The following is a 115,343-nucleotide window of genomic DNA, read 5'->3' on the forward strand; positions in this document are numbered from 1 at the left end:
CCTTCGTACATCCCCGAAGAAAAGGGCTATGTGCGCGTAACCGAGGTCAAGGGCTTCTGGAAAATGGTGCCCAAAGGGCCGAACCAGACTGAAGTGACCTATCAGGTTCACACCGAGCCGGGTGGCAGTGTGCCTTCTATGCTGGCCAACAAGTTCGTTGTCGATGCGCCGTTCAACACCTTGAAAGCCCTCAGGGAGCGTGCTGCGCAAACCCCATGATGTGCATCGGATAGCGCGCACAAAAAAGGGCTGCCAATGGCAGCCCTTTTTTTGCGTGTGGCGCTTACTTGCGGTCTTGCAGGGCGACGATGTCGCGTTGCACGTTGCCGGTGTACAGCTGGCGAGGGCGACCGATCTTGTAGGGGCTGGAGAGCATTTCCTTCCAGTGCGAGATCCAGCCGACAGTCCGCGCCAGGGCGAAGATCACGGTGAACATGCTGGTCGGAATGCCGATGGCCTTGAGGATAATGCCCGAGTAGAAGTCGACGTTCGGGTACAGCGAGCGCTCGATGAAGTACGGGTCGGTCAGGGCGATCTCTTCGAGGCGCATGGCCAGTTCGAGTTGAGGATCGTTGGTGATGCCCAGTTCTTTCAATACTTCGTCGCAGGTCTGCTTCATTACGGTGGCGCGCGGGTCACGGTTCTTGTACACGCGGTGACCGAAGCCCATGAGCTTGAACGGATCGTTCTTGTCCTTGGCCTTGGCAATGAACGTGTCGATGTTCGACACGTCGCCGATTTCATCGAGCATGGTCAGTACCGCTTCGTTGGCGCCGCCGTGGGCAGGGCCCCAGAGCGCTGCGATACCGGCTGCGATACAGGCGAACGGGTTGGCACCCGAAGAGCCCGCCATGCGTACGGTGGAGGTCGACGCGTTCTGCTCGTGATCGGCGTGGAGGATGAAGATCTTGTCCATCGCCTTGGCCAGCACCGGGCTGATCGGTTTGATCTCGCACGGGGTGTTGAACATCATGTGCAGGAAGTTTTCCGCGTAGCTGAGGTCGTTGCGCGGGTACATCATGGGTTGACCCATGGAGTACTTGTAGACCATCGCTGCCAAGGTCGGCATCTTGGCGACCAGACGGACTGCGGAAATCTCGCGGTGCTGCGGGTTATTGATATCCAGCGAGTCGTGGTAGAACGCCGACAGGGCGCCGACTACGCCACACATGACGGCCATCGGGTGGGCGTCACGGCGGAAACCGTTGAAGAAGGTCTTGAGTTGTTCGTGAACCATCGTGTGGTTCTTGACCACGGCCACGAACTGGGCTTTCTGCTCGGCGGTGGGCAGTTCACCGTTGAGCAGCAGGTAGCAGGTCTCGAGGTAGTCGGACTGCTCGGCCAGTTGTTCGATCGGGTAGCCGCGGTGTAGCAGAATGCCATTATCACCATCGATGTAGGTGATCTTCGAATCGCAAGAGGCCGTGGACATGAAACCAGGGTCAAATGTGAAGCGGCCGGTGGCGGTCAGGCCGCGTACGTCGATCACGTCCGGACCCACTGTACCGGTCAGAATTGGCAGCTCGACGGGGGCAGCGCCCTCGATGATCAACTGCGCTTTTTTGTCAGCCATGTGGCCTCCTATTTATGCTTCAAATCATCAGACAGGCCCCCCACGCAGGGCCCGCATCACTATAGTGAGATAAATTCTAAAGTCAATTTGCCTAAAGTCGTGTTCCGCAAGGGCTCGACCGTGGATTTTTCAGACGGTTTACTGCCATTTACGCCTTTTGTCGCGGCAACGCAATCCGCTATTGGCGGTACGTCTGCGCGTTGTCATTAGTAACCTAACTGTCTATACTCGGCGTCCGACCGCCAGAGGCTTTTGGCCTGTTTCAAGGGGGTCGTCACTTCCTGGGTGGTGGGTACCTGACCAGTGCACTTCCCAACAACTTGCCCTGATTGTTAGGGGCTCTTCAGTGTGAAAAAAAGCCGTGAATAGCCAACGACCTGTAAATCTAGACCTAAGGACCATCAAGCTCCCAGTCACCGCTTACACGTCCATCCTTCACCGCATCTCCGGTGTCATCCTCTTTGTCGGTATTGCAATCATGCTGTATGCAATGGACAAGTCGCTGGCCTCCGAAGAGGGATTTGGTGAAGTCAAGGCGTATATGACCAGTCCGCTGGCCAAGCTGATCATCTGGGGACTTCTGTCTGCCCTGCTGTACCACCTGGTGGCCGGTATTCGTCACCTCATCATGGACTCGGGGGTAGGCGAGACGCTTGAAGGCGGAAAGCTGGGCTCCAAAATCGTTATCGCGGTTTCCGTGATTCTGATTCTTCTGGCGGGAGTATGGATATGGTAACCAACGTCACCAACCTGTCGCGTTCGGGTCTCTATGACTGGATGGCTCAGCGTGTCTCCGCAGTCGTGCTCGCGGCTTATTTCATTTTCCTGATCGGTTACATGGTCTTTCACCCGGGTCTGAGCTACGCCCAATGGCATGGTCTGTTCGCTCACAACGGAATGCGTATCTTCAGTCTCCTGGCCCTCGTTGCCCTTGGCGCCCACGCCTGGGTCGGCATGTGGACCATCGCGACCGACTACCTGACGCCGATGGCGCTGGGCAAGTCCGCAACTGCAGTACGTTTCCTGTTCCAGGCGGTATGCGGCGTTCTGATGTTCGCCTACTTCGTCTGGGGCGTGCAGATTCTTTGGGGTATCTGATCCATGGCTAACATTAATGCGCTTTCTTTCGACGCCATCATCATTGGTGGTGGCGGTGCCGGCATGCGCGCTGCGCTGCAGCTCGCCCAGGGCGGTCACAAGACTGCCGTGGTCACCAAGGTCTTCCCGACCCGCTCGCACACCGTATCCGCGCAGGGTGGCATCACCTGTGCAATCGCCTCCGCCGATCCGAACGATGACTGGCGCTGGCACATGTACGATACCGTCAAGGGCTCCGACTACATCGGTGACCAGGACGCTATCGAATACATGTGTTCCGTAGGTCCGGAAGCGGTCTTCGAGCTCGAGCACATGGGCCTGCCGTTCTCCCGTACCGAGCAGGGCCGTATCTACCAGCGTCCGTTCGGTGGCCAGTCCAAGGACTTCGGCAAGGGCGGGCAGGCTGCCCGTACCTGCGCTGCCGCCGACCGTACCGGTCACGCACTGCTGCACACCCTGTATCAGGCCAACCTGAAGGCAGGCACTGTATTCCTCAACGAATACTATGCAGTGGATCTGGTAAAGAACAACGACGGCGCCTTTGTCGGCATCATCGCAATCTGCATCGAGACAGGCGAAACCTCGTACATCCGCGCCAATGCAACCGTGCTGGCGACTGGCGGTGCAGGCCGTATCTACTCGTCGACCACCAATGCCCTGATCAATACCGGTGACGGTATCGGCATGGCGCTGCGTGCCGGTGTACCTGTTCAGGACATCGAAATGTGGCAGTTCCACCCGACCGGTATTGCCGGTGCAGGTGTACTGGTCACCGAAGGTTGCCGCGGTGAAGGCGGTTACCTGATCAACAAGCACGGCGAGCGTTTCATGGAGCGTTATGCTCCGAACGCCAAGGACCTTGCCGGTCGTGACGTTGTGGCACGTTCCATGGTCAAGGAAATCATTGCCGGTAACGGCTGTGGTCCCGATGGCGATCACGTGATGCTCAAGCTCGATCACCTTGGCGAAGAAGTGCTGCACAGCCGTCTGCCAGGGATCATGGAGCTGTCCAAGACCTTTGCTCACGTCGATCCTGCGACCGCTCCGATCCCTGTCGTACCAACCTGCCACTACATGATGGGCGGCGTTGCCACCAACATTCATGGTCAGGCGATCACTCAGGATGCGGCGGGCGTCGATCAGATCATTCCAGGTCTGTTCGCGGTAGGTGAAGTGGCTTGCGTATCGGTTCACGGCGCAAACCGTCTGGGCGGCAACTCGCTGCTCGATCTGGTGGTGTTCGGCCGCGCTGCGGGTATCCACCTCGAGCAGGCGCTGCGTGAAGGCGTCGATTATGCGCGCGCTTCCGAGTCCGACATCGATGCTGCCCTCGCGCGCCTTGCCGGCCTGAACGAACGCACCACCGGTGAAGACGTCGCGTCCCTGCGTAAAGAACTGCAGAGCTGCATGCAGAACTACTTCGGTGTATTCCGTACTGGCGAATACATGCAGAAGGGTATTGCCCAGCTGGCTGATCTGCGCGTGCGTATCGCCAACGTCAAGATCAACGACAAGAGCCAGGCGTTCAACACCGCCCGTATCGAAGCGCTTGAACTGCAAAACCTGCTGGAAGTTGCCGAAGCCACGGCGATTGCTGCAGAGCATCGTAAAGAGTCCCGCGGCGCTCACGCTCGCGAAGACTTCGAAGATCGCGACGACGAGAACTGGTTGTGCCACACCCTGTATTTCCCGGGTGACAAGCGCGTGACCAAGCGTGCCGTGAACTTCTCGCCGAAGACTGTTCCGACTTTTGAACCCAAGATTCGGACTTATTAAGGGGTGGCCGATATGTTGCAAGTCAGTGTTTATCGTTACAACCCTGAGCAGGACGCCGCGCCGTTCATGCAGGAGTTTCAGGTCGATACCGGTGGCAAGGACCTGATGGTGCTGGACGTGCTCGCCCTGGTCAAAGAACAGGATCAGGGGTTCTCTTATCGTCGCTCATGCCGTGAAGGCGTGTGCGGTTCCGACGGCATGAATATCAACGGCAAGAACGGCCTGGCCTGCATCACGCCGCTGTCGGCTGTCGTTGCCAAGAACAAGCTGATCGTACGTCCGCTGCCTGGTTTGCCGGTTATTCGTGACCTGGTCGTCGATATGAGCATCTTCTACAAGCAGTACGAGAAGGTGAAGCCGTTCCTGCAGAACGACACGCCGGCTCCGGCCATCGAACGTCTGCAAACACCGGAAGAGCGCGAAAAGCTCGATGGTCTGTACGAGTGCATCCTGTGCGCTTGCTGCTCGACTTCCTGCCCGTCCTTCTGGTGGAACCCCGACAAGTTCCTGGGTCCTGCTGCACTGCTGCAAGCCTACCGTTTCCTGGCTGACAGCCGTGATACCCGCACCAGTGAGCGTCTGGCTTCGCTTGATGATCCGTTCAGCGTATTCCGCTGCCGCGGCATCATGAACTGCGTCAACGTCTGTCCGAAGGGCCTTAACCCAACCAAGGCTATCGGTCACGTACGCAACATGCTGTTGCAGAACGGCGTCTGATTCATCGCTTTATCTGTTACACCGTTGTACTGAAGTGGCTACGGCGCAGGCTTCAACCGGCGCCGTAGTTTTAACCTGAGCAGTAGCTCGCAAAGCTGCGGCTCTTATTTTGAAGAAATGAGACCAGCAGGGGCATCCGGGCTGGTACCCGGACTATCTGCGTGATCCCTGGTGACTTGATACAGTCGCTGCACACGACTATTTCAGGATTGCTCTGGTGTCTTCGCCGGTGGTGTCCCCTTACCGAGGGTGACCAAGCATGCAAGAAAGCGTGATGCAGCGCATGTGGAACAGTGCCCACCTATCCGGTGGTAACGCTGCCTATGTGGAAGAGCTCTATGAGCTTTACCTGCACGACCCTAACGCTGTGCCAGAAGAATGGCGCACCTACTTTCAGAAGTTGCCAGCAGACGGCAGCTCTGCCACTGATGTATCGCACTCGACCATTCGCGATCATTTCGTGTTGCTGGCCAAAAACCAGCGCCGCGCTCAACCGGTGTCCGCCGGCAGTGTGAGCAGCGAACACGAGAAGAAGCAGGTTGAAGTGCTGCGACTGATCCAGGCATATCGGATGCGTGGCCACCAGGCTGCCCAACTCGATCCGCTGGGCCTGTGGCAGCGCCCTGCGCCTGCGGATCTGTCCATCAATCATTACGGCTTGACCAATGCCGATCTTGATACGACCTTCCGTGCCGGCGACCTGTTCATCGGCAAAGAGGAAGCGAGCCTACGCGAAATTCATGAAGCGTTGCAGCAGACATATTGTCGCACCATCGGCTCCGAGTTCACTCACATCGTGGATTCCGAGCAGCGCAACTGGTTCATGCAGCGTCTCGAGAGTGTTCGTGGCCGTCCGGTGTTCTCGGCTGACATTCAGAGCCACCTGCTCGAGCGTGTTACCGCAGCTGAAGGCCTCGAGAAATACCTGGGTACCAAATACCCGGGCACCAAGCGTTTCGGTCTGGAAGGCGGCGAAAGCCTGATTCCAATGCTGGACGAGCTGATTCAGCGTTCCGGGTCCTATGGCACCAAGGAAGTCGTGATCGGCATGGCCCACCGTGGCCGCCTCAACGTACTGGTGAACACCTTCGGCAAGAATCCTCGCGACCTGTTCGACGAGTTCGAAGGCAAGAAGAAAGTGGAACTGGGTTCCGGTGACGTCAAATACCACCAGGGCTTCTCTTCCAACGTCATGACCGCAGGCGGTGAGGTTCACCTCGCCATGGCCTTCAACCCGTCTCACCTGGAGATCGTGTCTCCGGTGGTCGAGGGGTCGGTGCGTGCGCGTCAGGATCGTCGCAACGATCCGAACGGCGACAAGGTTCTGCCGATTTCCCTCCACGGCGACGCGGCCTTTGCCGGCCAGGGCGTGGTCATGGAAACCTTCCAGATGTCGCAGACTCGCGGCTTCAAGACGGGCGGTACGATCCACATCGTCATCAACAACCAGGTGGGCTTCACCATCAGCAACCCGCTGGACTCGCGTTCTACCGAGTACGCCACCGACGTCGCCAAGATGATCCAGGCGCCGATCCTCCATGTGAATGGTGATGATCCGGAAGCCGTGATGTTCGTGACCCAGCTGGCCATCGATTACCGCATGCAGTTCAAGCGCGACATCGTGATCGATCTGGTTTGCTACCGTCGCCGTGGCCACAACGAAGCTGACGAGCCGAGCGGCACCCAGCCTTTGATGTATCAGCAGATCACCAAGCAGCGCACCACGCGCGAGCTGTATGCCGAGCATCTGATCAAGACCGGCGTTCTCGACGATGCCCGCGTTCAGGCCAAGGTCGACGACTACCGCAGCGCGCTGGACAACGGTCTGCACGTGGTGAAAAGTCTGGTCAAGGAGCCGAACAAGGAATTGTTCGTCGACTGGCGTCCATACCTGGGCCATGCCTGGACTGCGCGTCACGACACCCGCTTCGATCTCAAGACCCTGCAGGAACTGTCCGCCAAGCTCATGGAGCTGCCGGAAGGCTTCGTCGTGCAGCGTCAGGTTCAGAAAATCTACGAAGACCGCCAGAAGATGCAGGCCGGTGGCTTGCCGATCAACTGGGGTTACGCCGAAACCATGGCGTACGCCACACTGGCATTCGAAGGTCACCCGATCCGCATGACGGGGCAGGACATCGGTCGCGGTACGTTCTCGCACCGTCACGCCGTGCTGCACAACCAGAAAGACGCCGGGACCTATATCCCGCTGCAGAATCTGTACTCCGGTCAGCCACGTTTCGACCTGTACGACTCCTTCCTTTCGGAAGAGGCCGTACTGGCATTCGAATACGGTTATTCGACTACCCAGCCTGATGCGCTGGTTATCTGGGAAGCCCAGTTCGGCGACTTCGCCAACGGCGCTCAGGTGGTTGTCGACCAGTTCATCACCAGCGGCGAGCACAAGTGGGGCCGTCTGTGCGGTCTGACCATGCTGTTGCCTCATGGCTATGAAGGGCAGGGGCCAGAGCACTCGTCGGCCCGTCTGGAGCGTTACCTGCAATTGTGCGCCGAGCACAACATTCAGGTGTGCGTACCGACGACTCCGGCGCAGATCTATCACTTGTTGCGTCGTCAGGTCATCCGTCCGCTGCGCAAGCCGCTGATCGTGCTGACACCGAAGTCGCTGTTGCGTCACAAGCTGGCTGTTTCGACTCTGGAAGACTTGGCCGAAGGCTCGTTCCAGACCGTCATTCCGGAAATCGATACCCTCGATCCGGCCAAGGTCACGCGTCTGGTGCTGTGCAGCGGCAAGGTTTACTACGATCTCCTGGAAAAACGCCGTGCCGAAGGGCGTGAAGACATCGCCATCGTTCGCCTCGAGCAGCTGTATCCGTTCCCTGAAGATGATTTGATGGAAACCATCGCGCCTTATACCAACCTGCAGCATGTGGTCTGGTGTCAGGAAGAGCCGATGAACCAGGGTGCCTGGTACAGCAGCCAACACCATCTGCGTCGCAGCATGGGCAACCACAAACGTGAACTCGTTCTCGAGTACGCCGGTCGTGATGCTTCTGCCGCTCCAGCATGTGGTTACGCTTCGATGCACGCCGAGCAGCAGGAAAAACTGCTGCAAGATGCCTTCACTGTTTAACGCCTTCGAGCATTAGAAACCGAATTAAGGAATTACAGATAATGGCTATCGAGATCAAAGCCCCCTCTTTCCCGGAATCCGTTGCCGACGGCACCATTTCCACCTGGCACAAGCAGCCGGGCGATGCGGTAAAACGTGACGAGCTGCTGGTCGACATCGAGACCGATAAGGTCGTTCTCGAAGTACTGGCCGAAGCCGACGGCGTGCTGGTATCGATCGTGAAAGGCGAGGGCAGCACTGTCCTGTCCAACGAAGTGATTGCAACGCTGGACGCTGGTGCTACTGCTTCTGCTGCGCCAGCGGCCGCGCCTGCCTCGGCTCCTGCTGCGGCTCCCGCTGCACCTGCTGGCGCTGGCGAAGAAGACCCGATTGCTGCGCCTGCTGCGCGTCAATTGGCTGAAGAAAACGGCATCAACCTGGCCAGCGTCAAGGGCACCGGTAAAGACGGCCGTATCACCAAGGAAGACGTGGTTGCTGCAGTTGAAGCGAAGAAATCCGCTCCGGCCGCCGCGCCTGCCGCCAAGCCTGCTGCCGCCGCGGCTCCTGTGGTCGCTGCTGGCGATCGCACCGAGAAGCGTGTGCCGATGACCCGCGTGCGTGCAACCGTTGCCAAGCGTCTGGTCGAAGCCCAGTCGAACATGGCGATGCTGACCACTTTCAACGAAGTCGACATGACCGAAGTCATGGCACTGCGTTCGAAGTACAAGGACCTGTTCGAGAAGTCGCACAATGGCGTACGCCTGGGCTTCATGTCGTTCTTCGTCAAGGCTGCCACTGAAGCGCTGAAGCGCTTCCCGGCCGTCAACGCGTCGATCGACGGTTCCGATATCGTTTACCACGGCTATGCTGACGTCGGTGTCGCGGTTTCCAGCGATCGCGGTCTGGTCGTACCGGTTCTGCGTAACGCAGAGCACATGAGCCTGGCTGAAATCGAAGGCGGCATCGCCACCTTCGGCAAGAAAGCCCGTGACGGTAAACTGTCCATCGACGAGATGACCGGCGGTACGTTCACTATCACCAATGGTGGTACTTTCGGTTCGATGATGTCGACGCCGATCGTCAACCCGCCACAGGCTGCAATTCTGGGCATGCACAACATTCTGCAGCGTCCGATGGCGGTCAATGGTCAGGTTGTGATTCGCCCGATGATGTATCTGGCGTTGTCGTATGATCACCGTTTGATCGACGGCAAGGAAGCGGTAACCTTCCTCGTGACCATCAAGAACCTGCTGGAAGATCCGGCTCGTCTGCTGCTGGATATTTGATGACGCAGCCCCGGGCTGCACACGACAGGCTGCGCAAGAGCGCAGTCTGTCGCACAGCCCGGGTCTTGCAGATTACATCTAATGAACAGGTTGCAACGCTCGTCTGTAAAGCATCACAGACCTGCCTGCAGCTTGCAGGTTAAAGCTCGCAGCTATAGAGGAATTCTTTTTTATGTCCCAGAAATTCGACGTGGTAGTGATTGGCGCAGGCCCTGGCGGTTATGTTGCCGCCATCAAGGCTGCGCAACTTGGTCTCAAGACTGCCTGCATCGAGAAGTATCAGGACAAGGAGGGCAAACTGGCCCTCGGCGGTACCTGCCTGAACGTGGGTTGCATTCCTTCCAAGGCACTGCTCGACAGCTCCTGGAAATTCTATGAAGCCAAGAACGGCTTCAGCGTGCATGGCATCTCGACCTCTGAACTGAACATCGACGTCCCAGCGATGATCGGCCGCAAGTCGACCATCGTCAAAGGCCTGACCGGCGGCGTTGCCAGCCTGTTCAAAGCCAACGGCGTGACCACGTTGCAGGGCCACGGCAAACTGCTGGCCGGCAAGAAAGTTGAACTGACCGCAGCCGATGGCACTGTCGAAATCATTGAAGCGGATCATGTGATCCTGGCTTCGGGTTCGCGTCCTATCGACATTCCGCCAGCGCCTGTTGACCAGAAAGTCATCGTCGATTCGACTGGTGCTCTTGAATTCCAACAGGTTCCACAGCGTCTGGGCGTGATCGGCGCTGGCGTGATCGGTCTGGAACTGGGTTCTGTCTGGGCTCGCCTGGGTGCCCAGGTTACCGTTCTGGAAGCGCTGGAGAAGTTCATCCCGGCAGCCGACGAAGCGGTTTCCAAGGAAGCGCTGAAAACTTTCAACAAGCAGGGCCTGGACATCAAGCTGGGCGCTCGCGTGACCGGTTCCAAGGTCGAAGGCGAGCAGGTTGTGGTCAGCTACACCGACGCTGCCGGCGAACAGTCGATCACATTCGACCGTCTGATCGTTGCCGTGGGCCGTCGTCCGGTTACCACTGACCTGCTGGCTTCGGACAGCGGCGTCGATCTGGACGAGCGCGGTTTCATCTACGTTGATGACTACTGCACCACCAGCGTTCCGGGCGTATACGCCATTGGTGACGTGGTTCGCGGTCTGATGCTGGCGCACAAGGCCTCGGAAGAGGGCATCATGGTTGTCGAGCGCATCAAGGGCCACAAGGCCCAGATGAACTACAACCTGATCCCGTCGGTTATCTATACCCACCCGGAAATCGCCTGGGTCGGCAAGACCGAGCAGACGCTCAAGGCCGAAGGCGTTGAAGTCAACGTCGGTACGTTCCCGTTCGCAGCCAGCGGCCGTGCCATGGCAGCCAATGACACCGGCGGTTTCGTCAAGATCATTGCCGACGCCAAGACCGATCGCGTACTGGGTGTTCACGTTATTGGCCCGAGCGCTGCAGAACTGGTACAGCAGGGCGCAATCGCGATGGAATTCGGCAGCAGCGCAGAGGACATCGGCATGATGGTCTTCTCGCACCCGACCCTGTCCGAAGCGCTGCATGAAGCTGCACTGGCTGTGAATGGCGGCGCCATCCATATCCAGAATCGCAAGAAACGCTAAGACAACAAGAGAAACCACGGCGCAGTGCCCGTCGTTGGCCTTGCAAGCAGGGCTTACCGCGGAATCTGCGCCGGACTCGACCTCTCAGGCGGCTTCATGAGTGTCCCACGGCACTTGCGGAGTCCACCCGGAGTAGCGGTCACAGGTGGTGCGGCACGCCGACGTGCAGCACCGAATGCGCAGTACCTAAACGAAGACGGTAATAAGCATGAATCTTCACGAGTATCAGGGTAAGCAGCTGTTCGCTGAGTACGGCCTGCCAGTATCCAAGGGTTACGCGGTAGACACCCCGGAAGCAGCAGCAGAAGCCTGCGACAAGATCGGCGGGACCGAGTGGGTCGTCAAAGCCCAGGTTCACGCAGGTGGTCGCGGTAAAGCGGGCGGCGTAAAGCTGGTTCGCAGCAAGGAAGACGCTGCAGCGTTCGCTCAACAGTGGTTGGGCAAGCGCCTGGTGACTTACCAGACTGACGCCAACGGTCAGCCAGTGACCAAGATCCTGGTCGAGTCCTGCACCGACATCGCCAAAGAGCTGTATCTGGGCGCTGTGGTCGATCGTTCCAGCCGTCGTATCGTGTTCATGGCTTCCACCGAAGGTGGCGTGGACATCGAGAAGATCGCGCACGACACTCCTGAAAAGATTCTCAAGGCCACCATCGATCCACTGGTTGGCGCTCAGCCGTTCCAGGGTCGCGATCTGGCCTTCCAGCTGGGTCTGGAAGGCAAGCAGGTCACTCAGTTCGCCAAGATCTTCACCGGTCTGGCCAAGCTGTTCCAGGACCATGACCTGGCACTGCTGGAAGTGAACCCGCTGGTGATCAAGGCTGACGGCGATCTGCACTGCCTGGACGCCAAGATCAACATCGACGCCAACGCCATGTACCGTCAGCCAAAGCTGAAGGGCTTCCACGATCCTTCGCAGGACGATCCTCGCGAAGCTCACGCCGCCAAGTTCGAACTGAACTACGTTGCGCTGGAAGGCAACATCGGCTGCATGGTCAACGGTGCCGGTCTGGCCATGGGTACCATGGACATCGTCAATCTGCATGGCGGCAAGCCTGCAAACTTCCTTGACGTTGGCGGCGGTGCCACCAAGGAACGCGTTACCGAAGCGTTCAAGATCATTCTGTCCGACGCCAACGTCGCTGCAGTTCTGGTCAACATCTTCGGCGGTATCGTTCGTTGCGACATGATTGCCGAAGGCATCATCGGCGCAGTGAAAGAAGTCGGCGTTAAAATCCCGGTTGTTGTTCGCCTTGAAGGCAACAACGCTGAGCTGGGCGCTAAAGTACTGGCAGAAAGCGGTTTGAACATCATCGCGGCTACCAGCCTGACCGACGCTGCTCAACAAGTTGTCAAAGCCGCGGAGGGCAAGTAATGAGCGTCCTGATCAATAAAGACACCAAGGTTATCTGCCAGGGTTTCACTGGTTCGCAAGGTACCTTCCACTCCGAGCAAGCCATTGCCTACGGCACCAAGATGGTTGGCGGCGTGACACCAGGCAAGGGCGGCACCACGCACCTGAACCTGCCAGTGTTCAACACTGTGAAAGAAGCGGTAGACACCACTGGCGCAACCGCCAGCGTCATCTACGTTCCGGCTCCTTTCTGCAAGGATTCCATCCTTGAAGCAGCGTTCGGCGGCATCAAGCTGATCGTGTGCATCACCGAAGGCATCCCGACCATCGACATGCTGGAAGCCAAGGTCAAGTGCGACGAGCTGGGTGTGGTCCTGATCGGCCCTAACTGCCCAGGCGTCATCACTCCGGGCGAGTGCAAGATCGGTATCATGCCAGGTCATATTCACTTGCCAGGCAAGGTAGGCATCGTGTCGCGTTCCGGCACCCTGACTTACGAAGCTGTGAAGCAGACCACTGACGCCGGTTTCGGCCAGTCCACCTGCGTCGGTATCGGCGGTGACCCGATCCCGGGCTCGAACTTCATCGACATCCTGAAGCTGTTCCAGGAAGACCCGAAGACCGAAGCGATCGTCATGATCGGCGAGATCGGCGGTTCGGCTGAAGAAGAAGCCGCTGCCTACATCAAGGCGCACGTGACCAAGCCGGTTGTTTCCTACATCGCTGGTGTGACTGCTCCTCCGGGCAAGCGCATGGGCCATGCCGGTGCAATCATCTCGGGTGGTAAAGGTACTGCAGACGAGAAGTTCGCTGCATTGCAGGACGCTGGCGTGAAAACCGTGCGCTCCCTGGCAGACATCGGCAAGGCCCTGGCCGAGCTGACCGGTTGGCCGACCAAGTAAGCCTCGCTTGCTTTTCGGGTAATCGACAAAAGCCACCTTCGGGTGGCTTTTGTTTGGGCCGCTGAAAAACGCAGCGGTGCGTCCTTGTGCTGCTTGCGTCTATCGATTGTTATTCATCTGCCATTCCTGACAGGTCAATTCCCATATCTGTTCCTGAGTGGTCCCGCAAACAAACTGTGCTTCCTGAACGGTCACAAGGCGCATGCCTTCGCGCCGCGACAGGCGGCACGACGCTTCATTAAGGGGCGCAGGACCAGGCGTGGCGAATACAGGGTCGGCGTGGGTATCGCACTCGGATGGGTGATGTCAGGCATGGAAATAAGCTGCCGGGTATAGAGAGGAGGCCCAATCTATCTGTCAGGAAACGGTTGGTCTGTCAGGCATTTCTCGTTTTACAGCGGCTTTTGCAGCTGCCAGTTCAGGGTGCGTTGTCGGGTGACTCGCCCTGAGACAGTGCATTTTCGAGCGAAGTTGGCTACCCTGTCCGCCGTTTTTGCGTTGCCCTCACGAGGGGCGTTTCGCAAGGTACTGCCACGTCTTACGCCGACGGGCTGCGTCTGCCCCATTCATGGGTGACGTCCCATCCCTTTTTCGATTCCGTGTGGTCCCTCGTAATGAAAGTGTTGAAAGGCCAGGACATCCTGGCACTCGGTTTTATGACATTTGCCCTGTTCGTCGGGGCTGGCAACATCATCTTTCCCCCTATAGTTGGCCTGCAAGCCGGGCCGCATGTGTGGATGGCAGCGCTGGGCTTTCTGGTCACTGCGGTTGGCTTGCCGGTCATTACCGTGATTGCTCTGGCCAGGGTCGGCGGCGCGATGGATGCCCTGAGCAGTCCGATTGGCAAGATCGCTGGCGGGGCGCTCGCTGCCGTCTGCTATCTGGCGGTCGGTCCGCTGTTCGCCACGCCACGTACCGCCACGGTATCGTTCGAAGTCGGCCTGGCGCCTCTGACCGGCGACACCCCGATGGCATTGTTTCTCTACAGCCTGGTGTATTTTCTGGTGGTGTTCTGGGTTTCGCTGTACCCGGGGCGCTTGCTCGATACCGTCGGACGCTTTCTGGCGCCGCTGAAGATCATTGCGCTGGCGGTTCTGGGCATTGCGGCATTCGCCTTGCCGGCGGGCGGAATAGGGGAGGCGGAGCCCGCGTACGCCGCAGCACCGTTTTCCCAGGGGTTCATCAATGGTTACCTGACCATGGATACGCTGGGGGCGCTGGTCTTCGGTATCGTTATCGTCAATGCGATCCGCTCTCGCGGTGTCGAATCGCCCCGTCTGATCACTCGCTACGCGATCATTGCCGGGCTGATCGCCGGGGTGGGGTTGGCGCTGGTGTATGTCAGTCTGTTTCGCCTTGGTTCCGGCAGCCACGCCGTGGCGGCCGGTGCGAGCAATGGCGCAGCGGTTCTGCATGCCTACGTGCAACACACCTTCGGTTCGCTGGGCAGCGGGTTCCTTGCCGTGCTGATTTCCCTGGCGTGTCTGGTCACTGCAGTAGGCCTGACCTGTGCCTGCGCCGAATACTTTGCCAAGGTGCTGCCGCTGTCCTACAGAACGCTGGTGATTATCCTCGCCGTGTTCTCGCTGCTGGTGTCCAATCTCGGGTTGACCAAACTGATCCAGTTTTCGATTCCGGTGCTCACGGCGATTTATCCGCCGTGCATCGTTCTGGTCGCGCTGAGCTTCTGCAAGGAACTCTGGCAGAGCCAGGGACGCGTAGTGGCACCTGTGATGCTGGTTTCGCTGGTGTTTGGCCTGATCGATGCGCTGAAGGGCGCCGGTTTCGCCGACGCGCTGCCCGATGTTCTGAGCCATCTGCCGCTGGGTGATCAGGGGCTCGCGTGGCTGGTGCCTGCTGTTGTCACGCTGGTGGTCGCGGTGGTGGTCGACAGGGCCATGGGCAAGCGTAGCGAGGCGCTGGCTTGAAGGCCGTGCGTTAGACGATTGCGCAGGAAAAACCGTGTTGCATGAAAAGGCCCGCTATAAGCGGGCCTTTTTAGTTCTGCGAGCGTATCAGCCTTACTTGGTGGCTGGTGCTGCTTCTGGCGCCTTGTCGGCGTTTTCATTGGCGCGCTGCTGAGCGGCTTCAGCGTTCTTCTGAGCGGCTTCCTGGCTTTCCTTGGCCGCGTCATTCACTTTTTCCTGAGCCTTTTCCATCGACTCCTGGGACTGCTGAGCTGCCTTGTTGGCATCTTGCTGAGTGTTTTCGGACTTTTTGTCACAGGCGGCAAGGCCCAGGGTGGCAGAAAGCATCAAGGCATAGGCTAAAGATTTACGCATGGGGTGTTTCTCCTTATTAAGTATTCACGAGCCTAAGAGCCTGCCCCCGCGAGTTAAGTTCCACCCGTGACGACAATAATGGGGAGCGCTGTTGCACGGCCGTTACACACTGATGAAACCGGGCCGATCATGAGCCTTTCCGGTGAGCGCCGAGCAAGCCGGTTCGCCTTGTGACCGGTACACGAAACAAGCTCCACGCATCATTGGCTCTTGAAATCCCCGACCCAGCCCCCACCTTGATGACTACCCGCTGTCACACAGGCTGCTGCCTGACCGTGACGGCTTATACCATCCAGATCGGAGTTTGATGATTATGAGTGTGGAAACTCAAAAGGAAACCCTGGGCTTCCAGACCGAGGTAAAGCAACTGCTGCACCTCATGATCCATTCGCTGTATTCCAACAAGGAAATTTTCCTTCGCGAATTGATCTCGAACGCGTCTGACGCGGTCGACAAATTGCGTTTTGAAGCGTTGTCCACGCCCGAGTTGCTGGAAGGCGGCGCGGAGCTGAAAATTCGTGTGAGCTTCGACAAGGACGCGAAGACCGTTACGCTTGAAGACAACGGCATCGGTATGAGCCGTGAAGACGTGATCACCCACCTGGGCACGATCGCCAAGTCCGGCACCGCTGATTTCATGAAAAACCTGTCGGGCGACCAGAAGAAGGACTCGCACCTGATCGGTCAGTTCGGCGTGGGCTTCTACTCGGCGTTCATCGTAGCCGATCAGGTCGAAGTGTTCAGCCGCCGTGCCGGCACGCCAGCGAGCGAAGGCGTGCACTGGTCCTCCAAGGGCGAAGGCGAGTTCGAAGTTGCCACCGTCGACAAGGCTGATCGTGGCACCCGCATTGTTCTGCACCTGAAAAACGGTGAAGAGGAATTCGCTGACGGCTACCGCCTGCGTAACATCATCAAGAAATACTCCGACCATATCGCCTTGCCGATCGAACTGCCCAAAGAGCAGGCTCCGGCAGCCGAAGGCGAGGAGGCGCCGGCGCTGGAGTGGGAAACCGTCAACCGCGCCAGCGCACTCTGGACCCGTCCGCGCACCGAGGTGAAGGACGAGGAGTATCAGGAGTTCTACAAGCATGTCGCGCACGACTACGAGAACCCGCTGAGCTGGAGCCATAACAAAGTCGAAGGCAAGCTGGAATACACCTCGCTGCTGTACGTGCCTGCGCGTGCGCCGTTCGATCTGTATCAGCGTGAAGCCCCGCGTGGCCTCAAGCTTTACGTCCAGCGCGTGTTCGTGATGGATCAGGCAGAGTCGTTCCTGCCGCTGTACATGCGCTTCGTCAAGGGCGTGGTCGACTCCAATGACCTGTCGCTGAACGTTTCCCGCGAAATCCTGCAGAAAGACCCTATCATCGACTCGATGAAGTCGGCGTTGACCAAGCGCGTGCTGGACATGCTGGAGAAGCTGGCGAAAAACGAGCCCGAGAAGTACAAGGGTTTCTGGAAAAACTTTGGTCAGGTCCTCAAGGAAGGTCCTGCAGAAGACTTCGCCAACAAGGAAAAAATTGCCGGTCTGCTGCGTTTCGCATCAACGTCCGACGACAGCGGCGAACAGAGCGTTTCTCTGGCCGAGTACCTGGCGCGTGCCAAGGAAGGTCAGGACAAGATTTACTACCTCACTGGCGAATCCTACGCACAGGTCAAGAACAGCCCGCACCTTGAGGTCTTCCGCAAGAAGGGCATCGAAGTGCTGCTGCTCACCGATCGTATCGACGAGTGGCTGATGAGCTACCTGAGCGACTTCGATGGCAAGGGCTTTGTGGATGTGGCGCGTGGTGACCTGGATCTGGGCAATCTTGACTCCGAAGAGGACAAGAAGGCTCAGGAAGAGATCGCCAAGGACAAGGAAGGTCTGATCGAGCGCCTGAAAGCCGCGCTGGGTGAGTCGGTGAGCGAAGTGCGGGTTTCCCATCGTCTGACCGATTCGCCTGCGATTCTGGCCATTGGCGAGCAGGATATGGGGCTGCAAATGCGTCAGATTCTGGAGGCCAGCGGGCAGAAGGTGCCAGACTCCAAGCCTATCTTCGAATTCAACCCGGCTCACCCGTTGATCGGCAAGCTTGATGCCGAACAGAGCGAAGACCGCTTCGGCGATCTGTCGCACATCCTGTTCGATCAGGCCGCGCTGGCCGCCGGTGACAGCCTCAAGGATCCGGCCGCTTACGTGCGCCGTCTGAACAAGTTGCTGGTAGAACTGTCGGTTTGATAGCCGGTTGACAAGAAACCCGCCTCGGCGGGTTTTTTGTTTCAGTTCCCGCGACACGTCTTTCATCTCTCCAACGATCAGGAGTCAGTAATGAGCAGCAATATCGAAATTCGTTCTGTGGTCTATCAGATTGATGGTCAGCCCTATGAAAGCCGTCTGGTGTACGACACCCATGCTACTGCTGCACAGCCAGGTCTGTTGATGGCGCCCAACTGGATGGGCGTCAGCAAGGGCGCCGAAGACATCGCCAAAGCGGTAGCAGCCGAGGGCTATGTCGTGTTGCTGGCTGACCTGTATGGTCAGCAGATTCGCCCCGGTAACAATGACGAGGCGGGCGCTGCCATGACGCCGCTCAAGAACGATCGCAGCCTGCTGCGCAAGCGTATGCAGGCAGGACTCGACCAGTTGTTGAGCCAGGGGGATGTGGCTCTGGACTCAAGCAGAATCGCAACCTTCGGCTTCTGCTTCGGCGGCTGCTGCTCTCTGGAGCTTGCGCGTACCGGTGCTGAACTGAAAGCCGCGATTTCCTTCCACGGCACGCTGGATACGCCTAACCCGGCTGACGCCAAAAACATCAAGGGCTCGGTGCTGGTCCTGCACGGTGCTTCTGACCCGTTGGTGCCGAAAGAGCAACTGCCGGCTTTCGAAGACGAGATGAATGCCGCTGGCGTGGACTGGCAACTGTACAGCTACGGTGGTGCATTCCACTCCTTCACAGATCCGCACGCCAACGTGCCGGGCATGATGATGTACGACGCCAAAGTGTCGAACCGCGCGTTCAAGTCGATGCATGATTTGCTGAAAGAAGTGTTCGGCTGAATGAATACCTATCGCGCTTAGGGCGTGCCGGAGAACACTATCGTGCCCATGCTCCGCGTGGGCATACCGGAGAACACCAGCCACTTTTCCCCATTCACAAAAAAGGCGCCTCGAAAGGCGCCTTCTTTGTTTGTCGCAAAAGCGGTATTACTTGCCCGCCCAGCGCTTCAAGACCAGCGTGGCGTTGGTGCCGCCGAAGCCGAAGCTGTTGCTCATGACCAGATCGATCTTCGCATCTTCCTTAGTCTTGAGCAGGATAGGCATGTCGGCAACCACCGGGTCCAGTTCGTCGATGTTGGCCGAACCTGCGATGAAGTTGTTTTCCATCATCAACAGGCAGTAGATCGCTTCGTGGACACCTGCGGCGCCCAGCGAGTGGCCCGACAGGCTCTTGGTGGAGCTGATCGCCGGAGCGTTGGCGCCGAATACTTCGCGCACGCCTTCCATCTCCTTGGCGTCGCCGACCGGAGTCGAGGTGCCGTGGGTGTTGATGTAGTCAATGGCACCCGAATCGATGTCGCCCAGCGCCATCTTCATGCAACGAATGGCGCCTTCACCGCTTGGTGCGACCATGTCGTAGCCATCGGAGGTCGCGCCGTAGCCGACGATCTCTGCGTAGATCTTCGCGCCACGCGCCAGAGCGTGTTCGAGTTCTTCGACAACGACCATGCCGCCACCACCGGCAATGACGAAACCGTCACGCTTGGCGTCGTAGGCACGCGAGGCTTTTTCCGGCGTTTCGTTGTACTGGGTGGACAGTGCACCCATCGCGTCGAACAGGAACGACTGGCTCCAGTGCTCTTCTTCACCGCCACCGGCAAAGACGATGTCCTGCTTGCCCAGCTGGATCTGCTCGACAGCGTTGCCGATGCAGTGTGCGCTGGTGGCGCAGGCGGACGAGATGGAGTAGTTCACACCCTTGATCTTGAACGGCGTGGCCAGGCAGGCCGAAACGGTGCTGCCCATGGTCCGCGTGACGCGGTACGGGCCGACGCGCTTGACGCCTTTCTCGCGCAGGGTGTCCAGCGCTTCCATCTGGTTCAGGGTCGAGGCGCCGCCGCTGCCGGCGATCAGGCCGGTACGCACGTTGGAAACCTGCTCGTCGGTCAGGCCCGAATCGGTGATGGCGTCTTTCATCGCCAGGTAGGCATAGGCTGCCGCATGGCCGACGAAACGGAAGATCTTGCGATCGATCAGCTCTTCCAGGTTCAGGTCGATGGAGCCGGAAACCTGGCTGCGCAGACCCATTTCGGCATATTCCGGGTTGAAGCGGATGCCAGGGCGGTTAGCACGCAGGTTAGCGGTGACGGTGTCTTTGTCATTGCCCAAGCAGGAAACAATACCCAGACCAGTGATAACGACGCGGCGCATGCGAGTACCCTTAGAAATTTTCAGTGGAAGTGAACACGCCGACCCGGAGGCCTTCGGCGGTATAGATTTCGCGACCGTCGACACTGACCGAACCGTCGGCGATGGCCAGGTTCAGTTTGCCCTTCAGGACGCGCTTGATGTGGATGTTGTAAGTGACCTTCTTGGCGGTAGGCAGCACCTGACCGAAAAACTTCACTTCGCCTGAACCCAGGGCACGACCACGGCCGGGGTTGCCCTGCCAGCCAAGATAGAAACCGACCAACTGCCACATGGCGTCGAGGCCCAGGCATCCAGGCATGACCGGATCACCTTCGAAGTGGCAGGCAAAGAACCACAGGTCCGGATTGATATCCAGTTCGGCGACCAACTCACCCTTGCCGAACTTGCCGCCCTCATCACTGATGTGCGTGATGCGATCAACCATCAGCATGTTGGGGGCGGGCAGTTGCGCATTACCTGGGCCGAACAGCTCGCCACGACTGCAGCGCAGCAGGTCTTCCCGGGTAAAGGCGTGTTGTTTGGTCATGCGAGCTCCTCAATAATCTTGTGCGGCAGGTTGTGGCGCCACTGGCCCGAACGCCAGTTCTGGCGTGTTATTTTCGCCAGGACCCTGTCCGGCAGCCTACTCATAGACTGTTGCGTTGTAATGAAAGTCACAGCGCAGGTGAAATCAAGGTACACCTGTACACTGAATTTTGTCATTCAGCCGATTTTGCTGGCCGATCTGGATGCCAAGACTGCCGCAATTTAACATTTATCGCCAGTCACAGGTGCTTCAAAGGACAGCCAGCGCTGTAAAACCTGCTGTAAATCAGCATGTTTGAAGGGTTTGGGCAGGTAATCATCCATTCCTGCCTGCAAGCAGGCGTCCCGATCACCCTGTAACGCGTTGGCCGTCAGGGCAATGATTGGGATTCGCTCCAGCCCGGAAAGTTGCCTGATTCGACGGGTGGCCTCATAGCCATCCATGACCGGCAGTCGGCAATCCATGAGAATCAGCGCGTGGTTGCCTGCGCTTGCCTTCGCCACCGCTTCGGCACCGTCGACAGCGATGTCGACCTCGCACCCCAGATTACGCAACATGGCCTGCACCACCGTGCGGTTCACAGGGTTGTCTTCGACCAGCAGAATGCTGCGCTCCCGGCCATGAGCATCGAGTATCGACAGTGGCTTGGCAATATCCACCGAAGCGTCGCGCGAGACGGGCAGGGGGATCTGCAGTGTGAACAGCGAGCCCGAACCTTCCGCGCTTTCGGCGTGCAAGGTGCCGCCCATGCGTTCGGCCAGGGTCCGCGCAATCGGCAGCCCCAGCCCCGTGCCGCCGTAACGTCTGGAAATCGAGCTGTCGGCCTGCTTGAACGCATCGAACATCGATTCCAGTCGCTCGGCGTCGATACCGATGCCGCTGTCCTGAACCGCGCAGGTAAAGTGCAGCCGCTCATCGTCGAGCATTGCCCACCTGGCGTCGACGCAGACCTTGCCTTGCTCGGTGAATTTAAGCGCGTTGCCGATCAGGTTCACCAGAATCTGGCGAATGCGTGTCGGGTCGCCTATGACGTTTATCGCCTCAAGACCTGGCTGAATGTGCAGTTCCAACAGCAGCTTGCGTTGCGCGGCGCTGTGGTTGAAGGCGTGGGTCGAGGCGCTGACCAGTTCAGCCAGGTTGAACGGTATGCCTTCCATTTGCAGGGCATCGCGCTCGATGCGGGAAAAATCGAGGATGTCGTTGATGACCCGCAGCAGATGCTCGGTGGATTCGGTCGCCAGCGTTGCGTACTCGCTCTGCTCGTGGGTCATCTGCGTGGTTTCGAGCAACTGCAGCATGCCCAGTACACCGTTCATGGGCGTACGCAGTTCGTGACTCATCATGGCCAGAAAATCCGATTTGGCGCGGTTGGCCTGTTCGGCTTCTTCCCGGGTCTGGATCAGTTGTGCCACCGAGCGTTGCTGCTCGAGGCTGGCACGGTGCAGGTTCTCCGCCAGGTTGTTGATGTGCCGCGCCAGCGCACCCAGCTCGGCATCATCGCTGACCGGCATGGGCGTGTGGTAATCGCCCTGTTGAATCGCCTTGAGGGCTTCGCCCATAGCGCTGATGGGTCTGGACAGGCTCAAGGCCAGGCTGCGCGCCAGCAGAAAGGCGAACAGCAAGGCCACCATCGCCAGGACGCCAGCCTTGAGCAGGATCTCTTGCTGACGTCGGCTGAATGCTTCGCTGGACATACCTACCAGCACCCGGCCCAGATAACTCTGTGAAGCGCCCTGCGCGGGTTGGCTTTTCCCTGCGGCGGGGGTGCCTGGATTGCCATGAATGGTGGTGCGCTGCGGCTGAACGGGGGCCAGAAACACTTCCATCTGCCGGGTCTGCTGCTCGTTTTCGCGCGGCTGGTCTATGTAGATTACGGCGGTGTTGGAGCTGTCCTGAATTTCCACGTAGCGAACGCTGGGCATGGACAAGGTGGCGCGCATCAACGCCTTGAGCCCTTCGATATCGCCCGAGGTCACGCCTGGCTCGACCGCAGTCGCCAGCTGATTGGCGATCAGTTGCCCGGTGTGATTGAGCTCCTGACGCAGGTCCTGAATACGCACGAACGTAAAAAAGCTGATCAACAGAGCTGTCAGCAACAGGGCAGGGCCAAGGCTGATGATCTGTGTGCGGGTATTGATGTCCCAATGCCGAAACTTCATCGACTGTGGGCCTCGCGCGCAACGCACTGCGGAGGTGGTTCGATTGATGCGTCCATGCCTGTTCGCCCGGTGGTCGCGAATCGCTCCGGCTGCACAAGGCAGGGCCGATTCGTGATGATTCATGCTGTGCGCGCATGTTAACCGAGATGGCGCGTGTTTCCAGCGAACTTGTTGATGGATGCCATCCTGCGTGCATAACAGATCAGCTTTGTCGCTGGCTGATAACGTGTTGCTCCGTATAATGACGGCATCGCCACTTGAATGGCTCTGGATGGATAGTTTTATGACCACACAGCAACCCGTCGCGGTGCTTGGCGGTGGCAGCTTCGGTACGGCCATTGCCAATCTGCTGGCCGAGAACGGCCATCAGGTTCGTCAGTGGATGCGCGATCCGGAGCAGGCTGAGGCCATTCGCGTCAATCGTGAAAACCCCCGTTACCTCAAGGGTATCAAGATTCGTCCTGAAGTCGAGCCGGTCACCGACCTGACGGCGGTGCTCGACGCCAGCGAACTGATCTTCGTCGCCTTGCCATCGAGTGCCTTGCGCTCGGTGCTGTCGCCTCACGTCGAGCGCCTCAATGGCAAGATGCTGGTGAGCCTGACCAAGGGAATTGAAGCGCAGAGCTTCAAGCTGATGAGTCAGATCCTCGAAGAGATCGTCCCGCAGGCGCGTATCGGCGTGTTGTCCGGGCCCAACCTGGCGCGGGAAATCGCGGAGCATGCGTTGACTGCAACAGTGGTTGCCAGTGAAGACGAAGCGCTGTGTCAGGCGGTTCAGGCTGCATTGCACGGGCGCACCTTTCGCGTCTATGCCAGCAATGACCGCTTTGGTGTCGAGCTGGGCGGGGCACTGAAGAACGTCTACGCGATTATTGCCGGGATGGCGGTGGCGCTGGACATGGGCGAAAACACCAAGAGCATGCTGATCACCCGGGCGCTGGCGGAAATGACCCGTTTTGCGGTCAGCCAGGGCGCCAACCCGATGACCTTTCTCGGCCTGGCCGGGGTGGGCGATCTCATCGTCACCTGCTCCTCGCCGAAAAGCCGCAACTATCAGGTCGGCTTTGCGCTGGGCCAGGGGTTGACGCTGGATGAAGCGGTCACCCGCCTGGGCGAGGTGGCCGAGGGCGTGAACACCCTCAAGGTGCTCAAGGTCAAGGCGCAGGAAGTGCAGGTCTACATGCCGTTGGTCGCCGGGCTGCATGCGATTCTTTTTGAAGGCCGTACGCTCAGCCAGGTCATCGAGGCACTGATGCGGGCCGAGCCCAAGACGGACGTCGATTTCATTTCGATTACCGGCTTTAATTGAATTCAGTCTGATCAGGAGAAGGTCTTGAACGAATCGAAAATCCAGCACAACGAATCGATCCTGCTGCGCATTCTGTGGATGCTGCTGTTTCTGGGTGTATGGCACGTCGCGCAAATCATTTTGGCGGGCGTGGTGCTGGTGCAATTGGTTTATCGCCTGATTTACGGCGCGCCGAATGGCGGCCTGATGAACTTCGGCGACAGCATTAGCCAGTACCTGGCGCAGATCGGTCGCTTCGGGACCTTTCACAGCGACCACAAACCCTGGCCTTTCGGCGATTGGCCAGCGCCGCGCGCGCCCGAAGGCGAGGCGGCCCATCATGTCCCGTCAGCGGCCCAGCCGGTGCGCGATGAGGAGCCAAGGCCATGAAGGTCTGGGTATTGCGTCATGGCGAAGCGCAGTCGCGGGCGCGCAGTGATGCCGAACGCGAGTTGACTGCACACGGACGTGAGGAAGTGCTGAAAAGTGCGCTGCACCTGACAGACAAGCCCGTGCAACGGATCATCGCAAGTCCCTACGTGCGAGCACAACAGACTGCCGAGCTGGTGCGTCAGTCGTTGGCATTCGATGACTCGATCGCCACCGCGCCCTGGCTTACACCCGACAGCAGCCCGCGTGAGGTGCTGGCGCAACTGGACAAGCTGGGTGTCGACGAAGTGCTGCTGGTCAGCCATCAGCCTTTGGTGGGCGAACTGATCGGGGTACTGGCGCACGGCAGCCCGCAGCAGGCCGAGCCGATGAGCACGGCCAGTCTTGCCGAGCTGGAAGGCGAGTTCTTAGTGGCAGGCGGGATGCGCCTCAACAGCGTCAGGCACGTCTGAACGGTCTGTGCGAGCAATGAATGACCGCCGCGAATGCGGCTCTCCCGGAAAAAGGATTTAGCATGAGCATATGGCGTCAGGCTCCCGATATCGAAGCCCTCATGGCGGCTCAAAAGAACACCATTGGCGAGGTGCTGGACATTCGCTTCGAGTCTTTCACCGATGATTCCCTTACGGCCAGCATGGTGGTCGATCAACGTACCCACCAGCCTTTCGGACTGCTGCACGGCGGCGCATCCGTGGTCCTGGCCGAGTCGCTGGGATCGATGGCCAGTTATCTGATAGTCGACCCGAGCAAGTACTTTTGCGTCGGGCTGGAGGTCAACGCCAACCATTTGCGCGGTGTGCGTGCCGGCCGTGTCACCGGTGTGGTCAGGCCCGTGCATATAGGCCGGACCACGCATGTGTGGGACATCCGTATCAGCAACGACGAAGGCAAGCCAAGCTGCATTTCGCGCTTGACGGTGGCCGTTGTACCGCATGGCAAAGAGCCTCCAGTCAATTGAGTGTTTTCAGCTATTACGGACGCATTCTCAGGTCCGGTTTGGCCGTTGTGAGAGGGTATCTTTTCTCTTAGTGTTTGAGTGTTCCCTGGAGGGAGCACTCATTCTCAGGAGGATTGATAATGACCGAAGAAAAGCCAGCCTCACCCGGAGAGAGCCCTGCGCCTGAACAGACAGTTGCGTCTGAAACGCCTGCTTTGCCGGGCAGTTCACCGCCCTTCGGCGGAATACTCACCGGTCAACCGATATCTGCTGCAACTCCGCCTGCTGCCAAGGCTCCACCGCAACACGGTGAATTGAATCTGGAAAAGCGCTTGAAGGCGGTCTATGCGGATAACCTGATGGCCTCAGCCGAGTTCATGGCCTTGCGTGATGATGCCGACATGCTGTTCGACAGCTGAAGGTCCAGTTTCCCGACAATGGTGCCCTCGCGCTGTTCCAGCCGTTGTCGGATGTCGCAGTACAAGCCATGCAGTTAGCCATCCTGGATTTCAGAAAGGCCAAGCCCTCTGCTGAGGCCAAGGCCCTTGCCAAACAGTCTTTTGGTTTTCAGGTCGCCTATATAAAGGCTTGCCTGGACCGTTTTACCCAAGCTTTATAGGCCTTCACGCCGCTCCGACCGCCGTATCGGGTAATCCTGATGGCCGGAGTGACACCTGCGATGGCGGTTCCAGTCATTGCCGATCTGCGAAGCAACTTGGCACAATCGTGACTCGCCCGCTCATGGAAGTATTGGCATGTCGCAACCCGTGTTCTTTGCTCACGCCAATGGCTTCCCTTCAGCGACGTACAACAAGCTGTTTTGCGCGCTGGCACCGGAGTATTCGGTGGCTCATCTTGAGCAACACGCCCATGATCCGCGTTTTCCGGTAGATGACAACTGGCTGAATCTGGTCGATGAGTTGCTCCACCATCTGCGTGAGCAGCCGGGCCCGGTGTGGGGGGTAGGGCACTCGCTCGGCGGCGTGTTGCACCTGCATGCCGCATTGCGCTGCCCGGAACTCTATCGGGGCGTGGTGATGCTCGACTCACCGGTCCTGGGGCTGGCTGATCAGTTAGTCATACGCGCTGCCAAGCGGCTGGGTTTTATCGACCGCATCACGCCAGCGGGTCGCACCCTGGGCCGGCGTGAGGCGTTTGACGATCTGCAGTCGGCACGCGCCTACTTCGCGGGCAAGACCCTGTTCAGCCGCTTCGATCCCGACTGCCTGACCGCCTACCTGCAACATGGTCTGCGCGAAGACGGCGGGCAGTGGCGTCTGCGTTTCGACCCGGCGACCGAGATCAGCATCTACCGCAGTATCCCGCACACCAGCCCAATGCCGTCACGGCAACTCAAGGTGCCGCTGGCCATGGTGCGCGGCAAACATAGCCGGGTGATCATGCCTCATCATGGTTATCTGGCCCGACGCATGCGCGAAGGCGAATACCTGTCCATGCCCGGAGGGCACATGTTTCCCCTTGAACGACCGGATGAAACCGCATTGCTGCTCAAGACGCTGCTGGCTCGCTGGGACGCGCGCAACGCCTCAAGGGTGACGGCGTGACGTTTACCGTGGAGGAGGTGCGTTTCAATCTGGGCCATATCGAACTGGCGGCGCATCTTTACGGCCCCGAGGACGGCCAGCCGGTGATTGCCCTGCATGGCTGGCTCGACAACGCCAACAGCTTTGCCCGTCTGGCACCGCAACTGGAGGGCCTGCGCATTGTGGCGCTTGATCTGGCCGGGCATGGTCATTCAGAGCATCGGCCTGCCGGGGCGTCCTATGCGCTGGCCGACTATGTGTTTGATGTGCTGCAGGTCGCCGAGCAATTGGGCTGGCCGCGCTTCGCCCTGATGGGGCATTCGCTGGGCGCGATCATTTCGGTATTGCTGGCCGGGTCGTTGCCGGAGCGCATCACGCGGCTGGCACTGATCGATGGTTTGATTCCCTTGACCAGTGACCCCGAATCCGCTGCCGAGCGCATGGGCTCGGCCATGCAGGCACAGCTCAGGCTGTCGGGCAAGAAAAAGCCGGTTTACGAAGATCTACAACGCGCTGTCCAGGCGCGAATGAAAGGCACCGTTCCGGTCAGTCGCGAGGCTGCAGAATTACTCGCGCAGCGCGGCCTGATGCCGGTACCCGGCGGCTATACCTGGCGCAGCGACAGTCGCCTGACCTTGCCGTCTGCGATACGTCTCACGCATCAGCAGGCAATGTCTTTCGTCAATGCTATCCGTTGCCCGACGCAACTGCTGGTCGCTGCGGGCGGTATGCTGGCGAAAAACCAGCTTGTGCTGTCCGGACTGCCTTTCGACGTCGTGCAGCTTGAAGGTGGCCATCATCTGCACCTGGATGACCAGCAGGGTGCGAGCGCTGTTGCACACTGTATCAATCGCTTCTTCGCTGCTTCTTGACTTGAGACCGGCAACTGCCGACGCTGGACGGGTTGAAACAGGAGTCAACCGTGATGGATCAATCCGCAGCCTCTGGTGACCGCCTCGCTGGCGATCTTTTATATTTTCACTCCCTGCTTGCCTGCCAATGAGAGCACTCATGCGTTTATCAAGTGTTCCCGTTGTTGCCTTGTGCATGTCTATGTTCAGCGCTGTGCTGTGCGCCGCCGATGTACCAGGCAGCAGCGATCTGCAGATCCTGCCGCGTCTGGCCGACACGGAAATCGTCGATTATCGTCCGGCTGCCGAGCTCGAACGGGTCTATCCCATGGGCTCGATCCGCAAGATCAGCGGCCAGTTGCGTTTCGACGGCCAGGTCAGTGCGCGTGGCAATCTGACGTCGGTCACCTATCAGTTACCTGCAGAGCGGACTTCCGACGACGCCTTCACCGCGGCTCGTGAAACCTTGCAGCAGCAGGGCGCCGAGCTGTTGTTCTGGTGCCAGGCGCGCGACTGCGGAGAAAGCAGCCTGTGGGCCAACGAAGTGTTCGGCAACGCCAAACTGTATGGCGCGGATGACCGCCAGGCTTACCTGTTGCTGCGTCTGGCAGAGCCGCGCAGCGACACGCTGGTAGCGCTTTACAGCATCACCCGTGGCAACCGCCGGGCCTACCTGCATGTCGAGCAGTTTGAATCCTCTGCGCCACTGGGCGAACTGCTGCCGACCTCGGCCACCTTGCTGCGCCAGCTGCGAAGCACCGGCAAGCTGGAACTGCCCCGTCTGAGCGGCGAACCACAGGATGCCTGGATTACCCTCGTTTCCCGCGCCCTCAATCAGGACAGCAGCCTGCGCGCCACGGTGTCCGGACCCAGTGCCGGCGCCTGGCTTGACGCCCTGGTCGCCAAAGGTGTTCGCGCTGCCCGGCTCGAGGCGGGCGTCACTGAAGGCAAAGGGCTCAAGATCGAGGTTATCCGTTAGAACAGCGATGGCGGACGCGCAGGTTCGCCATTATGCTCGCTCCCTCCGATCCTTTTTAGTGGATAGCGCATGTTCAACAATGACCGTCTGTTGGTGCAGATTCTGCTGCTGGCGCTGTTTGGTGCCTGTCTCTGGGTGATGGCGCCGTTCTGGTCGGCGCTGGTCTGGGGCGCGGTACTGGCCTTCGCCAGCTGGCCGCTGATGCGTTTGCTGACCCGCTGGTTCAAGGGCCGTGAGTCGTTGGCCGCGCTGGTGATGTGCCTGTGCTGGATGCTGCTGGTCGCGGCGCCGCTGGTATGGCTGGGCTTCAATCTCGCCGACCATGTGCGTGACGCTACAGGCCTGATCAAGGATATTCAGGTCGACGGCTTGCCCGATCCACCGCAATGGCTGGCGGGTATTCCGCTGGTGGGCGAACGACTGGTAGCGCTGTGGACCACCATCGATCAGCAAGGCGCGGCGTTCATGGCGACGCTCAAACCGCATCTGGGTCAGGTCGGTAACTGGGTGCTGGCACGCAGTGCGCAGATTGGCAGCGGGATTCTGGAACTGACCCTGAGCATCGTCTTCGCCTTCTTTTTTTACAGGGACGGTCCGCGCCTGGCCGCATTCGTGCTCAGCCTGCTGGAGCGCCTGATCGGGGAGCGCGCCCAGTATTATCTGGATCTGGTCGCTGGCACGGTGCAACGCGTGGTCAACGGGGTCATCGGTACGGCAGCGGCCCAGGCGGTACTGGCGCTGATCGGCTTCCTGATCGCGGGCATTCCCGGCGCGTTGGTGCTGGGTATTCTGACTTTTCTGTTCAGTCTGATCCCGATGGGCCCACCCCTGGTCTGGCTGCCTGCCACTGCCTGGCTGGTCTGGCAGGGCGAGTACGGCATGGCGATATTTCTGGGCATCTGGGGGATGTTCATCATCAGTGGCGTGGACAACGTGCTCAAGCCATACCTGATCAGCAGGGGCGGCAATCTGCCGCTGGTGATTGTCTTGTTGGGTGTGTTCGGCGGATTGCTGGCGTTCGGCTTCATCGGCCTGTTCATCGGCCCGACGCTGCTGGCAGTCGCTTACAGCCTGCTGACCGACTGGGTCGGCAGCGAGCGTGCCCGCAGCCGCTGACGGCGAAAGTTTCCGCCGCGCCACGACGGGCGGCGGAGCCTCGCTTTACGCAGCGGTATCCAGGTACTTGCCGACCGGCTTGCTGCTCTGGGTGTCATATTTTTCGCTGAGTGCGGCGATCATCTTGTTCAAGGCCTGAGTCGCAATCTGGTTGGTGTTGCCCTGATCAATGGTGCTGTCACTCTGTTTCAACGCGGCAGACAACTCGGAGACGCTGATACTGTCGTTGCTATCGCTGTCCAGCGCACTGAACAGGCTGGCGCTGTCAGTACTGCCGGAGGTGCTCATCTGCGCAGGCGGCATACCGGCAGGAGGCTGTTGCGGTTGCATACCGGCGACCAGCTCCTCAAGGCTGACTGTGCCGTCCTCGTCAGTGTCCAGTGCATCGAACACCTGGCTGCTGTTCGCCGTACTGCCCGCATTGCTCAGGCCGGTGGTCAGCTCGTCGCTGCTAATGGCGCCATCGCCATCGCTGTCCAGCGCGCCGAGCAGATCTTCTGCCTGTTCATCGACCGACTGCATGGGCGGCGGCGGAGGTGGTGTCATCGCGGCCAGCTCGTCGGCATCGAGGCTGTCATCGTCGTTGCTGTCCAGATCGCTGAATGCCTTGCTCAGGCTCACAGTGATGCCATCCTTGCTGTTCGACGACAGGGCCGAGCTCAGCTCGTTCTTGCCAATGCTGCCGTCGCCATCGGTGTCCAGCTTGGCCAGCAGCTCTTCCTGAAACTTCTTGTTGCTGGTGCTGGAGGTTGCACTGGTCGAACTGGTGTAGCTGGAGAAACTGCTGCTTATCCCACTGATCATTGGTCTCACTCCCCTGAGATGAATGTACCCGGTAACGGTGTACCGGCTTTTGCAGACTCGGGGCGTCAGTTGTCGAGGGGATGTAGGCTTTGTACGCGGAGCGTTACAGAGTGCGTCACAGTCGTGGCAGGTCCAGTATCGCCGTCAGGCCGCCGCCTGGCGTTTGCGCGAGCGACAGCTCGCCGCCGATACGCCGCGCCGCTTCCCGCGCAATGCTCATGCCCATGCCTATACCGCCGGAGTTGCGGTTGCGAGAACCTTCCAGTCGGTAGAACGGCTCGAACACGGCTTCGTGAAACTCAGGTGCAATGCCAGGCCCGTGATCGACCACGGAGATGCGCACCCGCTCGCTGCTGTCCTCGATCACGATGTGTACGCTGCCGGCATAACGCAGAGCGTTGTCGACCAGATTCTGCAGGCACGAGCGCAGTGCCATCGGCTGCGTCTTCAGCGGTTTGCACTGGCCTTCGTACTGTACGTCGTCGCCATTGTCCTGGGCATTCTCGGCCTGCGACTCGATCAGTGCCTGCAGGTCGAACTGCTGCAGGCCTTCGCTGCGTCGGTGTTCATTGAGGTAGGCGAGCGTGGCGTCGAGCATGCTGATCATGTCATTGAGGTCCTGAGTCATCTGGCCATGCAGCCTGGGCTCTTCGATCTGTTCGACACGCAGCTTGAGCCGCGAAAGGGGGGTGCGCAGGTCATGGGATACCGCAGCCAGCATGCGCCCGCGCTGCTGCATCTGTTCGCGGATCTTGCGTTGCATCAGATTGAAGGTCTGCGCAGCCTGTCGGGCTTCCTGCGGACCGCTGATTTCCAGTGGCGGGCTGTCGAGGTCTTCACTCAGGCGCTCGGCTGCTTCGCTCAGGCTCTGCACGGGACGGCTGAGGGCCTTGGCGCCGTACCACGCAGCAATGATCAGGGTGATGAACTGGAAAAACAGCAAGATGACCGGGCCACCGAGCATCGGCGGTCTGTGCATGGGCCGCTGATCGAATTGCCCATGTTCGGCGTTGAACTCGTTGGACGGCGGCGGCGGGGGGCGCATGCCGTACTGGGTGAACCAGATGAAGGCCAGCAGGTGCGCCAGCAGAATGGCCAGCAGGGCGCCACCAAACAGACGCGCAAACAGTGTATCGAATCTGCGGATCAACCCAGCTCCCTGGCATCGAACAGATAGCCTTCACCGCGCACGGTTTTGATCAGTTGCGGATTCTTCGGATCATCGCCGAGCTTCTGGCGCAGGCGCGAGACCAGTAAATCGATGCTGCGGTCAAACGCCTCGATCGAGCGGCCTCGGGCAGCATCGAGCAACTGCTCGCGGCTCAGCACCCGATGCGGCCGTTCGAGAAACACACGTAACAGGCGAAACTCGGCGTTGGACAGCGGCACCACGAGGCCGTCGGCGGCGGTCAACTGACGCAGGACGCTATTCAGGCGCCAGGCGTCAAAGCGAATGGTGGTGCGCTGATCGCTGCGTTCGTCGCGGACCCGGCGCAGAATGGTCTGGATGCGCGCGACCAGTTCACGCGGCTCGAACGGTTTGGCCATGTAATCGTCGGCACCCAGTTCCAGGCCGATGATCCGGTCAGTCGGTTCACAGCGTGCGGTCAGCATCAGAATGGGGATATCCGATGTACTGCGCAGCCAGCGGCACAGTGACAGCCCGTCTTCACCGGGCAGCATCAGGTCCAGCACCACGACATCGAAGGTTTCATCGGTCAATGCCTGACGCATCTGCGTGCCATCGGTGACGCCACGAGCGTTGATATTGAAGCGCGTCAGGTAATCGCAGAGCAGCTCGCGAATGGCCACATCGTCATCGACGATCAGCGCACGAACGCTCCAGCGCTGCTCGGTCGATGTGGCATCCAGGGGGGTATCGGGAAGTGCTTGCATAATGCGTCTGTCGCCTGCTTGTGCCGCCATGGACTGGCTGCTGTTGAAGATCAACGCTGCCCCTCATGCTACTTCGCCGGGAGGCTCGGCGGTAGGGTGGCGCGACCGAATGTCGTGCGCATGTCATAAATGTATCGAGATTGATACGAGCGCCTGTCGAGCCTGCCCTGCGAAGCTCACCCTGATAGTTATGACAGTATCCAGTGTCGCGCAACTGCCGTTTAATCGAACGGGCTACCGGCCTGGATGGCTGGTTCTGGGCAGACAAGTTTTTGTCGAGAAAGCCAGGGTCTGTTGCCGTTTCATCGCGGCTCGGGATGAAAGGACGACAGTCCTTGGGGGCATGATCAATCCGCCCGTACGTTTTCTGCATAAACAGGGGCGGCAATCGGATAGCAAAGGAGTGCTGATGATGGTCGATTCAAAAACAACAACGGCTTTAGATGACAATCAAAAAGAGCGTATCGCCCATGGGCTGGCGGGCAGTGGACCCGATTCGGAGCTCGACGCAGACCTTGCTCTGGCAGAGGTGACGGGCGTTGTGGACCCTGTCGATGGAACGCTGAACAAAGATGTCCTGCTCGGTGAGTTTCTTGAGGTCACCTTGCTTCAGTGGGCAGGACTGGTCACTGATCCGGGCGACTTCGATACTTTTTTCATCGATTGGGCCATCGGCGCAGAGGCGGAGACGGACGCGTTTAAAGAGGTGTTTAGCGATATCATTACCGCACCGGTGGCTCCTGGCACCTTTCCCAAGAAGATCCAGATTCCGTTGAGCAGTTTGATGCAAGGCCTGGAAAAGCCTGCAGACGGTACTTACAGTTTGCGCTACCGGATCAGACAACCGAATGATCAACAGACCACCAGCCCGTCGATCAACCTGATCGTCGATACCACGCCGCCGGGCGGGCATTCTGAGCCAGAGCAGATGATTCTGGATACAGATCAGTTGACCCAGGCGTATCTGGATGAACATCCGGACGGTCTGGTCGGCACGCTGCCTGACTATTACGACTGGGCGCCTGACCACAGGGTAGCTTTCTATTACGTCGGCAATCCGTTGCCCGAAAAACCCGAAGATCTGCCGCCTCCGGTCGATGTCGTTAACCTGCCCGGCCCGACTAACAATACGCTGAAATTCCCGGTTTCGGTCATTGGAGCGTCCAGGGACGATGCCTACTACATCGCCTACTTTCTGATCGACAAGGCCACCAACCGCACTCCGCTCTCCAACTACAAGCGCATAGACGTAGCGCTGGGACTGTTGCCCGACAACCTGCAAGACCCCGTCGTGCCATTGGCAGAAAAGGATACCTTGATCGACCTGCCTGACGCAGGAATCGGGGTCCAGGTATCGATCAAGTCGTTCGATAACTGGAAGCCGACCGACCGTATCGAAGTCACCTGGGGCGCAGAAATGCTGAGATCCGAGGAAGTCGGCAGCTATCCAGAGTTTCCGCTTTTGATCAGGGTCCCTGATGAGGTTCTGCGTGCTCAATACAATTTAGCGACTGGCGGTGACCAGGCCACTAATGTGAGTTATCGAATCCTGCGTGGCATTCTCCCTTCCGCAGTGAAAAGCATCAGCGTCAATGTCAATTTCTCCACTATCGGACCTGATCCCATAACCGATCCTGTATGGCCGGATCCGGTCAACGATGCGTTGCCGCTGGTCGAGGTCCGTGGCAAGACTTCCGATTCAGCGAACGTCCTGACAGCAGCGGATAAAGGCGAGGCTGCCAGGGTCCTTTTCAAGCTGTATAACAAGCTTCAATCGGGTGAAATGATCGATTTCTACTGGGGCACAAGGCTCACTTCATCGGCCACCTACACCGTACTGCCTTCAGACGCAGCGGGTTCCGATCGTGAGGTTGAAATACCCTGGGATGATATCTTTGCGGAAGGCAATCGCGTTGATTTGCCGGTTCATTACCGCATTCATGCGCCCGGTTCAGCAAACACCCAGCACTCGAAGGAGACTCTGGTCAACGTAAGCGCCATTGTCATCACCCCGGACGCACCGCTTTTCGAGGGCACCAGTACAAGTGGCTGGCTGAACTGCGATTCACTCTTCGCCAACGGCATCGGAAATCCGGCCACGGATGAGCCGGGGATACGGGTCCGCGTTCCGGATCTTTCGAAATATCTGTCGGACGGTGAGACTGTTACTTTGCACTGGTACGCCTCTACAGGAACTACAGGCGACGCTCTTATTCCGGGCACAGAAAAAGAGGAGGCTATCGTGCTGGGAGCCGACCATCCGGCTACCGGTTTCACCTGGCTGGTCACGCCCTACGCGACACACATTCTGCCTGTCTATAATCCTGCAAGCGGCAGCCCGAACGGGAGCGCGAGGATCAAGTACTCCTTCATCATGAGCGGCGCAACCGAAACCATTACCTCGTTGGAAACCACCGCCCGGGTAGGGATGTACGACGCAGTTGGGGCGTGTCCTATCGTGTTCAAGTCACCTAAACCGAAGAAAAAGTAAGGAAGGTCGCCGGTTCAGGGTGCCTGCGGCAGGCGGCAGGCACCCTGTGGGGTATAAGCAGGCTCAGGTTGCTCCCAAACGGTTTAGGAAGGCCGGCGCGTACCGGGTCATGTCACCTACGCTTATTGGTATTTTCCCCGACGATCTTCTGCTGTCAGAACCTCCCTACGTTTACCTAGGAAACGTCCTACAGAGCATTCGGTTGGATCCCCGTAGTCTTTCGGCCTCTCTCCCGAGACCGCTTTCGGGCAGTCTTCACGGGGTTCAACCAGGTTTACCTCAAGGTAATGCATCGTCATGAATGCTCCATTCGTGCTGCGTCCGCTTTCATGGACATTGAAAACCGTTATTTTTCTCTCTCCCTTGCTGCCTGGCAGTCATGCCTTTGCGCAAATCCTTGTCAACACGCCGCAGACCATTGATGCAACAGGTCCGCTGGACAGCTATCGGGTTGTCAGCACCGGAAATCTGACGGCCAACGGCGCGACAACCCTGCAAATATCCACGATCACCGGGGCGCAGCTGACGCTGACTGGCAGTCAGGTCAGTGCAGGCACCAGCTCTTCAGCCGTCTCGTTGACCGGGGCAGATGCGTTGATTGTCGGCAGCGCCCTGACAGGTGGTGCGGATGGCCTGGGGATGGGCAATGAAAGTGCACGACTGGTCGGTTCCACTGCCACCGTCATCGGCAGCACGATCACTGCCACGAATCGCGGGATAAATGCCGGCTCGCTCAGCAACCTGACCCTGGAAAGTACTTCGGTGACGGCCACCGGCACCAATGGCAGAGGCATGGAGATGTTTGACTCCACGGTGAAGGCGTCCGGCAGTACCCTCACCGGGCAGCAATATGGCGTGCGCTTGCGCGCTGACCCGGCCGTACCCTCAAGCAATTTGTTGGTCCTTGAGGGAACCCGGGTCGAAGGTATCACCGGGTCGGCGCTGATCGTCGGAACGCCCACCGGTGCGCCCGCGACTGCCGATATCCAGGTCAACAATGGTTCTACGCTGACCGGCGGCAATGGCAAGATACTGGAGTTGATCAACGGCTCAACGGCGCACATGACCGTGGACAACAGCCATCTGCAGGGCGACGTATCGGCGGTTGAGGGCAGTACCGCCAGCCTGTCACTGCAAAATAACGCGACCCTGACCGGACGCCTGGAGAACGTATCCAGCCTGTCGCTCAGTAGCCAGGGCCAGTGGGTGATGGTCGAGAATGGTCAGGTGAATGAATTGTCCATGGACGGCGGATCGGTCAGGTTTGGCGACGCGGCCTCGTTTTACACCTTGTCGCTCGCCAGCCTGTCAGGGAATGGTACGTTCATGATGGACGTGGATTTCGGTGGCAAGACCACTGACTTTCTTGACATCACGGGCAGTGCGACCGGCAGTCATACCTTGCTTATCGGTAGCACGGGGGTTGATCCGCTCAGCGATACCAGCTTGCACGTCGTGCATGCGGCAGCCGGCGATGCCAGCTTTTCGCTCTCAGGCGGCGCAGTGGACCTGGGCGCCTGGTCCTATGACCTGATCAAACAGGGCGATAACGACTGGTATCTGGATACCGCCACCCGGACCATCAGCCCGGGTGCACAGACTGTCATGGCGTTGTTCAACACGGCGCCGACTGTCTGGTATGGGGAGTTGAGCACGTTGCGTTCGCGCATGGGCGAGTTGCGCATGGACGAGGCCCGTTCCGGCGGCTGGATACGGACCTACGGCAACAAATTCAACGTGGCCGACGCCTCGGGCTTCGGATATCGGCAGGTTCAGAACGGTGTTGCTCTCGGCGCAGATGGCAAGCTGCCTGTGGGGTCGGGACAATGGCTGGCGGGTGTGATGATCGGGCAGAGCTCGTCCGACCTCAGCCTGGATCACGGTGCCAGTGGCAAGGTCGACAGCTACTCGCTGGGCGCTTACAGCACCTGGCTGGACAGCGAGAGCGGCTACTACGTCGATGGCGTGATCAAACTCAATCAGTTCAAAAACAAGGCCAGAGTCAATCTCAGCGATGGTTCCCGCACGCGCGGCAACTACGACAATCTGGGGGTTGGCGCGTCGCTGGAACTGGGTCGGCTCATCAAACTGAACAACGGTTATTTTCTCGAACCCTACACCCAATTGGCGGGCCTGGTCGTTCAGGGCAAGGACTACGCACTGGACAACGGTATGCGCGCTGAGGGTGACCGCAGCCGGTCGCTGCTCGGCAAGGTCGGTACGACGGCGGGGCGCAGTTTCGATCTGGGCCAGGGACGTACGCTGCAACCTTACGTGCGGGTTGCCGTGGCTCACGAATTCGTCAACCGGAACGAGGTCAAGGTCAACGACAACGTGTTCAATAACGACCTCTCCGGTTCCCGTGGCGAGTTGGGGGCGGGCGTTTCGGTGTCACTGTCTGACAACCTGCAGTTGCATGCTGATTTCGATTACAGCAATGGCGATGCCATCGAGCAGCCGTGGGGCGCCAGTGCAGGCTTGCGTTACAGTTGGTAGCGACAGCGAAGCGGGGGGCTGATGCTTGATCGATGGCGCTGATGCGCCAACGGTCCTATCACTTGTGCCAGTATCCGCAAAAAAAAACAGGGTGTTAACTGACGGGCATGGCGGTCGGCAAACGGGTCGGCCACCGCTTTCTCCTACTGGAGGCCTGGCTCATGTCTGTCATTTCAAAGTGGATCGAACGGATCAGAGTCCTCTTCTGGCCGGCTTCAAGACGCAAGAGCATGCTGCTTGCGCCGCCTGTGATCGCCGAACTCCTGCCTGACGTACCCGGCGGTGAACCCAATCTGCTTCCCAGCAGTGCCTGGCTCGTGCCGTTGCGGGTCGATTTTCCCATGTGGCAAAACTCCGAGCCCACTCCGGGCGACCCTGAGTATCTGCGCGTGTACTGGAATGACCTGCTGCTGGAGGAGAAGGTCTGGACCAAACCTGTACAGCCTGTCGATCTGTTCATCATGATCGCGCAGCAATACCTGGGCGAAGGCCAGCATCGACTCCGTTATAGCGTCGAGACCGCCAATCAGGTGCAGACCGAATCCGAAACACTGGCCTTTGTCATTGATAAAACGGCACCGGTATTCGCAGACGAAGGGGCGCTGATTTTTCCGGAAGAAATCATCAGGGATGGTCTTACCTCGGCCTGGCTGGACTCTCATGGCAACACCGTGCTGGCCGAAGTGCCCGCGTATTTTTCGCCGAGCGCCGGGGATCTCATTATCTGGTACTGGAGCAGTACGCTGACGGGCTCGGAGCACACCGGAACCCTGACGCTTGAAGCGTCCGACATCGGTAGCACGATCAATATTGCCTTCGACAAGCAAATGGTTCTCGAGAGTGGCGATGGCATTCGTTATGTGTCCTACAGGTTGAAGGATCGCTCGGGGAATGCCGGGCCCCGTGCGCTGGCTGTTTCGCTGCTGGTGCGTGCTCAGCCAGTACCGCGTGTGCTGCCACCCCCGCGGGTTCAGAAGGCGTCAGGCTCGGCAAGCGCCAGTACGCTCGATCCGTTGGATGCCTATCAGGGCGCCGTGGTATCGATACCTGAGAGTGCCGTGATTGCTCCCGGTGACACCGTCCGCGTCCAATGGGCCGAGCCCGGCAGTGTGGGGGCCTTTCTTACGGAGGTAGCAGACTCGAGACTGTTCAACATTCCTTCCACACAGATTGCCCAGCATTTCGGCAAGTCGATCCCCGTTTATTATGAGGTATTCGAAAAAAGCGCCGCCCCGCCTTATCTTTCGGACCTGCATACGCTGAGTATCATGGTCATGACAGGCTTTCCGGTGGTGCAGTGTGACAAAGTCTCCGGGGGGCGTCTGAGCCTGCAGGACATTGCCGAGGGAGGCTACGCACGGTTCACGCTCGACAGTTGGTCATTCATGGGCACTGACCAGTTCCTCACCATCGAGGTGCATGGTGTCAGCAGTGCTGATAATCAATTGTTGATCGTTAACGTTCTGGATGAATACCCGGTGCCGCGGGTGGACGATAAAATCGACGCCGGTGTTATCAGCAAAACGGATTTGAAGGCATTTAATATAGGCACTCAGCTCGATGTCCGGGTGCGTGTGAGTTTCGACCAGACGCTCTCCTGGCAGTCTTTTCCTTCGCTCAGACCAACGTTGTACCCCTGAGGAGGAGGTCATGGACCGCCAGTTGGCAGTCCATGATGCATTGCTACTTGTAGGTCATCGTGAAGCTGAGGGCTCCTTTGGCCTTGCCCGGCCGGATCGCGCCGCTGGCCTGTGTCTGATAGAAGCGGGCGTAGAAGTTCAGCACAACGTTACCGGGTGTGATCGCCATGATTGGCACTTCGGTCTGCAACTCCATGGGCGTGACTCCATCACCTTTGAGAACCTGAATCCCCATGCCCTTGGCGTCCGAATCGCTGGTCAGGGTGAAAACCCCGCTGCCGACAGGGCCCTCGGGGACCGAGCCTTCGACACCATCGAGCTGGATATGCGCCGTTGCCACGAAGCCGTCACCCGTATAGGTCTCGCAGTTGCTCAACGCAATACTGAATGGCACCGCAGGTGTGGTGAAACCGGGACCGGTGAAGTCAGCGCTGTCCCACTCACCCAACTGCACCGTGTCGGCACTGACCGGATCTGCACCGACGCTGCACTGTGCCTGAAGTATTGTGCCGGTTAGCCCGAACTTCATGATCCTGCCAAGCGTTGTCACGCTTCCGGAGAACAGTTCACTGCCATTGAGCACATTGGGGCCGGAGGGAATCGGTCCGGTCTTGACCAGCGTGACATAGTTGTTCAGATGAAGAAAACGCAGGCTCGTGAGCATTTTCTCGTGGTCGTTGAGGCCGATGAACGGAACGGAGGCGCTGCCACCTACAGGCGTGAAGCAATTGGGGCAGTTCCTGTCATACGGAAACTCCAGTCTTACCCGCACCCCGACGCCCGGAATATTGGTTTGCAGTATCTTGCCTGTGAGGTCTTCCCCGTTTATAGGGTCCACCGTGCCCGGAAAGATCGGAGCCGTTGCCGTAGCGTTGAATTCCAGAAGCGCCGTGCCGTCATTTTTGCAGGCCGCCTCCAGACCTGCCTGGTCTGGTGTGGCGTTAAGCATATCGATGCTGCCGATAAAGGTACCCACTGCGGCGTCTTTGGGGACGTAGAGCGTGCCGATGTCGCGCCGGTAATCCTTTATTCCCGGTGAGGAAACCCAATAACAATCGTTGCTCGGTGTGTCATCCGGTTCTTCGGAGTAAGCCGCAGCACTATAGCTGGTCCCCAACAGGATCAGACTGGGGAGCAGGGCATTCAATGCAGTGTTCATGGGGTGATTCCTGAAATAACAATGTCGCGGACGGCTCAGATCTGATGTCACTGGGTACACGTCATGTCTTGCATTCGGTAACCCTTGGCCAGAGGCATGCCCGCGGGGTCTATGTGCAGACGACACTGAGGGTCGCTTTTCTCACCCCAGCGGACATCGAGGATTTGGGCCTGCATGCCGGTAGACAGCAAAATCTGCCCGCCTTGCCCTGCGATGCCCAGGATGTTGCCCTGCGCATCGCTGACCTGGGCGCCGAATGGCAGCGGCTTGCCAATGTCAGTGGTTGCATTGATGACCAGGCGCGTCACCTTGCGCGCAGCGAAGGTGGTCTTGATCACGGCCCCCCTGGCAGGTACCACTTGAGTACTGGCGTTATCGATTTCCACCTCGGGCCCCAGTCGGTCGGTTTGCAAGGTGATCGGGTTATAGCGGTAGGGGCGCAGATAGGGCATCAATGCGTAGCCGCGACTATTGGTCCTGACACCGGTAGCGTTCTGTATGCCAACGCCGGGTGTATCGGGTACTTCGATCAGGGCGATGGTATCGCCCAGATTCGGGCCGAACTCGATGCCGTCCGCATGCAGCAACAAGGCGCCACTGACGTTGACTGATGCACTTCGATAATCATTGCCCTGGGTCACGCCGGCGCCGAGGCTGGCGAAGGGCGCCTGATAGCCTGCCGCAAGGCCTGCACTTTGCTGTTTGCCGTCATCGTTGCTAAGACTGGCGTGATAATTGACGCGGTTTTCATAGAAGCTGCCGCTCAGGCTGCCCCGTTGACTGTGGCGATTGGCGCTGCTCTGCAGGTCGAGTGTGGCATTACTCGAATGGCCGGTGTCGAGGGGCATCGAGATACTCAGGCCGAACTGCCGGTCGTTGCCGCGGCTACTGTCTACGCTCAGTGACTGTGAGGCGTAGAAGTTGTAGGTGATCCCGGCACGATGGGTGTTGACGTTGAGTTGAAATTGCCGCTGCTCGATATCGCGGCCCCAGTAATCCTGTTGCGACAGCGTCAGACCTACGCTGCTGCGTGCGCCGATTCTTTGATGAATCGAAGTTTCCAGACGGCTTCGGCGGCTGCCTGTGAACGTAGCGTCGTTGCTGCGCTGACTGACGGCTTCGTCGAAATCCCGATAGCCTTCGGTGGAGTAGCGATAACCTGCGAAGCGCAGATTGGTATGGGTAGTGAACGCCTTGCCATACTTGATGGCGTAACTCATGCCCTGCACGCTGGACCGACCGGTTTGATCGATATTGGCGCGTGACCGGGTCACATCGAACGCCATTGCCCCCAGCAGGCCCATGTCCCGCGACACGCCCAGTGCAGCGGCGTGGTAGAAGTCGCTGGTCATCAGTCCGCCATAAAGGGTCGAGTTCCAGCCTGTTCCAACGGCCAGAGTGCCTTGCCACAGCCAGGGATGCTCGGTGGCGTAGGCGCCGTTGAAGCGGCCCAGGGCTGTGCTGTATTTCCAGACGCCTTCGCGCAACAGGTTGCTGATAGTCGAGTAAGGTTGGGTAAAGCGCCGGACCTGACCATCGGCCTCGGTCAGCACGATCTCCAGTTCGCCGCTGCCCGCCGTGTTCAGGTCATCTATTTCATAGGGGCCCGCACTGACATACGTGGAGTAGATCGGGTATCCGTTCTGCAGCACTTCGAGTTTGGCCCTGCTTTGCGCCACGCCACGAATCACCGGTGCGTAACCCTGCAGGGAATCGGGGAGCATCTCCTGATCGGTTTTGATCAACCCGCCCTTGATCGGCACGCTCCGGAAGACATCGCCGCCGGTGTAGGTTTCACCCAGGGTCAGGTTAGCGTGCGTGCCGGGCAGGTCGCGCTGTGCATAAGCGTAGGCTCTGGTCCATTCGCGATGTCCCTGTGCATCCTGGCGCACGCTTTGATTGCTGCGCAATCGCCATGATCCCAGGTTGATACCGGTGTTTAGGTACAGGTCTGCGCTGCTGCTGGTGCCTGTCTCCCTGTGGGTCGTCTGTTGCGCCGAGGTCTGGTAATTGATGAAGGCGGCGTTGATGCCGTAATCCCAAAGCGCCGGGTCCACTCGACCGTTGGCATCGCGGCGCATGGCGATCTGCGGTATCGAGATCGACAGTTGCAGTTTGCCGCCGTCGAGTACGACCCTGGAGTCCGGAATCAATTGCCCCAACGCGACACAGGCGACTTGCAACGAGGCCGGGTCGGCCAGACTGTCGAGGCGTACGCCGATCTGCTCAAGCAATTCCGACGACAGGCAGGGCAGCAGGCCGTTGCCTTGCGGGTCGGCATCGAAACGGATCTGCCGTTGGCCGAAATAGCGCATATTGACGTGGATTTCTACCCAATGGTCGCCTGGCCCGAGGCTCTCGACAACTGACAACTGGTTCAGCACGCTGGCCGCGGCCGCACTGTCATAGTCCTGGCCCTGACGCAGGAAGCCGGACTGGAAATTGACAGGGGTTGCCGCCTTGGTCAGTTCCAGCGGAACGGTCACGCTGCCGCACACAATCAGCACCTGCATAAAACGCAGGCGCACCGGTATGAACCCGGAATCGGGTAATAGGGTCATGTTCAATGTCCTGGGGATGAAGCGTGCCAGCGCTGTTTCAGTCAGTCAGCGTGGCCGTAGCTGTCTGCGGCTGGCTGTAGCCGCCGTAATCGTTGATCGCGGCAAACACCACCTGCAGGCCCGGTACCGCTTTCGTTTCGTTGAGCGTGTAATGGCGAGAGCTGAACGGGCCAAGCATGGCGACTTCACTGACCTTTTCAGTCCTGCCACCGCCGGAGACGTCGAGGCGAATGAACGACACATGAAAGGGCGTCGGATTCATGGCGGTCAGCTCTGCCTTGCCGGCAATCTGCCGGACCGACCATTGCAGGTCCTTGAGGCGGGCAATGGGGTTTTCAGTCAGCAGAACCGGGCGATAAAACAGTTTGATACGGGTACGCAGGGCAATATTCAGTACATTGCCTTGCGAAGAGTCGGCTTGAGGTATTTCCTGCACGTTAAAGTAGAACAATGACTCACGATCAGAGGGCAGGTCGTGGGGCAGGCCATTGATCTGTACCTGTTGTTCCTTGCCCGGATTAAGGCGGAAAAGTGGCGGCGAAGGTGCGAATGGAACGACGGTGACAGTGTCGTCTGCCTCCGTATTTACCCAGGTCTGCACCGCGAACGGGCGATCACTAGGATTGGATATGACCACCGACGTACTGCGCTTGTCGCCGTCGAACACTATACGCGTTGCGTTGACGGTCAGTGCTGCCTGGCTGGCGGGTATATAAGCTGCGCACATGAATAACATCATGCACCCCGCGAGGGCAGGTCTTTTAAAAGCCTGTTGGCAAATCATGGAAAGTTACCTTGTACGTTCAGATCCGAACGGACCTGAACGTAGTGAAGATGCTTCACGTGAAAAGACTATTGATCCTTACACAGTGAGCGAGTGGGTCGATGTATCAGTTGATCGCGACAACAAACTGGACATCCGCCGAAGCAGCACCGGGTTGAACGGTAGCCAGTGTCGAACGGTAGTAGGCGTTGAACACCATGTCGGTGACACCCCCCTCGACCAGTGGATAAGGCGCCGAGGCGTCGCCTGGTTTGATGGAGGTACCGGTCTGGTCCTTGATCACGATCGCAACGCCCTTTGCCCCGTCGACAGTAGGGGTGACGCCGAAGTAGTCGCCGCTGCTGTCAGGGGCGCCGATGAAGGTGACTTTGGCAGTGTTCGCGGCGCCGCCAGACGTAAGACCGCAACTACCGTCGTCATTGACGCGCAGGGCAAAGCTCTTGCCAGACAGTTCGTCACCGATGCCGGTGAAACGGTTGGCTTCGATAGAGCCCATGTTCACCACGTTGCCGATAGAGCCATCGCCCGGATTGACCACTTCGATAGGGCAGGTGGTGGCGGTGATCTTGCCTTCGAAACGGATGGTGCCGGGGCCGGGGTTGGCGGATGCGACAGTGCCGGTCAGTGTAGTCGCCAGAGCAAGGCCCAATACGGATAGCATTTTGTTCACGATTAAAACCTTATAAGTATTAAAGTTGCAGGACTAAAAATGTAACTATTAATGGTGTCTTGGTAGACGGTTTGTGTTGTGTGTCATGACGGGGCGGGAGTTTACAGCAGGAGCGTTAGTTGCAAAGTCTCTGAAGCGCTTTGTTTAATGGCGGGAGGTGTAGGATATTTCCTGAACTAGTGTCATACATTTAAAATCTTGAGTTTTATGTTGTTCCGGGTTTTTCATGGGGCTGTGATTTTTTGTTCGGGCAGAGAACCCGAAGGGCAAATGTAACGGTATAGAATTAGAGGCGATGACTGAAATGCCGCCGACAGTCACGAGTTTTTTGTCAGCGGCGGGAAGTTCAGCTTTGGTACATGCGAATATCGCGTATAACCTGGAATACGTCTGGCCCTAAGCCGGGAATCCGTTTAAGAAAAGCCGTTCGCTGTAGAAGCCATGAAGGGCCACTGGATGCTGCTGTATTAGTTGCCGATTGCTGGTTGACCCTGGCGTTAGGCCCTTTCGTCGGCCGCGGGTTCGGTTGAGGTGGCACACCCCTCAAGATGGACGCTCTTGGAATATCCCCATCCCTAACCAATCCGGGTACGGCCAAATTCGCTGGGGCAGACCCACGTCGCGCAGCTATTCCAGGCGCGGCCTGCAAATCGTCAAGTGATCTCCTCAATATCTTACTTCCTTGGTCTAAAGCCTTGGTCGTAGCCTTGAGCGCGCTTTTAACCGCACTTTTCAATAGCATCCCACCGACGTCCAAAGGTATCGCGGCGTAGCCGACGTATTCCCCTATCCGAAGGGCTGTGTCGTCTCCTTTCGCCGCACCATAAGCAGTGGCAGCCGTTGATGCAGCACCCAGAACGGTCCCTGCCGCCAGCACCCCGGTTGCGACGTAGGCCGCCGCCTGTGAGGTCATCGTGATACCCAGGACCGTTACAGGAACCGAGGCGGGCGCGGCCAATCCAAACGATGCATATGTCGCGTAGGCACCTGCTGCCGTGAACGCTACGCCAACCGCAAGCATGACCCAGGTCATCATTCCAATACCCCCCGACATCTCTGCAGGTATCTCATCCTCATCGGGTCGTCGCAGCCTGCCACTCTGGGAGCTGGCGTCATGCCCGGTGGGGTCGCGCCAGGCAATGGGATTGCCCAGGCAATAGGTATAGGGGTTGACCCCGCCTGCACCAAAGGGGCTCAAGGAGTCAGGGCTGTGAAAACGCATCATGCCCGGGTTGTAGGCTCTGTAGCCGTTGCCCAGCAGGTACCAGCCCGTATCTGTCTCGCACACCTCGCCGTTGAACCCGGCAACGCTGAGCAGCACGTCATCGCTGTGGCGTTCTCCGTAGGCGCTGTAGACAGCCATTCGCAACGTGTCCTGCTGGAACTCACCGAGAACGCTCTGGTTCGCATCCGTCAGCAACAGCAGGGTTTTGGCAGGTTCTCCGATGATCTGCTGGCCTATGGGTTGCTCGTCAATGTGCAGAAACTGAGTACGTCGGTCGTCCTGCACCGTGCTGCTCAACTGCTGGCCCTGATAAAAACGCAGTATTTCGCTGTCACTGCCATTGCGGGTGGTGGCCAGATGATTATGGCCGTCGTACGTGTAGGTGTTGATGGGCTCACCCGCCGGTTTTGCCACCCGAAGAAGGCGGCTCTGGCTGTCGTAGTGCAACTGGTTGCCATGCTCGTCAGTGCACTGATTGCCGTTGGCGTCATAGCTGAACGTCGGGTCCGGCGTGTCCCGTGGAGGCCTGTAGGTGATGCCCAGTAACTGGCATTGGTCCTCGGAGTCGGGGTCACCCTCTTTGCCATAGCGGAAAGTGGCTGTTTCAGTGTTGCCGTCGGCAAATTTGGTATAGCTCAGGGTCATGTTGTCCAGCTCGTCGAAGGTGAACGTCTGGCTGAGCATCGCCTTGTCGGAAGCGTGCACTGGCAACTTACTGCCTGAATAGGTGATGCCGGTCAGCCGGGCTCGGGTGTCATACCTGAACTCTTCCAGCAGCAGCGTGTTGCCCGCTTCCCGCAAGTGGCGGCTTCGCATGAGCCCGTCGGGTTGCCATTGCTGTTCCAGCGTACGTACAGGGTGATTGCCGGCAATCTGCGTCCTGAGCACTTCCTGCCCTTGGTCGTCATATTCCATACGGTTTATCAGGCGGGTCCCGGCGACGATATCATGGGTTGTCATCTCGCAGGGCTGACCCAGTGTGTCATACCGGGTGGTCACCTCCACGTTGCCCTGAGCGGCACTTTCGAGTCGGCCGAACGTGTCATACCGGTAAGTCGTTTCCACGCCTTTGACACTGTTTTTGACGCCGCCTCTAACCCGGCCCTTGACTACGTCTTTAACCGGATTTTTGACCTCTTTTTGTTCGACATCGGTGCGATACATCGTACGGCCCTGCAAGGATGTCCGATGCAGGGTTTGCCAGGTCCGGCCTTGCAGATCTTCCCAGGTCTCTTTGGTCAGCTGGTTATGCGCGTCATAAGCGTAAGCGCGCTTGCCCTGCTGATTAGTGGCAGAGACCAGGCGGGCACTGACGTTGTCATAGTCGAAACGCGCAGCGTCATCCGGTGCAGTACTGGAGACGATCTGGTCGGTGAGCTCCCGCTTGTAGGTGTAGCTGATGGCATCACCCATGGCCGTCGTGCGGGTTTTGACCTGCATTTGACCATCCTCGTACTTGTAGTGCTCCACACGTTGCCCTGCCTGCGTCCGTGTCAGACGGCCCAGCCCGTCGAACTTCTGTTCGCCTGTCAGGGTTTTGGTAATACCGTCCCGATGAATCACGCTCAGGCTGGTCGGCAGCTCGGTGGTGCTGAACGGTTCATATTCACGATGTGCCTCGCTGCTATCCGGCAAGCGTGTTCTGACCATGCGCGACCAGGCGTCATAGCTGAACAGGGTTGTGTCGTCTGACTCGTCAGTCTGCTGCGTGCAGCGCCCCATTCCGTCGTAGAGAAAGGTTTGTGAGCCCAGATCTTCTCCTGCTGCGTTCTGGCTCTTGATCTTGTCCGGTTTGCCGAACATGTTCAGCCAGGTCTCGCTACGACCACTGATCAGAGGTTCTGCGTCACTGCTTTGCACCCACGTCTTCTGGACCGGACCGTTATGTTCTTCACTGCCGATGGGGTCGTAGTACTGGTGGGTCTGCACGCCGTGATCCGAGGTAATGACAGACTGGCGGTTCCAGTCGTCGTAGGTGTAGGTACTTTGCGTGGTGAACCGTTGCTGGTTGTCGAACCAGTCGTAATCCATTTCGTATTGCACATTGTTCCAGGCGTTGTATTGCGCTGTATGGATCATGCGCATCGCTTTCAGATCATTGCTGTCGATGTGGTCCCGTTCCTCGAGTATTGCCCGGCCCAGGCCATCCATGACAGAGCGGGTCCTGACCTTGCGGGCGTCGGTCAGCACTTGTTCTGCATGCTGTCCCGGAGCGGAACACAGGGTGTACTCGTACTCGCGACTGGCTTCATAGCCAGCACTTGAATTCGGTGCGATCGTTTCCTTGGTAAGCCGGTTGAGCGCGTCATAGGCATAGCGGATCTCCACGCCTTCTTCCAGGGTCATCAGCACCTGGCCGGTCAACAACGACTGCTGTTGCTGCTTGCTTATGCGGGCATTGTCGAAGCCGATAGTGGTGATCTCTATCAGCTGTACCGGGACCTGCAAGTGTTCGCTGTTGTCCTTGTTGTTGCCCTTACCCTTGTTCTTGCGGTTGCTGCTGTTGCTGTGACTGATGCTGGCGTGGCTGTACTCGTAGACGGTAACGGTGTCCTTTCCATTCAGGGACTCGATATTTTTCCCGGTTCGACCATGCTGGAAAGGCGCGTCCGGCTGGTTGATGTGCTCCAGCAGGATCTTTTGCAACTCCACAGAGGTTCCATCGCTTTCAAGCTGCAGCAGTGTTTCGGTTTCCGGCACGATCCAGTCGGGTAACTCGCTGCCGGTCAGTGCAGGCAGCGCGCTGTAGCGATAACGTTTGGACAGGGTAGGGGCCCCTGGCTGCGACGACAGGGCGGGTTTGACCACTTTTTCTTTCAGTCGTGAGACAAACCCTTCCGCATCGGCCGGGCAACCGTCGCCACCGGCGGCCGGGTACCAACTGCTGACTTCTTGGATCCCGTCGGCGCGTGTATGCACCAGCGGATTGCCGTAACGGTCATAGGTATTGGTGACGGTTTCTGTGCGCGTGCGCTCAGGCTCGTCCAGCCGTTGCCAACGGGTGGTGACTTCGCTGGGTAGCTGACAATCGTCGGGCTGTCTGGAGTAATGCACGTCCTCCAGGATGTTGTAGGCGGTGGTGACCGTTTGCTGGTTTTTGTTCTGGGTGGTGACTTCGCGGGTCTGCAAGTGAAAGCGGTTGAAGGTGCGCTCTATGCTGCGCACGGCCTTGTTGTCGACCCACAGGCTTTCGGTACAGACATAGTTGTACTCCTGCAGATATTTATAGAGGTTGTCCAGGCCGTCGTCTTTCCAGGCGATGGGCAACCCGGCACCGAGAAAATTTCGTGAGCGTTGCTGGCCGTCCTTGTAGGTATATCGCACATCGACCTTTGCCTGACTGAGGCCGGGATCGGTGATGTGTCTTGTCACTCTGGGTATGGGCTGGCGAGCGGCGCTGGATGGAAACGCATGGCCTTCATCCTGATAGTAAATTTCTTCGCTGCTTCCAGAGGGCGTCTCTACATGGTTGATGCATAACTGATTGCCGTTCTTCAGGGCATATTCGAAGCGCCACGACGCATTGTTCTCGGTGGGCAGGGTGATGCACGTTACGTGTTTTGTGCCGGTGAGGGTCATCAAAAAGCGCGCCAGTGGAGTACCGCCAGTGCCCGCGTACGGATGCAGTTTCAGCTCGACGGATGTACTGCTGCGTGCAATTGCCAACAGCGTCTGACCCAGGTCGTCAGTGATCGAAGCAAGTCTGTAGGTGCTGCTGTTGAACACCGTGTGCTCGAGCGCGATGCTGTGTCCCGACGGGGCGATGATCTTTACCGCCCAGGCCATTTTTTTATTACCGCTGCTGTGCAGCTTGAGGATTTCCATCAGACCTGATTTGTGCACCACCCGGTAAGACGTATCGTCCTGTTTGTAGAAGTGGAAGGTGTCAATTTTCTTCTCGGTCATCGTCAGTAGACCGTTGCTGCCGGTGCCGTCGACCCGGAAGGTCTCGCCTGTGCTCAGGGACAGGATCTGGGTGGCAGGGTCGTACTGCGACAACTGCAGGTTCCAGCCCAGGCCGTAGCCGCTGTCCAGCGTATTGAGCTGATTGTAGGACAGGTCGAGTCGGAACCCTGGCCCGCGCAGGTCATTGCTCTGCAGATCGGGCATGCTGATCGATATGTTGTAAAGCCCGGTGCGTGGGTCGACGCCGCTTTTCAGACAACTCATGAAATTGAGCGCGTTGGAGTGCACGGAAGTGGAAGCAGCCATGGAGCGGACCTCGCTGATTGATGCGTGCCAAGCGCAGCGGTGTCTGACGATTGTGCAGTCCTTGCGCTCTGGTCATTGACGACCCCCAAGCCTGAACGCCCTGAGGCGTCCGTGTGGCTGGAAGTCTTGCCTAACCCTAACAGTCCTTACCCGGGCAACAACCTAGCAGTAGTGCTAGTGGGCAACCGATGGGCATCGGCGTAAAAAAAGTCCTATCCGCACTTGCAGGGTCAACCCTTGCGACCTACCCATTTCAGCGGAAACGAGAAAGGAGTCTCACTCATGGCGCTGAATTTCCCCGCCCCCAAGGTGCCTGACTTGCAGCAGCCCGGGAACTACCTCGATCTGGATCAGTTGGGCAGTGCCGACCTGACCACCTGGATCGACTACCCAGGGATCAAGAACGGCGATCGGTTCATGCCCAACTGGCGAGGTTGCGGCGCCCTGGGCGAAGTGGACGACTACGTCAACGATTTGATCGAGGTCGCGGGGCTGCAGCCTGAAGGTATGCTGCTGATGATCACTAACCCGTTGCTGATGAGGCTTGATCAGGGCTGGGTGTTTTACTCGTATGTAGTCGAGGGCAGCATCGAGGAATCCCAGCGCCTGTTCTTCTATGTCGGCAAACGTCCGTCAGCCGCCGCCGGGCTGGGGGTGCCGCAATGCAAGGAGTCTCACGATCTGAAGCTTGACCCCGGCCTGCTGTGGGATCTTTCTGAGCTGTCGATCGTGACGCCGTCGTATCTGGCCATGCGCGAGGGCGACAGAGTGACCCTCACACTGGATCTTTATTACAGTGACGGCAGTTTCGCGCTCCCTGTTATCCTGTCCCGGGTATTGGCGGTGGAAGAGGTGGGCCAGCCTTTGCAGTGGTCGATACCGACTAACGAACTGGTGCCAATTGAAACGGGTGGCTTCGCGCTGATGAGCTACCTCATCGAGTACGGCGATCCCGCATTGACAACGGTTTCGGTCACCCAGTCGCTGGCCATGGTCATACCCTCCTTGGCGTTATTGCCGGCCTTGAAGATCAAGGATTTCAGCGGCGGCTCACTGGACCCGGAAGCCTTCCCTGGCGGCATCACCCTGCTGATCGATCCTTTCGGCATGCAGATCAATGACGATGTCGTGGTTTACATCTCCAGCGGCAATCAGCTGGTGCAGACCCTGAGGGCCGACATATCCAATATCGACAGTGGCGTGCTGCAGTTCTCGCTGGCGAAGGCCTGGCTTTCTGCCAATAACGGCAAGAACATCGAGCTGATGTATCAGTATGCGCGACCGGGCCATGCCGCCAGCTCGTTGCCGCTCAAGGTAACGCTGAGCCGTCCGCTCGATCTTCCTGTGCCCGTTATCGACGACGCCCAGATCGAGAGCGCTGAAGAATGGGGAGTAGTGGGCTATATCCATGCCTCGTTGCTGCTGAGCGGGGTGAGAATTCGCATACCGAAAGATGTGTTCATCGGCGACGACTACACGATACAGATGCACTGGGAGGGCAATACAGGCACGGGCAGCTTTATCGCCGATCCTTCGCCAGACAACCCGCACCTGTTCATCATCCCGTCCACAGCGGTCCCGGCCAATATGGACAAGTGGGTGAGCGTCTATTACAGCGTCGTTTCACCGTTGCAATCAGGCACTTCGCCAGTCTTCAAGCTGGAAGTCAGAGGCCTGGGCCCCGTTTGGCCATATATCCAGATCATGCGACCACGCGTTACCGATACCCTGCTTTACCTTGGCTGTGTGCCACCGGAAGGTGCGCTTCTCGAGCTGGCATCCTGGGCCTACATGGCACCCGGGCAACGGGTACGAATCAAGGTTACTGGCTTGTCCCAGTCGGGTTCGCCACAAGCGCTCGGGCTACGTACCGGCGCCGCCGAACCGCTCACTGAGGCGGAATACGATGCCAGGCAGGTGCCGGTGATCATCCCGAGGGATTTCCTGGACAGTCTGCAAAGAAAGAGTCTGACCAACATCGTCACGGTCGAAGTCAGCTTTGATGACGGGGCGAATTACACACAGTTTCCGTCTATTAATTTCATCGTACTGGATGGTCTTTTTTTATAGGCCGGCAGGCTGGCGCAGGACGCAACAGCCACTGGCATGACCCCACACATACACGGACGTAACCCCATGGCCAATAACACGCTGAACCACCTGACCGAGTGGATGAAAGACCTCGACAATAATGTGATGTGGGGTTGGGACTCCATCGCTGCAATGGCCCGAGGCAAGGTGAATAACCTGTTGCTTCAGGAGTATGTCGCGCGTTTTTCGTCGGATACCTATCTAAAGCCTGTGAGCGGAGAGGTGAGACTGAGCGAAGGGTTTAAAGAATGCATTCACAATTTTATTCTGGATGCGCCCAGGCTGGCCTTCTCGAACGATAACCTCGGTCAGTCTCATGCGACATTGACCTGTTCGATCCTGGGCGGAACCCAATTGACGATGAAGAATAACGTCGATAATTGGGAAGCCTACAGGGTCATCCATATCGATGCGCTGCAAGGTCCGAAGCTGACACTGGATCTCGCGCTGGAAAGGGTCCCGGGCAATATCGAGAGCGATGGCCGGCTGCGGCTCGACCTCAAGGACAGTGACAATTTCATTCTTACCTTCGCGGCTGACAGGACTGACCGCGCACTCGGCGGAGCTTTTTTCAAAGCCTTGTTCAATGCGTTGCCGGACGAGGAGCGCATATGGACGCTTGGCGTGATCAAGCGTGGCACGAATAATCTGATGCACCCACAGTCTTTCAAACTGCGCACCCAGACCAATCCCGCTTCACCTCTCGACCCGCATGCCGCCAACTACGGCGACGGGGCCGTGTTGGTGTTCATTCGTCTGGAAGGCAGTCAGGAAGGCGGCGACATCCCGGTAGAGTACCAATACCTGATACCGGATGATGTCGGGAAAGATTACTCGGCCACCGTGTTGTTCAGTGCGGAGCGTACGTTCAAGGCGGCACTGTTCATAGGTGAAGTGACCAAGACCATTGCTTCGGTTATTGAAGGCGTGGTGTTCAAACCTGTTCATGATGGCTCCGGCCGACTGGTCAAGGCGACTGCCACGTCGGGGAGACTGAAGACGTCCGAGTCGAGCAGCCAGGATGTCCAGGTTCAAATCGATGGCGTGTCAGTCCTGGCAAATGTTTACAAAACCGAGACCTGGCTTGATGCGTTGGGGAGCACGCCTTTGTCTGTGGAGCTCATTGCCGATGGCACGGTGGCATTGACCTGGAAGTCCAAAGCAACCCCCGGCGTTGTGCTTACGTTGCCAGGCCATGGGGCGCTGCTGGTCATGAGCAAGGTCGTCACGGTCGATGTACGGTGCATTTATACCTTCGCCGAAGAAAACAACGACTTGGTTTTGATCCCCAGCCTCACGATAAACACCATCATCGATGGCCTGACTTTCGTGGAGATCCCTCCACCAGCAAACAGCTTTTCATTACTGTTTTTAATAGAGGCGGTAAAAAGCAATTTTGAGAAGTTGAACAAGGACCCGTTCGAGTCCGACATCAAAGCCGCACTGGCACGCAAACTCGCTACTCGTGTGCCGATCAGTTCGTTCATCCGGGACAGTATCGATCTCAATTTCAACGAAGCCATTGTGCCTGATGTACTGCGTGGGCCCAGAGACATAGCCGCCTTCGGCCGCATCAACAGCTCCGGGGCAGACTTTGTCGTCAGCCCGGCGGAGCATCTGATGGTGGTCGACAGTTCCACCACCTTCTCTATTCAACCGCCGGGTGCGAATGTGACCTGGAGTGTCGAACGTCTGCAGGGCGATGCGCAGAACTTCGGTGCCATCAATGGCACCGGCCGATATTACGCGCCAGAAGCCTCTTTGACCGAGCTTGCGTTCACGCGTGTTCGGGTGACGGCCACTGACATGAACTCCAACTATCAGAGTTCGGCGCTGGTCACGATCGTGACCAACCCGATCACCGTCAATCCGTTGATTCAGGTGTGTGACGCCGGGCAGATTGTGGAGCTTGAGGCAGGTTCGCTCGGCACAGAAGAAATGCACTGGTCGCTCAAGGATCCGGTTCCCGGCGAAAGCGGTGTTCTGGAGGGCAGTGCACTGGCTGATGGTGATCACCGTTACGTCGCGGCGCACAAGGTGCACGGCAAAACCTATGTTCTGGATCAGATAGTCGTGACCGGCGGGCAGGCGAGTGTTTCGTCGTGGGTATTGGTAAAGCATCAGACCCCATTGATAACGGTGAAAGTCGTAAAAACCGTGGAGGTTTCTGAAGTTCTGGAGGTTGCGAAGGTCGACAAGCCCGTGGACGTTGTGACCATTCGTGCCGATCAGGTTCAACTGCAAGCGTTTGCCAATGCCGTTGCGCTGCCTGGCGTCAAATGGAGAGTAGGCGCCGGGAGCGGGAGCATCAGTGACGGCTTGTACACCCCCGACATATCGTCGACTGACCGGTTTGTGCTTATTTTTGCCGAGGCCGATCATCCAGTCTTTGACGTCATGGAGGGGCATATCATATTGCCGCTACCGGTGGGCGGGTTTGCCCCGGAGCTGGAATTGATGAAGGGCAAAGAAGTACCGGCGTCCTGACCGAATGCGCATCGGTCTTTGTATATCAACATCACAGGAGGTGATGTCATGGCTGGTTATTCAGCGGAAAGTCTGCTGGCATGGATGAAAAATACCACGCGTCTCAGAGGCTGGGACGCGATCATTGCTCTGGATGGCGACAAGGTCAACGAGCTCCTCGACCAGGTTTACCAACAGAGTCTGGCCCAGGGAATGTCGCGTCCGGTGCCGGACGGAAGTATCACGATTCCCGATACACATGATTGCCATATTTTCTCGGGCTGCGTTCTCGGGCCACCAGGCTTGTCGTTCAAGCACAGCGTTCTGGAGCATTCGCTGCTGGCCTGGCGCATTCCGGTTATCGCCGGTTTGCATACCGTGGTAGAGAACGCTCAAGGGCAGCACAATGTTCACAGAATCGCAGCCTACGACCCACTGAACGCGCCAGGCCTGGATTTCGATCTGGAACTGAGCAGTCAAAGCGCGGATCTGGTGGTGGACCTTGGTCTGGCTAAAAATCTTTCACTGGATTTTCCGGGCGGTTCTACCGAACGAGAGAAGATCGGCGACTTTTTTCAGGGTTGGTTCAGCAACCCGGAAAATCATGAGCAGCAGTTCAGGCTGGGTATTTTCAACGAGCAGAGCAACGAATTGCTCAATGTACGTAGAATCGATGTGCGATCACAGCTTGAAAGCCCCGATGCTGTATCGGTCCATAAAAAAGGCGCGTTACTGCTGTTCGCGACCATGGAATACGGCGTGACGGGCGGGATTCCGGGTGGCGACTCCGACTTCCGTTACCTGATTCCCAACGATGCTCAGCAGTCGTACTCGGCGACCGCTGTGTTTTCCTCTCACGCTCTGCACCGTGCTGCCTTTGGCCATGCGGTGATACAAATGCTGCAAGCGCCTGACTTCAGCTTCAGCGTTCCGGACGATAAACCGCTGCAGCGGATGGTCGCTCAGGCCGGCACGTTTGCAGTTCCGGCTGGAGAATATCGCAGCGCGGAATTCGTCTTTGAATCGGAACCGTTCAGCGTTCAGGCCTTCAACGCCCAGCATCCCCTGACCATTGACTTCGAGTACGCCCAGACCACGCAGACCTGGGAATTTCCCTGCACGCTGGGCTTTCGCTACAGAGCGCTGGACAGCGATGAATGGCAATCGCACAACGCTACCTTCAACATCAGCCTCAGGCATGAGTTTCATCTGACCGAAGGTGGGTCGGATGGTCAGGCAGTGGAAGGGCATCTTTATACACCTTACCTGTTCGACCATGAAGTCAGCGCCGTTCCAGGAACACTGGACAACCTGAGCTCCGGGGAGCTGGAGCAGGTCAACGGTTTCGTGGCCTACACCGTCAAGCACGCGTTGCTGCAAGGGTTGAGCAAAACCCTGGATGCAACGGGCGCCGAGCGTTTTCTGGGCGGCTGGTTATTGCCCGACGAGCAAGTGTTGCAACCTGTACTCAAGCGCCTGCCTTATGACCAGGTCGTGTTCGGTCGCATCGATCCCGGTGCGTCGACGTTCAGTATCGCCGGGCACCAGGCATTGATCGCTACGGGAGAAGCGCTGCAATTGACCACCCAGCCTGCGCGGTCGGGCATCGTCTGGACCCTGGAAGATCCATCGGATGACGGTACTGAAGGTTTGGGAGAAATCGATAAGCAGGGTCGGTATACGGCGCCCGCAGCGCTGCCCGCAAAGCAGGGCTTTCAGCGTGTACTGATCAAGGCGATGGACCCGGTGTCGGGGCATTACAGTACCGCTGTGGTGACGGTGCTCACCAGCAGCGTCAGCGTCAGCCCGTTGATTCAGGTGTGTAATCACGGTCAGCGGGTAGCGCTTACAGCACGCAGTTCGCGTGCAACCAGCCTGAAATGGACGGTGGTCGATCCGGTAGCCGGAGAAAGCGGGACGCTTGAGGACGGCGTTGATGCATCGCATGAGAAGTTTTACGTCGCCGGTGCAGGGGGGGCAGGGAATACCTATGTCCTTGACACAATAACGGTCAGCGACGATCAGCACACCCAATCGATTCAGGTACTGGTCGTTCGCCACCCTCCGATGCTGTTCATAACGCTTGCCAGCGTCAATGATCAGCGTGCCGAGCTGAAAGTCGTCGTCAATGGCCGTGACCTTCCCGTCACCTGGAGTATTGATGGGCCGGGCTCTATAGACGCCACGGGTGTGTACAGCAGTGATGCCAAAGCACCCGAACGCTACGTTGTCGTGTTTGCAGAATTTGAAGACGAGGTTTTTGGCACAATGGCCGGGCACTTGATTCTGCCGCTGCCATTGAGTGGTTCCTCCGGTGTGTTGCAGGCACTGACCGGGACAGCGGGGGGCACGGCGGCTAACGCAATGCCCCGTTCATTGAGCGGTATTGTGCAGCGAGCGGGTGCAGGTACCTTGACCCAAGGCTGGGGAGCCGTCGCGGCGGTCAGTCGCAGCGAGCTCAACCGGCATATAGAGCAACAATACATCGAGCGCTATCAGGATCTGGCCTTCTTGCCGTTGTTCACCGGCGACATCGTGGTGGATGAGCGACAAGGCGACACTGTTCGTCTGAAACAGGTCGAACTGGGCGTGCCGGTCCTGTCGTTTCTGCCTGACTCGCCGGGCTCCAGCAGTGTCCTCGTCACGATGAACATCGTGTCTGGCCGTTACAGCGGCTTGCATCAGCCGGAGGGGAGTGTAACTACCGTGTCCGGCAGCTTCATCATCAGCGAGCCCATGGGCTTCAGGCTGGCGATGACTGTCGAGCTCTTCGTGGATGAGGAGGGGCATGTGCTGCTCGATCTGGCCGGCGGGGCTGGCGTTGCCTGTAGTCTGGGGGGCGTCAATGAGGCGATCAACCAGCGACTGGCGGATTTCTTTGCTGAGGCGTTCAAGGACATTGCGCTTCATCGTCGGGTTTTCTCAGTGCTGCAGGCACAGCTCAATCGCTACCATGTTCAGACTCCAGGCAGCTTGCGGCTTGTTGCCCGCGCCGCGCCGCGTTCAAGCGATGCGCGCATGGACACGACCGGTGATGGCGCGCTTGTGCTGTTCATGCACGCGCAGGATAGCGACGCCGAAGGCGTGTTTCCGCCGACAGATGATTTCGTTTATCCGATACCTGATGATCGTGGGGCAGACGGTCAGTCAACCTACGGCACGGTGCTGATGCTCTCGCAGGAGACTCAGTCGATGATCGAGCGTGAAGGCCTGCAGGTGGCGGACAGCCTGAAGTTCACCGGTGGATGCGTATTCGAACCACTTGAGCAGCACCGCCCGGATGACCTGCTGTTGTTTGGCGGCCTTCGGTCGAAACAGGCCAGTATCACACCCCTGTTCTCGACCCTGACGGCCGGGCAGACCCAGCGTTTTGTCCTGTGCAACCCGCAAGGCGAAGAAATACCGGCCACCAGCTGGAGTGCATTAAGCATTCAAAGCCACCTGGCTGCCGGAAGCGGCAGCATCTCTTCCAGCGGCGTCTACACGGCGGCGGGTATTGAGGCGATCGGCCATGACGCGCTGCGCGTGGTAATCACAGCCACGTATGAAGAGTCAGGCGCTGTCGTCAAGGTCTCGGCGCTGGTGGGTGTGGTATCACGCAGCATGGAGTTGGCGCCACGTGTAACGGTAGTGCCAGGGGGGGCTGCGCTGCAAACGGTCTCGCTGGCGGCTTCGACGCTTGACGGCAGCCCGGTGAGCTGGGCGTTGCTGGGCTCCGAGCTTGGCAGGTTGAGTGAGGCCGGCAAGGGCGCGCTTTTCAGTCCGGATGCCAGGTCCGGGAAAAGAGCGCTGGCCGTGCAACAGATAGAAGCGTCGGGCAATGACCTTGGCATCGCAACGGTGCTTGTTGCCAACGGGCAGCAAATGCTGCGTGTCGAGCCGGCTTTCGTACCCAGAGCACGGCCAAAGGTAGCGGTGCAGCTACAGGATGACCGCGCACTGCTGCCCGGGCTTGAGCGACGCTGGAAGGTGGTGGGCGGGCCAGGCACTGTTGATCGGCAGGGGCTTTTCACGCCTCCCGATCAGACGCTTGTCGCCAGTAGCGTGGTGAGCTGTGAAGTGGTGAACAACGGGGTGGTTCTGGCGTGCGGCTATAGCGTCATCGAATTATCCGAGGTCATCGATGAAGGCAGTTGGACCGAAATGTCGATGTTTACCATCACGGTCCCTGGCTCGTCATCGCCTGACAATACCAAAGGTAATCTGTACCCCAACGGTTATCAGCAAATCAGGCTGCAGGTCAAGACCCAGGTGATGCCGGACAACGAAATCGAGTACGAGCTGAGTCCCACTGAAAGGGCCTCCATGCGTCTGGTAGACGATGAAACCGGCCAAAATATCGAGTCAGTACTCCCCCCTCTCGACGGCATGTCCGAGGGCGATAAGCAGGCGTGGCGCGTGCGCAGTCAACATAACCGTTTCGAGCTGTCCGGGACCGGCATCTCCGCTGCTGAATCGGGCCTGGATGCGCAACGGCCAGTCGTGCAGGACTTCTACCTGCACAGTCGGGCGGAAACGGGTTTTGTCGGCGTCTTCCACGCGACCTTCCGGGCCGACGCTACCGGCTTTTGGTGGACCTCTGTGCGGTATGAAGATGTGAACAGCACGGTTGAAATAACGCCGCGACGCTTGCCAACGTTCGATTCCCGCAATTACACCTTCCTTCCGCGGCGTGCTCATGGGGATGGCGGAGATCCTCCGGTTGAGCCGCCGGTGGAGGGGCCTCCGGACTTCGGTGAGGATGTGCATTTCGATTACCAGTTCGAAACTACTGATTACTGGACGCTGGCTGCCATTAACCCCGATACCCAGCAATGGGTGAGTTTCCAGACGCTGAAGTTTCTGCCCTCCGAGCCTGACAGTGATGTGATCAATACGTCGATCATTCTTTGGGAGAGCCAGCAGGAAAACGAAGTCATGTTCAGCTGGACGGGATTTATCTTCGACGACCCGGCGGTTCCCGGTGATGTAAGCAAAGTGCACTTCGACGACGCGCTTCAGGACGTGATGGGCGATATTAAGTCGTTGGACATTGACGTCAAGATGTCCGTATTCGAGGCCGGCAAACTGGTCATCAGCCTGCACCGCCTCCGGGGCCTTCAATACATCCCGGAAGGTGACCCCGCACGCGACAAATTGACGGGTGAACTGGTAGTTCTGTTGGTCGATAAGCAAGGCAATGCCCATAAACGGCGAATCGGTTTTCTGGCCGACGGCGCCGGTAGGCGCAACCGTCTCATGCATACCTTCTATTCGGAAACGCTGCCCGAATGAGGCATTGATGCAACACACTGACAGGGAGTCATTATCATGAATGCGTTAAGTAAAACCTTGGCCTGCATGGCGCTTACGGGTTTGACAGGCTGTACGCTCGTCCCGTCCCACAGCCCCGTGCCAAAGCCCCAGGCACAGGCGGTTCGACTGATCATGCTCGCAGCAAACGCTGATGGCGGAGGCAAGAACTGCACCTTTACCGCCCAGGACGACACGGTTTATCTCAACGAGCGCGATCATTCGTGCACGAACGATGAGATGAGTTTTATCAAGCTGGATAATGTGCGCTCAGCCATGAAGATTTACCTGGAATCCAGAGACTGTAATGATTCGGGAGGCTGGGTATTTGGGCTCGAGACGTATATCGACCCCTTGACAACAAAATGGATATCCATCGACCAGCTCAGAAGCAAACCGGTCGGCACCATCGTCAGTCGCGGCGTTGTTGTGATCAAGGCGTATGACGGTGATGAAAATATAAAAGGCAAGTTGTCCTGCGTCCGTGTCGATGTATCGAGTTAGTCGTTAGTACAACTGAACTTGTCAGGCCTGCTTAATCGTCGCCCCCGTGGGCGGCGGTTATCTTAATACATAACGTTCGAGGTTCATGGAACATGACAGCATCGACTTCCGTACACTCCAACGCGTTCAACTTTCTCAGTTATGTACAGAGCGGCGTTGACCCCCGCACCGGGCAATACACGGTGGCGATCACCCTGCCCGATGTCAAGACCAACGGATTGCGTGGCCCGGGCATGCCGCTGGCACTCAGTTATAACCCTCTCAACCGCCTGGACAGCGGCTTTGGTCTTGGCTGGAACCTGCCATTGTCGCAGTACGATCCTGGTAACCAGATCGTATCGCTGAGCAGCGGCGAGACATTCAAGGTCGATAGTACCGGCAACGGCCAGATGCTGATGTCGGAAAAGAAAATCGACAGCTTCCACTTGTACAAGGAGGACGATAACCACTACCGGGTGATGCACAAGTCCGGTCTGGTTGAGCAGCTTGAAATGCGCGGCAGCGGCACCAACAGAGTCGCGCTGCCGGTGCGCGTATTTGCCCCTGAAGGCCACAGTGTCACGCTGGGTTATGCCTCTTTCGGCGTGCATCAAATGCTCAGCGAAATCAAGGATGACTCGGGTCAGGTCCTGCTCGGCATCAGCCGCGACGCAACGTCGGTGAAGCTGCGCATAACCACTGGCGAGGGCCCGGATGCGACCTTCGTGATGGTGCTGGCCGGATCGAATCACCATGTCAACCGTATCGAATTGCCGACCGACAATGCTGCTTCCTGGCGTTTTGCATACAGCACGATCCGTGAGCATTTATGCATCACGTCGGTGGAAACACCCGTTGGCGGTCGGGAAGAGGTCTTTTATACCGACAGCGGCCATCAGTTTCCTGCGAGGGCGGCACGTCCCGCTCTGCCCAGAGTCACGCGCCATCGCACGACGCCCGGCCTGGGTCAGGCGCAAATGGACGTTTATTACACTTACCAGGACAGCGCCGGGCGCGAGCGCAACTTTCTGGGCGCAGGGCTGGATATCGCCTGGGAAGACAATGGTCTGGACAATCTGTATCGATACCTCGGGGCGGAGCCGTACGAGTATTCGTCGACCGAAACATGGCGTGTCCAGGTCGCGGGCAAGGCTGATGCCGAGCGCAGCATCGAACGGACCTTCAACCAGTTTCACCTGCTCACTCGAGAAACCACGCGCAAGAACCTCACCGTCAAGCAGGTGGACACTCGTTACTACATCGTGCCGGGAGAATCCTTTTTGACTCAGCCTGCCTATTGTCAGTTACCCAAAGAGGTACAGACCACCTGGCGGCTGTCGTCAGACGGCAGTGTGCCGCGCAGCGAGACTGTCAGCAGCACGTATGACAAGCACGGTAATCTGCTCACTCAGACTCAGGCCAACGGTGTGGTCGAGGTCAGTGAGTGGTATCCGGCCGCCGGTGAGGACGGATGCCCGCCAGACCCGGAAGGCTTCGTCCGCTGGATGAAAAGCAGCAAGGTCATCCCGGCCTTGTCCAGCTACGGCAAGGCACCGGTCCTTGTCACCCGCTATCGCTACCTGGCGTTGCCTGCGGTGGATGGCGGCCAGCGACAGGAATGGCTTGCACCGCAAAGCGAGACCTTATTGACGCAGGCCCCTGAGCAGGAACAGCAACGCACGACCTATGAATACTTCGATGAGCCGAGCAACGCAGCCCTGCACGGTCGGCTCAAACTGCAGCAAGTGATCATGGGCGGGAAGGTGACCAGCACAGCGTATGCCTACAGCATCTTCAAGCGCTCCTTCGAGACCCCGGCCCAAGGCTCGCCTGATGGCTTCGCTGAGCGCTTCGTTAAGGGTTCCCCTGAGAGCAACCGTTACGCCGCGATGGTGCTGCAAACCGTACAGACCGTGACCGGCTTCGATGGCGCGAAGAAGGTCATCACGCTGGAGGATTCTCTGCTCAACGGCGAACCCTTGCTCAATCGCGATGACAACAATGTGGAAATTCGCTACGTCTACGACAGCCTGCGGCGTGTACTGAGTGAAACCGTGGCACCAAATGATGAAACCTACAGGGCGACCAGAAGTTACGAGTATCAGCTATGTGCCAAGGCGACTGATCGGGCCATGCAGACGCTCATCGACGTCAAGGGGGTAAAAACCTGCAGTCATTTCGATGGCCTCAACCGAGTCGTCTATGAGGAGCGGGATGACGCAGATAACCCTGCGCGCGCCGGCAAGCCTCGCCAGACCTACGCGGCTGTTTACGATGCGTGGGGGCTCATGGTCAGTGAAACCGAGTTCGACTGGCTGGGCCAGCAGGATCTGGCGCTCAAGAGCGTCTTCGAATACGACGATTGGGGCGAACAGCGCTGCGTCACCGGCCCGGATAACGTCAAGACGTTCGAAGAGACCGACCCCATTGGTACGGCGCAATCGCAGGGCCCGATTCAGCGTAGCTGGATCGAAGGCAACGGTGGCGGGAAGAGCGAGTTCGCCGAGACCTGGATGAACCTGTTCGAACAGCCGACCCGCAGCGAGCGAAAGGATCAGGCTGAAAACTCGGTCAGCCTGAGCCAGTACCATTACGACGGCCTTGGCCGCCGTGTCGAGGAAATTGTCGGGGAGGCAAACGGCGGGCGGCGCACCACCTCTGTTTACGACGTCTTCGATCGGGTGATCGAGTCCACATTACCAAGCCGGGCCATCGTGCGTCGCAGCTATGCAAGCTACAGCAGCGAAGACTTGCCCGTCAGTATCGGCATCGAGCACAACGGCAAAAGCATTGTGCTGGGAGAGCAGGAGTTCGATGGGCTGGATCGTCTGGTCAGTTCTGTCACCGGTGGGCGTAAACGTACGCTTGTTTACGACCCCGGTCTGCTGCAACCCAAAACGGTAACCCTGCCCAGCAAGCGGAAAATCGACTATGAATACAAGCCCCAGGTCGGCGATGAGCCGTGGCGCAGGGTGCAGTCCGAAGCTGTGCCTGAACCTGAAACCACTCGCGAAGTCGATCCGCTGAAAGAGTCGGGGCCGGCCCGGATTGCGGAGCCGGGTGTGGCTGCCGATTACACTTACGATGAGCAGAATGCTCGTCTGATTCATTCCTCGGAGCAGGGCGAGACACTGGATCGCACGTATTACAGTACCGGATCGCTGAAAAGCGAGAAGCGTACCTCGGCAGGCAAAACCTACGACATGTTCTACAGCTACAGCCGACAGGGTCTGCTGCTGTCTTACACCGACGTACTGGGACAGGAGCAGGTCAATCGCTATGACAACTGCGGTCGTCTTTACGAAACCTCGCTGGGTGAGGTCTATTCAACGTTCGACTACGACACTGTCTTTGGTCGCCTCGCAAAAATCACCACCACCGACAAAGCCGACAGCAGCCGCGAAAGAACCGTCGCGATCAGCCTTGAATATGATGACCTGGGTCGGGAAGTAAAGCGTACGTTTGACCTCGACGGTGTCGAGCAACAGATGGTTCAGGTCTATGACGATGTGGATGACATGGTCCAGCGTACCCTGAGCCAGGGCACGGAAATACTCCGTGACGAAACCTACCGCTACGATACGTCCGGTCGCCTGATTCAATACCAATGCACGGGAACTCAACGGCCGGTGGACCCCTATGGCAGGACCCTGCTCGCGCAGAATTTCATTTTCGATGGCGCGAACAACCTGACGGTTGTCACGACCCGCTTCGATGGCGGTACCAACAATGCCCGGTATTTTTACGAAGGTGACGATCCCGTGCAGTTGAGCCGGGTAACGAACAGCAATGATCAATATTACCCGGCTGAAATCAAACTTCGCTATGACCTGGACGGCAATCTGGACATAGACGAAGCCGGGCGCACGCTCAAATACGATCCCCTCGGCCGCCTGATCGAAGTAGGCACGCCGTCAGCCGGCATTCACTACCAGTATGACCCCCAGGACCAACTGACAGGGGAGACCCGCGGAGCGGACAGGGATCTGCGCTTCTATCGTGACGGAGAGCTGGCCAATCAACTCGGTAGCCATGCCCAGAGCACCTTCATGCGTGGCGACGACTACCTGCTGGCCGAACAGCAGAGTGATCGGACGGTGCTGCTTGCTACCAACGACAGTGACAGCGTGCTCGGTGAAGTCGATGCCAACGGGATCAATCGGAGGTGGTATACGGCCTACGGCCACGCTAGCGGCGAAAGTCCACCGCACGGCAGACTGGGGTTCAACGGCGAACTGGCCGAGGCGCATACCGGCTGGCAAATGCTGGGTAATGGCTATCGGGCCTACAGCCCGGTGTTGATGCGCTTCAACAGTCCTGATAGCTGGAGTCCGTTTGGGGAGGGTGGGGTGAATGGGTATGCGTATGTCGAGGGCGATCCGGTGAACAGGGTGGATCCGTCGGGGCATGGTATTTTTTCTGGATTGTTCAAAGCTGTTGTCAGAAAATTTAGTAAGGTTGCAACTACAAAATCTGAGCTCGCACAGCAGATTCCAAGAGATCTCAAGTTTTTAAGGGGTAAGTCTAAGAGGGCTTTTTATCCTATTGATAATAATGATGTCAGTAATCTTAATAAAATTGCGAGCGATAAAGCAGGCAGAGTTACGACTCTTCAAGAGGCTCTCCAAACAAAAATAACTCCTGCTGCGAGTGGATTAAAAGGCTCTGGTGTCGAAGAGGCAATACAGCGTCAGTCTTGGTTCACGTCCGGGATTGATGAGCTTTATCAGGCAGGAGCTGAGTCTCAACAAGCAAATCTGGCAAGAAACTATGCACAAAACAATGTTGGCCGTTTGGGTATAACGCGACCTTCCAGAAAAACGGCCAAGAGGCTGAGTGCTAAAATTGAAAAGAACAATAAAATTAACAGCGGAGCGTTTGCTGAAGCAATGAGAGAAATTCGGTTTATCAATAATTATCGAAGTCGAGCAGCTACAGGACTTGGGAATGGACGTAAAAGACGAGAGCTCGTTGGAACACCTCATCCTGGTGACAGGTTCAATCAATAGTTTCAACTAGCTGTGTCAGACAAGCGTGGCTGTTAAAGCCACGCTTGTTATCTTTATGTTTTTTTATGTGTCTGCATCACTCCACCAAAATAACCCCCTGCCTGATCGCCATCACCAGCGCCGCCTTCAATGACGTCACGCCGAACTTGCGGCGGATATTGCTGGTATGAAAGTGCACGGTCGCTTCCGAGCAGCCTTGTATCCGGGATATCTCCCAGGCGGATTTGCCGAGCGCCACCCATTCCAGGACTTGTCGTTCCTTGACAGTCAACTGGACAGTGGCGGGTGTGGCTTGGGAAGGCGGCGTGATGCCGGGTGGTTTTCCATTGTCGCGAAGCATGGTGAAGTCCTTTCCCTGAAGATCGCCGCACCACGATACCCCTGCATCCCCTAACGCGAACCTGACATAAATGACAGCGCCGCAGGGCCGTGAACGCCTTGCGCCGTCAAGGCTGTAGCGCTTTTTTACAGCTTCTTTACGCCCCGGCCAGCCTGTCGATCTCGCGCCTTTACACCCTGCCTGCGGACAATCACCTCACGCGGCCTGCGCCGTACCGGTGTTGCCTGATGGGGGAAATTTCAATGAGCGTTATGGATGGTATCTCTCTGCTGATGGGAGTCGGGCTGTTCATCTATCTGCTGGTGGCGCTGTTGCGCGCCGACCAGAGTCAGGAGTGATCATGCACAGTTACGATTATCTGTTGATCCTGGCCTTTCTGGTCCTGCTGCTGGCCCCCGCGCCGTGGCTGGGACGTTTCTATTACCGGGTCATGGAAGGCGAGCGCACCTGGCTGAGCCCGGTGCTGGGGCCGGTCGAGCGCGCCTGCTACCGGATTTCCGGCGTCGACCCGAAAACCGAACAGTCCTGGAAGCAATACGCCTGGGCGTTGATGGCGTTCAACCTGGCGGGCTTTGTCGTGCTGTTCGCCATCCTCATGCTGCAAGGCATGCTGCCGCTCAACCCGCAGCAATTGCCGGGCATGGAGTGGTCGCTGGCCTTCAACACGGCGATGAGCTTTATCACCAACACCAACTGGCAGGCCTACAGCGGCGAAGCGTCGCTCAGCTACCTGAGCCAGATGGTCGGCCTGACCGTGCAGAACTTCGTCAGCGCCGCGACCGGCCTGGCAGTGCTGGTCGCGCTGTGTCGCGGTATCAGCCGTCGCTCGTCGCAGAGCCTGGGTAACTTCTGGGCCGACATGACCCGCGCCACGCTCTACGGCCTGTTGCCGATCAGTATCGTGCTGGCGGTGTTTCTGGTCTGGCAGGGCGTGCCACAGAACTTTGGCCACTACATCGACGCACTGACCCTGCAAGGCGCTGACCAGAGCCTGCCGATGGGCCCTGCGGCCAGTCAGATATCGATCAAGCAACTGGGCACCAATGGCGGCGGCTTCTTCGGCGTCAACTCGGCGCATCCGTTCGAGAACCCGACGGCGTGGAGCAACCTGTTCGAACTGGTGTCGATCCTGCTGATCCCGGCTGCGCTGGTGTTCACCTTTGGTCACTACGTCAAGGACATGCGCCAGAGCCGCGCGATTCTCGGCTGCATGCTGGCGCTGCTGTTGATCGGCGGCGCGGTCTCGCTGTGGGCCGAGTACCAGCCCAACCCGGCACTGAACATCGCCGGTGTCGAACAGACCGCACCGCTGGAAGGCAAGGAAACCCGATTCGGCACCACCGGCACGGTGCTGTGGTCAGTCGCTACCACTGCGGCCTCCAACGGCTCGGTCAATGGCATGCATGACAGTCTTAACCCGCTGACCGGCATGGTCGCGCTGGTCAACATGATGGTTGGCGAAGTGATCTTCGGCGGCGTCGGTGTCGGCCTCAACGGCATGCTGCTCAACGTACTGATCGCTGTGTTCCTCGCAGGTCTGATGATTGGCCGTACCCCGGAATACCTGGGCAAGAAGCTGCAAGCGCAGGAAGTCCGACTGCTGGTCGCCACCTTGCTGGTGATGCCGGTGGGCGTGCTGGTGCTGGCCGCGATTGCTGCCAGCCTGCCAGGCCCGGCCGGTGCGATCAGCAACCCTGGCGCACACGGTTTCAGTCAGTTGCTGTACGCCTATACCTCGGCCACGGCCAACAACGGCTCGGCGTTCGGCGGTTTCAGTGCCAACACCGTATTCCACAACTTGATGCTCAGCCTGGCGATTTTCATCGGCCGCTTCGGTTACATCCTGCCGGTGCTGGCCCTGGCCGGTAGCCTGGCCATGAAGAAGACCGCGCCGCAGGGCCAGAACAGCTTCCCGACCCACGGCTTGCTGTTCGTCACCCTGCTGACCGTCACGATTCTGCTGGTGGGTGGCTTGACCTTCCTGCCGACCCTGGCACTGGGGCCGATTGCCGAACACCTGAGCCTGGGTTTCTGAGGAACCGATCATGAACTTACCTATTAATCCCGCAAAAAATGCTGCTGCGAAATCTACTGAATCGCAGGCCGCCGAATCGGCAAAAACCGGAATCGCGGCCCTGTGGCGTCCGGCGCTGGTGCAGGCGTTCGTCAAGCTCGACCCGCGTCAGCTCAAGCGTTCACCAGTCATGCTGGTGGTGGAACTGACCGCCATTCTGACCACCGTGCTGTGCGTGATCCCCAACCCGCAGGTGCCGACTTCGGTCTGCGTGCAGATCGCTCTGTGGCTGTGGTTCACCGTGTTGTTCGCCAACTTCGCCGAAGCGCTGGCCGAAGGCCGTGGCAAGGCGCGCGCCGACAGCCTCAAGGCGGGCAGCGAAGGGCTCAAGGCCCGTATCAGGGACGACAACGGCAGCCTGCGCATCATCAATGCCAGCGAGTTGCGCAAGGGCGACGTGGTGCGGGTCGAGATCGGCGAAATGATTCCCGGTGACGGCGAAGTCATCGAGGGCATCGCGGCCGTCAACGAGGCCGCGATTACCGGCGAATCTGCGCCAGTGATCCGCGAATCCGGTGGTGACCGCTCGGCCGTGACCGGCAATACCCGGCTGGTGTCCGACTGGCTGCTGATACGCATCAGCGCCAACCCCGGCGAATCGACGCTAGACCGCATGATCGCGCTGGTCGAAGGCGCCAAACGGCAGAAGACCCCCAACGAAGTCGCGCTGGATATTCTACTGATCGGCCTGACCCTGATCTTCCTGTTGGTGGTCATCACCTTGCAGCCGTTCGCCCACTTCGCCGGTGGCAGCCTGCCGCTGGTATTTCTCGTGGCGCTGCTGGTCACGCTGATTCCCACCACCATTGGTGGTTTGCTGTCGGCCATCGGCATTGCCGGTATGGACCGCCTGGTGCGCCTCAATGTGATTGCCAAGTCCGGTCGCGCCGTGGAAGCCGCGGGCGATGTGCATGTGCTGCTGCTGGACAAGACCGGCACCATCACCTTCGGCAACCGTCGCTGCGCTGCTGTCTACGCTGCACCGGGTGTGACGCCCAAGGAGCTGGGCGAGGGTGCTTTGCTGGCCTCGCTGGCCGACGATACGGCAGAAGGCAAATCCATCGTCGAGTTTCTGCGCAACCTGCACCCGATGAACGAGCCGACCCTGAGCTCGGTGACGGCCGTGCCGTTCAGCGCTGACACACGTCTGTCCGGCGTTGATTATCAGGGCCACGTGTATCGCAAGGGCGCGGTGGATTCGCTGCTGGCTTTCATCAACATGCAGCGCAGCGAGCTGCCGCCTGCACTGGCCCGTGAGGTCGACAAGATTGCCAAGACCGGTGGCACACCGCTGCTGGTCTGCGCCAACGGTCGGTTGTTGGGCGCGATCCATCTCAAGGATGTGGTCAAGCCAGGTATTCGCGAACGCTTCGAAGAGCTGCGCAAACTGGGTATCCGTACCGTGATGGTCACCGGCGACAACCCGCTGACTGCCGCAGCGATTGCTGCCGAGGCCGGTGTCGACGACGTGCTGGCCGAAGCCACGCCGGAGAAAAAACTGGAGCGCATTCGCCAGGAGCAGGGCGAAGGGCGTCTGGTGGCGATGTGTGGCGACGGTGCCAATGATGCACCTGCACTGGCGCAGGCCGACGTCGGCATGGCGATGAATGACGGCACCCAGGCGGCGCGCGAAGCGGCCAACATGGTTGACCTCGACAGCGACCCGACCAAGTTGCTGGACGTGGTGCAGATCGGCAAGGAGTTGCTGGTTACCCGCGGTGCGCTGACCACCTTTTCGATTGCCAACGACGTGGCCAAGTACTTCGCGGTACTGCCCGCACTGTTTGCCTCGATCTACCCGCAACTGGGCGTGCTCAACGTCATGAAGCTGGCCAGCCCGCAGAGCGCGATTGTCTCGGCCATCGTTTTCAACGCGCTGATCATCGTCGTACTGATTCCGCTGGCCCTGCGTGGCGTGCGTGTGCAGGCGGCAAGCGCCGCTCACTTGCTGCGTCGCAACCTGCTGATCTATGGCCTGGGCGGCATCGTTGTGCCGTTTCTCGGCATCAAGCTGATCGACATGCTGCTGGTCGCACTCGGCCTTGTTTGAAGCCTGTGCTGCATGCCGGTCGGCGTGCAGCCTCACCTGATTGAGGATGTGCAGATGTCCAATGTATTGCGTCCGGCCTTGAGCCTGATCGTGTTGATGAGCCTGATCACCGGCGTGGCCTATCCACTGGTGGTCACCGGGGTTGCGCAAGTGGCGTTTCCGGCGCAGGCCAACGGCAGCCTGGTGTATGACGCGTCGGGCAAGGTGCGCGGCTCGACGCTGATCGCCCAGTCGTTCACCGGCGATGAGTGGTTCCAGTCGCGTCCTTCGGCGGGCGCATTCGCGACCGTGGCCAGCGGCGCGAGTAACTTTGCCCCGAGCAATCCGGCGCTGGCGACTCGCGTGAAAGAGGACGCTGCGAAACTGGCCAACGCTTCTCAGGAACCGATACCAATGGCCTTGCTGACCACCTCCGGCAGCGGACTGGACCCGCACCTCTCGCCTGAAGCGGTTGCCTGGCAGGCCGGTCGTGTTGCAGCGGCGCGCCAGTTGCCGTTGGACAAGGTTCAGGCGCTGATCGACGCCAATACCCAGCGTCCGCTGATCGGCCCACCCGTGGTCAACGTATTGGCCTTGAATATGAGCCTGAATCAGTTACCGTCTGCACCGCGCAACGCGCAGTTGTAACAAAGTACGCCTTGTACGCAGCAGATTCACTAAGCTGTAGCTGATCAGAAAGAGGGTGGTAACCAACGTGAGTGATTCCGGTCGAGCTGACGCACTGCTGGCCCAGTTGCCCCGCGAGGGGCGCGGGCGGCTGAAGGTGTTTCTGGGTGCCGCGCCAGGCGTCGGCAAGACCTACGCGATGCTCCAGGCGGCTCACGCGCAGCTGCGCCAAGGCGTGAAGGTGCTGGCGGGTGTGGTCGAAACCCACGGCCGCGCAGAAACCGAGGCGCTGCTCAACGGTCTGCCGCAACAGCCCTTGCTGCGCACTGAGTATCGCGGCATGACCCTCGAAGAAATGGACCTCGACGCGCTGCTCAAGGCTGCGCCGAGCCTGGTACTGGTCGACGAACTGGCGCACACCAACGCGCCCGGCAGTCGCCACGCGAAACGCTGGCAGGATATTCAGGAACTGCTGGCGGCCGGCATCGATGTGTACACCACCGTCAACGTCCAGCACCTGGAAAGCCTGAATGACCAGGTGCGCGGCATCACCGGCGTGCAGGTGCGCGAAACGCTGCCGGACTGGGTGTTGCAGGAAGCCTTTGATCTGGTGCTGATCGACCTGCCGCCCCGCGAACTGCTGGAGCGCCTGCGCGACGGCAAGGTCTACGTGCCTGAGCAGGCACGCGCGGCCATCGACGCATTCTTCACCCAGACCAACCTCACTGCACTGCGTGAAATGGCCATGCAGACGGCGGCTGCCCAGGTCGATAACGATCTGGCGCAGGGCTACCGGCAATTGGGCCAGTCGGCCCCGGCAGTTCGTGGGCGGATGCTGGTGGGCATCGACGGTGATATCCATGCAGAGCGTCTGGTGCGTCACGCCAGTCGGGTTGCCCAGCGTCGCCATCTGCCGTGGAGCGCCGTGCATGTGGACGACGGGCAAACCCTCGACGAGCAGTCTCGCGCGCGTCTGCAAAGCGCCCAACAACTGGCCGAGCGGCTCGGTGGCGAGGCGGTTTCGCTGCGCGCCGGGGAGGTCGCCCGAACGCTGGTGCAGCATGCCATCGAACGGCGCGCCAGCGTGGTGCTGGTCGGCCAGTCGCGACGGCATTGGCGGCGTCGCGTGTTTGGTGGCGGCGTCGCGGCACGCTTATTGCGCGAAGGGCACGGGCTGGAAATCTCGGTGCTCGACGACAGCGAGGAACTGCCTGATCAGCCGCCGCGTGCCCGTCCGGCTCACGAAGTGGTGTGGTTCGATTACGGTCTGGCCTTCGTCGCCACGCTGATCGCCAGTCTGGTCGCCTGGGGCGTTGCAGGCGTGCTGGCGCTGCCCAACATATCCCTGATCTTTCTTGCTGCGGTATTGCTGGTCGCCGTGCGCAGCAGCATGGGCCCAGCGCTCGCCTGTGCCGGGTTATCGTTCCTGGCCTATGACTTTCTGTTCATTCCGCCGAGTTTTTCCCTGAACATCCAGCGCGAAGAAGACGTGCTGACGCTGTTGTTCTTCCTGTTGATGTCGGCCTTGACCGGCAAGCTCGCGGCGCGCCAGCGCAGGCAGTTGCAGGCGTTGCGCGATACCCAGGAACAGACCAGCGAGCTGCTCGACCTGTCGCGCAAGATGACCGCCGCCACGGATCGCAAGGCGGTGCTCGCCGCCGCCGAACAGCATTTTTCCGGCTGGAAGGAACTGCATCTGTGCCTGGTCGATCGCGACGGGCAGGGCGGTTGGGTGGTCGAAACCGGTGGGCCACTGACGTTTTCGGAGCCCGAGCGCGCTGCTGCCGATTGGGCCTGGCAGCACGATCAACCCGCGGGCAGCGGCACCGGCACCTTGCCATCCGGGCGCTGGTGGTGGTGGCCGATCACCGCAGAAGAAGGGCCGTTGGCTCTATTGGGAGTCTGCGCGCGAGAAGGCCAGTCGTTTACCGCGCAGCATCGACGTCTGCTGGCCGCGCTTACCCAGCCACTGGCGCAGGCACTGGCCCGTGCGCAATTGGCTCAGGAACTCGAGGCGGCGCGTCTGCACGGCGAAACCGAGCAATTGCGCAGCGCCTTGCTGGCTTCGGTGTCCCACGACCTGCGTACCCCGCTGACCTCGATGCGCGGCAGCATCGACAGCCTGCTGGCTCTGGGCGAAGCCATTCCACTGGAGGATCGCCGCGAGCTGCTGGAGGGTACCCGTGACGAAGCCGAGCGCCTGGACCGCTATATCCAGAACCTGCTCGACATGACGCGTCTGGGGCATGGCGCTCTCAAGCTCGCCCGCGACTGGGTGTCGCCCGCCGATATCGTCGGCAGCGCGCTCAACCGGCTGCGTGCCGTACTGGCGCCCTTGCAGGTCAGCACCCAGGTGACCGGCGAGCTGCCGCTGCTGTATGTGCACGCGGCGCTGATCGAGCAGGCGCTGGTCAATGTGCTTGAGAACGCTGCGCGCTTTTCACCCGTCGACGGGCGCTTGCAGGTAGCAGCCGGTGTGGTCGACAGTGAACTGTTTTTCTCGGTCAGTGACGAAGGCCCGGGCATTCCCGAGGATGAGCGAGCGAAGATTTTCGACATGTTCTACACCGCCGCGCGCGGCGATCGGGGCGGGCAGGGCACAGGGTTGGGACTGGCGATTTGTCAGGGCATGATCGGTGCACACGGTGGACGGCTCACGGTCGAGGACGGCATTGACGGGCTGGGCACGCGCATCACGCTGTTTCTGCCGCTGCAGGCGCAGCCGGACGTAGAACTGGAGGAATCCGCTTGAGCCAGGCGACCACCATTCTGGTCATCGATGATGAGCCGCAGATTCGCAAGTTCCTGCGCATCAGTCTGGTTTCGCAGGGCTACAAGGTGCTGGAAGCCGCCACTGGCGCTGAGGGCCTGACTCAAGCTGCCCTGAACAAACCGGATTTGCTGGTGCTCGACCTTGGGTTGCCGGATATGGACGGCCAGCAGGTGCTGAGTGAGTTTCGCGAGTGGTCGGGAGTGCCGGTGCTGGTGCTCTCGGTGCGCGCCAGCGAGGCTCAGAAAGTTCAGGCGCTGGACGCCGGCGCCAACGATTACGTGACCAAGCCGTTTGGCATTCAGGAGTTTCTGGCCCGAATCAGGGCGCTGCTCAGGCAGGCGTCGGGCAGCGAAAAGCCCGAGTCTGCGCTTGAGTTCGGGCCGCTTACCGTGGACCTGGCCTATCGGCGTGTGCTGCTCGACGGCCAGGAAGTGGCGCTGACCCGCAAGGAATACGCGGTGCTGGCGCAGTTGGCGCGGCATCCCGGGCGGGTCATTACCCAGCAGCAGTTGCTCAAGGATATCTGGGGGCCCACGCACACCGAAGACAGTCATTATCTGCGTATCGTGGTGGGGCATTTGCGGCAGAAGCTGGCGGACGATCCGACCGCTCCGCGGTTCATCCTCACCGAGCCTGGAATAGGGTATCGTCTGCTGGCTGATCACTAGATGAAAAAAGCGAGCATAGCCCCGTGCTGCGGCACTTTTACTGCCCCGCACCGTCAAAGCCGCACACTCCCTGTTCACTCTGAGGTAACACCCGCATGAAAGCCCTTATCTGTCTGCCATTGCTTGTTTTGGTTCTTGCAGGTTGTGCTGGCAAGACTGGATATCGCGACAGCTGTGCCACTCAGCTCGACGCTGCCTGGCATGAGCTTGATCTGGCCAAGGCTGAAGGCTTCGCCGGAACGGTCAGTTACTCCAAGGCCTTGTCGCTGCTGACGGGTGCCAAGACTCAGCAGCAGTTCGAGGCGTTTGAAGGCTGCACCGAGAAGTCCGAGAAAGCCCGCTTCTACATCCGCGAGTCCCGCGCTGGCCGTTGATACCTGACGATACACAGGTCTGCTCTTGATTCTGGCCGAAGGCCGTGGGAGCGAGCTTGCTCGCGAAGAGGCTATTAAAGCCCCTGAAAATGGGGCGTCTGGACAATGACTATCGTGCCAATGCGTTGGCATGCAGTTCGTGACGCTCTGCGTCACGCAGCTGTTCTGTGGTTTCAGTGACTTCTCCATCTGACTCAAGTCGCCTTTTCGCCCCTCGGCGACTCACTTAGTAAGCAAACCCCCAAGCTCCGTTTCCGGTCCGACTTCGTCGGGTTCCTTTGCCCTGTCACTGACGTCGTACTCTGCGTCGTCTGTGCCATCGCGCTCGAAAAGCATTTTAGGCCATTTGGCTAAAGGCACGGCCCGGGAGCTGATGGCTATCGTTCCTCACGCTCCGCGTGGAATGCCGTTGGTGACGCTCTGCGTCACAAATCTTTCAGTCTGGCGAGACGGTAAGCCTAACCAACTCTGGCGAAACGGCCTACGCTCACTTTAAAGTGTTCGGACACTGGCATCGCTTGCAGTCCCACAGTCATGAAGCAGTTGCCGGAAGGGGCTTTCGATGGGTAGAAAACTCGATGCGTGCCTGAGCGCGATCAATGAGGTGGTGCTGGGCAAGGAGGCGCAGGTACGGTTGGCGATGACGTGTCTGGTCGGCGGCGGGCATTTGTTGATCGAGGACTTGCCGGGGATGGGCAAGACGACCCTCAGTCATGCGCTGGCGAAAATTCTCGGCCTGAGTTATCAGCGTATTCAGTTCACTTCTGACCTGCTGCCAGGTGACATCCTGGGGACTTCGATATTTGATCGGGACAGTGGGCAGTTCACCTTTCATCCCGGTCCGATTTTCGCCGAGCTGGTGCTTGCCGACGAGATCAACCGCGCCACGCCCAAGAGCCAGAGCGCGTTGCTGGAAGCGATGGAAGAAGGGCAGGTGTCCATCGAAGGCGCGACGCGTCTGTTGCCCGATCCGTTCTTTGTGATCGCGACCCAGAACCCGTTCAGTTCCGGCGGCACTTTTGCGTTGCCCGAGTCGCAACTGGACAGGTTCATGATGCGCATTTCCATGGGCTACCCGGCCAGAGCCGCAGAGAAAGCCCTGCTGCTGGGCGAGTCGCGCCGCGAGCTGTTGCCGCGTCTGCAACCGATTCTGGATCACGCCCTGCTTGGCCAGCTCCAGGCGCAGGCGCGGCAGGTGCGTGCCAGTGACGCGCTGGTTGATTATGTCCTGCGACTGGTCGAGGCGACGCGCAGTCAGCCGCAGTTCGCGTACGGACTTTCACCCAGGGCGAGCCTGGCGATTCTGGCCGCAGCACGGGCCTGGGCGATGTTGCTGGGGCGGGAGTACGTGATTCCCGAAGACGTGCAGGCGGTGCTGCCATCGGTTATCGGACACCGTTTGCGTGAACGCAGCGATCCGACCGGGCATGGCGGCGGTGCGCTGGTTCAATGGCTGTTGCGCGAGGTGCCCGTGCTTTGATCGAGCCGCTCAAACCGCTCTGGCAACGCTGGCTGTCGAGGCGAATTCCTCCAGCGTCACGCATTACCCTCGACCACCGGCGCATTTTCATCATGCCGACACGCACCGGCATGATTTACGCGCTAGTGCTGGTGCTTATGCTGCTGGTGGCGATCAATTATCAGAACAGCCTGGCCTACGGGTTGACCTTTCTATTGCTGTCGATAGGCGTGCTGGCCATCCTGCACACCTACCGCAACATCAGCGGTCTGGTTCTGAGTGCGGGCGTGGCGCGTTCGGTATTCGTCGGCGAGCCGGTGCAATTGCGCCTGCGCCTGGAAAGTGCCGGGCAGGCCCACCAGGCATTGGGATTGGGCTGGAGTGCGACAGCATTGCAGTCAGGCGACGTGCAGCCCCGTGGGCTGACCGACCTGGAACTGACTCTGCCCGCCGAAAAGCGCGGCTGGCTGCGTGCGCCAAGGCTGCGCATCGAGAGTGTGTTTCCGCTGGGTATCTTTCGCGCCTGGAGCTGGCTAGACCTGGAGCAGAGCGCCTTGATCTACCCTCGACCCTTGTCCGGGACCATGCCGCTGCTCAAGGGCGTGCAGCCGCATGCCGAGGACGATGGCCATGCCACCCAAGGGGCCGGTGTCGATGATTATCAGGGCTTGCGCAGTTACCAGCCGGGTGACAATCGCAGTCGCTTGCACTGGAAAGCCTATTCCCGCGGGCAGGGGCTGCTGATCAAGGATTTCACCGACCTCAGTGGCCATGACCTGTGCCTGGACTTCATGGCGCTGGGCGGCGATATCGAAGAGCGCCTGTCGCGCCTGTGTTACTGGGTGCTGGAGCTGTCGCAGCGGCAGCAGCCGTTTGCCCTGCGGTTACCGGGCTTTTTGTCGGCGGTGGACAGCGGCGATGCACACCGCGAAGTCTGTCTGCGCGCCCTTGCGCTGTACGGCCATCGATCATGAACGACAAGGTCAAGACAGTTCAATCCGCGCCCATTCCGCGCGTCAGCCTCACCTGGCTCTTGGTGGCGCAGGCACTGGTGGTGTTGCCGTTCGCGCTGCATGTGCCGGTGTCAATCACGATCCTCTGGCTCGGCTGTACGGTGTGGCGCGTGCAGGCGTTCCGGATGCGCGTGCGCTTGCCTGGCACCTGGGTCAAGTCCGGGCTGTTGGTGGGCACCGCAGGTGGCGTTTATCTGGCGCGCGGCAGCCTGGTCGGGCTGGATGCCGGGGCTGCGTTACTGGTGGCTGCATTCGTTCTGAAAATGCTGGAAATGAACAGTCGCCGTGACGCGCGCGTGCTGATTTTCCTCGGTTTCTTCTGCGTGGCGGTTGGCTATCTGTTCGAAGACAACCTGCTGTGGGCGCTCTTCAGTCTGCTGCCGGTCAGCGCGCTGCTGGCTGCGTTGATCGGCCTGCAACACACAGACCTGGCCGGCAGGTCGGCGGACACGCTCAAGCTGGCGTTCAAGCTGATGGCGCAGGCACTGCCATTGATGCTCCTGCTGTTTCTATTCTTTCCGCGCCTGGACCCGCTCTGGTCGCTGCCGCAGCCGAGTAACAAAGGCGTCACCGGCCTGTCGGACAACATGGCACCCGGCGACATGGCGGAACTGAGCAAATCGCCTGCGCTGGTGTTCCGCGCCAGTTTTGAAGGGCCTATCCCGGCGCGCAATCAGCTTTACTGGCGCGGTTTGACCCTTGAGCAGTTCGATGGACGTCGCTGGTCGCAGTCGGCACGTGCCCAGACCGTGCAGATTGCGCAGTGGGAGAAACGCGGTGAGCCGCTGGCCTACAGCGTTGTCATGGAAGCCAGCGGCCGGCCCTGGTTGCCGAGCCTCGACGTGGCAGAAACCACGTTGCCGGACGTGCGGCAGATGAGCGACTTCCGCCTGCAGCGCAGACGCCCCATCGAGCAGTCGTTGTTGTACGCCGTCAACTCATGGCCGCAGAGCGTCCGTGATCCGCTGTCCAGCGAGCAGATCCAGCGTCAGGACCTGCAACTGCCTGCCAAGGGCAATGATCAGGCGCGGCAATGGGCCGATGAACTGCGCCGGCGCTACACCACACCAGACGCTATGGTCGCGGCGCTGCTCGGCTACTTCAGCGATCAGCCGTTTCACTACACCCTCAAACCGGTGCCATTGGGCAATGACAGCATTGATGAATTCCTGTTTGCCAGTCGTCAGGGTTTTTGCGCCCACTACGCCGGAGCCATGACCTTTGTCCTGCGCGCGGCAGGCATTCCTGCGCGGGTGGTGGCCGGGTATCAGGGCGGTGAGCTGAACCCCGACGGGCAGTACCTGACTGTTCGCCAGTTCGATGCGCATGCCTGGGTGGAATACTGGCAGCCAGGCGTGGGCTGGCGCAGCGTCGACCCGACTGCCGCCGTGGCGCCGCAACGTATCGAGCAAGGTCTGGAGCAGGCGCTGGCGGCGGACGAAGCGTTTCTTCAGGACTCTCCCTATTCAGCGTTGCGCTACCGTAACGTGGCTTGGGTCAACGCCCTGCGCCTCAGTTGGGATAACCTCAATTACGGCTGGCAGCGCTGGGTACTGGGCTATCAGGGACAACAGCAGTTACAAATTCTCGGGCGCTGGTTTTCAGGCTTCCAGGCGCCGGTTTTCGTCCTGGGAACCCTGTTTTCACTGGGGCTGGTGGCGTTATGGCTGTTCAAACCCTGGCAACGCGAAAGCGACTCGCAGCTGCGCGTGTTCAACGCATTTGAACGCTTGCTCGCCCGTCATGGTCTGCGTCGTATGCCGGGTGAAGGCGCTGACGCATTCTGCCGCAGGGCGGTACTCTACTTTCCGCGGCATGCCGAGGCCATTGAAGGTTTCATCCGCGAATTTCAGGCGCAGCGCTACGCTGGGCGGCTGGCTTCGGCGAGCCGCTTGAGGCAGGCGCTGAGCACGTTGCGTCGGGGTTTGCCATGGAGGTTGTCAGCCGTCAGGGACAGGCATTCATGAATCAGTTTGTCGAAGGGGAATTGCATGTCTTCAATGGTGGATCATCTGGTCGCCGAAGTGCTGGCGCTGGATGTCAAATTGCTCGCGTGTCAGGCACGTCTTGCCGTTTCGACTGACAGCGAAGCGCTGCACGATTTACGTACCACGGTGCGCCGTCTGCGCAGCGTATTGCGGCCCCTGCGGGAAAACCCGAGTGCGGCAGAGCTGGAAGAGGCGGCCAAGGCGGTCGGCCAATTGACCACGCCGCTGCGTGACATGCAGGTGCTCGCCGGGTTTCTTGAAGAGCAGGGTTTGAACGAGGCCGCGTTCACACGCAACCGCTACCTGGAAACCGCCTGCCCCAAGGTCGCCAGCTCGTCCGAGCTGACCCGTCTGCTCAAGCTGATTGACCGGTTCCCGGAAATGCTGCGTCTGCAACAGCGCCAGGGCATGTTGCGGGGTCTGCGCAAGACCATTGAAAAACGCATGGACAAGCAATGGCACAAGCTGCGTGTTGCCATCGCTGAGCCGGGACACGATCGGCATGACCTGCGTTTGCTGATCAAGCGCGTGCGCTACGCTGCCGAAGCCTATCCGCAACTCAGTCATCAGCCGAAAAACATGCAAGCCCGGCTCAAATCCGCACAAGGCGAACTGGGCGACTGGCATGATCATCTGCAATGGCTGGCGCAGGCTGCGGAACAACCTGATCTGGCCCCCTGCGTGCCGGGCTGGCAAATCGGCATAGTACGTGCCGAACGCAAGGCCGAAGCGTCGCTCAAACGCCTGGCCAAGGCCTGTTTCTGATCCGGTAATTTATCGTGAGGCATGTCATTCAGGCCGCAAAAATGGCCATTATGCGGCCTGTCGATAACTAAGAGGATGGTTATCATCCATCCACTTGTGTGTTGACGTGTGGAGTGAACATGACCTTTTCTGAACTGATCGATGCGCTGCGTCGTGATCCTCGCGCTGTCACGATCCCTGCCGAATGGTCGCAGGGGCGTGCCTGCTTTGGCGGGCTGATGGCTGCGCTGACCTACGAAGCGATGCGTGCACAGGTGCCGGAAGGGCGGCCGGTTCGTTCGCTGGCGATCACCTTTGTCGGGCCGGCGGCGCCCGGGGTGCCGATTGCTTTCGAGGTCGACATCCTGCGCCATGGCAAGGCAGTCAGTCAGGTGCTGGGGCGCGCAGTGCAGAATGGTCAGGTAATGACCCTGATACAAGGGAGCTTCGGTGCCCCTCGAGAATCAATGATCACCTTTGCCGCAGAGGCCGCGCCGGTCCTCAAACCGGTCGAACAATGCCCGGAGCTACCGTTCGCCAGCGGCGTGATGCCTGATTACCTGCGTTTCATGGACATCCGCTGGGCGTTGGGCGGCATGCCTTTCAGTAACACCCAATCGCCGGCGATAGGCGGCTACGTGCGCTTTCGCGATGAGCCGCACGCCACGCCCATGAGCGAAGCGCATATTCTGGCCCTGGTGGACACCTGGCCGCCTGCGGTGTTGCCGCACCTGGACAAGCCGGCACCCGGCAGTTCACTGACCTGGACCATTGAGTTCGTCCAGCCCCAGCCGTCGCTGGATACCCTGCAGTGGTGCAGCTATCGCGCAGTCATCGAGCATGCCCGCGATGGCTATGGTCACACCGCCGCGGCATTGTGGAGCCCCGACGGCGAGCTGATCGCGATCAGTCGCCAGACGGTCACCGTGTTTGGCTGACCGGCAACCGGATCAAGGTTTGCGAGCGGCCCGAGCGGCGTCCTGGCGCTGAAAACCCAGCGCCGCCACCAGGCCGATCACGCCGATGGCAACCGATGAAAGGCTTTCGGAAAACAGACCGTTGAGGATCAGCAGGGCCGCCAGAATGAACAGCGGTACGGCGATCAGGTACAGGGCCAGACTGGTCGAGTGCTCCTGACTGTCGTTGCTGTCACGCCATTGATTCAACTGCAGATCGGAAAGTGGCTTGTTCATGATGCGGTCCTCTTCAGGTAACGCGTAAAGCGTCGTTCAATGCCTGAAGGATAGGCCCGCGCGCCGATGGCTGACGAGTCAAGCCTGTCTATCGTGGCGATAGCCTGTTACAGCTTGAGCTGGCCAATGGCGGCATTCAGTTCGCCTGCCAGCGTGGCCAGTTCGTCACTGGTGCTGGCCGAGTCAACCGTCTGGATCACCGTGCGTTCGGTGACATCGCGGATACTCACCACCGCACGGTTCATCTCCTCGGCGACCTGACTTTGTTGCTGAGCCGCGACGGCGATCTGCGTGTTGCTTTCGCGCATCTGTGCCACGGCACCGGCAATCGCCGCCAGCGCATCACCGGCTTCCCGCGCCTGCTGCACGCATTCGTCGGCCTTGTACGAGCTTTCCTGCATGAAATCCACCGCATCGCGGGTGCCGCTTTGCAGGGTCGAGACCATCGTGGTGATTTCATCAGTGGAGGTTTGCACCCGCTTGGCCAGATTGCGTACCTCGTCGGCGACCACGGCAAAACCCCGACCCATTTCCCCGGCGCGTGCGGCTTCGATGGCTGCGTTGAGGGCGAGCAGGTTGGTCTGCTCGGCGATGCTGTGGATCACGTTGACCACACCGTTGATCTTCTGGCTGTCTTCGGCCATGCGCTGGATCATTTCCGCCGTCTGCTGCACGCCGCTGGACAGCCCTGCGATGGACACCTGCACGCGGTCGACCACCACTTTGCCACTGCCCGCCAGCGCGTCGGCGGTCTGCGACTGATCACGGGTAGCCGTGGCGTGCTGGGCAATGTGATGAACCGTAGCGGTCATCTCGTTGATGGCCGTGGCCACCTGGTCGGTTTCGCTTTGCTGGCCGAGCATGCCCTGGCGCACTTCCTTCATGCCCGCCGCCAGGTGCGCGGCACCCTGATCAAGGCGGCCAGCGGTTTGTGAAACGGTATTGACCACTCGCTGATAACCGGCCTGCATGGCATTAAAGGCTTTGGCCATCTGTCCGACCTCATCGTCACTGCGATTGGGAACACGGGCCGCCAGGTCGCCGCTTTTTTCCACATGCAGCATCACATCCTTGAGCGCGTTGAGCTGGCTGAGTAGAAAGCGGATCAGCAGTTGCGAAGCGCAGAGCATCAATAACATCAGCACGAAAACCGCAATCGCGTAGTGCGTAAAGCGATCCAGCATGACGTGCATGAACGTCGGGGTGAATGCCAGTAGCGCAATCCGTTGCTCGGCGTTCCGGGTGATGATCTGCGCACCGCTCAGCCATCGATCGCCAGCGGGCTTGTCCAGCGCAACCCAGTCGCTGGCGTCAGCCAGTTCCGGCAGCGCAAGGTTATCGACGACCGGTGTCTGACCCTGGCGGTAAGTCAGCAGTGTATCGTTGGAGGGCAGCGCTGCGTCGACGGGCCATGCGGCCAGCAGGCGCGCCTGCGCTTGTGCTGCCTGACGCGACGCATCCGTGCGCGCGTGTTGTTCAGTTTGCATGGCGTACAGCACCAGCAACAGGGTTGTGACGAAAGCGACCGCGTTGACGGCCCAGAACTTATATTTCAGTGACAGGTTGCCAAGCCATGAGCCCATGAGTGGTCTTCTTCGGTGATCGGTTGAGATAGCAGCAAGATGCCATCACTGTGCCTCAGCCAACGAAGAGACTCTTGATGCGGGTCAAGAAAGCTGCAGATTTTCATCCTCCGGGCTTGTTTTCAGCACTGGCAAGGCAAAAAAATGCCGTGCGCAATCTGTGCTGTGGCGTGCGAGGTCTTCCTGCGTTTCGCCCCGGTGCAAGGCTACTTCGCGCAAGACTTCCGGCAGGTAAGCCGGCTCGTTGCGACCGTTTTTCGGCTTGGGACGCAGGCTGCGTGGCAGCAGGTAGGGCGCATCGCTTTCCAGCATCAATCGGCCGCGAGGGATGTTGCTCACCAGCGCGTGCAGGTGGGTGCCGCGTCGTTCGTCGCAGATCCAGCCAGTGATGCCAATATGCAGATCAAGGTCCAGGTAACTGAACAGCGCGGCGCGCTCACCGGTGAAACAATGCACGACTGCCGCGGGCAGGCGGTCGCGGTAGTCGCGCAGAATTTCCAGCAACCGCTGGTTGGCGTCGCGTTCGTGGAGAAACACCGGTAATTGCAGTTCCACGGCCATGGCCAGATGCGCCTCGAGGACCTTTTCCTGCTGAGGGCGAGGCGAGAAATCGCGATTGTAATCCAGGCCGCATTCACCCACGGCGCGAACGCGATTTTCCTTGAGCAGGGCATGCAACTGTTTCTCGGTGTCGCCGGTCCAATCGCTCGCCGAATGCGGATGGATACCTGCCGTGCAGAACAGGCGTTGCGCGCTCTCATCCAGCTCGTGACACAACTGCAGGGCCTGTTCGCTGCCCTCGACACTGGTGCCGGTCACCACCAGTTGCTGGACGCCTGTGGCATAGGCGCGGTCGAGTACCGCCTGTCGCTGCGAGGCGAAGCTTGCGTTGGTCAGATTGACGCCGATGTCGATGAGTTGCATGGTGCTACCTCCAGCTGAAGGCTGTCGAGCATACCAGAGCTCTGGCCACAACAAGAAAACGCTGGGTATTCAAGCGATTGAACCTGAGGGTTCAACGATTTCCTTCGCTGTTCGATGCTGCTGCGTGACCTCAAGATTTCCTTTTTCCTGATTTTTTCCGGCATTGCCCTGGGGAAGTGAATGATCCGATCCGCGCTTGTGTCTTTGATGTGCCTGTTACCGCTGCTGCCCCTGCAGGTTTCTGCTCGTCAGACCGGTCCCGAGGTGGTGCAGCACACTGTGCAGGTGCGCGATTTGTCGGCGATTCGCAGCAGCAAGGTGCTGCGCGTGCTGGTCAATCAGAGCCGTAACAGCTCCGGTGACGTCAAGGGCCAGGAAATCGGCATCGAATACCATCGCCTGCAAGCCTTTGAGCAGTACCTCAACAGCCATGCCCGAGCGGGGCAGAGGGTCACGATCAAGGTCATCCCCAAGGCCAAGAACCAGTTGCTCACCGCCTTGCAGCGCGGAGAAGGCGACATGATCGCGCCGGGGGAACTGCTCGATGTCAGCGACGCCAAGGGTATTCAGGCCAGCGCACCGATCGTGCATGACGTGCCTCTGGTGCTGGTCGGTATTAGTGGTCAGCGCAGTGTGCGCCGTGTGGAGCAATTGTCCGGAAAGACCCTGAGCCTGCCCACCGGCAGTGCGGCCGACGAAGCTCTGCATCAGGTCAATCGACAACTGGAGCTGCGCAAGCTGCCCCAGGCAAAAATCGAATGGGTCGACCCCAGTCTGGCCGTCGAGGATGTGCTGGAAATGGTCCAGGCCGGGATTTACCCGATGACGCTGGTCGAGCAGCCGATCGCCGAGCGCTGGGCGAAGATCATGCCCAAACTGCGCATCGACCGCGGCCTTACCTTGCAGACCCACGGGGATATCAGCTGGTTCGTGCGTGACAATGCCACCCAGCTGCGGGTCAGTGTCGATGATTTCCTCAAAGGCTATAAGCCCTCGGCCCAGCAGGATCAGGTGTTGGCCAAGGCGTACAAGAACACCTACAAGGTCAACAACCCGCTGGTGCGGAACAACCTGCAGCGCCTGGAACAACTGCGTCCGATGCTGCAGCGCCATGCCGATGCGCAGGGCATGGACTGGCTGGACCTGGCTGCCCTCGCGTTCAAGGAGTCCAGACTCGACCCGACTGCCAAGGGCAGCGGCGGCGCGACAGGTCTGTTGCAGATCACTCCGTCGGCGGCAAAAAGCGTTGGCGTACCGAGTATCCAGAGCGCTGACGACAATATCCGTGCCGGCTCGCGCTATATGGCGCTGATCCAGCGCAAGTATTTCTCCAGTAACCGCGTCAACGAACGCGAGCGCATGGCATTCGTGATGGCCGCCTATAACCTGGGGCCCGAGCGCGTGCAGGGCATGCGCGAGGAAGCGCGGCGTCGCGGGCTGAACCCGAATCAGTGGTTCTTCCAGACCGAACGTGTGGCAATGGAGCAGGGCGGTGCCAATGTCGTTGCGTTCGTGAACAGCGTGAACAAGTACTACCTGGCTTTCGACCGCGAGCGTGACTCGCTGGAAAAGAGCGGCACGAAACCTGCGGTAAAACGCTAAAGATCGATTTATTCGATTTGTATGCGCCGTTATTTGCGGTTTTTACATGAGTGAATTTGATTATCATGGCGCCACTCGTTGTTAATTACTCACCACTCACGGAAAGTCGCCCATGAACACATTGATCAAGTCGGTCCTCACCACTCGCGCCGGTTACGGCCTGACTGTCCTGCGCGTCATCGTCGGTATCGCGTTCATCGCGCACGGCAGCCAGAAATTGTTCGGCGCCTTCGGCGGTTATGGCCTGGAAGGCACTGCGCAGTACATGGAAAGCCTGGGCTTGACGCCGGGTTACCTGATGGCGCTGATGTCAGGCAGCGCCGAATTCTTTGGCGGTCTGGGTCTGTTGTTGGGGCTGCTGGCTCGTCCGGCTGCGGTCGTGGTGATCCTGCTGTTGCTGGTGGCGATCTTCACCGTTCACATCCACAACGGTTTCTTCATGGCCCAAAACGGCTACGAGTACGCGCTGGCACTGCTCGGCGGTGCCGTGGCGGTACTCATCGAAGGTGCAGGCAAGTTGTCGCTGGACCGTATCATCGCCCGATAACCGGCTACGCTTGCTCTGCAAGGCCCGCTCTTGTGGCGGGCCTTGCGCGTTTGCAGGCACCCGCCATGAATGGCAATTGACAATGAATGGGACGTTTCTCTAGGATGCGTGCTCAAGCGCCGATTTAACAACTACTTGCGGGGCGCCTGGCAAGGCTGAGGCCTTGTCGAAATACCGCTAAAACGTTGGTTCGGTGTTGCCTCTCACCGCTGCCCAGCGGATCTTGCGAGGCAGAGAAACAACCATGAACAACCTGCGCCCCCTCATTCGTCTTTCCCCGATCAGCACGGTCTTGTCACGCAAGAACCCGAAAATCCTTCTCAGCGGCTCCCATCAGCCCACGCTGTTGCGCTATCTCGACGGCTGGCCCCGTCGGCGTGGCGGTTCCTGTGCGTTTCTGATTCAGTTCGTCGAGACCCACCAGTCTCTGAGCCATTTTGCCGACGATCAATTCGACCTCGCCGTGGTGCAATCGCCGCAGGCAGATGATGTCGGGCAGGTGATTAGTGACCTGACCCGCATTGCCCGGCAGGGCTTGATTACGCTGGGTTGAATGGCCTGAGTCAGCCAATTGGCATAGAAGGCATATTGCTGGCCCCCGACGTGTGAACGGACAGGCAAAATCGCCGCCTTATCAAAGGATTAGGTGGTTTTCGCATGCGTTTGGTCTATTGTGCTCTGGCGTGCCTGACGCTTTCCGGGCTGGCTTTCTCCGTACAGGCCAGAAACGCGACGGAAAACGAGCGTTATCTGTGTCGTTGGGGCTCGGCCATTGCGGGCGGTGCGCAGGCCTCCAAGTTGTCAGGCGTTACCCGCTATGGGGCGCGGCAGAAGCTGCAGGCGCGCAAGTTTGCCAAACAATGGATGCGGCCCATGGCATTGCGCATCACGGAACAGACCTACGACAGCGAGTCGCGGCTGAAGCCTGATGCGGTGACCAAGGTCTATTACGACGGCTGCATCCAGCACGAGGTGGCGCGACGTTGAGTCTTTGTCGCCTGTCGAACTGATTTTCGCAGGGCCGGAGAAACCGCTTGAGTACAAAGATCATCACCCGTGACGGGCATGAAGCCCTGAAGAAAGAGCTCGACTACCTGTGGCGAGAGCACCGGCCTGACATTACGCAAAAGGTCGCCTGGGCGGCATCGCTCGGGGATCGCAGCGAAAACGCCGATTACCAGTACAACAAGAAGCTGCTGCGCGAGATCGACCGACGCGTGCGCTATCTGCGCAAGCGCCTCGAAGACATGCGTGTCGTGCAGTATTCGCCGGAGCAGGAAGGGCGGGTGTTCTTCGGTGCCTGGGTCGAGATCGAAAACGAAGCGGGCGATCTCAAGAAATTCCGCATTGTCGGCTATGACGAAATCTATGGGCGCAACGACTACATCTCCATCGACTCGCCCATGGCGCGCGCCTTGCTGAAGAAGGAAGTCGGCGACGAGGTGCTGGTCAATACGCCCGAAGGCGAGAAGCTGTGGTTCGTGAACTCGATTGATTACGAGAAGTGAGGCCGGACGCAGAGCGCCCGGACCTCCATTCTCATGCGCTCATCGCTATACACAACTCCTGATGAGCCCGGAGAGTGGTGCTAAAACCGTAGCGTCAGGCAGGGTGCAGATCTCTGTGCGAGTGACCGGGGCGGCGATCCGCATTGCTCACGAAGACGTTGGTCCAAACGCCCTATTTCCGAAGGCTGTACCGGCCTCTTCGCGAGCAAGCTCGCTCCCACTGGATTGGTGAGTAGCCTCAACCCTCGCGTAGCACGGTCAGCGGACTGACGTTCAATGCGCGGCGGGTGCCGAATACACCGGCACCGCCGACCAGCAGGGCACCGATCACCGGGAGCAGCAATAGCCACGGATGCGGTTGCCATTCCAGCGAAAAGGCGTAGCGGTACAGTACAAAGCTCACCAGCTCACAACCGAGTGCCGCCAATACACCGCTCGCGGCGCCCAGCAAACCGAATTCGATGCGTCGCGACTTGATCAGCAGTGCTCGCTCTGCGCCCAGTGCCCGCAGCAGTGCGCCTTGCCGAATGCGTTCATCCAGCGTGGCCTGCAATCCGGAAAACAGCACGGCGATACCCGCGGCCAGCACGAACAGCAGGACGAACTGCACGGCCAGGGTGACCTGATCGAGGATGCTGCGTACCTGTGCCAGCAAAGCCTCTACACCCAGAATGCTGATGGACGGGTAGGCGCGCGACAGCTCGACGATCTGCTTGTCCTGGCCGGGTGGCAGGTAGAAACTGGTCAGGTAGGTGGTCGGCAGGTCGGCGAGGGTGCCGGGCTGGAAAATCATGAAGAAGTTGGGCTGGAAGGTATCCCAGTTCACATTCCTGAGGCTGGTCACCACGGCTTCGCGGGTCAGTCCGCCGACAATGAAGCTCAGGCGGTCGCCCAGCTTGATTTTCAGGCTGTCGGCCAGTTTGGCCTCGATCGAGACACCGGGCGTTGCATCACGTTGCCCGGAGTCAGGCAACGCCTTCCACCAGCTGCCGGCAGTCAGGGTATTGCCCTCGGGAAGCTCGGCGGCCCAGGTCAGGCTCAGGTCGCGACGCGTGGCATTTTCACCGCGCGAATCCTTGGTCACGAAGTTACTGACCGGTTCACCATTGATGCTGGTCAGGCGTCCTGGCACCACCGGGTAAAGGGGCGCAGCGTGAGTGGACAGCTTGCTCAGGGTCTGGGCGAAGTTTTCTTTATCGGCTGGCAGTACGTTGAGCACGAAATAGTTCGGTGCATCCTTGGGCAGCTGATTTTGCCAGGTGTCGAGCAGCTCACCGCGCAGCAGGGCGATCAAGCCCATCGACAACAGGATCAGGCCGAAAGCCAGTGATTGTCCGGCAGCGGCCAGCGGGTAACGCAGCAGTTGCCCCAAGCCCAGTCGCCAGGGCAGCGAGGCGCCGGACAGCAGACGGCGCAGGCTGTTGAGCGCCAGTAACAGCAGACTGCCGAGCAGCAGCGCGGCGACGATACCGCCACCCAGCAGGGCGAAGGTCAGCACCAGATCCAGGCTCAGACGCCACATGATCAGGCCCAGCGCAAGCAGCGCCGCGCCATACACGAGCCAGGAGCTGGCGGGGATCGGCAGCATGTCGCGGCGCAGAACACGCAGCGGCGGCACGCGACCCAGTGCAGCCAGCGGCGGCAGGGCGAAACCGGCCAGTGCTACCAGCCCGGTGCCCATGCCGGCCAGCGCAGGCAGCACGCCGCCTGGCGGAACGGTTGCCGGAAGCAGATTTTGCAGCAGCGCGAACAGCCCGAGTTGTGCAAGCCAACCCAGCAAGGCACCACTCAGGCTGGCCAGCAAGCCGATGATCGCCAGTTGCAGGCTGAACAGGGTCATCGCCTCACCGCGCGACAGCCCCAGGCAGCGTAGCAGGGCGCTGGCATCAAAGCGTCGTGCAGCGAATCGGGATGCCGACAGCGCCACGGCAACGCCCGCCAGTAAGACGGCAACCAGACTGGCCATATTCAAATAACGTTCGGCCTTGCCCAGTGCGCCGCCAATCTGCTGGCTGCCATCGCGGGCGTCCTTGATTTCCTGATGCGGCTCAAGACCCGGCTCGATGGCTTTGCGATAGGCCGCCAGTGCTTCCGGCGGGCCGCTCCACATCTCCCGATAGGTGACCCGGCTGCCCGGTTGCACCACGCCAGTGGCGGCAAGGTCCTGCAGGTTGATCATCACGCGCGGGGTCAGGCTGTAGAAGTTGCCTGCCCGGTCTGGCTCATAAGTCAGTATGCGGGTCAGTTTCAAGGTTTTGGAGCCGACGTCGAGGTCGTCTCCCACCTTCAGGTCGACCGCAGGAAGCAGGCGTGCCTCGACCCAGGCTTCACCCGGTTGCGGGCCGCTGCCAGCCTGTTCCGGCTGGTACAGGTCTGCGGCGCTTTTCAGTTCGCCGCGCAATGGGTAAGCGTCGTCCACCGCCTTGATGCTCGACAGCTGGATGCCCGCGTCGGTCGCGATCACGCTGGAAAAGACCACGATCTGCGCATGCTTGAGTTGCAGGCGTTTGCCTTCTTCGACCTGCTCGGCACGCGCCGGGCTCGAGCCTTCAAGGATCAGATCTGCGCCCAGGAACTCGGTCGCCCGCAGCAACATCGCGCCGTTCAGACGGGCGCCGAAATAACCGATGGCGGTGCTCGCCGCCACAGCGACCAGAAGGGCAAAGAACAATACCCGCAACTCTCCGGCGCGGGCATCGCGCATCAGTTGGCGGACAGCGAGGCTCAGCAGGCGGGCAAAAGGCAAACGTGCCATCAAGGCTCCAGCGGGGCGACCAGTCGGCCCCCTTCAAGACGGATCAGTCGACGGCAGCGATGCGCCAGACGCTCATCGTGAGTGACCAGCACCAGCGTGGTGTTGCGCTCCTTGTTCAGTTCGAAGAGCAGGTCGCTGATACGTTCGCCGGTGTGGCTGTCGAGGTTGCCGGTGGGTTCGTCGGCGAACAGCACGTCGGGGTCGGCAGCGAAGGCGCGGGCAATGGCGACCCGTTGCTGTTCACCACCGGACAACTGACGCGGGGTATGGGTCAGGCGCTGGCCAAGGCCCACCCGTTGCAGCAGATCGCGGGCTTTTTCGCGGGCGTCTTTGCGGCCTTCGAGCTCCATCGGCAGCATGACGTTTTCCAGCGCGTTCAGGCTGTCGAGCAACTGGAACGACTGAAACACGAACCCGACGTGCTCGGCCCGCACTCTGGCGCGCTGGTCTTCATCCAGCTCGCTGAGATTGCGGCCTGAAAGGATGACCGAACCGGCGCTCGGCAGGTCCAGTCCGGCGAGCAAACCGAGCAGGGTGGATTTGCCCGAACCGGAGGCGCCGACGATGGCCAGCGTGTCGCCCTTGTTTAGTTCCAGGGAGAGTTCGTGCAGGATGGTCAGGTCACCTTCGGTGCTGGGGACTACTTTGCTGAGGCTTTGGGCACTGAGAATACTTTCACTCATGGAGAATCCGATGCGTGCGTTGTTTTTAAGTGCTGGCCTGGGGTTACTGCTGCTGTCACAGGGCGCGTTGGCGGGCACGGTATTGATCGTTGGGGATAGTATCAGTGCGGCTTTCGGGCTGGATACCCGCGTGGGGTGGGTCAGCCTGCTGGAACAGCGTCTGGGCAAGGAGGGATTCGACGACAAGGTGGTCAATGCCTCGATCAGTGGCGACACCAGTGCAGGCGGCCAGGCGCGTTTGCCTGCGCTGCTTGCAGAGCATAAGCCGGAGCTGGTTATTCTGGAGTTGGGGGGCAACGATGGCCTGCGCGGTCAGCAGCCTGCTCAATTGCAACAAAACCTTTCATCGATGATCGACCGCTCGCAAGCGGCGGGTGCCAAAGTGCTGTTGTTGGGCATGCGTATCCCGCCCAACTACGGGCCACGCTACACCAAGGCCTTTGAAGAGGTTTACAGCAACCTGGCCAAGGAGAAAAAGGTCCCCTTCGTGCCATTCTTTCTCGAAGGTGTAGGCGGGGTGCCTGAACTGATGCAGGCCGATGGTCTGCATCCGGCCGCCGCTGCTCAGGGCAAGTTGCTGGAAAATGTCTGGCCGAGCCTGAAACCGCTGCTTTGAGGCTTTCCCGGGCGGGGGCTTTCGGCTAATGTGGCGCCCCCGATCTGGAGCCCCCCATGCCGCGTCCCGCCTGGTCCCTGTATGCCTATCAAATGCTTGAACCCGATGAGCAGCTGGATCTGTTCGCCTGTCAGGAAGTGCGCGTCCATTTGATCGCTCGCCAATTGGAGCTGGGCGGCTCGATCGACCGTACATTATGTGGCACGTTGTTGCCGGCCCAGCCGCAAATGCGCGCCGTCGAACTGCAGGCCATGCGCGATGAGCGTCTGTGTCCCCTGTGCAAGGCCATCATGGATGCGCAGCGCAGAGGGATGAATCCGATCTGGCCTGAACTCTAGCTGTCATGACTGCCCGAAGGGCAACCGCAGATATCCCCGATCCGGCAAGGGCCGGTGTACACTTCAGTTCTTGTTTCCATCTCTTTAGTCGTTACCCGAAGGATCTTCCCGGATGTTGTCGCGCATTCCAGCCGTTACCCGCTGTCTGTCGCTTGCTGCTCTGTGCGCGGCGAGCTCTGTCCATGCACTGGAGTTTCCGTTGCCGCCGCCCGGCGAAGACATCGTGGGGCAGGTGCAGGTCATCAAGGCCAAATACGAAGACACCTTCGCCGACCTTGGCACCCAATATGATCTGGGCTACCTGGAAATGATCGCCGCCAACCCTGGTGTCGATCCCTGGCTGCCGGGTGCAGGCAAGGACATCGTGCTGCCGACCCGTTTCATTCTGCCGCCGGGGCCGCGCGAAGGGATTGTCATCAACCTTGCCGAATACCGCATGTATTACTACCCCAAGGGTCAGAATGTCGTGCACACCTATCCGCTGGGTGTCGGTCGTGAAGGCTGGGGGTCGCCGATCGGCGTGACCAAGGTGACGGCCAAGACGCCGAACCCGACCTGGACGCCGCCAGCCTCGATCAAGGCCGAGCATGCGGCCGATGGTGATCCGCTGCCAGACGTGGTGCCGGCCGGTCCGGACAACCCGCTGGGGCCGTTCAAATTCGGCCTCGGGCTTTCCGGCTACCTGATCCACGGCTCGAACAAGAAGTTCGGCATCGGCATGCGCACCAGTCATGGTTGTTTCCGCATGTATAACAATAACGTGCTGGAACTGGCCGACATGGCCTCGGTCGGTACGACGGTGCGCATCATCAGCGAGCCTTACAAGTTCGGGATCAGCGGCGGCAAGGTTTACCTGGAAGCGCACACGCCGGTTGATGACCTGGGCAACCCGTCGGTGGTCGACAAGCACACTGCGGTGATCAATGCGCTGCTCAAGCGTGACGACCTGGCCAATAACCTGCGCATGAACTGGGACGTGGTGCGTGATGTAGTCGCGGCCGAAGACGGCATACCGGTGGAGATCGCAGAACCGGGCAAAGCGCCTGCGAGTGCTGAAGAACCGGTGATTTTTCAGTAAATCGTCGCCGGCAGTTGCTCTCGTGCCAATGCTCAGCGTTGGCATGATAGTCAAAAGAAAAGTCATCGGGTCTTAGCCCTGTCCTTGGAGTCATTCAGGCTTCTGCAGGCAATCACTCAGCCAGACAACAGGCAAAAAAAAGCCGACCCGTTGCCGGGTCGGCTTTCAATAACCCCGGGGGATTATTACTTGCGGCTGGCTTTGTCCAACATGCGCAGAGCGCGCTCGTTGGCTTCGTCAGCAGTTTGCTGAGCTTTTTGAGCAGCAGCCAGAGCTTCGTCAGCCTTGCGGTAGGCTTCGTCGGCACGTGCTTGCGAACGAGCTGCTGCGTCTTCGGTAGCTGTCAGACGAGCTTCGGTTTCTTTGGATACGCTGCTGCAACCGGTAGCCAGAACTGCGGCCAGAGCCAGAGCAGAGAATTTCAGAACGTTGTTCATCGTGTTCACCTTCAAGGAATTTTTTTTCAAATTAGTCATCTCTCGAAAATGAGAAAACGACCGGCGTACATAGTACCCATTGTTTGTAGTAAGTAAACGGACCCGGCGCAAGAAGCTGCTAAAATTCCTCGCTTTGAAAGCGTTCCGCGTTACTTCTCAAGCGTTCTGTACAAAAACTATCCACTTTAACGGGACCCATGCCGTGCTGAAGCGTTCCCGACAGTTCTCATCAGCCCTGGCCTGATCGACTGTCGGTCGGCACGCGAACATTTAAAGGTGTTTTTACATCGACCGCGCTTGAGCATAGTCGCTAATGGCGCCTACTATCTCAATGTGATGTCCGTCGAGATCGGCAGTGCTCTACCGGTGTCGAAAACAGACACTGGGTGGCGTAGATGTTCCTTCGCCTGAAAAAGACCGGTAAGGTAGGGGTCAAATTCCAAGACCCGCGAGGAGTAGCGATGAGCGAGGCGTTGTCCATCCACCATGACGAAGTCGGCCACCATTTCGAAATCATTATCGACGGCCACCGTGCTTATCTGACCTACATGGATCTCGGCAAGCAGACCCTGGATTTCTATCGGACCTTTGTGCCGGACGCCTTGCGAGGTCGCGGAATTGCCGCGGCGCTGACCAAGGAGGCGCTCGATTATGCCGACAGCATGGGCTATTCCGTCATACCGTCCTGCTCTTATGTAGAGCGCTATATGGAGTTGCATGATCTGCAGTCGCAGGCGGCCAAGCTCTGACGGCCTATAGCTACCGACAGCAAGCATAAAAAAACGCCGAGCATTTGCTCGGCGTTTTCGTTATTGCGGTGCAGTCGGTCAGGCAATCACTTGCGCTTGCGAGCTGGCAGCACATCCCTGAGTTTCGCATGCATGCTGCGCAGGGTCTTTTCGGTGCTTTCCCAATCGATGCAGGCATCGGTAATGGACACGCCGTACTGCAATTCCGACAGGTCCTTGGGAATCGCCTGGCATCCCCAGTTCAAATGGCTCTCGACCATCAGGCCAATGATCGATTCGTTGCCTTCCAGGATCTGGTTGGCGACGTTTTCCATCACCAGCGGTTGCAGGGCCGGGTCCTTGTTGGAGTTGGCATGGCTGCAGTCGACCATGATGTTCGGACGAATGCCGGACTTGTTCAGGGCCTGTTCGCAGAGCGCGACGCTGACCGAGTCATAGTTGGGCTTGCCGTTGCCGCCGCGCAGCACCACATGACCGTAGGCATTGCCTTTGGTGGTCACGATCGACACGCCGCCTTCCTGGTTGATACCCAGGAAACGATGCGGGCTCGACACCGATTGCAAGGCGTTGATGGCAACCGTCAGGCCGCCGTCGGTTCCGTTCTTGAAGCCGACTGCCGAGGACAGGCCCGAAGCCATCTCACGGTGAGTCTGGGATTCTGTGGTGCGCGCGCCGATGGCCGACCAGCTGATCAGGTCCTGCAGATACTGCGGAGAGATCGGGTCCAGGGCTTCGGTGGCGGTGGGCAGCCCCATTTCGGCCAGATCCAGCAGTAGCTGGCGACCGATGTGCAGGCCGTCCTGGATCTTGAACGAGTCATCCAGGTACGGGTCGTTGATCAGACCTTTCCAGCCTACCGTGGTGCGTGGCTTCTCGAAGTAGACGCGCATCACCAGATACAGCGTGTCGGATACTTCCGCCGCCAGCGCCTTGAGACGCTCGGCATACTCCTTGGCTGCCTTCAGGTCGTGGATCGAGCACGGGCCGATCACAATGAACAGGCGGTGATCATGGCCATCGAGAATGTTGCGAATCACTTCGCGACCCTGGCTGACGGTCTGCAGGGCAGCATCGGTCAGGGGGATGTCGCGCTTGAGCTGATCCGGAGTGATCAGAGTCTCGTTGGAGGCAACGTTGAGGTCGTCAATCGGTAAATCAGCCATCGTGTTACTCATCAGGTCGCGGGTACTGGCCGCCAACGGTCCCCCGTGCGGCGGTGCCCAGCAGGTTTGAGCGCAGCGGGGAGCCGAACCTTAGCGCGTTATCGCGTTGTTCGACAATAAGTAAACGAGGTATCGGCCAGGTCTTTGGCCAAGATGCGCTGCCTTATTGCAAGACAATCCGCTGCGACGGATAGTGTACGGCCGCAAATAGCGAGACAGTCAAGGGAGAGGTCATGAGTGTTGATTCTCGTCGTCCGCGCGTCGGCATCATAGGTACGGGTGCCATCGGTGGCTTTTACGGACTGATGCTGGCGCGTGCCGGATACGATGTGCATTTTCTGCTGCGCAGCGAGTTTGACACGGTGGCGCGCGAAGGTTTGCAGGTCAAAAGCGCCGTGCATGGCGAATTGTCCCTCAAGCCCGTTCAGGCGTATCGCTCGGCGGCTGAAATGCCGCCTTGTGACTGGCTGCTGGTCGGCACCAAGAGCACCGGCAATGCCGCGCTCGGTCCGATCATTCGCCAGGCGGCTGCGCCGAACGCCAGCGTGCTGCTGTTGCAGAACGGTCTGGCTGTCGAAGACCAACTGCGTAATGTCCTGCCCGACAGCCTGCATATGCTCGGCGGGCTGTGTTTCGTCTGCGTCAACCGGGTTGCGCCCGGCGTCGTTGCCCATGAAGCTTTCGGCGCGGTCAGCATTGGCTATCACAGCGGCCCGGCAGCCGATGAGGCGAGCCGCATGGCGGTCGTCGAAGCCTGTGCCGCTCTGTTCAGCACGGCCGGCATCGACGCCCCGGTCATGGCCAATCTGCAGCAGGCCCGCTGGCAGAAGCTGGTCTGGAATGTGCCCTACAACGGGCTGTCGGCCTTGTTGCAGACCAGTACCGGACGATTGATGGCCGATCCGGACAGTCAGGCCTTGATCCGGGCGCTGATGGACGAGGTCGTGCAGGGCGCCGAGGCCTGTGGGCATACTTTGCCGCCGGGTTTCGCGCAGCATCTGTTTACAGTGACCGAAAGCATGCCGGATTACAGGCCCAGCATGTACCACGACCTGGCCGAAAGACGCCCGCTGGAGCTGGACGCCATTTATGCCCGGCCCCTTGCAGCGGCGCTTGCCGCCGGGTTTGACATGCCTCGCGTGCGGGCGCTTTATCAGGCACTGGCGTTCATCGATCGGGGCAACCACCCGGCAAGCAAGGAGTGATTCATGACAGAAGCTGAAGACCACAAGCTGGTACTGGCGATTTCATCGCGCGCGCTGTTCGATCTGCGCGACAGTCATGAGGTGTACATGGCCGATGGGGTCGAGGCCTACCGCAAGTATCAGATCGAGCATGAGGATGAAATTCTCGCGCAGGGCGATGCGTTCCCGCTGGTCGAAAAACTCCTGAGCCTCAATGCCAGTCTGCAAAAGGCGCGCGTCGAAGTGGTGCTGGTGTCACGCAACAGTGCCGATACCGGCCTGCGGGTTTTCAACTCGATTCAGCATTATGGCCTCGACATCAGCCGCGCCGCCTTTGCTGGCGGACGCAGTCCTTACCCGTATCTCGCAGCGTTTGGCTGCCACCTGTTTCTCTCCACGCATGCCGAGGATGTGCGCAGCGCCCTGGATGCGGGGTTTGCGGCCGCGACCATCCTTTCGGGTGGCGCACGGCGTGCAGCCAGCGCCGAGCTGCGGATTGCCTTCGATGGCGACGCTGTGTTGTTTTCCGACGAATCAGAGCGGGTGTACCAGAGCGGCGGGCTGGCGGCCTTTCAGGCCAGCGAGCGTGAGTGGGCTCGCGAGCCGTTGCGCGGCGGTCCCTTCAAGCCGTTTCTCGCCGCACTCAATCAACTGCAGCGCGAGTTTCCCGACGCGAGCTGCCCGATTCGCACCGCGCTGGTCACGGCTCGCTCGGCACCTGCCCATGAGCGCGTGATCCGCACCTTGCGCGAATGGGACATTCGTCTGGACGAGTCGCTGTTTCTCGGTGGCTTGCAAAAGTCGGCCTTTCTTGAAGCGTTCGCCGCCGATGTGTTTTTCGACGATCAGCCCGGCCATTGCGAGAAGGCGCGTGATGTGGTGGCGACGGGGCACGTTCCGCACGGCATCAGCAACGAAATAGTGCCACTTGCCGACGGGGGCTGAGAAGTCCGCCGTCGCAGCCGAGGATGCGCTGCTACGCTGAGTCAATCTCCGCCATTCCGGTTGTATGGGAGGTTGTATGGTCCGTTCGATGCTGTATGCCGCAGACCTCGGTCTGTACGCGCCTTATGTAACGCAGCACGCGCTGGCGCTGGCTCGAACGTTCAACGCCGAGCTGTACGTTATCCATGTCGTCGAGCCTTTGGGCCTGTTCGCCGAGTCGGTGCTGCAGAGTTACCTGGGCGAGGAAGCGTTGAAAGAGCTTCGCGGCAAGGGTGTGAATGCGTTTCTGAGTGGAATAGAGCAACGAATGCTCGACGGGTTTCGTGAAGAACTGGGCGAAGGGCACTCGGACCTTTCCCTGATTCGTACGGTGCGTGTCGTTCAGGGCGAGCCTGCCAGCGTGATTCTCGAACAGGCGCACAGGCTGAATGTGGATTTGCTGGTGGTCGGCAGTCACAGCCGCAGGATGGAAGAGGGCACCTCTATAGGCCGCACGGCTGCCAGGGTCCTGCAGTTTTCCGACGTGCCGGTCTACATGGTTCCGATGATGTTGAAAAAGGGGCGGGGGTAGAGGGAAGGTCCAATTGGTGGTTTTAATGAAATCGAGCGTGCGATCACCTTACAAAGGTGATAAAAAGTTCTAGAATTATTCGTCTCACCATTAATCCAGTTATATACCGTCGCCGATACCCATAGGGTTTATCTGCTTTGAGGGATACATATGAAGCTCCAACAACTGCGCTACATTTGGGAAGTGGCGCACCACGACCTCAACGTTTCCGCGACGGCCCAGAGCCTTTACACCTCCCAGCCCGGTATCAGCAAGCAGATCCGCCTGCTTGAAGACGAGCTGGGCGTCGAGGTTTTCGCCCGCAGTGGCAAGCACCTGACGCGTGTGACACCGGCAGGCGAGCGCATCATCACCACAGCGGGCGAGATCCTGCGCAAGGTCGAGAGCATCAAGCAGATTGCCCAGGAGTTCTCCAACGAGAAGAAGGGCACGCTGTCGATCGCCACCACTCACACCCAGGCGCGTTATGCCTTGCCGCCGGTAATCAGCAACTTCATCAAGCAATACCCAGATGTCGCGCTGCACATGCATCAGGGATCACCGATGCAGATCGCCGAAATGGCGGCTGACGGGACGGTTGATTTTGCCATCGCCACCGAGGCCCTCGAGCAGTTCAGCGATCTGGTGATGATGCCGTGCTATCGCTGGAACCGTTGCATTGTCGTGCCGCAGGGGCACCCGTTGACCAAGGCACCGAAGCTGACGCTGGAATTGCTCGCCGAATACCCGATCGTGACTTACGTCTTCGGCTTTACCGGCCGTTCCAAGCTGGACGAGGCGTTCAGCCATCGCGGGCTGGTGCCCAAGGTCGTGTTTACGGCGGCGGATGCCGACGTGATCAAGACCTACGTCAGGCTGAATCTGGGCGTGGGCATCGTGGCAAGAATGGCGATAGACGAGGCAGTGGACAGCGACCTGGTGGTGCTCGATGCCAGTGACCTGTTCGAGTCCAGCGTGACAAAAATCGCTTTCCGTCGCGGCACCTTCCTGCGTGGTTTCATGTGCGATTTCATCGAGAAATTCGCACCGCACCTGACCCGCGAAGTCATGGCCAAGGCGATTCAGTGCCATAACAAGCAGGAAATGGAAGAGCTGTTTGCCAACGTCGAGTTGCCGGTGCACTAGGAGCAGCGGCAAGCTGCAAGTCAGCGCCGGACGCGCGTTGACTTGTAGCTTGCAGGTCGAGGCGTGCCTCTGGCTGCGTCAGTTGCGCGCTATCAGGTTGCCCGCATGCAGCCCGCATTCCTTCTGCGTGGCTTCCTCCCACCACCAGCGACCTTCGCGTTCGTGCTGGTTCGGCAGTACCGGGCGGGTGCAGGGTTCGCAGCCGATGCTGATGAAGCCGCGCTCGTGCAGGCTGTTATAGGGCAGCTCCAGCATGCGGATGTAGCCCCAGATTTCCTCGCTGCTCATCTGTGCCAACGGGTTGAATTTGTACAGCGTGCGCTCGGGCGTCGAAAATGCGCTGTCGACTTCCACTGCAGCAACGGCACTGCGCGTGCCGGGGCTCTGATCACGGCGCTGGCCGGTTGCCCAGGCGCTGACGCCAGACAGTTTGCGACGCAGCGGCTCGATCTTGCGGATGCCGCAGCATTCGCCGTGACCGTCCCGGTAAAAGCTGAACAGGCCCTTTTCCTTGACGAAAGGTTCGAGTTTGCTGTGGTCGGGCGAAACGATCTCGATCTCGATCTTGTAGTGCTCGCGGACCTGTTCGATGAAACGATAGGTTTCCGCGTGCAGGCGCCCGGTGTCCAGGCTGAAGACCTTGACGTTCTTGTTCAGCTTCCAGGCCATGTCGACCAGAACCACGTCCTCGGCACCGCTGAACGAGATCCACAGGTCTTCGCCGAAGTGTTCGAAGGCCAGCTTCAGAATGTCTTGTGCAGACTTGTTCGCATAGGTCGTCGCCAGTTCAGCGACGTCGAAAGGTTGGCTCATCAGGCGGCTTCCTAAAATGCAAGAGTGGCGCTTAAGCGCTCGTGATGGCGGCAATGGTAACAAAATCCGCTGTTCAGTGGCCGTTGCCAGCGGCTAGAGTGCCGCTTCCGTCGAGCGTGAATGGTCTGAGGAGTGTGTTGTGGAAATTGCCTGTCTGGACCTCGAAGGGGTACTGGTCCCGGAAATCTGGATCGCCTTTGCCGAAAAAACAGGTATCGAATCGCTGCGTGCCACCACGCGGGACATTCCCGATTACGACGTGCTGATGACGCAGCGCCTGCGCATTCTTGATGAGCACGGTCTGAAACTGGCGGACATTCAGGCAGTGATCGGCACCCTCAAGCCGCTGGAGGGCGCCGTGGAGTTTGTCGACTGGCTGCGTGAGCGGTTTCAGGTGGTGATTCTCTCGGACACTTTCTATGAGTTCTCTCAGCCACTGATGCGTCAACTGGGTTTTCCGACCCTGCTGTGTCATCGTCTGATCACTGACGAGACCGATCGGGTGGTCAGTTACCAGTTACGCCAGAAAGACCCCAAGCGTCAGTCGGTGCTGGCCTTCAAGAGCCTGTATTACCGGGTTATTGCTGCCGGTGATTCGTACAACGACACGACCATGCTGGGCGAGGCCGACGCCGGTATCCTGTTCCACGCTCCCAATAACGTGATCCGCGAATTCCCGCAGTTTCCGGCGGTGCACACGTTCGATGACCTGAAAAAGGAATTCATCAAGGCCTCGAATCGGGATCTGATGCTATAGGCGGGGCGAACTCCCGGCGCTTCGTTCCCACAGAAGCTGGATCTCAGAGCGCCTCAAGCGTCTCCAGTAGCACACGAACCTTGGTGAAAGTTTCCTGATACTCGGCGTCGCAGTCGGAATCGGCGACGATGCCGCCACCGCCCCAGCAGGAAATCTGTCCGTCCTTGACCAGCAGGCTGCGGATAGCGATCGAACTGTCCATCTCGCCGCGCACGTCCAGGTACATCAGCGAGCCGCAATACAGGCTGCGACGGGTCGGCTCCAGCTCGTCGATGATCTGCATGGCGCGGATCTTCGGCGCACCCGTGATCGAGCCGCCGGGAAAGCTGCCGCCGATCAGGTCCAGTGCATCGTTGCCAGCGGCCAGCTCGCCGGTCACGCTGCTCACCAGGTGGTGCACATTGGGGTAGCTTTCGAGGCTGAACAGCTCGGGGACTTTCACCGAGCCGATGCGGCAACTGCGGCCCAGGTCGTTACGCAGTAAATCGACGATCATCAGGTTTTCTGCGCGATCCTTCTCGCTGGCCAGCAGTTCGGCGGCGAAGGCGGCATCCTGCGCGGGGTCCGCGCTACGGGGGCGAGTGCCTTTGATCGGGCGGGTTTCGACCTGCCGGGCGCTGACCCGCACGAAGCGCTCCGGCGAAAGACTCAGAATCGCATCGGCTCCCGGCAGGCTCAGGTAGCCGGCGAACGGCGTCGGGCAAGCCGCTCGCAGTGCACAATAAGCGGCCCACGGGTCACCAGCGCACTGCGCCTGAAAGCGTTGTGCGAAGTTCACCTGATAGCAGTCACCAGCCTGAATGTAGGCCTGAATTCGTTGGAAAGCCTGGCGATAGTGATCCGCGCTGATGCTGGCTTGAAACGGCTGGCTGAGGCGGAACTCCGCGTGCGGCTCAGGGACATCGACAGAGAACAGCTCAATCAGCCGTTTGCGCTCGCGTGTGGCCAGGGACGGGTGAAAAATCAGCTGGCTGGTCTGCTCCTGATGATCACTGATCAGCGCCCAGGCGTAGAGCCCCAGACGGGCCTCGGGCAGTTGCAGGTCGTCAATGGCCTGATCCGGCAAAGGCTCCAGGCGTCGACCGAATTCATAGCTCAGATAACCGATCAGGCCGCCAGCGAAGGGCAGTTCGCATCCGTCAGGCAGCTGTGCTGTGCCGAGCGCCTCGAGACTGTCGCGCAAGCGCTGGAGATAGGCAGCCCCGTCCTCGTCATCGGTTACGCTCAGTTCCTGCAGCGGCCATGCGCTGAGCAGGTCATGTCGGCCCCGAACGGCTGCTGGCCTGCCGCTGTCGAGCAGCACCGCACCCGGCGCTTCGCGGATTCGCGCAAAGAACGCGATCGGGTCGGCGCTGTAGGGCAGGGGGTGTATCGAGCAGATCGGCATCGTCGAATATCGGTCTTGGAAACGCGGCTGGCGATTGTAGCCTTGCCGGTGCGGCAGTCCTAGCGGTATGTCGGTTCAGGCGCCGGGCACGTGGCCGAACAGGTCCTGGACAAAGCTGACCCGCTCCTGCGCCGATTCGTGGCGTCCTTCAAGAGCCAGTTGCTCCAGACGCGCCTCGACGGCCTGAGTGCGATGGGTCAGGCCACTGTCGTTGGCGATCTGAATATTCAGACCGGGACGGGCGTTGAGCTCCAGAATCAACGGGCCTTTGTCCTGGTCCAGCACCATGTCGACGCCGATGTAGCCCAGGCCGCACAACTCGTAGCACTCGGCGGCAAGCTTCATGAAGCCGTCCCAGTTGGGCAATTGCACGCCATCCACCGAGTGGGTGGTGTCCGGGTGCTTGCTGATGATGTTGTTCAGCCACGTTCCTTGCAGGGTGACACCGGTGGCCAGGTCCACACCTACGCCAATGGCGCCTTGGTGGAGGTTAGCCTTGCCGCCTGATTGACGGGTAGGCAAGCGCAGCATGGCCATCACCGGATAACCCATCAGCACGATGATGCGGATGTCCGGTACGCCTTCGTAACTGATGCTTTTGAAGATCGGGTCCGGTACGACCCGGTACTCGATCAGCGCCCGGTCGCGGTGACCGCCCAGGGAATACAGGCCAGTGAGAATGCTGGAAACCTGATGCTCGATTTCCGAGTGGCTGATGATGCGTCCCGAGACGGTGCGAAAGCGTTCCTCGAAACGGTCGGCGATCACCAGAATGCCATCGCCGCCTGCGCCCTGTGCAGGTTTGATCACGAAGTCGCGGTGCGCGCCGATGATCTCGTCGAGCCTGTCGATTTCCTTTTCCGTGGAAATCACGCCGTACATCTCCGGCACATGAATGCCTGCGGCGATGGCTCGCTCCTTGGTGATGATCTTGTCATCGACGATCGGATAGAGGCTGCGCTTGTTGTACTTGAGCACATAGTCGGCGTTACGTCGATTGATGCCCATGATGCCGCGCGCTTCGAGCGCCTTCCAGGTCTTCCACCAGCCGATCACTTGGCCTTTTCCTCTTTCAGGAATGCCTTGAAGCGCATCAGCTCGGTCAGCCGGTAGCCACGGTATCTGCCCATTGCCAGCATGAAGCCGACCAGTATCAGCAGCACTGCGGGGAAGGTGAAGACGAAATAGGTCAGTTCCGGCACGCTCATGATCAGGTGCGCCAGCGACGCGGCGAACAGCGTCCCGATGGCGACCTTCATGGCATGGCTGCCACCGCGCTCTTCCCAGGTGATCGACAGGCGCTCGATGGTCATGGTCAGAATCACCATCGGGAACAGCGCAACCGACAGGCCGCGCTCCAGCCCGAGCTTGTGGCTGAACAGGCTGATGGCCGCGATCAGCACCACGACGAAGGTCAGTACCACCGACAGGCGCGGCAGCATTTGCAGTTTCAGGTGCTCCAGATACGAGCGCAGGGACAAGCCCAGCGCCGTGATCACGGTAAACAGTGCAATGCCGAAGCCCAGTTGCGTTTCACGGAATGCCAGCGCAATCAGCACGGGGGTGAAGGTGCCCAGTGTCTGCAGGCCAATCAGGTTGCGCAGGATCAGGATGACCAGCACGCCAATCGGGATCATGACCATGATCATGAAGGTCTGCTGGGTTTGCAGCGGCAAGCCGTACAGCGAATAGGCCAGGAAGTCCGAATCGGTGCTGGCATCGGTCAGTTTGGCGAGCCGCATCGCGTTCATTTCACTGTTGTTGAGGCTGAACGTGACTTGCACCTTCTTGCCGCCTTCGACGCTGACCAGGCCTTCCTCGCCGGTCCACCAGAGCAGGCGGTCATCCGGCAGGCCGGCTTCACCGGTGTCGGGATTGAAGTACAGCCATTCCTTGCCGTTGAAGCTGCGCAGCCAGAGTTCCGGCGTCTGCTGCTCGGCATCCAGGCGAATGGTGTGGGCTTTTTCCAGCGGTACGTGGGCGATCGACAGCAGCAGTTCGGTGACCCGAGCCTTGTTGGACGCCGAGTTATCACCGGCCAGCAGCAGTTTGACGTTATCGTCATTCAGGTTGTTGACGCGCTTGATGGCCTCGGTAATGAAGGTCTCCACGTCCGCCGAATGCTGGCGAATGGGCGCCAGCAGTGCTTCGGCGGCGATCTTTTCCGGGCCTTCGACGGTCATGCTGTCGCGAAAGATAGGCCCTTTGACCTTGGGTTTTTCACCGCTGTAACGCTTGGTCAGCACCAGTCGGTAGTAGAGGGTCTGGTTGCCGGTGGCGCGACGGGCCGACCAGGTGACCTTGCGGTTGCCGTCGGCGCGGTTGACGCTGACGCCGTAATTGTTCGAGATGAAGCTTTCATTGAGGCTGATGTAGTCGTGGGCGAGCGGCGGCACGAACATCTGTACCTTCACCGAATCCTTGGGATTGGCGACGAATTCGACTTTGGCGTCGATATTCCACAGGTCATCGGTTTCGTCTTCGCTGACGGGTATGCCCAGCGCCAGAATCTGATAGGCCGTGATCGCGATGCCGAGGGTCACCAGGGCAGTGATCAGGATCTTCAGATGGAGTGTAAGAGAGCGCATGGATTTACTCTGCGTTTTGAGCGACGGAAGCGCAGCCGGGCTTCCCTGCCGCATATTTAAGACTTGGATCGACCAGCGCATCAAAGCGTTTCAAGGCTTCGGAGCCGATCAAAAGCGGGTATTGGAAAGCACTTCGGTCAGTCAAGTTCACTTCTATGGTGCGTAAAGATTCACCCATGCAGATATCGAGGCTGATCACCGGGCGTGACGAATAGCGATTGTCGTCATCCGGGTCGAGATCGTCGGCACGCCGCTTGATCTTGCTGACCCGCGCCAGGGGGCGTTCGATGGGGTGTACATGCTTGCTGTCGCTGGCCAGATAGAAACGCACCCAGCTTTCGCCATCGCGCTTGAAATGTTTGATGTCGCGGGCGCTCAGCGAGGCGGTCTTGGCACCGGTGTCGAGCTTGGCGGCGATCTCGATATCGATTTCGATCAGCCGGGCGTATTCGTTGAGGCCATAGACTGTCTTGTTGGCGGCCAGGGTCAGGCCGGGCAAAAACAGAAGGCTGAGCAGTGTGGGGAGGGTAGTCAGTCTCATAAATCCTGGCGCGATGAGCGAACAACTTCAGGGTCAGGGCGCAAATGGAATTGACCTGATGATAGTAGGGCAGGCGGTTCGCAGTCGCTGGCTCCGCTGCGGAGCGCGCTGTACGGACGCGACGCATTCTAGCATGAAGCCCTGCGGCTGCCAGTGATCAACCTGTGTAGCTGTTCAGGTTGCGTTGTCGAGCAGAGTTCACCCGCTTTGACTGATTGTCGACAATGCTGGGTTTGGCTTTGACGGATTGACTAAATATGACTAGATTTGAGCGCATATAGCCATGAGGTGTCGACAATGCTGAATGTGGTCGAAAAAACAATGACGGTTGCCGACGACTCGGAAACCCTCTCCGAGAACGTTTTCCGACGCATTCAATCGGCTATCGTGAAAGGCGAGATTGCCCCCGGCAGCAAGATTTCCGAGCCGGAACTGGCTCGCACCTATGGCATCAGTCGCGGGCCGCTGCGCGAAGCGATTCACCGGCTCGAAGGGCAGCGACTGGTGGTTCGTGTGCCGCATGTGGGCGCCCGGGTGGTGTCGCTCAGTCATGCCGAACTGATCGAACTCTATGAAATTCGCGAGTCACTGGAGGGTATGGCCTGTCGTCTGGCCGCCGAACGCATGACCCAGGCCGAAATCGACGAGCTGCGCGGCGTTCTGGATACCCATGAGCGCGATGTCGCCTTTCAGGCAGGTATCGGCTATTACCAGCAAGAGGGCGATTTCGACTTTCACTATCGCATCATCCAGGGCAGCGGCAATCGCACCCTCAGCCAGATGCTCTGTGGCGAGCTGTACCAGTTGGTGCGCATGTACCGCATTCAGTATTCCACCACGCCCAACCGGCCTCGCCAGGCCTTTGCCGAACATCACCGCATTCTCGACGCCATCGCCGACCGCGACGGTGAGCTGGCCGAATTGTTGATGCGCCGCCATATCGGCGCGTCCAGACGTAACATCGAGCGCCATTATCAGGCGGCTTCCCAGACGACTTCCGACCGAGGTAAACAATGAGTCATAACAACAGCACTCCCGGCCAGCGTTTCCGCGACGCAGTCGCCAGCGAACAGCCGCTGCAAGTGGTCGGCGCGATCAATGCCAACCACGCACTGCTCGCCAAACGTGCCGGGTTCAAGGCCATTTATCTATCTGGCGGCGGAGTCGCGGCGGGATCACTGGGCATTCCGGACCTGGGAATCACCGGTCTTGAAGACGTGCTGATCGATGTGCGGCGTATCACCGACGTTTGCGACCTGCCGTTGCTGGTGGATGTCGACACCGGTTTCGGTTCTTCGGCTTTCAATGTGGCGCGTACCGTGCGCTCGATGATCAAGGCCGGAGCGGCGGCGATTCACATTGAGGATCAGGTGGGTGCCAAGCGTTGCGGGCATCGTCCCAACAAGGAAATTGTCTCTCAGCAGGAAATGGTCGACCGGATCAAGGCTGCCGTGGATGCCCGGACTGACGACAGCTTCGTGATCATGGCGCGTACCGATGCGTTGGCGGTTGAAGGGCTGGAGTCGGCGCTGGAGCGTGCCGCTGCCTGTATTGAAGCCGGCGCGGATATGGTGTTCCCCGAGGCCATCACCGAACTGGCAATGTACAAGCAATTCGCCAACCGTGCAGGTGTGCCGATCCTCGCCAACATCACCGAGTTTGGCGCCACGCCGTTGTTTACGGTCGATGAGCTGCGCGAGGCGGACGTGTCGCTGGTGCTGTACCCGCTTTCCGCATTCCGTGCGATGAACAAGGCTGCGGAAAATGTCTACGGCGCGATCCGCCGTGACGGCAGCCAGAAAAACGTGATCGACAGTATGCAGACGCGCATGGAGCTGTATGACGCGATCGATTACCACACATTCGAGCAGAAGCTGGATGCGCTGTTTGCGCAGAAGAAGGGCTGAAAGGGGCAGGCTGACACTCGTCCCCGCGCTCCGCGTCCAGTCACACAAAAACAAAATTGGAGAAAACCATGGCTGAAGCAAAAGTATTGAGTGGTGCCGGACTACGCGGGCAGGTGGCCGGGCAGACGGCGTTGTCCACGGTGGGCATGGCCGGTGCCGGGCTGACCTATCGCGGCTATGATGTGCGCGATCTGGCCGCCGAAGCTCGCTTTGAAGAAGTTGCCTATCTGCTGCTGTACGGCGAACTGCCTGATAAAGCCGAATTGTCTGCCTATATGGACAAACTCAAGGGCCTGCGCGACCTGCCGCAGGCCTTGAAGGAAGTGCTGGAACGCATACCCGCCGACACTCACCCGATGGATGTCATGCGCACGGGTGCCTCCATGCTCGGCACCCTGGAGCCGGAGCGCAGCTTCGATCAGCAGCGCGACTCAACCGACCGTCTGCTCGCAGCGTTCCCGGCGATCATGTGCTACTGGTATCGCTTCAGTCATGACGGCAAGCGTATCGACTGCACCTCCGCAGAAGACTCCATCGGCGGGCATTTTCTGCACCTGTTGCTCGACAAGGCGCCCAGTGAGCTGCACCGCAAGGTCATGGACGTCTCGCTGATTCTGTACGCCGAGCACGAATTCAATGCCTCGACCTTCACCGCCCGCGTCTGCGCGTCGACGCTGTCGGACCTGTATTCCTGCGTCACAGCCGCCATCGGCACCTTGCGCGGCCCGCTGCACGGTGGTGCCAACGAGGCTGCAATGGAAATGATTCAGCGCTTCGCCTCGGCTGAAGAGGCCACCAAAGGCACGCTGGGCATGCTGGAACGCAAGGAAAAGATCATGGGCTTTGGCCATGCGATCTACAAGGAGTCCGACCCGCGCAACGAGGTGATCAAGGGCTGGTCGAAGAAACTCGCTGACGAAGTGGGCGATACGGTGCTGTTCCCGGTTTCCGAGGCCATCGACAAGGTCATGTGGGAGCAGAAGAAACTGTTCCCCAACGCCGACTTCTACCATGCGTCGGCGTATCACTTCATGGGCATCCCGACCAAGCTGTTCACCCCGATCTTCGTCTGCTCACGCCTGACCGGCTGGGCCGCTCACGTTTTCGAACAGCGTGCCAATAACCGCATCATTCGCCCGAGCGCCGAGTACATCGGCGTCGAACAGCGCGCGTTCGTACCCTTGGAACAGCGCTGAAAAGGGGGCAGGGGAGCCGCCGACGAGCTCCCCACCCGTATTCCGAACACTCCGTGATCGAGTCCCGCAATGAACAGTGAATTTCGCAAACCGCTCCCTGGCACCCGACTGGATTATTTCGACGCTCGGGCGGCCGTCGAGGCGCTCAAGCCCGGCGCCTATGCCACGCTGCCCTACACCTCGCGGGTGCTGGCCGAGAACCTGGTGCGCCGTTGTGATCCGGCGACCTTGAATGCCTCGTTGACCCAGCTTATCGAGCGCAAGCGTGATCTGGATTTTCCCTGGTTCCCGGCACGTGTGGTCTGCCACGACATTCTGGGTCAGACCGCGTTGGTCGACCTTGCCGGACTGCGCGACGCGATCGCTTCGCAGGGTGGCGATCCTGCGCTGGTCAACCCGGTGGTTCCGGTGCAATTGATCGTCGACCACTCGCTGGCAGTGGAGTCCGACGGTAACGACCCGCAGGCGTTCGCCAAGAACCGCGCCATTGAAGACCGTCGCAACGAAGACCGTTTTCATTTCATTGACTGGACCAAGCAGGCGTTCAAGAACGTCGAAGTGATCCCGCCGGGCAACGGCATCATGCACCAGATCAATCTGGAGAAAATGTCGCCGGTGGTGCAGGTGCTCGACGGCGTAGCCTTTCCCGACACACTGGTGGGCACGGACAGCCACACGCCGCACGTCGACGCCCTCGGCGTGATTGCCATCGGCGTCGGCGGGCTCGAGGCCGAAAACGTCATGCTCGGGCGCGCCTCGTGGATGCGCCTGCCGGACATCATTGGTGTCGAACTGACCGGGCGCCGCCAGCCAGGCATCACCGCCACCGACGTAGTGCTCGCGCTGACCGAATACCTGCGCCAACAGAAGGTGGTTGGCGCTTACCTGGAGTTCTATGGCGCAGGCGCGTCGAGCCTGACCCTGGGCGACCGGGCGACGATCTCCAACATGGCGCCCGAATACGGCGCGACGGCGGCGATGTTCTCCATTGACTCGCAAACCATCGACTACCTGCGTTTGACAGGGCGCGAGGACGAGCAGGTCAAACTGGTCGAGCTGTATGCCCGGCACACTGGCCTTTGGTCGGACAGCCTCAGCGAGGTGCACTACGAGCGGGTGCTGAGTTTCGACCTGTCCAGTGTGGTGCGCAACATGGCCGGGCCCTCCAACCCTCATGCGCGGGTTGCCACCGCCGATCTGGCGGCCAGAGGTATTGCCGGGCAATGGGACGAGGTGCCGGGGCAGATGCCCGACGGCGCGGTGATCATCGCGGCGATCACAAGTTGCACCAACACCAGCAACCCGCGCAACGTCATTGCCGCCGGTCTGCTGGCACGCAACGCCAACCGCCTGGGGCTGCTGCGCAAGCCGTGGGTGAAATCATCGCTGGCACCCGGCTCGAAAACCGTGGCGCTATACCTGGACGCAGCAGGGCTGACCTCGGAGCTGGAGCAACTGGGTTTTGGCGTCGTGGCCTTTGCCTGCACCACCTGCAATGGCATGTCCGGCGCGCTCGATCCGCTGATCCAGCAGGAAATCATCGACCGCGACCTGTACGCCACGGCGGTCTTGTCCGGTAACCGTAATTTCGACGGGCGTATTCACCCCTATGCCAAGCAGGCCTTTTTGGCCTCGCCGCCCCTGGTGGTGGCGTATGCCATTGCCGGGACCATCCGCTTCGATATAGAAAACGATGTGCTGGGCGTCGCCGAGGGCCGGGAAATCCGTCTCAAGGACATCTGGCCGAGCGATGAAGAGATTGATGCGGTCGTGCAGGCGTCGGTCAAGCCCGAGCAGTTCCGTCAGGTCTATATCCCGATGTTTGCCATCGAAGAACACAGCGGGCCGAAGGTCGAGCCGCTGTACGACTGGCGTCCGATGAGCACCTACATCCGTCGCCCGCCCTACTGGGAAGGCGCATTGGCCGGAGAACGTACGCTCAAGGGCATGCGGGCTCTCGCCGTGCTGCCGGACAACATCACCACCGATCACCTGTCGCCGTCCAACGCGATCATGCTCGACAGTGCGGCCGGCGAGTACCTGGCGAAAATGGGACTGCCGGAAGAAGACTTCAACTCCTACGCGACCCATCGGGGCGACCACCTGACCGCCCAGCGCGCGACCTTTGCCAACCCGCAACTGGTCAACGAGATGGCAGTGGTCGATGGCAAGGTCAGGAAAGGCTCGCTGACCCGCATCGAACCCGAAGGCGTGGTCACGCGCATGTGGGAAGCCATCGAAACCTACATGGCGCGCAAGCAGCCGTTGATCATTATTGCCGGTGCCGACTATGGGCAGGGCTCATCCCGTGACTGGGCGGCCAAAGGCGTCAGGCTGGCGGGCGTCGAAGCGATTGCTGCAGAAGGTTTCGAGCGTATTCACCGCACCAACCTGGTCGGCATGGGCGTGCTGCCGCTGGAGTTCAAGCCCGGCACCAGCCGTCTGACTCTGGGTATCGATGGCAGCGAAACCTTCGATGTGATCGGCCAGCGCACACCGCGCGCGACATTGACGCTGGTGATTCAGCGCCGTAACGGCGAACGCGTCGAGGTGCCGGTGACATGCCGTCTGGACACTGCTGAAGAGCTTTCTATTTATGAGGCGGGCGGCGTGTTGCAGCGTTTTGCTCAGGATTTTCTGGAGGCTACTGCATCGTAGCTACGCTGGAGCGTGAAGAACGATAAGCGTGCGCAGGAGCACTATCGTGCTCATGCTCCGCGTGGGCATGCAGTTCTGGACGCTCTGCGTCCGATTTTGAGCGCGCAGCGCGCTCTTTGAACAGGACAACGAATTCATGGCTCATTTACCCCAGATCCGCATCCCGGCCACCTACATGCGTGGTGGCACCAGCAAGGGTGTGTTTTTCAGGCTGACGGATCTGCCTGAAGCCGCACAGATTCCGGGGTCGGCGCGGGATGCGTTGCTTCTGCGAGTCATCGGCAGCCCTGACCCCTATGAAAAGCAGATCGATGGCATGGGCGGCGCGACGTCGAGTACCAGCAAGAGCGTGATTGTGTCGCGCAGCAGCAGGCCCGACCACGATGTCGATTACCTGTTCGGCCAGGTGTCCATCGACAAGCCGTTTGTCGACTGGAGCGGCAATTGCGGCAACCTGTCAGCGGCCGTGGGGCCATTCGCGATTACGAGCGGTCTGGTCGACCCTGACCGCGTTCCGCAGGACGGCGTTGCGGTGGTGCGTATCTGGCAGGCCAACATCGGCAAGACCATCATCGCCCATGTGCCGATCAGCAACGGCGCGGTGCAGGAAACCGGCGATTTCGAGCTGGATGGCGTGACCTTCCCGGCAGCCGAAGTGCCACTGGAGTTTCTTGACCCGGCGGCGGACGAAGAGGGCGCGGGCGGCTCGATGTTCCCCACTGGCAATCTGGTGGACGATCTGGAAGTGCCCGGTATCGGCCTTCTGAAAGCGACCATGATCAATGCCGGCATTCCGACGATTTTTGTCAACGCTGCTGACATCGGCTATACCGGCACTGAGTTGCAGGGCGATATCAACGCTGACCCGCAGGCGCTGGCCCGTCTGGAGGCCATCCGCGCCTACGGTGCCGTGCGGATGGGCCTGATTGGCAACATCGATGAAGCTGCCGCACGCCAGCACACACCCAAAGTGGCTTTTGTGGCGGCGCCTGCCGATTACCTGGCGTCGAGTGGCAAGCCTGTCGCTGCGCAGGATATCGAGCTGCTGGTGCGCGCCGTGTCGATGGGCAAGCTGCACCACGCGATGATGGGTACGGCTGCGGTAGCCATCGGTACGGCAGCAGCCATTCCGGGCACGCTGGTCAATCTGGCCGCTGGCGGTCAGGCGCGCAGTGCGGTCAGCTTTGGCCATCCCTCCGGCACATTGCGAGTCGGCGCCCAGGCTGTTCAGGAGGGCGGTGACTGGAAAGTCACCAAGGCCCTGATGAGCCGCAGCGCCCGAGTGCTGATGGAAGGCTGGGTACGTGTGCCGCAGTCAGGCGAGTGAAGTGATCAGTTTGGCGGGGTGACCGCAGCGTCTATTTGAAACGTCGCTCCACGCCTTTTTCGACCAGCACCTTGGCGGAGATTTCTTCCACCGAAAAATGCGTGGAGTTGATGTGCGCGATGTTCTCGCGGCGGAACAGGCTTTCCACCTCGCGCACCTCGAATTCGCACTGCGCGTAGCTGGAGTAGCGGCTGTTGGGCTTGCGCTCGTGGCGAATCGCGGTGAGACGGTCCGGGTCGATGGTCAGGCCGAAGAGCTTTTCGCGATGCTGCTTGAGCGCCGCAGGCAGTTGCAGCCTCTCCATGTCATCTTCGGTCAGCGGATAGTTGGCGGCCCGGATACCGAACTGCATGGCCATGTACAGACAGGTGGGGGTTTTGCCGCAGCGCGAGACGCCGACGAGGATAATGTCGGCCTTGTCGTAATAATGCGTCCGTGCGCCATCATCGTTGTCCAGCGCGAAGTTGACCGCCTCGATGCGCTCCATGTAATTGGAGTTATGCCCGATGGAATGCGATTTACCCACGGAGTAGGACGAGTGTGAACTAAGCTCCTGCTCCAGCGGGGCCAGGAAGGTCGAAAAGATATCGATCATGAAGCCATTGGACGTCGCCAGAATCTCGCGAATGTCCTGATTGACGATGGTGTCGAAGATGATCGGCCGCACATCGTCCTTGTCGGCGGCATTATTGATTTGTTGTACCATCGCCCGCGCCTTCTCGACACTGTCGATATAGGGCCTGGTGAACTTGTTGAACGTAATGTTTTCAAATTGTGCCAACAGGCTCTGGCCCAGGGTTTCGGCGGTGATACCCGTGCCGTCCGAGATGAAAAAAGCGGATCGTTTCATTTTTGCCCCAGGCCTTAAGCAGTTGACGAATTCTGGCTATCATAGGCGTGCTGGCCTGCCATGAGAGCCCGCAGGTGCAGCTTTTTTGCACACCTGGTTTTGAAGCACGGTTTTCAACGCCCGATCTGTACGTCCGGGCAGACACGCCTGAAGCCACACCGCATGTGGCGCAGGTGAATGAGCTTTTCCCAACAACAAACACAGTTAGTGGAGAGATCACCTTGGTAGAGTACGTAGTTTCCCTCGATAAGCTCGGCGTCCATGATGTAGAGCACGTGGGGGGCAAAAACTCGTCCCTCGGCGAGATGATCAGCAACCTCGCAGGTGCTGGTGTGTCGGTGCCCGGCGGCTTCGCGACTACCGCCCAGGCCTACCGTGACTTTCTCGAGCTCAGCGGCCTCAACGAGCAGATCCATGCTGCGCTGGACGCCCTTGACGTCGACGATGTCAACGCGCTGGCCCGCACCGGTGCGCAGATTCGTCAATGGATCATGGAAGCCGAGTTCCCCGAGCAGCTCAACGCCCAGATTCGTACTGCGTTTGCCGAGCTGTCTGCGGGTAATCCGAACCTGGCTGTGGCCGTGCGTTCCTCCGCAACTGCCGAAGACTTGCCGGATGCGTCGTTCGCCGGCCAGCAGGAGACCTTCCTGAACATCCGCGGCGTCGAGAACGTGATCCGCGCGGCCAAGGAAGTTTTTGCTTCACTGTTCAACGACCGTGCGATTTCCTACCGCGTACACCAGGGTTTCGACCACAAGCTGGTCGCGCTGTCTGCGGGCGTGCAGCGTATGGTGCGCTCCGAAACCGGTACGGCCGGTGTCATGTTCACCCTCGACACCGAGTCCGGCTTCCGCGACGTGGTGTTCATCACCGGTGCTTACGGCCTGGGCGAGACGGTTGTGCAGGGCGCCGTCAACCCGGACGAGTTCTACGTGCACAAGGACACGCTGGCGGCTGGCCGCCCGGCGATCCTGCGTCGCAATCTGGGCAGCAAGGCGATCAAGATGATTTACGGCGAAGAAGCCAAGGCCGGTCGTTCGGTCAAGGTGATCGACGTCGAGCCTGCCGATCGCGCGCGTTTCTGTCTGAGCGATGCCGAAGTGTCCGAACTGGCCAAACAGGCGATGATCATCGAAAAGCACTACAAGTGCCCGATGGACATCGAGTGGGCCAAGGACGGTGACGACGGCAAGCTGTACATCGTCCAGGCGCGTCCGGAAACGGTGAAGAGCCGTGCATCGGCCAACGTCATGGAACGCTATCTGCTCAAGGAGACCGGCAAGGTGCTGGTCGAAGGCCGTGCCATCGGTCAGCGCATCGGCGCGGGCAAGGTGCGCATCATCAAGGACGTGTCCGAGATGGACAAGGTCCAGCCCGGCGACGTGCTGGTGTCGGACATGACCGACCCGGACTGGGAGCCGGTGATGAAGCGCGCCAGTGCAATCGTCACCAACCGTGGCGGTCGTACCTGCCACGCGGCGATCATCGCCCGTGAACTGGGCATCCCGGCAGTGGTTGGCTGCGGTAACGCCACGCAGACCCTCCAGGATGGCCAGGGCGTCACGGTTTCCTGCGCCGAGGGCGACACCGGTTACATCTTCGAAGGCGAGCTGGGCTTCGACATCAAGACCAATTCGGTCGATGCAATGCCTGATCTGCCGTTCAAGATCATGATGAACGTCGGCAATCCGGACCGTGCCTTCGATTTCGCCCAATTGCCCAATGCCGGGGTGGGTCTGGCGCGTCTGGAGTTCATCATCAACCGCATGATCGGCGTGCACCCCAAGGCGTTGCTCAACTACTCGGTGCTGCCACCGGAAATCAAGGAAAGCGTCGACAAGCGTATCGCTGGTTACCATGATCCGGTCGGTTTCTACGTCGACAAGCTGGTCGAGGGCATCAGCACCCTGGCCGCCGCGTTCACGCCGAAAAAGGTCATCGTGCGCCTCTCGGACTTCAAGTCCAACGAGTATGCGAACCTGATTGGCGGCAAGCTTTACGAGCCCGAAGAAGAAAACCCGATGCTGGGCTTTCGCGGTGCGTCGCGCTATATCAGTGAGAACTTCCGTGACTGTTTCGAGCTGGAGTGCCGTGCGCTCAAGCGTGTGCGCGAAGAGATGGGCCTGACCAACGTCGAGATCATGGTGCCGTTCGTCCGTACCCTGGGCGAGGCGAGTCAGGTGATCGATCTGCTGGCCGCCAACGGTCTGAAGCGTGGCGAAAACGGCCTGCGCATCATCATGATGTGCGAACTGCCGTCCAACGCGATTCTGGCGGAAGAGTTCCTTGAGTACTTCGACGGCTTCTCCATCGGCTCCAACGACCTGACCCAGCTGACACTCGGTCTCGACCGTGACTCCGGCGTGATCGCCCACCTGTTCGACGAACGTAACCCGGCGGTCAAGAAGCTTCTGTCCAACGCCATTCAGGCGTGCAACAAGGCCGGCAAGTACATCGGCATCTGCGGGCAGGGGCCTTCCGATCACCCGGATCTGGCGCGCTGGCTGATGGATCAGGGCATCGAGAGTGTGTCGCTCAACCCCGACTCGGTGCTGGAGACCTGGTTCTTCCTCGCCGAAGCACAGTCGCCTGTCTGACAGGCGGCTCGCCTGAGGCGCGGTCCTCGCAGGAGCGGGCCGCCGTGTGACGCGAACGCGGCCTGAGCCGTCATGTGGTTCAGGTGTTTGAATGAGGCGGTTTCTTCGGAAGCCGCCTTTTTTATGGCGCATCGCGAGATCCCGGAGCGTGTGGTTTCATCCCGTCTGTCAAGCCAGATAAAGAGTGATATGCAGAGCAGCAGCCAGCTTTTTCCCGTTGCCTTGATCAGCGCCGAGCGTCGTGGCGATCTGGTCGAGGACGTCTACCGTCTCAAACCTGCCAACAGTCCCGACGCCAGTGTCGAACTGGCGGTGACCCGGCTAGGGCGCGCCGATCAGCCCGATGTGCGTGGTACTCCAGTCATACTGCTGCATGGCAGCTTTTCCAACCGGCGTTTCTGGTATTCGCCCAAGGGCATCGGTCTGGGTGCGTATCTGGCGCGGGCCGGCTATGACGTGTGGATTCCCGAAATGCGCGGCCATGG

At 59.5% G+C, this 115,343-nt stretch carries 90 protein-coding genes and 1 pseudogene (2 of these 91 only partly in view); 63 read left to right on the forward strand and 28 right to left on the reverse strand.

Annotated elements, in window-relative coordinates; translation table 11 throughout:
* A protein-coding gene (locus BT119_RS01950; protein ID WP_003366696.1) for an START domain-containing protein crosses the window boundary here: on the forward strand, positions 1–219 show its end. Its footprint begins 393 nt before the window's first position; 219 of the gene's 612 nt are visible here — the last part of the coding sequence; the start codon falls outside the window, past its left edge; it ends in the stop codon at positions 217–219.
* 64 nt (positions 220–283) lie between these two features.
* On the opposite strand, the gene gltA is transcribed toward BT119_RS01950, so the two are convergent.
* Positions 284–1,573, reverse strand: a complete 1,290-nt coding sequence (gene gltA / locus BT119_RS01955; protein ID WP_003366698.1) for a citrate synthase — start codon at positions 1,571–1,573, stop codon at positions 284–286.
* 361 nt (positions 1,574–1,934) lie between these two features.
* Here gltA and sdhC point away from each other — a divergent pair, with 361 nt between their 5' ends.
* The 9 genes from sdhC (at position 1,935) to sucD (ending at position 13,385) form a co-directional block, all read left to right on the forward strand.
* Positions 1,935–2,309, forward strand: coding sequence for a succinate dehydrogenase, cytochrome b556 subunit (gene sdhC / locus BT119_RS01960; protein WP_003423585.1), 375 nt, complete (start codon positions 1,935–1,937; stop codon positions 2,307–2,309).
* Positions 2,303–2,671: a succinate dehydrogenase, hydrophobic membrane anchor protein gene (sdhD, locus tag BT119_RS01965; protein WP_003316551.1), complete on the forward strand. Its 369-nt coding sequence runs from the start codon at positions 2,303–2,305 to the stop codon at positions 2,669–2,671. Before sdhC ends, sdhD begins: the two co-directional genes overlap by 7 nt.
* A gap of 3 nt (positions 2,672–2,674) precedes the next feature.
* Positions 2,675–4,447 carry a succinate dehydrogenase flavoprotein subunit gene (sdhA, locus tag BT119_RS01970; RefSeq protein ID WP_003419913.1) on the forward strand — a complete coding sequence of 591 codons (1,773 nt, stop codon included), beginning with the start codon at positions 2,675–2,677 and terminating at the stop codon, positions 4,445–4,447.
* A 12-nt stretch (positions 4,448–4,459) separates the two neighbouring features.
* The gene (locus BT119_RS01975) at positions 4,460–5,164 is read left to right on the forward strand and encodes a succinate dehydrogenase iron-sulfur subunit (RefSeq protein ID WP_003343563.1); all 705 of its coding nucleotides are present in this window, start codon (positions 4,460–4,462) and stop codon (positions 5,162–5,164) included.
* A 259-nt stretch (positions 5,165–5,423) separates the two neighbouring features.
* Positions 5,424–8,255, forward strand: a complete 2,832-nt coding sequence (locus BT119_RS01980) for a 2-oxoglutarate dehydrogenase E1 component (RefSeq protein ID WP_003366703.1) — start codon at positions 5,424–5,426, stop codon at positions 8,253–8,255.
* A gap of 41 nt (positions 8,256–8,296) precedes the next feature.
* Complete coding sequence (gene odhB, locus BT119_RS01985; protein WP_072364651.1) at positions 8,297–9,520, forward strand: 2-oxoglutarate dehydrogenase complex dihydrolipoyllysine-residue succinyltransferase; 1,224 nt, start codon at positions 8,297–8,299, stop codon at positions 9,518–9,520.
* Positions 9,521–9,692: 172 nt separating this feature from the next.
* A complete protein-coding gene (gene lpdA, locus BT119_RS01990; protein ID WP_003409846.1) occupies positions 9,693–11,129 on the forward strand; it encodes a dihydrolipoyl dehydrogenase in 1,437 nt (478 codons plus the stop codon).
* A gap of 208 nt (positions 11,130–11,337) precedes the next feature.
* Positions 11,338–12,504 (forward strand): ADP-forming succinate--CoA ligase subunit beta, encoded by a 1,167-nt coding sequence (sucC, locus tag BT119_RS01995; protein ID WP_003316561.1) that lies wholly within the window; start codon positions 11,338–11,340, stop codon positions 12,502–12,504.
* Positions 12,504–13,385 carry a succinate--CoA ligase subunit alpha gene (sucD, locus tag BT119_RS02000; RefSeq protein WP_003316562.1) on the forward strand — a complete coding sequence of 294 codons (882 nt, stop codon included), beginning with the start codon at positions 12,504–12,506 and terminating at the stop codon, positions 13,383–13,385. Before sucC ends, sucD begins: the two co-directional genes overlap by 1 nt.
* A gap of 99 nt (positions 13,386–13,484) precedes the next feature.
* Here the strand turns inward: sucD and BT119_RS27400 are convergent.
* Positions 13,485–13,628: pseudogene (locus BT119_RS27400) on the reverse strand (GNAT family N-acetyltransferase); the annotation flags it as partial.
* Between the two features lie 371 nt (positions 13,629–13,999).
* Between BT119_RS27400 and brnQ the strand changes: the two are divergent.
* Positions 14,000–15,313 carry a branched-chain amino acid transport system II carrier protein gene (gene brnQ / locus BT119_RS02010; RefSeq protein ID WP_003433107.1) on the forward strand — a complete coding sequence of 438 codons (1,314 nt, stop codon included), beginning with the start codon at positions 14,000–14,002 and terminating at the stop codon, positions 15,311–15,313.
* A 93-nt stretch (positions 15,314–15,406) separates the two neighbouring features.
* Here the strand turns inward: brnQ and BT119_RS02015 are convergent, their stop codons facing one another.
* Positions 15,407–15,667 carry a hypothetical protein gene (locus BT119_RS02015; RefSeq protein WP_003366710.1) on the reverse strand — a complete coding sequence of 87 codons (261 nt, stop codon included), beginning with the start codon at positions 15,665–15,667 and terminating at the stop codon, positions 15,407–15,409.
* 313 nt (positions 15,668–15,980) lie between these two features.
* On the opposite strand from BT119_RS02015, the gene htpG reads away from it, so the two are divergent.
* The gene (gene htpG / locus BT119_RS02020; protein ID WP_003366712.1) at positions 15,981–17,888 is read left to right on the forward strand and encodes a molecular chaperone HtpG; all 1,908 of its coding nucleotides are present in this window, start codon (positions 15,981–15,983) and stop codon (positions 17,886–17,888) included.
* Between the two features lie 90 nt (positions 17,889–17,978).
* Positions 17,979–18,707: a dienelactone hydrolase family protein gene (locus BT119_RS02025; RefSeq protein ID WP_003366714.1), complete on the forward strand. Its 729-nt coding sequence runs from the start codon at positions 17,979–17,981 to the stop codon at positions 18,705–18,707.
* A gap of 147 nt (positions 18,708–18,854) precedes the next feature.
* Here BT119_RS02025 and fabB read toward each other — a convergent pair whose 3' ends face one another.
* From fabB to BT119_RS02040, 3 genes are all read right to left on the reverse strand, one after another.
* Complete coding sequence (gene fabB / locus BT119_RS02030) at positions 18,855–20,078, reverse strand: beta-ketoacyl-ACP synthase I (RefSeq protein WP_003433104.1); 1,224 nt, start codon at positions 20,076–20,078, stop codon at positions 18,855–18,857.
* A 10-nt stretch (positions 20,079–20,088) separates the two neighbouring features.
* Positions 20,089–20,604 (reverse strand): 3-hydroxyacyl-[acyl-carrier-protein] dehydratase FabA, encoded by a 516-nt coding sequence (fabA, locus tag BT119_RS02035; protein ID WP_003316569.1) that lies wholly within the window; start codon positions 20,602–20,604, stop codon positions 20,089–20,091.
* Between the two features lie 221 nt (positions 20,605–20,825).
* Positions 20,826–22,763 carry an ATP-binding protein gene (locus BT119_RS02040; RefSeq protein ID WP_044308397.1) on the reverse strand — a complete coding sequence of 646 codons (1,938 nt, stop codon included), beginning with the start codon at positions 22,761–22,763 and terminating at the stop codon, positions 20,826–20,828.
* Between the two features lie 283 nt (positions 22,764–23,046).
* On the opposite strand from BT119_RS02040, the gene BT119_RS02045 reads away from it, so the two are divergent.
* The 9 genes from BT119_RS02045 to BT119_RS02085 all read left to right on the forward strand — a co-directional run bounded on the left by BT119_RS02045 (position 23,047) and on the right by BT119_RS02085 (position 29,868).
* Positions 23,047–24,072 carry an NAD(P)H-dependent glycerol-3-phosphate dehydrogenase gene (locus BT119_RS02045; protein WP_003366722.1) on the forward strand — a complete coding sequence of 342 codons (1,026 nt, stop codon included), beginning with the start codon at positions 23,047–23,049 and terminating at the stop codon, positions 24,070–24,072.
* Between the two features lie 24 nt (positions 24,073–24,096).
* Positions 24,097–24,441, forward strand: coding sequence for a DUF4389 domain-containing protein (locus BT119_RS02050; protein ID WP_003433099.1), 345 nt, complete (start codon positions 24,097–24,099; stop codon positions 24,439–24,441).
* Positions 24,438–24,893 (forward strand): phosphohistidine phosphatase SixA, encoded by a 456-nt coding sequence (gene sixA, locus BT119_RS02055; protein ID WP_072364653.1) that lies wholly within the window; start codon positions 24,438–24,440, stop codon positions 24,891–24,893. The genes BT119_RS02050 and sixA overlap by 4 nt, the downstream gene beginning before the upstream one ends.
* A gap of 62 nt (positions 24,894–24,955) precedes the next feature.
* Positions 24,956–25,399 (forward strand): hotdog fold thioesterase, encoded by a 444-nt coding sequence (locus tag BT119_RS02060; RefSeq protein WP_003366728.1) that lies wholly within the window; start codon positions 24,956–24,958, stop codon positions 25,397–25,399.
* A 119-nt stretch (positions 25,400–25,518) separates the two neighbouring features.
* On the forward strand, positions 25,519–25,797 hold the full coding sequence (locus BT119_RS27405) for a hypothetical protein (protein ID WP_256573015.1): 279 nt from the start codon (positions 25,519–25,521) through the stop codon (positions 25,795–25,797).
* Positions 25,798–26,133: 336 nt separating this feature from the next.
* Positions 26,134–26,943 (forward strand): alpha/beta fold hydrolase, encoded by an 810-nt coding sequence (locus BT119_RS02070; RefSeq protein ID WP_003366732.1) that lies wholly within the window; start codon positions 26,134–26,136, stop codon positions 26,941–26,943.
* A complete protein-coding gene (locus BT119_RS02075; RefSeq protein ID WP_072364656.1) occupies positions 26,940–27,794 on the forward strand; it encodes an alpha/beta hydrolase in 855 nt (284 codons plus the stop codon). The genes BT119_RS02070 and BT119_RS02075 overlap by 4 nt, the downstream gene beginning before the upstream one ends.
* A gap of 139 nt (positions 27,795–27,933) precedes the next feature.
* Entirely contained in the window at positions 27,934–28,752 is an 819-nt protein-coding gene (locus BT119_RS02080) for a DUF4892 domain-containing protein (protein ID WP_161428749.1), read from the forward strand.
* A 69-nt stretch (positions 28,753–28,821) separates the two neighbouring features.
* Entirely contained in the window at positions 28,822–29,868 is a 1,047-nt protein-coding gene (locus tag BT119_RS02085) for an AI-2E family transporter (RefSeq protein WP_044308390.1), read from the forward strand.
* A gap of 45 nt (positions 29,869–29,913) precedes the next feature.
* On the opposite strand, the gene xopAW is transcribed toward BT119_RS02085, so the two are convergent.
* The 3 genes from xopAW to BT119_RS02100 all read right to left on the reverse strand — a co-directional run bounded on the left by xopAW (position 29,914) and on the right by BT119_RS02100 (position 32,568).
* Positions 29,914–30,672, reverse strand: coding sequence for an EF-hand domain-containing protein (gene xopAW / locus BT119_RS02090; protein WP_003366739.1), 759 nt, complete (start codon positions 30,670–30,672; stop codon positions 29,914–29,916).
* Positions 30,673–30,787: 115 nt separating this feature from the next.
* Positions 30,788–31,822: a sensor histidine kinase gene (locus BT119_RS02095; protein ID WP_003433089.1), complete on the reverse strand. Its 1,035-nt coding sequence runs from the start codon at positions 31,820–31,822 to the stop codon at positions 30,788–30,790.
* Positions 31,819–32,568, reverse strand: a complete 750-nt coding sequence (locus BT119_RS02100) for a response regulator (protein WP_004661894.1) — start codon at positions 32,566–32,568, stop codon at positions 31,819–31,821. Before BT119_RS02100 ends, BT119_RS02095 begins: the two co-directional genes overlap by 4 nt.
* A 409-nt stretch (positions 32,569–32,977) precedes the next feature.
* Here BT119_RS02100 and BT119_RS02105 point away from each other — a divergent pair, with 409 nt between their 5' ends.
* From BT119_RS02105 to BT119_RS02115, 3 genes are all read left to right on the forward strand, one after another.
* Entirely contained in the window at positions 32,978–35,059 is a 2,082-nt protein-coding gene (locus BT119_RS02105) for a hypothetical protein (protein ID WP_072364661.1), read from the forward strand.
* Between the two features lie 297 nt (positions 35,060–35,356).
* Complete coding sequence (locus BT119_RS02110) at positions 35,357–37,555, forward strand: autotransporter outer membrane beta-barrel domain-containing protein (protein ID WP_058396465.1); 2,199 nt, start codon at positions 35,357–35,359, stop codon at positions 37,553–37,555.
* Between the two features lie 107 nt (positions 37,556–37,662).
* Complete coding sequence (locus tag BT119_RS02115; RefSeq protein ID WP_058415985.1) at positions 37,663–39,195, forward strand: hypothetical protein; 1,533 nt, start codon at positions 37,663–37,665, stop codon at positions 39,193–39,195.
* 43 nt (positions 39,196–39,238) lie between these two features.
* On the opposite strand, the gene BT119_RS02120 is transcribed toward BT119_RS02115, so the two are convergent.
* The 5 genes from BT119_RS02120 to BT119_RS02140 all read right to left on the reverse strand — a co-directional run bounded on the left by BT119_RS02120 (position 39,239) and on the right by BT119_RS02140 (position 49,806).
* Positions 39,239–40,354 carry a fimbrial protein gene (locus BT119_RS02120; protein WP_072364663.1) on the reverse strand — a complete coding sequence of 372 codons (1,116 nt, stop codon included), beginning with the start codon at positions 40,352–40,354 and terminating at the stop codon, positions 39,239–39,241.
* A 47-nt stretch (positions 40,355–40,401) separates the two neighbouring features.
* Positions 40,402–42,915: a fimbria/pilus outer membrane usher protein gene (locus BT119_RS02125; protein ID WP_072364665.1), complete on the reverse strand. Its 2,514-nt coding sequence runs from the start codon at positions 42,913–42,915 to the stop codon at positions 40,402–40,404.
* 37 nt (positions 42,916–42,952) lie between these two features.
* Positions 42,953–43,699: a fimbrial biogenesis chaperone gene (locus BT119_RS02130; protein WP_058396462.1), complete on the reverse strand. Its 747-nt coding sequence runs from the start codon at positions 43,697–43,699 to the stop codon at positions 42,953–42,955.
* A gap of 106 nt (positions 43,700–43,805) precedes the next feature.
* A complete protein-coding gene (locus BT119_RS02135; RefSeq protein ID WP_003366760.1) occupies positions 43,806–44,369 on the reverse strand; it encodes a fimbrial protein in 564 nt (187 codons plus the stop codon).
* Between the two features lie 346 nt (positions 44,370–44,715).
* On the reverse strand, positions 44,716–49,806 hold the full coding sequence (locus BT119_RS02140) for an RHS repeat-associated core domain-containing protein (RefSeq protein ID WP_072364667.1): 5,091 nt from the start codon (positions 49,804–49,806) through the stop codon (positions 44,716–44,718).
* A 282-nt stretch (positions 49,807–50,088) separates the two neighbouring features.
* On the opposite strand from BT119_RS02140, the gene BT119_RS02145 reads away from it, so the two are divergent.
* From BT119_RS02145 to BT119_RS02165, 5 genes are all read left to right on the forward strand, one after another.
* On the forward strand, positions 50,089–51,876 hold the full coding sequence (locus tag BT119_RS02145) for a hypothetical protein (RefSeq protein WP_072364669.1): 1,788 nt from the start codon (positions 50,089–50,091) through the stop codon (positions 51,874–51,876).
* A 66-nt stretch (positions 51,877–51,942) separates the two neighbouring features.
* Complete coding sequence (locus BT119_RS02150; RefSeq protein ID WP_072364671.1) at positions 51,943–54,384, forward strand: hypothetical protein; 2,442 nt, start codon at positions 51,943–51,945, stop codon at positions 54,382–54,384.
* Positions 54,385–54,432: 48 nt separating this feature from the next.
* Positions 54,433–59,637, forward strand: coding sequence for a hypothetical protein (locus BT119_RS02155; protein WP_060707564.1), 5,205 nt, complete (start codon positions 54,433–54,435; stop codon positions 59,635–59,637).
* Positions 59,638–59,673: 36 nt separating this feature from the next.
* Positions 59,674–60,159 carry a hypothetical protein gene (locus BT119_RS02160; RefSeq protein ID WP_003366771.1) on the forward strand — a complete coding sequence of 162 codons (486 nt, stop codon included), beginning with the start codon at positions 59,674–59,676 and terminating at the stop codon, positions 60,157–60,159.
* Between the two features lie 92 nt (positions 60,160–60,251).
* Entirely contained in the window at positions 60,252–65,147 is a 4,896-nt protein-coding gene (locus BT119_RS02165; protein ID WP_248685224.1) for an RHS repeat-associated core domain-containing protein, read from the forward strand.
* Positions 65,148–65,223: 76 nt separating this feature from the next.
* Here the strand turns inward: BT119_RS02165 and BT119_RS02170 are convergent, their stop codons facing one another.
* Complete coding sequence (locus BT119_RS02170; RefSeq protein WP_003366775.1) at positions 65,224–65,487, reverse strand: helix-turn-helix domain-containing protein; 264 nt, start codon at positions 65,485–65,487, stop codon at positions 65,224–65,226.
* A gap of 242 nt (positions 65,488–65,729) precedes the next feature.
* On the opposite strand from BT119_RS02170, the gene kdpF reads away from it, so the two are divergent.
* From kdpF to BT119_RS02235, 12 genes are all read left to right on the forward strand, one after another.
* The gene (kdpF, locus tag BT119_RS02175; RefSeq protein WP_003406089.1) at positions 65,730–65,825 is read left to right on the forward strand and encodes a K(+)-transporting ATPase subunit F; all 96 of its coding nucleotides are present in this window, start codon (positions 65,730–65,732) and stop codon (positions 65,823–65,825) included.
* 2 nt (positions 65,826–65,827) lie between these two features.
* Positions 65,828–67,522: a potassium-transporting ATPase subunit KdpA gene (kdpA, locus tag BT119_RS02180; protein ID WP_072364673.1), complete on the forward strand. Its 1,695-nt coding sequence runs from the start codon at positions 65,828–65,830 to the stop codon at positions 67,520–67,522.
* Between the two features lie 10 nt (positions 67,523–67,532).
* Positions 67,533–69,611, forward strand: a complete 2,079-nt coding sequence (gene kdpB, locus BT119_RS02185) for a potassium-transporting ATPase subunit KdpB (RefSeq protein WP_054081885.1) — start codon at positions 67,533–67,535, stop codon at positions 69,609–69,611.
* Between the two features lie 54 nt (positions 69,612–69,665).
* Positions 69,666–70,238 carry a potassium-transporting ATPase subunit KdpC gene (kdpC, locus tag BT119_RS02190; RefSeq protein ID WP_032609430.1) on the forward strand — a complete coding sequence of 191 codons (573 nt, stop codon included), beginning with the start codon at positions 69,666–69,668 and terminating at the stop codon, positions 70,236–70,238.
* 67 nt (positions 70,239–70,305) lie between these two features.
* Positions 70,306–72,969 (forward strand): sensor histidine kinase, encoded by a 2,664-nt coding sequence (locus BT119_RS02195; protein ID WP_044308249.1) that lies wholly within the window; start codon positions 70,306–70,308, stop codon positions 72,967–72,969.
* A complete protein-coding gene (locus tag BT119_RS02200) occupies positions 72,966–73,658 on the forward strand; it encodes a response regulator (RefSeq protein ID WP_003366785.1) in 693 nt (230 codons plus the stop codon). The genes BT119_RS02195 and BT119_RS02200 overlap by 4 nt, the downstream gene beginning before the upstream one ends.
* A 95-nt stretch (positions 73,659–73,753) precedes the next feature.
* Entirely contained in the window at positions 73,754–74,032 is a 279-nt protein-coding gene (locus BT119_RS02205; RefSeq protein WP_003316607.1) for a lipoprotein, read from the forward strand.
* Positions 74,033–74,594: 562 nt separating this feature from the next.
* Positions 74,595–75,512, forward strand: a complete 918-nt coding sequence (locus BT119_RS02215) for an AAA family ATPase (RefSeq protein WP_003433070.1) — start codon at positions 74,595–74,597, stop codon at positions 75,510–75,512.
* On the forward strand, positions 75,482–76,465 hold the full coding sequence (locus BT119_RS02220; RefSeq protein WP_032609408.1) for a DUF58 domain-containing protein: 984 nt from the start codon (positions 75,482–75,484) through the stop codon (positions 76,463–76,465). Before BT119_RS02215 ends, BT119_RS02220 begins: the two co-directional genes overlap by 31 nt.
* Positions 76,462–78,471 (forward strand): transglutaminase TgpA family protein, encoded by a 2,010-nt coding sequence (locus tag BT119_RS02225; RefSeq protein WP_072364675.1) that lies wholly within the window; start codon positions 76,462–76,464, stop codon positions 78,469–78,471. The genes BT119_RS02220 and BT119_RS02225 overlap by 4 nt, the downstream gene beginning before the upstream one ends.
* A 33-nt stretch (positions 78,472–78,504) precedes the next feature.
* A complete protein-coding gene (locus BT119_RS02230; RefSeq protein ID WP_003366789.1) occupies positions 78,505–79,257 on the forward strand; it encodes a CHAD domain-containing protein in 753 nt (250 codons plus the stop codon).
* A 119-nt stretch (positions 79,258–79,376) separates the two neighbouring features.
* Complete coding sequence (locus BT119_RS02235; protein WP_054081884.1) at positions 79,377–80,174, forward strand: acyl-CoA thioesterase; 798 nt, start codon at positions 79,377–79,379, stop codon at positions 80,172–80,174.
* A 12-nt stretch (positions 80,175–80,186) separates the two neighbouring features.
* Here the strand turns inward: BT119_RS02235 and BT119_RS02240 are convergent, their stop codons facing one another.
* The 3 genes from BT119_RS02240 to BT119_RS02250 form a co-directional block, all read right to left on the reverse strand.
* Complete coding sequence (locus tag BT119_RS02240) at positions 80,187–80,429, reverse strand: hypothetical protein (RefSeq protein ID WP_003366791.1); 243 nt, start codon at positions 80,427–80,429, stop codon at positions 80,187–80,189.
* A 107-nt stretch (positions 80,430–80,536) separates the two neighbouring features.
* On the reverse strand, positions 80,537–82,012 hold the full coding sequence (locus tag BT119_RS02245; RefSeq protein ID WP_072364680.1) for a methyl-accepting chemotaxis protein: 1,476 nt from the start codon (positions 82,010–82,012) through the stop codon (positions 80,537–80,539).
* Positions 82,013–82,096: 84 nt separating this feature from the next.
* Positions 82,097–82,936, reverse strand: coding sequence for a TatD family hydrolase (locus tag BT119_RS02250; protein WP_003433063.1), 840 nt, complete (start codon positions 82,934–82,936; stop codon positions 82,097–82,099).
* A gap of 180 nt (positions 82,937–83,116) precedes the next feature.
* Here BT119_RS02250 and BT119_RS02255 point away from each other — a divergent pair, with 180 nt between their 5' ends.
* From BT119_RS02255 to greB, 5 genes are all read left to right on the forward strand, one after another.
* Entirely contained in the window at positions 83,117–84,538 is a 1,422-nt protein-coding gene (locus tag BT119_RS02255; protein ID WP_072364682.1) for an MltF family protein, read from the forward strand.
* Between the two features lie 112 nt (positions 84,539–84,650).
* Positions 84,651–85,085, forward strand: coding sequence for a DoxX family protein (locus tag BT119_RS02260; RefSeq protein ID WP_072364685.1), 435 nt, complete (start codon positions 84,651–84,653; stop codon positions 85,083–85,085).
* A gap of 244 nt (positions 85,086–85,329) precedes the next feature.
* Entirely contained in the window at positions 85,330–85,638 is a 309-nt protein-coding gene (locus BT119_RS02265; RefSeq protein ID WP_003366800.1) for a hypothetical protein, read from the forward strand.
* A gap of 104 nt (positions 85,639–85,742) precedes the next feature.
* A complete protein-coding gene (locus BT119_RS02270) occupies positions 85,743–86,072 on the forward strand; it encodes a hypothetical protein (protein ID WP_003316621.1) in 330 nt (109 codons plus the stop codon).
* 47 nt (positions 86,073–86,119) lie between these two features.
* Complete coding sequence (gene greB, locus BT119_RS02275) at positions 86,120–86,593, forward strand: transcription elongation factor GreB (protein ID WP_003316622.1); 474 nt, start codon at positions 86,120–86,122, stop codon at positions 86,591–86,593.
* 238 nt (positions 86,594–86,831) lie between these two features.
* Here greB and BT119_RS02280 read toward each other — a convergent pair whose 3' ends face one another.
* Positions 86,832–89,348 (reverse strand): ABC transporter permease, encoded by a 2,517-nt coding sequence (locus BT119_RS02280; protein ID WP_003433061.1) that lies wholly within the window; start codon positions 89,346–89,348, stop codon positions 86,832–86,834.
* A complete protein-coding gene (locus BT119_RS02285) occupies positions 89,348–90,031 on the reverse strand; it encodes an ABC transporter ATP-binding protein (RefSeq protein WP_003366807.1) in 684 nt (227 codons plus the stop codon). The genes BT119_RS02280 and BT119_RS02285 overlap by 1 nt, the downstream gene beginning before the upstream one ends.
* 10 nt (positions 90,032–90,041) lie before the next feature.
* Between BT119_RS02285 and BT119_RS02290 the strand changes: the two genes are divergently transcribed.
* From BT119_RS02290 to BT119_RS02300, 3 genes are all read left to right on the forward strand, one after another.
* On the forward strand, positions 90,042–90,647 hold the full coding sequence (locus BT119_RS02290) for an arylesterase (RefSeq protein ID WP_003366808.1): 606 nt from the start codon (positions 90,042–90,044) through the stop codon (positions 90,645–90,647).
* Positions 90,648–90,703: 56 nt separating this feature from the next.
* Positions 90,704–90,985: a hypothetical protein gene (locus BT119_RS02295; RefSeq protein WP_003315714.1), complete on the forward strand. Its 282-nt coding sequence runs from the start codon at positions 90,704–90,706 to the stop codon at positions 90,983–90,985.
* 112 nt (positions 90,986–91,097) lie between these two features.
* Positions 91,098–92,063 (forward strand): L,D-transpeptidase family protein, encoded by a 966-nt coding sequence (locus BT119_RS02300; protein WP_072364687.1) that lies wholly within the window; start codon positions 91,098–91,100, stop codon positions 92,061–92,063.
* 185 nt (positions 92,064–92,248) lie between these two features.
* On the opposite strand, the gene oprI is transcribed toward BT119_RS02300, so the two are convergent.
* Positions 92,249–92,500, reverse strand: a complete 252-nt coding sequence (oprI, locus tag BT119_RS02305; RefSeq protein ID WP_002553018.1) for an outer membrane lipoprotei OprI — start codon at positions 92,498–92,500, stop codon at positions 92,249–92,251.
* Positions 92,501–92,961: 461 nt separating this feature from the next.
* On the opposite strand from oprI, the gene BT119_RS02310 reads away from it, so the two are divergent.
* Positions 92,962–93,249, forward strand: coding sequence for a GNAT family N-acetyltransferase (locus BT119_RS02310; protein WP_003315710.1), 288 nt, complete (start codon positions 92,962–92,964; stop codon positions 93,247–93,249).
* Between the two features lie 86 nt (positions 93,250–93,335).
* Here BT119_RS02310 and BT119_RS02315 read toward each other — a convergent pair whose 3' ends face one another.
* Positions 93,336–94,412 carry a 3-deoxy-7-phosphoheptulonate synthase gene (locus BT119_RS02315; protein ID WP_003366814.1) on the reverse strand — a complete coding sequence of 359 codons (1,077 nt, stop codon included), beginning with the start codon at positions 94,410–94,412 and terminating at the stop codon, positions 93,336–93,338.
* 233 nt (positions 94,413–94,645) lie between these two features.
* Here BT119_RS02315 and BT119_RS02320 point away from each other — a divergent pair, with 233 nt between their 5' ends.
* From BT119_RS02320 to cysB, 4 genes are all read left to right on the forward strand, one after another.
* Complete coding sequence (locus BT119_RS02320) at positions 94,646–95,617, forward strand: putative 2-dehydropantoate 2-reductase (RefSeq protein ID WP_003433058.1); 972 nt, start codon at positions 94,646–94,648, stop codon at positions 95,615–95,617.
* A gap of 3 nt (positions 95,618–95,620) precedes the next feature.
* Complete coding sequence (locus BT119_RS02325; protein ID WP_003347087.1) at positions 95,621–96,541, forward strand: 5'-nucleotidase; 921 nt, start codon at positions 95,621–95,623, stop codon at positions 96,539–96,541.
* 76 nt (positions 96,542–96,617) lie between these two features.
* Positions 96,618–97,112: a universal stress protein gene (locus tag BT119_RS02330; RefSeq protein WP_003433056.1), complete on the forward strand. Its 495-nt coding sequence runs from the start codon at positions 96,618–96,620 to the stop codon at positions 97,110–97,112.
* 150 nt (positions 97,113–97,262) lie between these two features.
* Positions 97,263–98,237, forward strand: coding sequence for an HTH-type transcriptional regulator CysB (cysB, locus tag BT119_RS02335; RefSeq protein WP_003315705.1), 975 nt, complete (start codon positions 97,263–97,265; stop codon positions 98,235–98,237).
* Between the two features lie 78 nt (positions 98,238–98,315).
* Here cysB and BT119_RS02340 read toward each other — a convergent pair whose 3' ends face one another.
* Positions 98,316–99,050: a phosphoadenylyl-sulfate reductase gene (locus tag BT119_RS02340; RefSeq protein WP_072364689.1), complete on the reverse strand. Its 735-nt coding sequence runs from the start codon at positions 99,048–99,050 to the stop codon at positions 98,316–98,318.
* 139 nt (positions 99,051–99,189) lie between these two features.
* Here BT119_RS02340 and thrH point away from each other — a divergent pair, with 139 nt between their 5' ends.
* Complete coding sequence (thrH, locus tag BT119_RS02345; RefSeq protein WP_003366824.1) at positions 99,190–99,807, forward strand: bifunctional phosphoserine phosphatase/homoserine phosphotransferase ThrH; 618 nt, start codon at positions 99,190–99,192, stop codon at positions 99,805–99,807.
* A gap of 43 nt (positions 99,808–99,850) precedes the next feature.
* Here the strand turns inward: thrH and pabB are convergent, their stop codons facing one another.
* The 4 genes from pabB to BT119_RS02365 all read right to left on the reverse strand — a co-directional run bounded on the left by pabB (position 99,851) and on the right by BT119_RS02365 (position 104,323).
* The gene (gene pabB, locus BT119_RS02350; protein ID WP_054081876.1) at positions 99,851–101,194 is read right to left on the reverse strand and encodes an aminodeoxychorismate synthase component I; all 1,344 of its coding nucleotides are present in this window, start codon (positions 101,192–101,194) and stop codon (positions 99,851–99,853) included.
* Between the two features lie 75 nt (positions 101,195–101,269).
* Positions 101,270–102,247 (reverse strand): alpha-L-glutamate ligase-like protein, encoded by a 978-nt coding sequence (locus BT119_RS02355; RefSeq protein ID WP_161428781.1) that lies wholly within the window; start codon positions 102,245–102,247, stop codon positions 101,270–101,272.
* On the reverse strand, positions 102,247–103,782 hold the full coding sequence (locus BT119_RS02360; RefSeq protein WP_003433053.1) for an osmotic stress tolerance membrane protein RloB: 1,536 nt from the start codon (positions 103,780–103,782) through the stop codon (positions 102,247–102,249). Before BT119_RS02360 ends, BT119_RS02355 begins: the two co-directional genes overlap by 1 nt.
* Positions 103,783–103,786: 4 nt before the next feature.
* The gene (locus tag BT119_RS02365) at positions 103,787–104,323 is read right to left on the reverse strand and encodes a retropepsin-like aspartic peptidase RloA (RefSeq protein ID WP_003366834.1); all 537 of its coding nucleotides are present in this window, start codon (positions 104,321–104,323) and stop codon (positions 103,787–103,789) included.
* A 297-nt stretch (positions 104,324–104,620) separates the two neighbouring features.
* On the opposite strand from BT119_RS02365, the gene BT119_RS02370 reads away from it, so the two are divergent.
* The 5 genes from BT119_RS02370 to prpF all read left to right on the forward strand — a co-directional run bounded on the left by BT119_RS02370 (position 104,621) and on the right by prpF (position 111,411).
* Positions 104,621–105,340, forward strand: a complete 720-nt coding sequence (locus BT119_RS02370) for a GntR family transcriptional regulator (RefSeq protein ID WP_072364691.1) — start codon at positions 104,621–104,623, stop codon at positions 105,338–105,340.
* Complete coding sequence (gene prpB, locus BT119_RS02375; protein ID WP_003433051.1) at positions 105,337–106,230, forward strand: methylisocitrate lyase; 894 nt, start codon at positions 105,337–105,339, stop codon at positions 106,228–106,230. Before BT119_RS02370 ends, prpB begins: the two co-directional genes overlap by 4 nt.
* Positions 106,231–106,298: 68 nt before the next feature.
* Positions 106,299–107,426 carry a bifunctional 2-methylcitrate synthase/citrate synthase gene (gene prpC, locus BT119_RS02380; protein ID WP_003433049.1) on the forward strand — a complete coding sequence of 376 codons (1,128 nt, stop codon included), beginning with the start codon at positions 106,299–106,301 and terminating at the stop codon, positions 107,424–107,426.
* 69 nt (positions 107,427–107,495) lie between these two features.
* Entirely contained in the window at positions 107,496–110,084 is a 2,589-nt protein-coding gene (acnD, locus tag BT119_RS02385; RefSeq protein ID WP_003433048.1) for a Fe/S-dependent 2-methylisocitrate dehydratase AcnD, read from the forward strand.
* Between the two features lie 136 nt (positions 110,085–110,220).
* Positions 110,221–111,411, forward strand: coding sequence for a 2-methylaconitate cis-trans isomerase PrpF (prpF, locus tag BT119_RS02390; RefSeq protein WP_060707575.1), 1,191 nt, complete (start codon positions 110,221–110,223; stop codon positions 111,409–111,411).
* A 31-nt stretch (positions 111,412–111,442) separates the two neighbouring features.
* Here prpF and BT119_RS02395 read toward each other — a convergent pair whose 3' ends face one another.
* Positions 111,443–112,261, reverse strand: a complete 819-nt coding sequence (locus tag BT119_RS02395) for a posphoenolpyruvate synthetase regulatory kinase/phosphorylase PpsR (protein ID WP_003347114.1) — start codon at positions 112,259–112,261, stop codon at positions 111,443–111,445.
* A gap of 221 nt (positions 112,262–112,482) precedes the next feature.
* On the opposite strand from BT119_RS02395, the gene ppsA reads away from it, so the two are divergent.
* Complete coding sequence (gene ppsA / locus BT119_RS02400) at positions 112,483–114,858, forward strand: phosphoenolpyruvate synthase (RefSeq protein ID WP_003366845.1); 2,376 nt, start codon at positions 112,483–112,485, stop codon at positions 114,856–114,858.
* 189 nt (positions 114,859–115,047) lie between these two features.
* Positions 115,048–115,343, forward strand: the beginning of a protein-coding gene (locus tag BT119_RS02405) for an alpha/beta fold hydrolase (protein ID WP_003433044.1). 694 nt of this gene lie beyond the right edge of the window; the window shows 296 of its 990 coding nt (coding positions 1–296); its start codon is at positions 115,048–115,050; the stop codon falls past the right edge of the window.

Origin of the sequence: Pseudomonas sp. NFACC10-1, from assembly GCF_900119195.1 — a bacterium.
In the GTDB taxonomy this organism is placed as follows: Bacteria; Pseudomonadota; Gammaproteobacteria; order Pseudomonadales; family Pseudomonadaceae; genus Aquipseudomonas; species Aquipseudomonas cerasi.

Coding starts and splice junctions, on each gene's coding strand:
- gltA (WP_003366698.1), bottom strand. CDS start 1,573: ATGGCTGACAAAAAAGCGCAGTTGATCATCGAGGGCGCTGCCCCCGTC.
- sdhD (WP_003316551.1), top strand. CDS start 2,303: ATGGTAACCAACGTCACCAACCTGTCGCGTTCGGGTCTCTATGACTGG.
- sdhA (WP_003419913.1), top strand. CDS start 2,675: ATGGCTAACATTAATGCGCTTTCTTTCGACGCCATCATCATTGGTGGT.
- BT119_RS01975 (WP_003343563.1), top strand. CDS start 4,460: ATGTTGCAAGTCAGTGTTTATCGTTACAACCCTGAGCAGGACGCCGCG.
- BT119_RS01980 (WP_003366703.1), top strand. CDS start 5,424: ATGCAAGAAAGCGTGATGCAGCGCATGTGGAACAGTGCCCACCTATCC.
- odhB (WP_072364651.1), top strand. CDS start 8,297: ATGGCTATCGAGATCAAAGCCCCCTCTTTCCCGGAATCCGTTGCCGAC.
- lpdA (WP_003409846.1), top strand. CDS start 9,693: ATGTCCCAGAAATTCGACGTGGTAGTGATTGGCGCAGGCCCTGGCGGT.
- sucC (WP_003316561.1), top strand. CDS start 11,338: ATGAATCTTCACGAGTATCAGGGTAAGCAGCTGTTCGCTGAGTACGGC.
- sucD (WP_003316562.1), top strand. CDS start 12,504: ATGAGCGTCCTGATCAATAAAGACACCAAGGTTATCTGCCAGGGTTTC.
- brnQ (WP_003433107.1), top strand. CDS start 14,000: ATGAAAGTGTTGAAAGGCCAGGACATCCTGGCACTCGGTTTTATGACA.
- BT119_RS02015 (WP_003366710.1), bottom strand. CDS start 15,667: ATGCGTAAATCTTTAGCCTATGCCTTGATGCTTTCTGCCACCCTGGGC.
- htpG (WP_003366712.1), top strand. CDS start 15,981: ATGAGTGTGGAAACTCAAAAGGAAACCCTGGGCTTCCAGACCGAGGTA.
- BT119_RS02025 (WP_003366714.1), top strand. CDS start 17,979: ATGAGCAGCAATATCGAAATTCGTTCTGTGGTCTATCAGATTGATGGT.
- fabB (WP_003433104.1), bottom strand. CDS start 20,078: ATGCGCCGCGTCGTTATCACTGGTCTGGGTATTGTTTCCTGCTTGGGC.
- fabA (WP_003316569.1), bottom strand. CDS start 20,604: ATGACCAAACAACACGCCTTTACCCGGGAAGACCTGCTGCGCTGCAGT.
- BT119_RS02040 (WP_044308397.1), bottom strand. CDS start 22,763: ATGAAGTTTCGGCATTGGGACATCAATACCCGCACACAGATCATCAGC.
- BT119_RS02045 (WP_003366722.1), top strand. CDS start 23,047: ATGACCACACAGCAACCCGTCGCGGTGCTTGGCGGTGGCAGCTTCGGT.
- sixA (WP_072364653.1), top strand. CDS start 24,438: ATGAAGGTCTGGGTATTGCGTCATGGCGAAGCGCAGTCGCGGGCGCGC.
- BT119_RS02060 (WP_003366728.1), top strand. CDS start 24,956: ATGAGCATATGGCGTCAGGCTCCCGATATCGAAGCCCTCATGGCGGCT.
- BT119_RS27405 (WP_256573015.1), top strand. CDS start 25,519: ATGACCGAAGAAAAGCCAGCCTCACCCGGAGAGAGCCCTGCGCCTGAA.
- BT119_RS02070 (WP_003366732.1), top strand. CDS start 26,134: ATGTCGCAACCCGTGTTCTTTGCTCACGCCAATGGCTTCCCTTCAGCG.
- BT119_RS02080 (WP_161428749.1), top strand. CDS start 27,934: ATGCGTTTATCAAGTGTTCCCGTTGTTGCCTTGTGCATGTCTATGTTC.
- BT119_RS02085 (WP_044308390.1), top strand. CDS start 28,822: ATGTTCAACAATGACCGTCTGTTGGTGCAGATTCTGCTGCTGGCGCTG.
- xopAW (WP_003366739.1), bottom strand. CDS start 30,672: ATGATCAGTGGGATAAGCAGCAGTTTCTCCAGCTACACCAGTTCGACC.
- BT119_RS02100 (WP_004661894.1), bottom strand. CDS start 32,568: ATGCAAGCACTTCCCGATACCCCCCTGGATGCCACATCGACCGAGCAG.
- BT119_RS02105 (WP_072364661.1), top strand. CDS start 32,978: ATGATGGTCGATTCAAAAACAACAACGGCTTTAGATGACAATCAAAAA.
- BT119_RS02110 (WP_058396465.1), top strand. CDS start 35,357: ATGAATGCTCCATTCGTGCTGCGTCCGCTTTCATGGACATTGAAAACC.
- BT119_RS02115 (WP_058415985.1), top strand. CDS start 37,663: ATGGCGGTCGGCAAACGGGTCGGCCACCGCTTTCTCCTACTGGAGGCC.
- BT119_RS02120 (WP_072364663.1), bottom strand. CDS start 40,354: ATGAACACTGCATTGAATGCCCTGCTCCCCAGTCTGATCCTGTTGGGG.
- BT119_RS02125 (WP_072364665.1), bottom strand. CDS start 42,915: ATGACCCTATTACCCGATTCCGGGTTCATACCGGTGCGCCTGCGTTTT.
- BT119_RS02130 (WP_058396462.1), bottom strand. CDS start 43,699: ATGATTTGCCAACAGGCTTTTAAAAGACCTGCCCTCGCGGGGTGCATG.
- BT119_RS02140 (WP_072364667.1), bottom strand. CDS start 49,806: ATGGCTGCTTCCACTTCCGTGCACTCCAACGCGCTCAATTTCATGAGT.
- BT119_RS02145 (WP_072364669.1), top strand. CDS start 50,089: ATGGCGCTGAATTTCCCCGCCCCCAAGGTGCCTGACTTGCAGCAGCCC.
- BT119_RS02150 (WP_072364671.1), top strand. CDS start 51,943: ATGGCCAATAACACGCTGAACCACCTGACCGAGTGGATGAAAGACCTC.
- BT119_RS02155 (WP_060707564.1), top strand. CDS start 54,433: ATGGCTGGTTATTCAGCGGAAAGTCTGCTGGCATGGATGAAAAATACC.
- BT119_RS02160 (WP_003366771.1), top strand. CDS start 59,674: ATGAATGCGTTAAGTAAAACCTTGGCCTGCATGGCGCTTACGGGTTTG.
- BT119_RS02165 (WP_248685224.1), top strand. CDS start 60,252: ATGACAGCATCGACTTCCGTACACTCCAACGCGTTCAACTTTCTCAGT.
- BT119_RS02170 (WP_003366775.1), bottom strand. CDS start 65,487: ATGCTTCGCGACAATGGAAAACCACCCGGCATCACGCCGCCTTCCCAA.
- kdpF (WP_003406089.1), top strand. CDS start 65,730: ATGAGCGTTATGGATGGTATCTCTCTGCTGATGGGAGTCGGGCTGTTC.
- kdpA (WP_072364673.1), top strand. CDS start 65,828: ATGCACAGTTACGATTATCTGTTGATCCTGGCCTTTCTGGTCCTGCTG.
- kdpB (WP_054081885.1), top strand. CDS start 67,533: ATGAACTTACCTATTAATCCCGCAAAAAATGCTGCTGCGAAATCTACT.
- kdpC (WP_032609430.1), top strand. CDS start 69,666: ATGTCCAATGTATTGCGTCCGGCCTTGAGCCTGATCGTGTTGATGAGC.
- BT119_RS02205 (WP_003316607.1), top strand. CDS start 73,754: ATGAAAGCCCTTATCTGTCTGCCATTGCTTGTTTTGGTTCTTGCAGGT.
- BT119_RS02215 (WP_003433070.1), top strand. CDS start 74,595: ATGGGTAGAAAACTCGATGCGTGCCTGAGCGCGATCAATGAGGTGGTG.
- BT119_RS02220 (WP_032609408.1), top strand. CDS start 75,482: ATGGCTGTTGCGCGAGGTGCCCGTGCTTTGATCGAGCCGCTCAAACCG.
- BT119_RS02225 (WP_072364675.1), top strand. CDS start 76,462: ATGAACGACAAGGTCAAGACAGTTCAATCCGCGCCCATTCCGCGCGTC.
- BT119_RS02230 (WP_003366789.1), top strand. CDS start 78,505: ATGGTGGATCATCTGGTCGCCGAAGTGCTGGCGCTGGATGTCAAATTG.
- BT119_RS02235 (WP_054081884.1), top strand. CDS start 79,377: ATGACCTTTTCTGAACTGATCGATGCGCTGCGTCGTGATCCTCGCGCT.
- BT119_RS02240 (WP_003366791.1), bottom strand. CDS start 80,429: ATGAACAAGCCACTTTCCGATCTGCAGTTGAATCAATGGCGTGACAGC.
- BT119_RS02245 (WP_072364680.1), bottom strand. CDS start 82,012: ATGGGCTCATGGCTTGGCAACCTGTCACTGAAATATAAGTTCTGGGCC.
- BT119_RS02250 (WP_003433063.1), bottom strand. CDS start 82,936: ATGCAACTCATCGACATCGGCGTCAATCTGACCAACGCAAGCTTCGCC.
- BT119_RS02255 (WP_072364682.1), top strand. CDS start 83,117: ATGATCCGATCCGCGCTTGTGTCTTTGATGTGCCTGTTACCGCTGCTG.
- BT119_RS02260 (WP_072364685.1), top strand. CDS start 84,651: ATGAACACATTGATCAAGTCGGTCCTCACCACTCGCGCCGGTTACGGC.
- BT119_RS02265 (WP_003366800.1), top strand. CDS start 85,330: ATGAACAACCTGCGCCCCCTCATTCGTCTTTCCCCGATCAGCACGGTC.
- BT119_RS02270 (WP_003316621.1), top strand. CDS start 85,743: ATGCGTTTGGTCTATTGTGCTCTGGCGTGCCTGACGCTTTCCGGGCTG.
- BT119_RS02280 (WP_003433061.1), bottom strand. CDS start 89,348: ATGGCACGTTTGCCTTTTGCCCGCCTGCTGAGCCTCGCTGTCCGCCAA.
- BT119_RS02285 (WP_003366807.1), bottom strand. CDS start 90,031: ATGAGTGAAAGTATTCTCAGTGCCCAAAGCCTCAGCAAAGTAGTCCCC.
- BT119_RS02290 (WP_003366808.1), top strand. CDS start 90,042: ATGCGTGCGTTGTTTTTAAGTGCTGGCCTGGGGTTACTGCTGCTGTCA.
- BT119_RS02295 (WP_003315714.1), top strand. CDS start 90,704: ATGCCGCGTCCCGCCTGGTCCCTGTATGCCTATCAAATGCTTGAACCC.
- BT119_RS02300 (WP_072364687.1), top strand. CDS start 91,098: ATGTTGTCGCGCATTCCAGCCGTTACCCGCTGTCTGTCGCTTGCTGCT.
- oprI (WP_002553018.1), bottom strand. CDS start 92,500: ATGAACAACGTTCTGAAATTCTCTGCTCTGGCTCTGGCCGCAGTTCTG.
- BT119_RS02310 (WP_003315710.1), top strand. CDS start 92,962: ATGAGCGAGGCGTTGTCCATCCACCATGACGAAGTCGGCCACCATTTC.
- BT119_RS02315 (WP_003366814.1), bottom strand. CDS start 94,412: ATGGCTGATTTACCGATTGACGACCTCAACGTTGCCTCCAACGAGACT.
- BT119_RS02320 (WP_003433058.1), top strand. CDS start 94,646: ATGAGTGTTGATTCTCGTCGTCCGCGCGTCGGCATCATAGGTACGGGT.
- BT119_RS02325 (WP_003347087.1), top strand. CDS start 95,621: ATGACAGAAGCTGAAGACCACAAGCTGGTACTGGCGATTTCATCGCGC.
- BT119_RS02330 (WP_003433056.1), top strand. CDS start 96,618: ATGGTCCGTTCGATGCTGTATGCCGCAGACCTCGGTCTGTACGCGCCT.
- cysB (WP_003315705.1), top strand. CDS start 97,263: ATGAAGCTCCAACAACTGCGCTACATTTGGGAAGTGGCGCACCACGAC.
- BT119_RS02340 (WP_072364689.1), bottom strand. CDS start 99,050: ATGAGCCAACCTTTCGACGTCGCTGAACTGGCGACGACCTATGCGAAC.
- pabB (WP_054081876.1), bottom strand. CDS start 101,194: ATGCCGATCTGCTCGATACACCCCCTGCCCTACAGCGCCGACCCGATC.
- BT119_RS02360 (WP_003433053.1), bottom strand. CDS start 103,782: ATGCGCTCTCTTACACTCCATCTGAAGATCCTGATCACTGCCCTGGTG.
- BT119_RS02365 (WP_003366834.1), bottom strand. CDS start 104,323: ATGAGACTGACTACCCTCCCCACACTGCTCAGCCTTCTGTTTTTGCCC.
- BT119_RS02370 (WP_072364691.1), top strand. CDS start 104,621: ATGCTGAATGTGGTCGAAAAAACAATGACGGTTGCCGACGACTCGGAA.
- prpB (WP_003433051.1), top strand. CDS start 105,337: ATGAGTCATAACAACAGCACTCCCGGCCAGCGTTTCCGCGACGCAGTC.
- prpC (WP_003433049.1), top strand. CDS start 106,299: ATGGCTGAAGCAAAAGTATTGAGTGGTGCCGGACTACGCGGGCAGGTG.
- acnD (WP_003433048.1), top strand. CDS start 107,496: ATGAACAGTGAATTTCGCAAACCGCTCCCTGGCACCCGACTGGATTAT.
- prpF (WP_060707575.1), top strand. CDS start 110,221: ATGGCTCATTTACCCCAGATCCGCATCCCGGCCACCTACATGCGTGGT.
- BT119_RS02395 (WP_003347114.1), bottom strand. CDS start 112,261: ATGAAACGATCCGCTTTTTTCATCTCGGACGGCACGGGTATCACCGCC.